Source organism: Janthinobacterium sp. SUN176, assembly GCF_030587335.1.
GTDB lineage: Bacteria > Pseudomonadota > Gammaproteobacteria > Burkholderiales > Burkholderiaceae_D > Janthinobacterium > Janthinobacterium kumbetense.
The window spans coordinates 3,759,651-3,874,993 of the sequence record NZ_JAPWIA010000001.1 but is presented as its reverse complement, the minus strand read 5'-3'; the positions used below and the strand labels follow the sequence as shown (position 1 = coordinate 3,874,993).

General features: G+C 64.3%; 98 protein-coding genes and 1 pseudogene (2 of these 99 cut by a window edge). 57 read left to right on the top strand and 42 right to left on the bottom strand.

Annotated elements, in window-relative coordinates; all coding sequences use genetic code 11:
* From O3299_RS17480 to O3299_RS17445, 8 genes are all read left to right on the top strand, one after another.
* On the top strand, nt 1-281 hold the 3' end of the coding sequence (locus O3299_RS17480) for a branched-chain amino acid ABC transporter permease (protein ID WP_251350205.1). Its footprint begins 703 nt before the window's first position; 281 of the gene's 984 nt are visible here — the last part of the coding sequence; its start codon lies beyond the left edge, outside the window; its stop codon occupies nt 279-281.
* A gap of 1 nt (nt 282) precedes the next feature.
* Complete coding sequence (locus O3299_RS17475; RefSeq protein WP_305054069.1) at nt 283-1,038, top strand: ABC transporter ATP-binding protein; 756 nt, start codon at nt 283-285, stop codon at nt 1,036-1,038.
* Complete coding sequence (locus tag O3299_RS17470) at nt 1,038-1,766, top strand: ABC transporter ATP-binding protein (protein WP_305054256.1); 729 nt, start codon at nt 1,038-1,040, stop codon at nt 1,764-1,766. The genes O3299_RS17475 and O3299_RS17470 overlap by 1 nt, the downstream gene beginning before the upstream one ends.
* Nucleotides 1,767-1,775: 9 nt before the next feature.
* Nucleotides 1,776-2,390 carry a phenylacetic acid degradation protein PaaY gene (gene paaY / locus O3299_RS17465; protein ID WP_289903419.1) on the top strand — a complete coding sequence of 205 codons (615 nt, stop codon included), beginning with the start codon at nt 1,776-1,778 and terminating at the stop codon, nt 2,388-2,390.
* Nucleotides 2,391-2,413: 23 nt separating this feature from the next.
* Nucleotides 2,414-4,465 (top strand): phenylacetic acid degradation bifunctional protein PaaZ, encoded by a 2,052-nt coding sequence (paaZ, locus tag O3299_RS17460; protein ID WP_305062808.1) that lies wholly within the window; start codon nt 2,414-2,416, stop codon nt 4,463-4,465.
* Nucleotides 4,466-4,859: 394 nt separating this feature from the next.
* Nucleotides 4,860-6,122: a hypothetical protein gene (locus tag O3299_RS17455; protein ID WP_305062807.1), complete on the top strand. Its 1,263-nt coding sequence runs from the start codon at nt 4,860-4,862 to the stop codon at nt 6,120-6,122.
* 10 nt (nt 6,123-6,132) lie between these two features.
* Complete coding sequence (locus O3299_RS17450; RefSeq protein WP_251350208.1) at nt 6,133-6,540, top strand: hypothetical protein; 408 nt, start codon at nt 6,133-6,135, stop codon at nt 6,538-6,540.
* A gap of 61 nt (nt 6,541-6,601) precedes the next feature.
* Nucleotides 6,602-8,182, top strand: coding sequence for a methyl-accepting chemotaxis protein (locus tag O3299_RS17445; RefSeq protein ID WP_305062806.1), 1,581 nt, complete (start codon nt 6,602-6,604; stop codon nt 8,180-8,182).
* Here O3299_RS17445 and O3299_RS17440 read toward each other — a convergent pair.
* The 12 genes from O3299_RS17440 to O3299_RS17385 all read right to left on the bottom strand — a co-directional run bounded on the left by O3299_RS17440 (nt 8,179) and on the right by O3299_RS17385 (nt 20,880).
* Nucleotides 8,179-9,402, bottom strand: a complete 1,224-nt coding sequence (locus tag O3299_RS17440; protein ID WP_305062805.1) for a Xaa-Pro peptidase family protein — start codon at nt 9,400-9,402, stop codon at nt 8,179-8,181. The genes O3299_RS17445 and O3299_RS17440 overlap by 4 nt on opposite strands.
* A 45-nt stretch (nt 9,403-9,447) precedes the next feature.
* Nucleotides 9,448-9,984 (bottom strand): type II secretion system protein, encoded by a 537-nt coding sequence (locus tag O3299_RS17435; protein ID WP_305062804.1) that lies wholly within the window; start codon nt 9,982-9,984, stop codon nt 9,448-9,450.
* Entirely contained in the window at nt 9,971-10,354 is a 384-nt protein-coding gene (locus tag O3299_RS17430) for a type IV pilin protein (RefSeq protein WP_305062803.1), read from the bottom strand. Before O3299_RS17430 ends, O3299_RS17435 begins: the two co-directional genes overlap by 14 nt.
* A 5-nt stretch (nt 10,355-10,359) precedes the next feature.
* On the bottom strand, nt 10,360-10,842 hold the full coding sequence (locus O3299_RS17425; RefSeq protein WP_305062802.1) for a type II secretion system protein: 483 nt from the start codon (nt 10,840-10,842) through the stop codon (nt 10,360-10,362).
* Complete coding sequence (locus O3299_RS17420; protein WP_305062801.1) at nt 10,839-12,722, bottom strand: secretin and TonB N-terminal domain-containing protein; 1,884 nt, start codon at nt 12,720-12,722, stop codon at nt 10,839-10,841. The genes O3299_RS17425 and O3299_RS17420 overlap by 4 nt, the downstream gene beginning before the upstream one ends.
* 17 nt (nt 12,723-12,739) lie before the next feature.
* Complete coding sequence (locus O3299_RS17415; RefSeq protein WP_305062800.1) at nt 12,740-13,279, bottom strand: hypothetical protein; 540 nt, start codon at nt 13,277-13,279, stop codon at nt 12,740-12,742.
* The gene (gene pilO, locus O3299_RS17410) at nt 13,276-13,896 is read right to left on the bottom strand and encodes a type 4a pilus biogenesis protein PilO (RefSeq protein ID WP_305062799.1); all 621 of its coding nucleotides are present in this window, start codon (nt 13,894-13,896) and stop codon (nt 13,276-13,278) included. The genes O3299_RS17415 and pilO overlap by 4 nt, the downstream gene beginning before the upstream one ends.
* On the bottom strand, nt 13,884-14,426 hold the full coding sequence (locus tag O3299_RS17405) for a hypothetical protein (RefSeq protein ID WP_305054058.1): 543 nt from the start codon (nt 14,424-14,426) through the stop codon (nt 13,884-13,886). Before O3299_RS17405 ends, pilO begins: the two co-directional genes overlap by 13 nt.
* Nucleotides 14,417-15,205: a hypothetical protein gene (locus O3299_RS17400; protein WP_305062798.1), complete on the bottom strand. Its 789-nt coding sequence runs from the start codon at nt 15,203-15,205 to the stop codon at nt 14,417-14,419. The genes O3299_RS17405 and O3299_RS17400 overlap by 10 nt, the downstream gene beginning before the upstream one ends.
* Nucleotides 15,192-16,889, bottom strand: coding sequence for a GspE/PulE family protein (locus O3299_RS17395; RefSeq protein WP_099666463.1), 1,698 nt, complete (start codon nt 16,887-16,889; stop codon nt 15,192-15,194). The genes O3299_RS17400 and O3299_RS17395 overlap by 14 nt, the downstream gene beginning before the upstream one ends.
* Before the next feature lie 22 nt (nt 16,890-16,911).
* Nucleotides 16,912-18,105 (bottom strand): type II secretion system F family protein, encoded by a 1,194-nt coding sequence (locus tag O3299_RS17390; RefSeq protein ID WP_305054055.1) that lies wholly within the window; start codon nt 18,103-18,105, stop codon nt 16,912-16,914.
* A 243-nt stretch (nt 18,106-18,348) separates the two neighbouring features.
* Nucleotides 18,349-20,880, bottom strand: a complete 2,532-nt coding sequence (locus tag O3299_RS17385) for a M4 family metallopeptidase (RefSeq protein ID WP_305054054.1) — start codon at nt 20,878-20,880, stop codon at nt 18,349-18,351.
* A gap of 672 nt (nt 20,881-21,552) precedes the next feature.
* Between O3299_RS17385 and O3299_RS17380 the strand changes: the two genes are divergently transcribed.
* A complete protein-coding gene (locus O3299_RS17380) occupies nt 21,553-22,209 on the top strand; it encodes a hypothetical protein (protein ID WP_099666466.1) in 657 nt (218 codons plus the stop codon).
* Nucleotides 22,210-22,260: 51 nt separating this feature from the next.
* Here the strand turns inward: O3299_RS17380 and argH are convergent, their stop codons facing one another.
* Nucleotides 22,261-23,658, bottom strand: coding sequence for an argininosuccinate lyase (gene argH / locus O3299_RS17375; RefSeq protein ID WP_251350221.1), 1,398 nt, complete (start codon nt 23,656-23,658; stop codon nt 22,261-22,263).
* Nucleotides 23,659-23,923: 265 nt separating this feature from the next.
* Here argH and O3299_RS17370 point away from each other — a divergent pair, with 265 nt between their 5' ends.
* Entirely contained in the window at nt 23,924-24,121 is a 198-nt protein-coding gene (locus O3299_RS17370) for a hypothetical protein (RefSeq protein WP_077408563.1), read from the top strand.
* 221 nt (nt 24,122-24,342) lie between these two features.
* Here the strand turns inward: O3299_RS17370 and O3299_RS17365 are convergent, their stop codons facing one another.
* The 3 genes from O3299_RS17365 to O3299_RS17355 are packed head-to-tail and all read right to left on the bottom strand — an operon-like array spanning nt 24,343 to nt 27,562.
* Nucleotides 24,343-25,890 (bottom strand): M56 family metallopeptidase, encoded by a 1,548-nt coding sequence (locus O3299_RS17365; protein ID WP_305062797.1) that lies wholly within the window; start codon nt 25,888-25,890, stop codon nt 24,343-24,345.
* The gene (locus O3299_RS17360; RefSeq protein ID WP_099666471.1) at nt 25,890-26,306 is read right to left on the bottom strand and encodes a BlaI/MecI/CopY family transcriptional regulator; all 417 of its coding nucleotides are present in this window, start codon (nt 26,304-26,306) and stop codon (nt 25,890-25,892) included. The genes O3299_RS17365 and O3299_RS17360 overlap by 1 nt, the downstream gene beginning before the upstream one ends.
* The gene (locus O3299_RS17355) at nt 26,303-27,562 is read right to left on the bottom strand and encodes an alpha/beta fold hydrolase (RefSeq protein ID WP_305062796.1); all 1,260 of its coding nucleotides are present in this window, start codon (nt 27,560-27,562) and stop codon (nt 26,303-26,305) included. The genes O3299_RS17360 and O3299_RS17355 overlap by 4 nt, the downstream gene beginning before the upstream one ends.
* Nucleotides 27,563-27,812: 250 nt before the next feature.
* Here O3299_RS17355 and O3299_RS17350 point away from each other — a divergent pair, with 250 nt between their 5' ends.
* Together O3299_RS17350 and O3299_RS17345 are read left to right on the top strand one after the other, a co-directional pair.
* Nucleotides 27,813-28,010 carry a hypothetical protein gene (locus tag O3299_RS17350; RefSeq protein ID WP_305062795.1) on the top strand — a complete coding sequence of 66 codons (198 nt, stop codon included), beginning with the start codon at nt 27,813-27,815 and terminating at the stop codon, nt 28,008-28,010.
* A gap of 103 nt (nt 28,011-28,113) precedes the next feature.
* Nucleotides 28,114-29,319: a S9 family peptidase gene (locus O3299_RS17345; RefSeq protein ID WP_305062794.1), complete on the top strand. Its 1,206-nt coding sequence runs from the start codon at nt 28,114-28,116 to the stop codon at nt 29,317-29,319.
* Nucleotides 29,320-29,346: 27 nt separating this feature from the next.
* On the opposite strand, the gene O3299_RS17340 is transcribed toward O3299_RS17345, so the two are convergent.
* A complete protein-coding gene (locus O3299_RS17340; protein WP_083299835.1) occupies nt 29,347-30,735 on the bottom strand; it encodes a YfcC family protein in 1,389 nt (462 codons plus the stop codon).
* 4 nt (nt 30,736-30,739) lie between these two features.
* Nucleotides 30,740-31,876 (bottom strand): succinylglutamate desuccinylase/aspartoacylase family protein, encoded by a 1,137-nt coding sequence (locus O3299_RS17335; protein WP_305062793.1) that lies wholly within the window; start codon nt 31,874-31,876, stop codon nt 30,740-30,742.
* Between the two features lie 201 nt (nt 31,877-32,077).
* Here O3299_RS17335 and O3299_RS17330 point away from each other — a divergent pair, with 201 nt between their 5' ends.
* From O3299_RS17330 to O3299_RS17320, 3 genes are all read left to right on the top strand, one after another.
* Nucleotides 32,078-33,079, top strand: coding sequence for a MurR/RpiR family transcriptional regulator (locus tag O3299_RS17330; RefSeq protein ID WP_099666475.1), 1,002 nt, complete (start codon nt 32,078-32,080; stop codon nt 33,077-33,079).
* 32 nt (nt 33,080-33,111) lie between these two features.
* Entirely contained in the window at nt 33,112-35,901 is a 2,790-nt protein-coding gene (locus tag O3299_RS17325; RefSeq protein WP_305062792.1) for a TonB-dependent receptor, read from the top strand.
* Nucleotides 35,902-36,049: 148 nt separating this feature from the next.
* Nucleotides 36,050-37,303, top strand: coding sequence for a cyanophycinase (locus tag O3299_RS17320; protein ID WP_251350229.1), 1,254 nt, complete (start codon nt 36,050-36,052; stop codon nt 37,301-37,303).
* Here the strand turns inward: O3299_RS17320 and O3299_RS17315 are convergent.
* Both O3299_RS17315 and O3299_RS17310 read right to left on the bottom strand, forming a co-directional pair.
* A complete protein-coding gene (locus tag O3299_RS17315) occupies nt 37,294-38,490 on the bottom strand; it encodes a DUF418 domain-containing protein (RefSeq protein ID WP_305062791.1) in 1,197 nt (398 codons plus the stop codon). The genes O3299_RS17320 and O3299_RS17315 overlap by 10 nt on opposite strands.
* A gap of 8 nt (nt 38,491-38,498) precedes the next feature.
* The gene (locus O3299_RS17310) at nt 38,499-39,101 is read right to left on the bottom strand and encodes a TetR/AcrR family transcriptional regulator (RefSeq protein ID WP_099666478.1); all 603 of its coding nucleotides are present in this window, start codon (nt 39,099-39,101) and stop codon (nt 38,499-38,501) included.
* A 209-nt stretch (nt 39,102-39,310) separates the two neighbouring features.
* Between O3299_RS17310 and O3299_RS17305 the strand changes: the two genes are divergently transcribed.
* From O3299_RS17305 to O3299_RS17245, 13 genes are all read left to right on the top strand, one after another.
* Nucleotides 39,311-40,753, top strand: coding sequence for an IgA Peptidase M64 (locus tag O3299_RS17305; RefSeq protein WP_305062790.1), 1,443 nt, complete (start codon nt 39,311-39,313; stop codon nt 40,751-40,753).
* Nucleotides 40,754-41,180: 427 nt separating this feature from the next.
* Nucleotides 41,181-41,366, top strand: coding sequence for a hypothetical protein (locus O3299_RS17300; protein WP_143451452.1), 186 nt, complete (start codon nt 41,181-41,183; stop codon nt 41,364-41,366).
* Nucleotides 41,363-42,145, top strand: a complete 783-nt coding sequence (gene fabI / locus O3299_RS17295) for an enoyl-ACP reductase FabI (protein WP_289900342.1) — start codon at nt 41,363-41,365, stop codon at nt 42,143-42,145. Before O3299_RS17300 ends, fabI begins: the two co-directional genes overlap by 4 nt.
* A 10-nt stretch (nt 42,146-42,155) precedes the next feature.
* Nucleotides 42,156-43,604 (top strand): efflux transporter outer membrane subunit, encoded by a 1,449-nt coding sequence (locus O3299_RS17290; protein ID WP_305062789.1) that lies wholly within the window; start codon nt 42,156-42,158, stop codon nt 43,602-43,604.
* A gap of 18 nt (nt 43,605-43,622) precedes the next feature.
* Complete coding sequence (locus O3299_RS17285) at nt 43,623-44,696, top strand: HlyD family secretion protein (protein WP_099666481.1); 1,074 nt, start codon at nt 43,623-43,625, stop codon at nt 44,694-44,696.
* Nucleotides 44,697-44,698: 2 nt separating this feature from the next.
* A complete protein-coding gene (rbbA, locus tag O3299_RS17280) occupies nt 44,699-47,446 on the top strand; it encodes a ribosome-associated ATPase/putative transporter RbbA (RefSeq protein ID WP_305062788.1) in 2,748 nt (915 codons plus the stop codon).
* 1 nt (nt 47,447) lies between these two features.
* Complete coding sequence (locus O3299_RS17275; protein WP_289884783.1) at nt 47,448-48,572, top strand: ABC transporter permease; 1,125 nt, start codon at nt 47,448-47,450, stop codon at nt 48,570-48,572.
* A gap of 47 nt (nt 48,573-48,619) precedes the next feature.
* Nucleotides 48,620-50,884, top strand: coding sequence for a DUF3141 domain-containing protein (locus tag O3299_RS17270; protein ID WP_305062787.1), 2,265 nt, complete (start codon nt 48,620-48,622; stop codon nt 50,882-50,884).
* 9 nt (nt 50,885-50,893) lie between these two features.
* Nucleotides 50,894-52,309 (top strand): bifunctional enoyl-CoA hydratase/phosphate acetyltransferase, encoded by a 1,416-nt coding sequence (locus O3299_RS17265; protein WP_305062786.1) that lies wholly within the window; start codon nt 50,894-50,896, stop codon nt 52,307-52,309.
* Entirely contained in the window at nt 52,306-53,523 is a 1,218-nt protein-coding gene (locus O3299_RS17260) for an acetate/propionate family kinase (protein ID WP_305062785.1), read from the top strand. The genes O3299_RS17265 and O3299_RS17260 overlap by 4 nt, the downstream gene beginning before the upstream one ends.
* A gap of 215 nt (nt 53,524-53,738) precedes the next feature.
* Nucleotides 53,739-54,215, top strand: a complete 477-nt coding sequence (locus O3299_RS17255; RefSeq protein ID WP_099666487.1) for a hypothetical protein — start codon at nt 53,739-53,741, stop codon at nt 54,213-54,215.
* A 165-nt stretch (nt 54,216-54,380) separates the two neighbouring features.
* Complete coding sequence (locus tag O3299_RS17250) at nt 54,381-56,690, top strand: M43 family zinc metalloprotease (protein WP_305062784.1); 2,310 nt, start codon at nt 54,381-54,383, stop codon at nt 56,688-56,690.
* Between the two features lie 26 nt (nt 56,691-56,716).
* Nucleotides 56,717-57,064, top strand: coding sequence for a hypothetical protein (locus tag O3299_RS17245; protein WP_305062782.1), 348 nt, complete (start codon nt 56,717-56,719; stop codon nt 57,062-57,064).
* Here O3299_RS17245 and O3299_RS17240 read toward each other — a convergent pair.
* From O3299_RS17240 to O3299_RS17220, 5 genes are all read right to left on the bottom strand, one after another.
* Entirely contained in the window at nt 57,061-57,249 is a 189-nt protein-coding gene (locus tag O3299_RS17240; protein ID WP_251350242.1) for a helix-turn-helix transcriptional regulator, read from the bottom strand. The two genes, O3299_RS17245 and O3299_RS17240, sit on opposite strands and share 4 nt — an antisense overlap.
* Nucleotides 57,250-57,449: 200 nt before the next feature.
* Nucleotides 57,450-59,804, bottom strand: a complete 2,355-nt coding sequence (gene parC, locus O3299_RS17235; protein ID WP_305062781.1) for a DNA topoisomerase IV subunit A — start codon at nt 59,802-59,804, stop codon at nt 57,450-57,452.
* 48 nt (nt 59,805-59,852) lie between these two features.
* Nucleotides 59,853-61,667 (bottom strand): J domain-containing protein, encoded by a 1,815-nt coding sequence (locus O3299_RS17230; protein WP_305062780.1) that lies wholly within the window; start codon nt 61,665-61,667, stop codon nt 59,853-59,855.
* Between the two features lie 12 nt (nt 61,668-61,679).
* Nucleotides 61,680-63,389: a molecular chaperone HscC gene (locus O3299_RS17225; RefSeq protein ID WP_305062779.1), complete on the bottom strand. Its 1,710-nt coding sequence runs from the start codon at nt 63,387-63,389 to the stop codon at nt 61,680-61,682.
* Nucleotides 63,389-65,386, bottom strand: coding sequence for a DNA topoisomerase IV subunit B (locus tag O3299_RS17220; RefSeq protein ID WP_305054037.1), 1,998 nt, complete (start codon nt 65,384-65,386; stop codon nt 63,389-63,391). The genes O3299_RS17225 and O3299_RS17220 overlap by 1 nt, the downstream gene beginning before the upstream one ends.
* Nucleotides 65,387-65,849: 463 nt before the next feature.
* On the opposite strand from O3299_RS17220, the gene kdpF reads away from it, so the two are divergent.
* The 7 genes from kdpF to O3299_RS17185 all read left to right on the top strand — a co-directional run bounded on the left by kdpF (nt 65,850) and on the right by O3299_RS17185 (nt 74,800).
* Nucleotides 65,850-65,939 carry a K(+)-transporting ATPase subunit F gene (gene kdpF / locus O3299_RS17215; RefSeq protein ID WP_034746483.1) on the top strand — a complete coding sequence of 30 codons (90 nt, stop codon included), beginning with the start codon at nt 65,850-65,852 and terminating at the stop codon, nt 65,937-65,939.
* Nucleotides 65,939-67,744, top strand: coding sequence for a potassium-transporting ATPase subunit KdpA (gene kdpA, locus O3299_RS17210; protein ID WP_305054036.1), 1,806 nt, complete (start codon nt 65,939-65,941; stop codon nt 67,742-67,744). Before kdpF ends, kdpA begins: the two co-directional genes overlap by 1 nt.
* 9 nt (nt 67,745-67,753) lie before the next feature.
* Nucleotides 67,754-69,832 (top strand): potassium-transporting ATPase subunit KdpB, encoded by a 2,079-nt coding sequence (kdpB, locus tag O3299_RS17205; RefSeq protein WP_305062778.1) that lies wholly within the window; start codon nt 67,754-67,756, stop codon nt 69,830-69,832.
* Nucleotides 69,833-69,842: 10 nt separating this feature from the next.
* Nucleotides 69,843-70,418, top strand: coding sequence for a potassium-transporting ATPase subunit KdpC (gene kdpC / locus O3299_RS17200; protein ID WP_289900267.1), 576 nt, complete (start codon nt 69,843-69,845; stop codon nt 70,416-70,418).
* 58 nt (nt 70,419-70,476) lie between these two features.
* Complete coding sequence (locus tag O3299_RS17195; RefSeq protein WP_305054035.1) at nt 70,477-73,218, top strand: DUF4118 domain-containing protein; 2,742 nt, start codon at nt 70,477-70,479, stop codon at nt 73,216-73,218.
* Complete coding sequence (gene kdpE / locus O3299_RS17190) at nt 73,215-73,913, top strand: two-component system response regulator KdpE (RefSeq protein WP_034746496.1); 699 nt, start codon at nt 73,215-73,217, stop codon at nt 73,911-73,913. The genes O3299_RS17195 and kdpE overlap by 4 nt, the downstream gene beginning before the upstream one ends.
* A 131-nt stretch (nt 73,914-74,044) precedes the next feature.
* Nucleotides 74,045-74,800 (top strand): TorF family putative porin, encoded by a 756-nt coding sequence (locus tag O3299_RS17185; RefSeq protein WP_099668363.1) that lies wholly within the window; start codon nt 74,045-74,047, stop codon nt 74,798-74,800.
* Nucleotides 74,801-74,854: 54 nt separating this feature from the next.
* On the opposite strand, the gene O3299_RS17180 is transcribed toward O3299_RS17185, so the two are convergent.
* Genes O3299_RS17180 through O3299_RS17170 form a run of 3 tightly spaced genes read right to left on the bottom strand, consistent with a single transcriptional unit; the run spans nt 74,855 to nt 76,708 of the window.
* Nucleotides 74,855-75,364, bottom strand: a complete 510-nt coding sequence (locus tag O3299_RS17180; protein WP_305062777.1) for a cobyrinic acid ac-diamide synthase — start codon at nt 75,362-75,364, stop codon at nt 74,855-74,857.
* 10 nt (nt 75,365-75,374) lie between these two features.
* Complete coding sequence (dapA, locus tag O3299_RS17175) at nt 75,375-76,412, bottom strand: 4-hydroxy-tetrahydrodipicolinate synthase (RefSeq protein ID WP_305062776.1); 1,038 nt, start codon at nt 76,410-76,412, stop codon at nt 75,375-75,377.
* Entirely contained in the window at nt 76,409-76,708 is a 300-nt protein-coding gene (locus O3299_RS17170) for a hypothetical protein (RefSeq protein WP_251350252.1), read from the bottom strand. Before O3299_RS17170 ends, dapA begins: the two co-directional genes overlap by 4 nt.
* A gap of 218 nt (nt 76,709-76,926) precedes the next feature.
* On the opposite strand from O3299_RS17170, the gene O3299_RS17165 reads away from it, so the two are divergent.
* Nucleotides 76,927-77,931, top strand: a complete 1,005-nt coding sequence (locus O3299_RS17165) for a gamma-glutamyl-gamma-aminobutyrate hydrolase family protein (RefSeq protein WP_289917341.1) — start codon at nt 76,927-76,929, stop codon at nt 77,929-77,931.
* A complete protein-coding gene (locus tag O3299_RS17160; RefSeq protein ID WP_305062775.1) occupies nt 77,928-79,007 on the top strand; it encodes an alginate lyase family protein in 1,080 nt (359 codons plus the stop codon). Before O3299_RS17165 ends, O3299_RS17160 begins: the two co-directional genes overlap by 4 nt.
* On the opposite strand, the gene O3299_RS17155 is transcribed toward O3299_RS17160, so the two are convergent.
* The 8 genes and pseudogenes from O3299_RS17155 to O3299_RS17120 form a co-directional block, all read right to left on the bottom strand.
* Entirely contained in the window at nt 79,008-81,479 is a 2,472-nt protein-coding gene (locus tag O3299_RS17155) for a TonB-dependent receptor (RefSeq protein WP_305062774.1), read from the bottom strand.
* A gap of 95 nt (nt 81,480-81,574) precedes the next feature.
* Nucleotides 81,575-82,219 carry a FecR family protein gene (locus O3299_RS17150; RefSeq protein ID WP_305062982.1) on the bottom strand — a complete coding sequence of 215 codons (645 nt, stop codon included), beginning with the start codon at nt 82,217-82,219 and terminating at the stop codon, nt 81,575-81,577.
* A 192-nt stretch (nt 82,220-82,411) separates the two neighbouring features.
* Nucleotides 82,412-82,891, bottom strand: a pseudogene (locus O3299_RS17145) (sigma-70 family RNA polymerase sigma factor); the annotation flags it as partial.
* A gap of 207 nt (nt 82,892-83,098) precedes the next feature.
* Nucleotides 83,099-84,229, bottom strand: a complete 1,131-nt coding sequence (locus O3299_RS17140; protein ID WP_034780287.1) for a YbdK family carboxylate-amine ligase — start codon at nt 84,227-84,229, stop codon at nt 83,099-83,101.
* On the bottom strand, nt 84,230-85,417 hold the full coding sequence (locus tag O3299_RS17135; RefSeq protein ID WP_305062773.1) for a cation:proton antiporter: 1,188 nt from the start codon (nt 85,415-85,417) through the stop codon (nt 84,230-84,232).
* A 312-nt stretch (nt 85,418-85,729) separates the two neighbouring features.
* The gene (locus tag O3299_RS17130) at nt 85,730-86,899 is read right to left on the bottom strand and encodes a VWA domain-containing protein (RefSeq protein ID WP_305062772.1); all 1,170 of its coding nucleotides are present in this window, start codon (nt 86,897-86,899) and stop codon (nt 85,730-85,732) included.
* The gene (locus tag O3299_RS17125; protein WP_305062771.1) at nt 86,893-87,543 is read right to left on the bottom strand and encodes a GNAT family N-acetyltransferase; all 651 of its coding nucleotides are present in this window, start codon (nt 87,541-87,543) and stop codon (nt 86,893-86,895) included. The genes O3299_RS17130 and O3299_RS17125 overlap by 7 nt, the downstream gene beginning before the upstream one ends.
* Before the next feature lie 9 nt (nt 87,544-87,552).
* Nucleotides 87,553-88,422, bottom strand: coding sequence for a MoxR family ATPase (locus tag O3299_RS17120; RefSeq protein WP_034780284.1), 870 nt, complete (start codon nt 88,420-88,422; stop codon nt 87,553-87,555).
* A 233-nt stretch (nt 88,423-88,655) separates the two neighbouring features.
* On the opposite strand from O3299_RS17120, the gene O3299_RS17115 reads away from it, so the two are divergent.
* Both O3299_RS17115 and O3299_RS17110 read left to right on the top strand, forming a co-directional pair.
* Nucleotides 88,656-88,985, top strand: a complete 330-nt coding sequence (locus tag O3299_RS17115) for a cytochrome c (protein ID WP_092796428.1) — start codon at nt 88,656-88,658, stop codon at nt 88,983-88,985.
* 14 nt (nt 88,986-88,999) lie between these two features.
* The gene (locus O3299_RS17110) at nt 89,000-89,341 is read left to right on the top strand and encodes a cytochrome c (RefSeq protein ID WP_215409088.1); all 342 of its coding nucleotides are present in this window, start codon (nt 89,000-89,002) and stop codon (nt 89,339-89,341) included.
* A 13-nt stretch (nt 89,342-89,354) separates the two neighbouring features.
* Here the strand turns inward: O3299_RS17110 and norR are convergent, their stop codons facing one another.
* Nucleotides 89,355-90,911 (bottom strand): nitric oxide reductase transcriptional regulator NorR, encoded by a 1,557-nt coding sequence (norR, locus tag O3299_RS17105; protein ID WP_305054029.1) that lies wholly within the window; start codon nt 90,909-90,911, stop codon nt 89,355-89,357.
* A 150-nt stretch (nt 90,912-91,061) separates the two neighbouring features.
* Here norR and nirK point away from each other — a divergent pair, with 150 nt between their 5' ends.
* Genes nirK through O3299_RS17090 form a run of 3 tightly spaced genes read left to right on the top strand, consistent with a single transcriptional unit; the run spans nt 91,062 to nt 95,553 of the window.
* The gene (gene nirK / locus O3299_RS17100; protein WP_305054028.1) at nt 91,062-92,546 is read left to right on the top strand and encodes a copper-containing nitrite reductase; all 1,485 of its coding nucleotides are present in this window, start codon (nt 91,062-91,064) and stop codon (nt 92,544-92,546) included.
* Nucleotides 92,547-92,575: 29 nt separating this feature from the next.
* Entirely contained in the window at nt 92,576-93,253 is a 678-nt protein-coding gene (ytfE, locus tag O3299_RS17095; RefSeq protein ID WP_305054027.1) for an iron-sulfur cluster repair protein YtfE, read from the top strand.
* Between the two features lie 14 nt (nt 93,254-93,267).
* Nucleotides 93,268-95,553: a nitric-oxide reductase large subunit gene (locus O3299_RS17090; protein WP_305062770.1), complete on the top strand. Its 2,286-nt coding sequence runs from the start codon at nt 93,268-93,270 to the stop codon at nt 95,551-95,553.
* Nucleotides 95,554-95,688: 135 nt separating this feature from the next.
* On the opposite strand, the gene O3299_RS17085 is transcribed toward O3299_RS17090, so the two are convergent.
* Nucleotides 95,689-96,111, bottom strand: a complete 423-nt coding sequence (locus O3299_RS17085; protein WP_034780276.1) for a DUF1841 family protein — start codon at nt 96,109-96,111, stop codon at nt 95,689-95,691.
* Nucleotides 96,112-96,325: 214 nt separating this feature from the next.
* Between O3299_RS17085 and O3299_RS17080 the strand changes: the two genes are divergently transcribed.
* Nucleotides 96,326-96,583, top strand: a complete 258-nt coding sequence (locus O3299_RS17080) for a hypothetical protein (protein WP_305054025.1) — start codon at nt 96,326-96,328, stop codon at nt 96,581-96,583.
* Nucleotides 96,576-98,174 (top strand): malate dehydrogenase (quinone), encoded by a 1,599-nt coding sequence (mqo, locus tag O3299_RS17075; protein WP_218965305.1) that lies wholly within the window; start codon nt 96,576-96,578, stop codon nt 98,172-98,174. Before O3299_RS17080 ends, mqo begins: the two co-directional genes overlap by 8 nt.
* A gap of 100 nt (nt 98,175-98,274) precedes the next feature.
* Here mqo and O3299_RS17070 read toward each other — a convergent pair whose 3' ends face one another.
* Complete coding sequence (locus O3299_RS17070) at nt 98,275-98,907, bottom strand: RNA pyrophosphohydrolase (protein WP_076566319.1); 633 nt, start codon at nt 98,905-98,907, stop codon at nt 98,275-98,277.
* A 204-nt stretch (nt 98,908-99,111) separates the two neighbouring features.
* Here O3299_RS17070 and O3299_RS17065 point away from each other — a divergent pair, with 204 nt between their 5' ends.
* Both O3299_RS17065 and O3299_RS17060 read left to right on the top strand, forming a co-directional pair.
* A complete protein-coding gene (locus O3299_RS17065; RefSeq protein ID WP_251350261.1) occupies nt 99,112-100,851 on the top strand; it encodes a proline--tRNA ligase in 1,740 nt (579 codons plus the stop codon).
* Entirely contained in the window at nt 100,848-101,474 is a 627-nt protein-coding gene (locus O3299_RS17060; protein WP_099666507.1) for a lytic transglycosylase domain-containing protein, read from the top strand. The genes O3299_RS17065 and O3299_RS17060 overlap by 4 nt, the downstream gene beginning before the upstream one ends.
* A gap of 79 nt (nt 101,475-101,553) precedes the next feature.
* On the opposite strand, the gene O3299_RS17055 is transcribed toward O3299_RS17060, so the two are convergent.
* Nucleotides 101,554-101,949, bottom strand: coding sequence for an SWIB/MDM2 domain-containing protein (locus tag O3299_RS17055; protein ID WP_071650146.1), 396 nt, complete (start codon nt 101,947-101,949; stop codon nt 101,554-101,556).
* 436 nt (nt 101,950-102,385) lie between these two features.
* Nucleotides 102,386-103,753, bottom strand: a complete 1,368-nt coding sequence (ffh, locus tag O3299_RS17050; protein WP_034746567.1) for a signal recognition particle protein — start codon at nt 103,751-103,753, stop codon at nt 102,386-102,388.
* 238 nt (nt 103,754-103,991) lie between these two features.
* Between ffh and O3299_RS17045 the strand changes: the two genes are divergently transcribed.
* The 8 genes from O3299_RS17045 to O3299_RS17010 all read left to right on the top strand — a co-directional run bounded on the left by O3299_RS17045 (nt 103,992) and on the right by O3299_RS17010 (nt 112,458).
* On the top strand, nt 103,992-104,501 hold the full coding sequence (locus O3299_RS17045) for a sigma-70 family RNA polymerase sigma factor (protein ID WP_289917317.1): 510 nt from the start codon (nt 103,992-103,994) through the stop codon (nt 104,499-104,501).
* The gene (locus O3299_RS17040) at nt 104,498-105,490 is read left to right on the top strand and encodes a FecR domain-containing protein (protein ID WP_370385289.1); all 993 of its coding nucleotides are present in this window, start codon (nt 104,498-104,500) and stop codon (nt 105,488-105,490) included. Before O3299_RS17045 ends, O3299_RS17040 begins: the two co-directional genes overlap by 4 nt.
* Nucleotides 105,491-105,716: 226 nt before the next feature.
* The gene (locus O3299_RS17035) at nt 105,717-105,998 is read left to right on the top strand and encodes a hypothetical protein (RefSeq protein WP_305054023.1); all 282 of its coding nucleotides are present in this window, start codon (nt 105,717-105,719) and stop codon (nt 105,996-105,998) included.
* Nucleotides 105,995-107,698 (top strand): PepSY domain-containing protein, encoded by a 1,704-nt coding sequence (locus O3299_RS17030; protein ID WP_305062768.1) that lies wholly within the window; start codon nt 105,995-105,997, stop codon nt 107,696-107,698. The genes O3299_RS17035 and O3299_RS17030 overlap by 4 nt, the downstream gene beginning before the upstream one ends.
* A complete protein-coding gene (locus tag O3299_RS17025) occupies nt 107,695-108,036 on the top strand; it encodes a DUF3325 domain-containing protein (protein WP_289900285.1) in 342 nt (113 codons plus the stop codon). Before O3299_RS17030 ends, O3299_RS17025 begins: the two co-directional genes overlap by 4 nt.
* 103 nt (nt 108,037-108,139) lie before the next feature.
* On the top strand, nt 108,140-109,327 hold the full coding sequence (locus tag O3299_RS17020; RefSeq protein WP_305062767.1) for an efflux RND transporter periplasmic adaptor subunit: 1,188 nt from the start codon (nt 108,140-108,142) through the stop codon (nt 109,325-109,327).
* A 5-nt stretch (nt 109,328-109,332) separates the two neighbouring features.
* Nucleotides 109,333-111,327 carry a MacB family efflux pump subunit gene (locus O3299_RS17015; protein WP_305062766.1) on the top strand — a complete coding sequence of 665 codons (1,995 nt, stop codon included), beginning with the start codon at nt 109,333-109,335 and terminating at the stop codon, nt 111,325-111,327.
* Between the two features lie 141 nt (nt 111,328-111,468).
* A complete protein-coding gene (locus tag O3299_RS17010; protein WP_370385288.1) occupies nt 111,469-112,458 on the top strand; it encodes an ABC transporter substrate-binding protein in 990 nt (329 codons plus the stop codon).
* Nucleotides 112,459-112,521: 63 nt separating this feature from the next.
* Here the strand turns inward: O3299_RS17010 and O3299_RS17005 are convergent, their stop codons facing one another.
* Nucleotides 112,522-113,061, bottom strand: coding sequence for a hypothetical protein (locus tag O3299_RS17005; protein ID WP_099666515.1), 540 nt, complete (start codon nt 113,059-113,061; stop codon nt 112,522-112,524).
* Between the two features lie 326 nt (nt 113,062-113,387).
* Between O3299_RS17005 and O3299_RS17000 the strand changes: the two genes are divergently transcribed.
* The 3 genes from O3299_RS17000 to O3299_RS16990 form a co-directional block, all read left to right on the top strand.
* Nucleotides 113,388-114,191 (top strand): inner membrane protein YpjD, encoded by an 804-nt coding sequence (locus tag O3299_RS17000; RefSeq protein WP_077408508.1) that lies wholly within the window; start codon nt 113,388-113,390, stop codon nt 114,189-114,191.
* Nucleotides 114,188-114,448: a PP0621 family protein gene (locus O3299_RS16995; protein ID WP_077408507.1), complete on the top strand. Its 261-nt coding sequence runs from the start codon at nt 114,188-114,190 to the stop codon at nt 114,446-114,448. The genes O3299_RS17000 and O3299_RS16995 overlap by 4 nt, the downstream gene beginning before the upstream one ends.
* Before the next feature lie 120 nt (nt 114,449-114,568).
* Nucleotides 114,569-115,343: the 5' portion of a sigma 54-interacting transcriptional regulator gene (locus tag O3299_RS16990; protein WP_370385287.1), read on the top strand. Its footprint extends 305 nt past the window's final position; the window shows 775 of its 1,080 coding nt (coding positions 1-775); its start codon is at nt 114,569-114,571; the stop codon falls past the right edge of the window.

Below are 115,343 nucleotides of genomic sequence, written 5' to 3'. Positions count from 1 at the left end.
CGCCCAACCTGGCCGGTTTTTTCCACTCGATCGAACTGGTGACGATGGTAGTGGTGGGCGGCATGGCGTCGATCTTCGGTTCCATCATCGGCGCAGCGTTGCTGACCATCTTGCCGCAATTGCTGTCCAGTTTTGAAGGCTGGGAAACGGTGGTGTTTGGCGTGATCCTGATGGCGACCATGATCTTCATGCCAAAAGGCCTGGTACCCAGCCTGGCCAGCCGTTCGCGCAAGCGGGCAGCCGTGCCGAAGGCGCCCGTCAAATCCGCGCAGGAGGTGTGAGATGCTGACGATTAACAATCTGAGCAAGAGCTTTGGCGGCGTGCACGCGGTGCAGGACGTGAGCTTCACTGTCAAGGAAGGTAATATCCACTCCGTGATCGGGCCGAATGGCGCCGGCAAGACGACCCTGTTCAACCTGATCACGGGGGTCTACACGCCCACCAAAGGCGAGATCCTGCTCAATGGCGAAAACGTGGCCGCCATGCCGCCCGATGCGCTGGCGCGGCGCGGCATGAGCCGCACCTTCCAGAATCTGCAAGTGTGCATGAACATGACGGCCATCGACAATGTGATGGTGGGTGCGCATTTGCGCCTGAACCAGAACCTGTTCGCCTCCATGCTGCGCCTGCCGTCCGTGCGCCGCGCGGATGCGGCTTGCCGCGACGAGGCGGCCGGCCTGATGGAGTTTGTCGGCGTGGGCCGGCATATCGACGACGAGGCGGGGCAGATGTCGTATGGCGCCTTGAAACGCCTGGAAATCGCCCGCGCGCTGGCCGCCAAGCCGAAGGTGCTGCTGCTCGATGAACCGGCCGCGGGCCTGAACCACACGGAAACGGGCGAAATCGAAGCCTTGATACGCAAGGTGGCGCAGTCCGGCGTAACGGTGGTGCTGGTCGAGCATGACATGAAACTGGTGATGAACCTGTCGGACCATATCCTGGTGCTCGACTATGGCAAGAAGCTGGCCGAAGGGACTGCCGCCGAAGTGCGCGCCAATCCCGACGTGGTGGCGGCATATCTGGGAGTGGCGGCATGATGCAAAATGAAATTCAGGCTCCGCTGGTACTCGATATCAAAGGGCTGACTAGCCATTACGGCCGCATCCAGGCCCTGCACGGCATCGACCTGCAGGTACGCCAGGGCCAGCTGGTGGCGCTGGTGGGCGCCAATGGCGCCGGCAAGACGACCCTGCTGCGTGCCATCTCCGGCGTGCAGCCGATCAGCGCCGGCAGCATCGTCTTCGCCGGCCAGGACGTCAGCCGCATGAGCGCCGACAAGCGCGTGCGCAGCGGTATCTGCCAGGTGCCGGAAGGACGGCAAGTGTTCGGCCCAATGACGGTGGAAGACAATCTGCGCCTGGGCGCCTTCACGCGCCCCCCGCAGGACGTGGCGGGCGACATGGAGCGCATGTACGGCCTGTTCCCGATTCTGAAGGAAAAGCGCTTGCTGCTGGCCGGGACGCTCTCCGGCGGACAGCAGCAGATGCTGGCCATGGCGCGCGCGCTGATGGGCCGCCCGCAACTGCTGTTGCTCGACGAACCGAGCATGGGCTTGGCGCCTTTGCTGATCGCGGAAATCTTCCGCATCGTGGCCGAACTGCGCGACCAGGGCATTACCATCTTCCTCGTCGAGCAGAACGCACACGCCGCCCTGTCGATCGCCGACGTGGGCTACGTGATCGAGACGGGCGCCATCACGCTGTCCGGCCCCGGTCCCGAATTGCTGCATAACGAACAGGTACAAAGCGCCTATCTGGGCATGTAAGGAGTCTGTATGGTCAAAGTGTATGAAATCAACGGCGTCACCCCCGTCGTCCACCCCAGCGCCTATGTGCACCCGTCGGCCGTGCTGATCGGCGACGTGATCGTCGGCCCGCGCTGCTATATCGGCCCGCTGGCCTCGATCCGCGGCGACTTCGGCCGCTTGATCCTGGAAGAGGGCGCGAATCTGCAGGATACCTGCGTCATGCACGGCTTTCCCGGCTGCGACACGGTGGTCGAAGTCGACGGCCATATCGGCCACGGCGCCGTGCTGCACGGCTGCCGCATCGGCCGCAATGCGCTCGTCGGCATGAATGCCGTGGTGATGGACAACGCCATCATCGGCGAGGAATCCATCGTCGCGGCCATGAGTTTCGTCAAGGCGGGCATGATCGTCGCGCCGCGCAGCATGGTGGTGGGCACGCCCGCCAAGATCATCCGCGCGCTCACCGACGATGAAATCAAATGGAAAAGCTCGGGCACGGGCCAGTACCACGAACTGGCCGTACGCTCCATGCACACGATGCGCGAAGTGGAAGCCCTGACGGAAGTCGAGGCAAACCGCCAGCGCTTGAATTTCGAATCGGCCTTGCCGCTGCATTTGCACAAGAACGCCGCAGCGCAGTAAAAACCAACATAGGAGTAAACCACATGGCTCACATATCCACCCTGCAAAGCCTGATCGCCGGCCGCTGGCTGGGCGAAAGCGCCGCCGTGCCCCTGCACAGCGCCTTGAACAACCGCGTCATCTATCACACGCATGCGGAAAAGATCGACTTCGACGAAGCCGTCACGTATGCGCGCAAGACGGGTGTGCCTGGCCTGATGGCGCTGGACTTCCAGCAGCGCGCCGCCCGCCTGAAGGCACTGGCGCTGTACCTGGTCGAGCGCAAGGAAGAACTGTACGCGATCTCGCACCTGTCGGGCGCCACGCGCGCCGACAGCTGGGTAGATATCGAAGGCGGCACGGGCACCCTGTTCGCCTACGCCAGCATGGGCAGCAATGAGCTGCCGTCGTCGAACGTGCTGCATGAAGGCCCGGCCATCGCGCTGGGCAAGAAGGGCGGTTTCGCCGGTACGCACATCCTGGTGCCGCGCGGCGGCTTGGCCGTGCATATCAACGCCTTCAACTTCCCTATCTGGGGCTTGCTGGAAAAATTCGCCCCGAGCTTCCTGGCGGCCATGCCCTGCATCGCCAAGCCGGCCACGGCGACGAGCTACCTGACGCAGGCCGTCGTGCGCATGATGCACGAATCGGGCTTGCTGCCTGCTGGCAGCCTGCAATTGGTGATCGGTTCCACGGGCGACTTGCTGGACCGCTTGAATGGCCAGGATTTCGTCACCTTCACGGGATCGGCCGCCACGGCCGCCAAGCTGCGCACCAATCCGAACCTGATCGCCCAGTCCGTGCCGTTCAACGGCGAAGCCGATTCGCTCAACTGCGCCATCCTGGCGCCGGACGTCACGCCGGACGATGTGGAATTCGACCTCTTCGTCAAGGAAGTCGTGCGCGAGATGACGGGCAAGTCGGGCCAGAAGTGCACGGCCATCCGCCGTATCATCGTGCCCGAGCACCTGATGGACGCCGTCGGCACGCGCTTGCGCGAGCGCCTGGCCAAGGTGGTGGTGGGCGACCCGTCCATCGACGGTGTGCGCATGGGCGCGCTGGCCTCGAAAGAGCAGCAGAATGATGTGGCCGAGCGTGTCGCCACCCTGTCGCAGGGCAACGAGGTGGTGTTCGGCGCGGCCGACGGTTTCAATCCGCTCGGTGATGGTGCGCAGGATGGCAGCTTCTTCTCGCCGACCCTGCTGCTGTGCCGCGACGCCTTCGGTAACGACGCTGTGCATGACGTGGAAGCGTTCGGCCCCGTCAGCACCATGATGGGCTACAAGGACATCGACGAGGCGCTGGCCCTGGCCGCACGCGGCAAGGGTAGCCTGGTGAGCACCCTGGTGACGCGCGATCCGAAGATCGCCGCGCGCGTGGTGCCGCAAGTGGCGGCCACGCATGGCCGCGTGCACGTGCTCGAGCGTGTGGCGTCCGTCGATTCGACGGGCCATGGCTCACCCCTGCCGCAGCTGAAGCACGGCGGCCCTGGCCGCGCGGGCGGCGGCGAGGAGCTGGGCGGCGTGCGCGCCGTGCGCCACTACCTGCAACGGGCGGCCGTGCAAGGCTCGCCGACCATGCTGGCGGCCATCACGGGCGAGTACGTGCGTGGCGCGGACGTCAACGAAAGCCCGATCCACCCGTTCCGCAAGCACTTCGAGGACTTGAAGACGGGCGACTCGCTGCTCACGCATCGCCGCACCGTCAGTGAAGCGGACATCGTCGCCTTCGGCGGCATCTCGGGCGACTTCTTCTACATGCACTTCGACGAAATCGCCGCCAAGGAGTCGCAGTTCGGCAAGCGCATCGCCCACGGCTACTTCGTGCTGTCGGCCGCTGCGGGCCTGTTCGTCTCGCCCGGCGTCGGCCCCGTGCTGGCCAATTATGGCCTGGACAACCTGCGTTTCGTCGCGCCGGTGGCGATTGGCGACACCATCCGCGCCCGCCTGACGTGTAAGCGCAAGGTCGACCGCAACCGCAAGGACGTGTTTGGCGTGGGACAGGGTGTGGTGGCGTGGGACGTGCAGGTGACGAACCAGAACGAAGAACTGGTGGCCAGCTACGATATTCTGACCCTGGTATCGAAGCGCGAGTAAGCGTTTCTGCAGTACGGCATTGACCGGCGCCACCCGCGATTTTCGTGTGGGTGGCGTTTTTTTTAGTCGGATTATTTTCCTCTTGAATTATCCATAAGTGTATGAAAAATATAGCCTAAGTGTGGTTTTGCACAGCGTGCTATTTAGATAAATACCTCTAGAACGCGTGCTTTTTCCTTGAAAACGGGCGAATTCGCTCATTGCTTCAAGAAAACTTTCCAACGTAAAACCTTTTCTCTGTAGCATGGTTTTACTCACTGGTCACGCCGCCAAACACGCTCAACGATGCGGTGGCGGCGCGAAAAAAACGGACCCGGCCTTTTACGGCCGGTGAGCCATCGACCGCGAGTCCCATTCCACGATTAACGTTCACCGCTACGGGTATTTAATTACTATGAATAAACACGTCCTGATTTTCCTGCTGGCCATGCCCTTGGCCATCAGCCATGCCTATGCCGAAGAGGTCACCGGTCCCGCAGTCAAGATCAGCGGTTACGGCACTGCTGCCCTGACCATGGCCGATACCGACAACGCGCAGTTTGCGCGCCCGAATCAGGCTGCCGGCGCTGGCCGCACGGCCCGCACGGGTGTCGATTCCAACCTGGGACTGCAAGCCAATGTCACCGTCAATCCCTGGTTGTCGGCCACCGTGCAGGGCCTGGCGCGCAAGGATGGCGAGGACGATTTCGGCGCCGAACTGGCCTGGGCCTTTGCCAAGGCGAAGGTGTCGGACAGCTTCAGCGTGCGCGTCGGTCGCATGGGTCTGCCCGTCTTCATGATTTCCGATTATCGCAACGTGGGCTATGCCAACACCATGCTGCGCCCGCCCGGCGAAATGTATTCGCAGGTTCCCCTGAACAGCATCGATGGCGTCGACGGTACCTATCAGTTCAGCGCGGGCGATACCAGCATCACCACGCAGCTGGCGCTGGGTCGCACCAAGGCCACCCTGGCCACGGGCCCCGATTCGACCGTGCAGGTGGAAGGCAAGTCCATCGTCGCCCTCAACGTGGTGGCCGAGCATGGCCCCGTCACCGTGCGCTTCGGCCGTGCCGAAACCAGGCTGACGATCAACGATTCACCCAGCCTGAACACCTTGATGGGCAGCTTGCGCGCGGCCGGCAGCGGCTACCGGATCGCCCAGCTGGGTGCCCTGGCCGATGCGCTGGAAGTCAAGGACAAGAAGGCGTCATTCACGTCCGTGGGCCTGGGCCTGGACTGGAACAATGTCCTGGTGCAGTCCGAATATGCGAAGCGCAAGACGGACAGCTATGTCAGCGACAGCACTTCGTGGTACGTGATGGGCGGCTATCGCATCGGCGCCTTCCTGCCGTACTACAGCCACGCCAGCCTGAAGGCCGATGGCCGCGTGAACAACACCGTGCCCGCATCCTGCCCTGCCGGGTATCCGGCAGCCTGCACGCTGACGTTGCGCACCCTGTCGGCCGGCGTAGACACCCTCGCGTACATGCGTAATCAGCTGGAGCAGTCGACGGACAGCATCGGCGTGCGCTGGGACTTCCACCGTTCGGCCGCGCTGAAGGTGCAGATCGACCGCATCAAGCCGAAGAATGGCCCCGGGCTGTTCGTGCAAGCCAAGCCCGGTTTCCACGGTCCCGTCACGGTGGCTGCCGCCGCCATCGATTTCGTTTTCTAAGGAGCGCCGCATGAAACCATTGATCTTGTATGTGGCTGCCTTGCTGGCGCTGTCGAACGCTGTTCCCGCCATGGCCGAAGTGGTCGTGGTGGTCAATCCGAAGAGCGCCGCCGGCGCCATGACGAATGAACAGGTGGCGCAGTTTTTCCTCGGCAAATCGACGGCCATGACGCCGATCGACCAGCCGGAAAGCGCCCCCGTGCGCGCCGAGTTTTACAAGAAAGTGACGGACAAGGAACCCTCGCAAGCGAAGGCCCTGTGGTCCAAGCTGGTCTTCACGGGCAAGGCGACCTTGCCGAAGGAAGTGGCCAATAGCGCGGACGTGAAGAAGGCTGTTGCAGCCGATCCGAAAGCCATCGGCTATATCGAAAAGAGTGCCGTCGACGGCACCGTCAAAGTGGTGCTGACGGCGCCATAAAGCCTGCTCGGGCCGCGCGCCATGCGGCGGCCCGACAATCGATCAACATCAGGAGACAGCAATGAGCATCAAACGCAAGATATGGGCGCTGCCTGTCGTCTCGGCCGTGATTTTCGGGCTGGGGCTGGCCGTCAGCGCCTATCTGTCCACGGCCACGCTCAATTCCATCCACGCCACCGAAAGCGCCGACTATCCCGTGCTCGACATGGCCAAGTCGCTGACCCTGGACGTGGCCGCCGTCGGCGACGCCCTGCGCGATGCCGTCAGCGAAGGCGACAAGGAGCGTATCGGGCAAGTCGGCGGCCAGGCCGTCAAGCTGCGCGCCAAGCTGGCGGCCTTTGCGGCGATCCCCGGCCAGCGCGAACAGGGCCAGCGCCTGGCCAGGGAATTCGATGTCTACTATGCGCCGGCGCTGAGCGCGGCGCGCATCATGCTGGAAATGGAGGAGGGCGACCCGCAAGCGACCGTGGCGCGCATGCAGGGTGCGCTGGCGGTGCTCAACACGGACCTGGAAAAAACCAACGAACAGGCGCAAATACAGTTCAAGCAGGGCATCGAACGCAGCGCGGCCAATGTGCGCAATGCGCTCAATACCAGTATCGCCGTGGCGTTGGCCGTCATCGTCTGCCTGGTGGCCGTGTCGCATTTCGTCGTGCGCGCCATCTGGCAGCAGCTGGGCGGTGAACCCGAATACGCGCGCCAGATTGCGCGCGCCGTGGCCGATGGCGACCTCTCGATGAACATCGTGACCGAGGCGGGCGACCAGGGCAGCTTGCTGGCGGCGCTGAAGGACATGCGCGCCAAGCTCGGCGGCATGGTCTCGGACATCAAGGCGTCGGCTGAAACCATTCAGGTGGCCAGTGCCGAGATTGCCCAGGGCAATGCGGACCTGGCCGCGCGCACGGAATCGCAGGCGGGCAGCCTGGATCAGACGGCGCGCAGCATGGATAGCCTGACCGCCACCGTGCGCGACAACGCCGCCAACGCGGGCCAGGCGCATGAACTGGTGGTGTCGGCATCGTCGGTTGCCGTGAAGGGCGGGCAGGTGGTCAGCCAGGTGGTCACCACCATGGGCGAGATCAATGATTCATCCAGGCGTATCGTCGATATCATCGGCGTCATCGACGGCATCGCCTTCCAGACGAATATCCTGGCCCTGAATGCGGCCGTGGAAGCGGCGCGCGCGGGCGAACAGGGGCGTGGCTTTGCCGTGGTGGCGTCCGAAGTGCGTAACCTGGCGCAGCGCAGCGCGGCAGCGGCGCGCGAAATCAAGCAATTGATCGGCGATTCGGTGGCCAAGGTGAATGTCGGTTCGAAGCTGGTCGACGAGGCGGGGCTGACCATGGGGCAGATCGTCGATTCCGTGAAAAAAGTGGCCGACATCATGGCCGAGATCAGCGCCGCCAGCCAGGCGCAAAGCGCTGGCATCGGCGATATCGGCGTGGCCATCGGCAGCATGGATCAAATGACGCAGCAAAATTCCGCGCTGGTGGAAGAGGCATCGGCGGCGGCCGAATCGCTGCAGGAACAGGCCGTGCAACTGGGCACGGCGCTGGCTGTGTTCAAGCTGGCGCAGGGAAGCGCGCCGGCGATCACCACCGTGCCAGCGGCACGGCGGCTGGCGTTGACGAAGGCGGCTTAAACCTTCAGCCCGAACGGATCGTCGATGCTGTGCGCTGGTTCGGTGAACCAGCGCGGGCCGTTTTCCGTCATGTAAAAATGGTCTTCGTGGCGGATGCCGAATTCGCCGGGGATGCAGATCATCGGCTCGTTCGAGAAGCACATGCCGACGTCCAGCGGCGTCGTGTCGTTGCCCACCAGGTAAGGCCATTCGTGGATATCGAGGCCGATGCCGTGGCCCGTGCGGTGCGGCAGGCCGGGCAGCTTGTAGCCGGGGCCAAAGCCGTCCGACGCCAAAGAGACGCGCGCCGCGCGGTCCACGTCGCCGCAGGGTACGCCCAGCTGCGCGGCGGCGAATGCGGCTGCCTGCGCGGCCTTTTCGCTGTTCCACACGCTGCGCTGGCGTTCGCTGATGGCGCCAAACACATAGGTACGCGTGATGTCGGAGATGTAGTTCATCACCTGGCAGCCCGTGTCGATCAGCACCATGTCGCCCGCTTTCAGGGTCTGCACGTAGTTGACGCCATGCGGATAGGCGGTCGCTTCGCCGAACAGCACGATGCAGAAATACGAGCGGGGCGCGCCCACCTTGCGGTGCGCGCGCTGGATGAATTCTTCCACTTCCACCGTCGTGATGCCTTCATACAGCATGCTGGCCGTGGCCACGTGCACGGCCAGGGTCATGTCCATCACGCGCTGCATCAGGGCAATTTCCGCCGGCGACTTGCGGCTGCGGCAGTACGCCGTCACGGCGCGCGCGTTTTCCAGCGCGTAGCCGGGGGCCAGCGGTTTGATGCCGTCGTAGATGAAGAAGGCAGCGCTTTCGCAGATGCCCACGCGCGGCGACGCGGCCGCATCCTGGGCTATGCCCATGCGCGCCAGCACGTCGACGAACAGCTGGTACGGGCTTTCATGCTCTTCCCAGCAATTGACCTTGCCCTCGATGAGCATAAAGCCCGTCAGGGTGCTTTCCTCGAAGGCGGGAGCGATGTATTCGAGCTCTCCGCTGGCCGGCAGGATGGCGCCCACCATGCGTTCGCTGGCATACCACTTGGTACCAGTGAAATAGGTGAGGTTGGCACCCGCGTTCAGGTAGATCGCGGCGATGCCCTGTTTACGCATGAACGCCTGCGCCTTGGCGATGCGCTGCGCATGTTCGTCCTTGCCGATGGCGACCATGCCGGACGTCATGTCCGACAGCGATGCCAATGCTTGTTCGATGGAAGTGCCACCTATGCTCATGCCTGCTCCTTTGTTCGATGCTGAATATGGAATGCGGGCATGATATCAGTTCGCGCCTTTCGGCTTGAGCCCGGGCGCGCCGCCGGCCGCATCGGGCGGTGCCAGCACCAGGTCGTGCGGATACGTGAAGTGCCAGTCCACGTAGCGCTGCTTGCGGCGCAGGCTGGCGTCTTCGTCGAGAAAATTGTCCTGCTTGATGGGGAGCTGCGGCGACAGCGAATGGATGCCGACGATGCGTCCCTCCTGCCGCAGCAGACCCCATTCCGCCTTGCCCGTGACGGGGTCTGCATACAGGCGCCGCAAGTGCCGCCGGGCGTTGGCAAAGCGCGGGTCGCGCAGCAGTTCCTGCAAGGTCAGTGGGTAGCGGGGCCGCCCGTCGGCCGGCGTACTGTCGTAGTAGCGGCCCAGGGCATTGCGGAATTCATGGCCGATGAACAGCAGCTCGCGCTCCTTGTCGCGCCGCGCGGCCGTGGCATGCAATTCGCTGGCCAGCACCAGGCCCACGCCCATGAAGGCGACCAGCATCAGGGTCCAGATGTACGCGAAGCCCCGTGCGCGGCGTTGAAATCTAGAGCTGCTCAAAGGGGATGCCCTCGCGCGTCTTGCCCTTGGCGCCGCTGCGCACGTCGGCCACGCCGCCGATCTCGCCATTCGGCGAAGGGATCAATTGCCAGGTGGCGGCGGACTCCGTGACAGGGTCCAGCGGCACGCTGCGGAAGTAATGGTGGGTCACCAGGTCGGCCAGTGCTGCCGGATACTCGCCCTTGTCGGCATAGTATTTATCCAGGCCGCTCCTGAGCACCTGCAGGTTTTCCTTCAGGGCGACCTCCTTCGATTTTTCCACCGAGCCGAAATAGCGGGGAATGGCGATCGTCAGCAGCAGCGAGATGATGGCCAGCACCACCAGCAGTTCGACCAGGGTAAAGCCGCGCCGCGGGCCAGTTGTCTGCATGGCGATCACCATTCCTTGAGCGGCACGCCGTTCAGACCTGCCTTGGTCGAGCGCGAGGCGACGTCGAACACGTCTTCGCCTTCGCTGGGATTGTCGGGCGGCGAGGCGTAGGCGCGCTTGCTCCAGCTGTCGGCCGCGCTGCCCGCTTCCCTGGGCTGGAACGGGTCGCGCGGCAGGCGGCGCAGGAAATAGATGTTCTGTTTCGAGGGGCTGCGCTGGTCGGGCACGCCCTCGACCAGTTCCTCGAGCTTTTTCGGATAGCCGGATGCGCCCAGCGACAGCTTGATGCGGCCATTGTCGGAAGCGCGCTTGTAGGTATCGATCGCTTCGCGTATCTCGATCAGGGCGCTGCGCAACTCCTGTTCCTTCGCCCTTTGCTGCGCCACCTGCGCCATCGGCACGGCGACCGTGGCCAGGGTCGCCATGATCGCCAGGGTGATCATCAGCTCGATGAAGGTAAAGCCCCGCTGCTTCACTGGCCACCTCACTGGCCACCCTTTACAGTGGCCTTGTCGCCGGCCGCTGGCGCCTCGTCGCCGCCCGTCATGGGCGAGCCGCTGCGTGGGGCGGCCTGCTCGGGCGCGGCGACGGCTTCGGGGCTACCACCCACGCTGGCGCGGCCGCCCACGGATGCCTCGGTGCCGGAGTTGAATTCGGCCGTCATCAGGTCCGGGCGGCGGATGCTGCGCAGCAGGCGCGGCGTGATCGACAGCACGATTTCGCTGCGCATGGCGTCGTCCTTCTGGCTGCCGAACAGGCGGTTCAGCACAGGCAGTTCGCCCACGCCCGGCACCTTGTTGGCCGTGCCCCGGTCTTCATCGCTGATCAGGCCTGCCAGCACCTGCGTCTCGCCATCCTTCAGGCGCAGCACCGTCGAGGCGCTGCGCGTGCCGATCTGGTAAGCCTGCGTGCCCGTCTTGCTGATGACTTCCTTGACGACATTCGACACTTCCAGGTTGATCTTGATAGCCACTTCGTCGTCCAGGTAGACGTTCGGTTCGACGTCGAGCTTCAGGCCCACGTCGATGTAGTTGACGCTGTCGGAACTGACGCCGTTATTCGTCGTGACGGTAATGACGGGCACGCGGTCGCCGATGAGGATCTTGGCCTTTTCCTTGTTGCGTACGCGGATGCGCGGGTTGGCCAGGATATTGCTGTCGCTGTCCGTCTTGTTGGCGTTCAGGGTGACGCCGCCGATGCCCAGGTTGATGTTGTCGCCATTGATGCGGTGCAGGTCTGCCACCTTCAAGCCACCCAGGCCCCCCGTGCTACCTGCGACGCCGGCCAGTGTCAGGCTGGCCTGATCCGGCCAGCGCACGCCCAGTTCCATCAGGCGCGTGCGCTTCACTTCCAGCACCTCCACTTCCAGCATCACTTCCGGGTCGGCCAGGTCCTGCACGTTGATGATGCGTTCGGCCATGCGTACCATTTCCGGTGTATCGCGCAGCATGATGATGCCCAGGCGTTCATCGGTGACGACATCCTTGGCCTTGAGCAGGGTCTTGATGGAAAACGCCACCGTCTTGACGTCCGCATTGGCGAGGAAGAAGGTGCGCACCACGAGCTGCTGGTAATCCTTCACCTTTTGCGGCGTGTTCGGGTAGATCGTGATCGACTTGTCGCTGGTGACGCTTTGCTCCAGCTGATTGGCGCCCAGCAGCATGGCGATCGCCTCTTCGATGCTGGTGTCGCGCACGGAGATGGTGGCGCGCAGGGCCGGGTCGACTTCCTTGTCGAAGACGAAGTTCAGGCCCGACACCTTGCTAAGAAGATCGAACACGGAGCGCAGCGGCGCGTCGCGAAACTCGAGGGTCACGGGTTTGCGGTAGGCGGCCGCCAGCTTGCCGCCGGCCGGCAGGTTTTTTGACTGCGCCTCGCCGATGCGGCTTTTCAGGGCCAGTGCCTCGCGCTGTGCGGGGCGTTCCTGCAGCACCTGGCGCAAGGCTTCCTGCGCCTGCGCGATATTCGCTTCGCCGCCGCGCTGGTAACTGGCCTGCGCTTCCTGCACCAGCTTGCGGTGCCGTTCATCCTGTGCCACGCCGGCCAGGCCCCGCTGCGCCACGTCGTTGCTGGCATCCAGCACCAGCGCCTGCTGGTACAGCGCTTGCGCTTCGGGCAGGTTGCCCTGCTGGCGCAGCGCCTCGGCGCGGCCGTTCAGGTTGTTCAGCGCGCGCATCCTGCCATTGGTGACGGCGATGCGGTACTTGGCGTTGGTCGGTTCGGCTTGCGCCGCCTGTTCCAGCAGGGCCAGGCCCTGTTCCGTGCGACCGGCGCCCAGCATTGCCTGGCCATCGTTGTAGGCCTGGTTGCCGGCGCAGGCAGCCAGCAGGGACAGCATCGAGAGCAGGGTGATGACAGTGCGTGACATACGTGCGGCGCGTCGTTTCAATTGAGGTCCCCTACGGCGAGTGTCTGTTTCAGGTTGAGCGGCAGATAGGTAAATTGCAGTGCGCCCTGCACCACGCCGTCGAAGCGGTAGCGTTCTTCGAGCGTGTCGCCGGGGCGCGCCACGACGTTGCGTTCACCCGCTTGCAGGAAGTAGGCAGCCTTGCCTTCGTCGACGAAACGGCCAAGGAATTGAAAGGGCAGTGGCGGCGGTGCGTTCGCGTCGACGGCGGCGACAGCGCGCGTGGCCTGCGCCGCCTGTTGGTCGAGCATGATTTTTTTCGGCGTCTCCGGCTGCCAGCTTTGCTTAGAAAACAGGGTGGCCGCTTCGTCATCGTCGAGCGCGCGCCGCGGATGGATCGCCAGCGGACGGCCAGACGCCGGCACCGCGGCATCGGGAAGCAAGGGTGCTGGCGTCACTCGCTCCACCTGGCGCGTGGTGGCCGTGGCCGGTCCCACGATGCTGCCTTCATCCTCGGGCGCGAAGAGGGCGGCCAGCAAGGTGGCCACGGCGGCGCCTCCCAGTACGGCTTTTTTCATCGGCGTACCTCCGCTTTTTTCACCAGCAGGATGAACTGGATGCGCGCGTCGATCTCGCCCGCCTCGATCTGCTCTCGCTTGAACAGCACGGAGTCGAGCGTCAGGGTGGGCAGCTCCTGCAAGGCGTCGACGATGAACGTTTGCAGCTGCGCGTATTCGGCTTTCACGGGCAGGGTGATCTGGTAGCGCAAAAAGGCCGTGTTGCCGTCTTCCTGCGGCTTGTAGTCGGCCTTGGCCAAGGTGACGCCGCTCTTTTGCGCCACATCCAGCAAGGTTTTCAGCTGCTCGGGAATGCTGTCGTGCGCGGGCAGGTAGGCGTGAAAGGCGGCCAGGCTATCGGCATCGGCATCGAGCGAGATGGCCGCCGGCGGCAGCGCCGACTGTCTGGCCGCAGCGGCCAGTTGCGCCGCCAGTTGCTGCTGGCGCGCGGCCAGCGCCTCGCCTTGCTGCATGGAGAAGGCGGCCAGCGCCAGGCAGGCCGCGCCGATGGCGCTGGGCCAGCCCAAAGTACGCCACAGCCGTTGCGCTTCCCACCGCAGGCGCGGCGGCAGGCGCAGTTGCAGGCGCGGACGCGCCACGGGCGTGCTGGCTTTCAGCACGGATTTTATTGCCGCCATTGCGCCTCCAGCTGAAAACGGTACGGGTGTTCGGGAGCGTTCGCATTCATCTCGTGTTTGAGCAGGTACACGGAACTGAACATGGGCTGCTGGTTCAGGAAGGCCAGGTAGTTGAGCATGTCCTGTGGCGTTTCCGCTTCGGCGGCGATTTTCAGGACGCTGGCGCCATCCTGTCCCTGCTGCGCGTTCAGGTCCAGCCCCAACAGAGCCACGCGCACGTCACGCGGCGCCTGCACCGTTTTGACCAGGCGCGTGACGGGCAGGTTGAGCTGGCGCACGGCGACGGCCACCTGTTTCAGTTCGCTGTCGCGTTCGCGCTGCTGGGTCGCCGAGAGGGGGGCGCGCACGGGATGCGCGGGCTGCAGCTGGGCCAGTTGCGCTTCCAGGCGCCGCGTTTCCTGCGCCTGCACCAGCCAGTACACGGCGGCCGGCAGCAGCATTAAGCCGCCCGCCAGGCACAGGGCCAGACGCCAGCCGCTGAATGTCTGCACTGCACCGGGCGCCAGCAATTCCAGGCGGCTCAGGCCCATGCAGCCTCCCGCATCAGGTGGGCGGCGCCGGCCACGGGGAGGGGCTGAAAGCGCGCCGGCAGCGCATCCTGCGGCACGCCGCTCAAGTCGAGCAGCGCTACGTGTTCGATGGCGTCGAGCTGCGGCGCACGCAAGTTCCAGCGCCGCCACGCCCGATCCAGTTCGTCGCCCCAGGCGGCGCCGCAAGACTGGCTATGCAGACCCGTGATGCGCCCGCTGCTTGCCGTTGCCAGCAGCAGCCGTCCCCCTTCCACCAGGGCGAAGGCGGCAGGCTTGTTGCCGGCGATACTGCGCCAGGCTGGCCCGACGATGGGTTCGATGGACAGGCAGCGCCGGCCATGCGCGGCGGCTGCATCCTGCACCCCTTGCAGCAGGGCCGCATCGACGCCGCAGGCCAGGCGCGGCTTGCCGTACGGCGCATCGTCGGCAGCGAGGCGCCAGGTGCGCGCGCTATCGCCGTAGACGGCGGCGAACTGGCTGTGCAGGAAGCGCTGCGCGCTGGCCCGGTCGAGCAGGGCGCCGCTCCACGGCACCATCAGCATGGCGCACCAGCGGCTGGCCAGGCTGACGGCCAGCGGCAGTTTTTTTTCATTGTGCTGTTCGAGCCAGCCGCGCAGGGCGGCCAGCGCCACTTCCCAGCTGGCGTCGGGATTCAGGATGGGCACGTGAAAAGCGCTGTCCGTTACGGGACGGCCGGCGCGGCGCAGCACGCCGTCCAATCCGTGCGGCGCCAGGTGCAGGCACAGGGTGGCGCGGGTAAGGCGTTCAATAAGTGACACGATTGAGCTCCGCTAAAGTGGTTTCGCCGCGCCGCACCAGGTCCAGGCCCGCTTCGCGCGCCAGGCGAAAACCGTTGCGCGCCGCCTCTTCCTTCATCTGGCTCAGGGGCGCGCGCGTGCAGATCATTTCGCGCATCGCATCGCTGAGCATCAGGACCTCGGCGACGGCCTTGCGCCCCTTGTAGCCGGTGCCGCGGCAGTGGCCGCAGCCCTTGCCGGCCATGAATTGCCAGTCCTGCACCTGGTGCAGGGCCAGGCCGCTGTCGCGCAGCTGCTGCGCATCGGCCAGCACCTCGGCGCTGGCGTCGACGGCGCAATGGGCGCAATTGAGGCGCAGCAGGCGCTGCGCCACGATGCCGTTCAGGGCCGCCGCAAAGCTGTAGGCGTCGACGCCCATGTGCAGGAAGCGGCCGACCACATCAAAGACGTTATTCGCATGCACGGTGGTAAACACCAGGTGGCCCGTCAGCGCCGCCTGCACGGCGATCTGCGCCGTCTCGTCGTCGCGGATTTCGCCGATCATGATCTTGTCGGGATCATGGCGCAGGATGGAGCGCAGGCCGCGCGCGAACGTCAGCCCCTTTTTTTCGTTGACGGGGATCTGCAGCACGCGCGGCAAGCGGTATTCGACGGGGTCCTCGATGGTGACGATCTTGTCGCGCCCCGTATTGATTTCCGTGATGGCCGCGTACAGCGTGGTGGTCTTGCCGGAACCCGTGGGGCCCGTCACCAGCAGCATGCCGTGCGGCTTGGCGGCCAGGCGCCGTATCTGTTCGATGGCGTCCTCGTTCAGGCCCAGGCTTTCCAGGCGCAGCGCCTGCGCCGCCTCCGTCAGTGCGCGCCGGTCCAGCAGGCGCAGCACGGCGTCCTCGCCAAAGATATTGGGCATGATGGAGACGCGGAAATCGATCTCCGCCCCTTTCACGCGCACCTTGAAGCGGCCATCCTGGGGGATGCGGCGCTCGGCGATGTCGAGGTCGGCCATGACCTTGATGCGCGAGATGATCTGTTCCGCCATCGCCAGTCCCTGCACCTGGCCCGCCTGCACCAGCACGCCGTCGACGCGGTATTTGATGACCAGGCTGGCCACGTCGCATTCGAGGTGGATGTCGCTGGCCTGAAATTTCAGGGCGTCGTAGATGGTGGAGTTCACCAGCTTGACTACCGGACTGCTGTCCTCGCTGATGCGGATCAGCGAGATGTCTTCGATGCTTTGGTCGAGTCCTGGAACGTCATCCCCGTGCTGTATTTCCTGCATCGCCTGCTGCACGCTTTCCTGCTGCAGCAAATAGGCGGCCAGGTCGTCCGGATGGGCCAGCGCCACGGTGAAGGGCGTGGACAGGGCGAAGTCGGCCCACTGCAGCAGGTCTTCGCTGAAGGGATTGCCGATGACAAGCACGGGCGGTGCGCCGGGGGCGCCCGGCTGCAGCAGCACGCAGTCGCGCTGGGCGCAATCCGTGTAGGGCAGCAGGGCAAAGGCGGGCATGGCGGCCTGCAGTTCGGCCATCGTCCACGCAGGATAGCGGAACAGGGCGGCCAGCTGGCGCAGGAAGACTTCGGGCGGCAGGGCCGCCGTTTCCTGCAGCACGGCCATCTGCGGGCGGCCCTGTTCCAGTGCGCTGGCGTGGGCGCGGCGCAGCATGGCCGCATCAAGCACGGCCCGTTCTTCGTCGCGTGCGTTCATGGCATGACCTTCACGATAACGTTCACGATAAGCTCCCGGCCAGTTCAAAGATCGGCATGTACATCAGCACCACCACGCCGCCGATGACGACGCCGATGACGGTCATCAAGAGCGGCTCGAGCAGGCGCGAGGCCCAGTCCACCCAGCGGGCGAATTCCTCGTCGTGGAACTTGGCCGAGCGTTCCAGCATGTCGCCCAGGCGGCCCGTGTTTTCTCCCACTTTCAGCAGCGATTGCGCCACGGGCGTGGCCATGGCGGCGTGTTCCAGCGCGGTGGAAAACGGCATGCCTTCCTGCACCGCGCGGCGCGCCTGCGCCAGCTGCTCCTGCTGCGCCGGCAGCAGCATGGGGGCGACCATGGCCAACGCCTTGTGCAGCGGGATGCCGGCGTGCAGCAGCAGGCTCAGGGCCCGGTAGAAGCGCGCCAGGCGGAATTCCGCCGCCTTCCCGGCCAGCACGGGCAGGCGCAAGAGGCGCAAGACGAGGGCCCGGCGCGCACCGGCATTGGCGATGCCGAAGACCACGGCGCCAACGGCGGCGGCGAGCGCCGTGGCACACAGCAGCGGATGCGCGGCCAGGGTCTGGCCAAAACCCAGTAGCATTTGCGACATCCACGGGATTTCGCGGCCCGAGCTTTCGTAGACGACGCTGAACTTCGGCACCACGTAGCCGAGCAGGAACAGGGTCACCAGACCGCCGACGACGAGCAGCATGCACGGGTAGATGGCGGCGGAAATGAGTTTTTTACGGATGGCGTCGAACTGCAACTGGTAGCCGACGAAGCGCGCCAGCGCCTCGGGCAGGTTGCCCGAGCGTTCGGCCGCATGCACGGTGGCGATGTAAATGTCGGGGAAGATGTCGGGGAAACCGGCCAGGGTGTCGGAAAAGCTTTGCCCTTGCTGCAGGGTGAGCACGATGGCGGCCAGGGTGGCCTTGGCGCCCGCGCGCGTTTCCTTGTTGTGCAGGGTGGCCATGGCCTCGCCCAGGTTCAGGCCCGCTTCGAGCAGGGCCAGCAGCTCCTGGCTGAATTGCAGCAGGGGCAGGCCCTGCTTGCCAGGGCGCGGCGCGACGCCAGCCTCCTGCGCCGCGCCATCGTCGACGGCCAGCACGCGCCAGCCGCCGCGCACGGCCGCGCGGATCGCCTCGGCCTCGCTGGCGGCGTCGATGGCCAGCGCCTGGCTGCCCGCCGGGCCCTGCACCTGGAGGTGAAACTGCATGGCCGCGTCAGGCGAGCATGGTGGCAGGCGTAAAAATGGACAGGCTGGAATGGGGGAAAGCGCGTGCGGACAAGGTCGAAGTAGGCATCGGTCAGGAACAATCCAAAAAAAGTTCAATTCGTCGCGGGTACCGGCAGCAGGCAAGATGCAATCACTGCCTCAGGGTAGACTGTAATTGCCAGAAAATCAATCGTGCTGTGCGGGCAAGCCTTGTATCGATGGCTTGCCCGCATGTTCAGCCGCTTACTGGGTAACCAGGCTGACCTTGTCGATCACGAACGAGGTTTGCAGCGATGCGTCCTCGGTCGCGGCGAACGAGATCTGCACGGTCTGGCCCTTGTAGGCGATCAGGTCAAACGTACGGATCTGGTAGCCGGCTGCCTTGTTCACGTTCGAATACGTGGCCAGGGTACCCAGCACCGTGCCGGCGCTGTTCTTCACGGTGACGACCAGCTTGTCGTACACGGTATTGCCCGTTTCAGCCGTGTCGATGTGCAGCGCGAAGCTCAAGCTGGCGGACGTGGCGGCGGCCGGAATGGCCACGCTTTGCGTCAGCGACTCGCTGGCTGTGGCGCCATTGCCGCCCAGCCAGGCATACTGCGTGCCTTCGTATGCGGTTTGGCCCGTGAAGGTGCCGATAGCGCCCGTGGTGCCGCTCCAGCCCGTGGCGCCGGACTCGAAGCCGCCGTTCGTCACGCGTTCGGTGGCGCTGCTCGTGCCCACCGTCAGCGTGGCGTTGTTCGACGTGGCCGTCACGGCGGGCGAGGACGAATCCGTCACCGTGGCCTTGAACACGGCGCCGCTATCGGCCGCCACGGTCGTGAAGCTGTAGGCAGGCGACGTGGCGCCGCTGATCACGGCGCCGTTGCGGTACCACTTGTAGGTGTACGGTGCCGTGCCGCCGCCCGCGCCCACGGCGAACGAGGCGGTGGCGCCCGGTGCGACGGTGATGCTGGCCGGCTGGCTGGTGATGGTCACCGCGCCGCCCGTGGTCGATTCATCGACGTCGGCGCCCACGTTGATGGCCGCATACGCGCGCTTGACGGCGATAGCCTCGGCGCTACCCACGCCATACAGTTCCTCGGCTGCCTGCAGCACCTTGTTGCGCGCGTCGGCATAGTTGGTCGACGAGGTGAACTTGGTGGTGGCGGCCTTGAACCAGATGCGGTAAGCCTTGTCGCTGCCGATACCGGTCATGGCCAGCGGGCTTTTGTTCAGGTACGAGCTGTAGTAGTCGCTGCTGGACGTGGAGTTCGAACCCTGCGACAGGAAGTAGAACATGCGGTTGTTCGGGCCGCTGCTATAGTGGACGTCGAGGTTCTTGATGGTGCTGCTCCACGCATTCGGGCTGCTGCCATCCTTGCTTGGCTTGTACAGCCAACGCAGCGGCTGGCCATTCTTGGCGATTTCCTTGCCCGTCATCCAATCGTTGCCCGTGTTGGGGATGCTGGTGCCCGTGCCGCCGGCGCGCGCATAGGCTTCCACCATTTCGCCGGCGATGTCCGAGCTCGATTCGTTCAAGCCGCCCGACTCTTGCGAGTAGATCAGGCCCGAGGTGGCGTCCGTGATGCCGTGGCCCATTTCGTGGCCGATCACGTCGATGGAACCGAGGTTGTTGAACGAGCTGCCGCCGTCGCCGATGTACATGCACTTGCAGCTGCTGTCGTAGTAGGCGTTGTCGTAGGCCGTGTTGACGTGGGCGGCGATGTGGGTGGCCGTGTTGTTGCCGTCCAGGCTGGACCAGCCCAGCACATTCTTGTGCGTGTCGTAGGTGTTCATCAGGCCCCACATCGCGTTCACGGCCGCCGTCTGGCCGTTGGCGTTGGTGGTGCTGCCGCCGTTGATGTATTGCTGGCCGTCGCCCCAGGTATTGCTGGTGCTGCTGTACACGCTGCCCGAGGTGGTGCCGTGGTTGGCATTCGTGATGGCCATGCCGCCGAAGCTGCCGCCGGTACCGCGGCTGGGGTCTTTCATGGTGTAGTTGCTGCCCGTGAGCGTGGTGTTGAGCGGTACCTGGCCGTTGTACTGGCTGTTGCCGATGCCGGCCACGGTTTTCAGGGCTTTCCACTGGCGCAGGATGCGGCCATCCTTGGCGCTGACGACGGTGTCGTAGTAGACGGGCTTGTTACCGCTGATCATGCGCGTCTGCACCAGGTAGGCCAGCTCGTAGTGGTCGACCACGTCCTGCACGTCAAGGGCGTTCAGCGCGGCTTCCGACTTGTTCTCGGCGCCGGCCACGCGCACCGTTTTCATCACGGGGTAGATCAGCAGTTGCGCATGCGGCGGCACGTGGTCGACGGCCGGCACGCCGATGCTTTTTACGGCGGCGGCGATGGCGGCGGCGGCGCTGACGGCCGGCGTGGTGTCGATATCGGTGGTGGCGCTGCGGGTGACGGAATTGACGCCGCCGCTACCGAGGCCGGAAGCGCGGTCCGACACGGATTCGCTGACGATGTCGCCGGCGTTGTTGCTGACCACGACCGTCTCGGAACCGAAGACGGGCAAGCCCTTGTAGGTGTGCTGTACGCGGCTCACACGCGTGCCGCTGACGCCCGGATGCTGGGCGCCGACGGCAAAGCCATGCTCGGTATTCAGGCCGCGGCTGCGTGCCTGCGCGGCCAGCTTGTTGACCAGGCTGGCGTTCTCTTGTGGAGAGGCCAGGCTGACCGGGGCGGCCATCAGGGTCTGTGGCAGCGGCGAGGCGGCATCTGCCGTGGTGGCCATCAGCGGCAGGGCGGCGATGGATGCGGCAACTATCGTCAAACGTAAATTCATTTCTGCTCCATGGTATCGGTTAAGGAAATGGTGAATGAGCTGGCCGCGATGCCTGATGGCCACCCCGGCGTGCCTGGCGGCGGGCGGATAGCCTGCCGTTTTGTGGTGGCATGACGCCGGGTAGGGGGACACTAAACTTGTCGAGATCGCCATGTCAAAAAATTCAAGAAATGGGTCACTACGCGAATTTTTGTTAAGAATTGAACATTTATCAGCCCTGTATCGTTGGAAAGTTTGATCTACCACAAGCTGCAACTTTTGTTTTGGACTACTTCCCCTAATGGAGCGCTCTGTTGGAAAAACACTGTTGCATTTTTTAAATGTTGCGATCTACACTAGCTCTTCATGTGGTCCCCAGCGGATCACGCGAAGACAAAAAAAGCGCACGCGGCAATGACCGCGTCCAGATACAGCGCATCGGGAAAAAAATCGGGAGTTTCACATGACGTCAGTTCTGTTTTCTGCTGTTGGTTTCAGCCATTTCCCCTCTGGAGCGGCATTCATGCTGCATCCGCCTTCCTAGCCGCCGTTAACCGGCCCTTCCCCCGCGAGGGGGGCTTTTCAGAGAGTCCGACCGCGCCGCCCGGTGCGGCCGCTGGCGCAGTGCATCCTTTTTTCAGGAAGGGTTGCCGGCTCCTGGTGCGTGCACCGGAATCACCGGCCCGACGAACTATGCTTTCGATAGCGACCAAAGTGGAACAGATCGTGATGGAATCGGCCTTTCTCAGCGAGGGACTGGGCCGGGGCTTGCTCAACCTGTCGGAACTGGCGCGCCAGCTGCAGCCGCAATTGCAGAGCGACTTATGGAAACCGGTGGGCCAGGCCGCCGTGGTGATGGCGCTGCGCCGCCTGGCCGAACGGATGCCGCAGCAGAAAAGCGGCGAGATCGTGCTGGCGCACCGTGCGGGAGAACTGTCCACGCGCAGCGAACTGATGATTTTTACCTACCGTTACTCCGACCAGACGTATGCCTGCCAGCGCCAGTTGCTGGCGCTGGCCGCGCCCCAGCGGGGCACGTTCATTACCGTCACGCGCGGCGTCAACGAGGTGATGGTGATCTGCAGCCGCAGCCTGCATGCGCTGGTGGAAGAGGTTTTCGGCGAAGAGCAGGAGCTGGCGCGCCTCGAGCGCGTGACGGCCGTGACCTTGCACCTGGCGCCTGAAACCTGCTATACGCCGGGCGTGTATCACGCCATCCTCAAGCGCCTAGCGTGGGAGCGCATCAACCTGATCAACATCATCTGCACCTACACGGAGCTGACCTTGCTGCTGGAAGCATCGCAGACGGGGGCCGCCTTTGCCGTGCTGTCGAAAATCGTCGCCCAATGAAAAACGCCCCGCTGCGGCGATGCAGCGGGGCGTTGGCGGGACGCAGCCCGTTTATTTTTCCAGTTGCGTACGCACGCGGGCGATCGCGGCGCGTACCTGGCGTGGCGCGGTGCCGCCCACGTGGTCGCGCGCGGCGACAGAGCCTTCCAGGGTCAGCACGGCAAACACGTCTTCGTCCGTCAGCGGGGAAAACGCGCGCAGCTGCTCCAAAGACAGGTCGGCCAGGTCGCAGCCGGCGTCGACGCAGGCGCGCACGGCCAGGGCCACCGCTTCATGCGCGTCGCGGAATGGCAAGCCCTTCTTGACCAGGTAGTCGGCCAGGTCGGTCGCCGTGGCATAACCCTGCAGGGCTGCCGCGCGCATCGCTTCCGGTTTCACCGTGATGCCGCCGGCCATGTCGGCGAAGATGCGCAGGGTGTCGATGACGGTGTCGACGGTGTCGAACAGCGGTTCCTTGTCTTCCTGGTTGTCCTTGTTGTAGGCCAGCGGCTGGCCTTTCATCAGGGTCAGCAGGCCAGTCAGGTGACCATACACGCGACCCGTCTTGCCACGCGCCAGTTCCGGCACGTCCGGGTTTTTCTTTTGCGGCATGATCGACGAGCCGGTGCAGAAGCGGTCGGCGATGTCGATGAAGCCGATGCGTGGGCTCATCCAGATCACCAGTTCTTCGGCCATGCGCGACACGTGCATCATCAGCACGGCGGAGGCGGCGCAAAATTCGATGGCGAAATCGCGGTCCGACACGGCGTCGAGCGAGTTGTGGCACACGTCGTCAAAGCCCAGCGTCTTGGCCACGCGCAGGCGGTCGATGGGGAAGGTGGTGCCGGCCAGGGCGGCGGCGCCCAGCGGCAGGCGGTTGACGCGCTTGCGGCAGTCGGCCATGCGCTCGGCGTCGCGGCCGAACATCTCGACATATGCCAGCATGTGGTGGCCGAAGGTGATCGGTTGGGCTACTTGCATGTGGGTAAAGCCGGGCATGATGGTGTCGGCATGCTGTTCGGCCAGATCCGTCAGCGCGCCGCGGAACGTCGCCAGCAGGGCGGTGATGTCGTCGATGGCGGAGCGTACGTACAGGCGAATGTCGGTCGCCACCTGGTCGTTGCGCGAACGGCCCGTGTGCAAGCGCTTGCCCGCATCGCCTACCAGTTCGGTCAGGCGCTTTTCAATATTCAGGTGGACATCTTCCAGGTCCAGCAGCCATTCGAACTGGCCGGCGGCGATTTCCTGCGAGATTTGCGCCATGCCGCGCTGGATTTCCGCGTAGTCGGCCGGGCTGATGATGGCTTGCGCATGCAGCATTTCCGCATGGGCCAGCGAACCTTCGATGTCGAACAGCGCCAGGCGCTTGTCAAAAAATACAGAAGCTGTGTAGCGCTTGACGAGGTCCGAGACCGGTTCGGAAAACCGGGCCGACCAGGCTTCGCCCTTTTTGGAGAATTGATCAGTCATGAAAGAAGTCCTTTAGTGTAGGGCGATTATAAACAAGGTTGGCCGGCGGTAGGGCTTTTAGGGGCTTGCAGGGCGCTGAAATGGCCAGGAATGGGGCTGGCAAGCCTCAAATGCCACGGCGTGTGCACGTTGTGCGTTCCATCCGGGCTTTTTGTATTCTGTCCCGCGAATCGTGCGTTTGGTCGCAATTCGATGGCGGTTCAGGGGGGATCGGCCTACAGTTCAATCATCGCAGCACACAACCAGCCACCCAAAGGACATCATCATGAACATCGCCAAAAACATGGAAGCCATCTTCGTTGCCATCATCGCCATCGCCGCCGCCACCAGCCTGGCTACCGCCGCCGTGCCGAAGTTCCGCGCCGCGCCGGCACCCATTGCGGCCAGTGCCGAGCAAGTCACCATGCACACCGTGTACGTCAGCGCCAAGCGCCTGAGCGCGGAAGAAAAAGCCGCCCTGTAAGCGCGGCCATGCCATGCAGGCAGTAGCAGTACCTCGCAGTTTCCCATCACGGGCCATTCGAACGGACGGTACCCCCGGTTCGCTCCAGCCCAGGTGACAGCAGCAATACGCAACACAGCATAACGACAGGCGGAACGTACGCCTCCAGCCAAGCAGCCTACTTTCACGCGTTAGCCCTCACGGGCCGTCGGCATCGCGCCGGCGGCAGCGGACAGCCACGCCTAGCGCATTTCGTCCAGCGCCCAGCGCGCCTCGCTGGCCACGTCGGGGACGGGGTCATGCAAGCGGCTTTGCAGCATGGGAATGGCGGCGCCAGCTTGCAAGTCGCCCAGCGCATGCGCCACGCGACGGCGCACCACGGCGTCCTGATCGCCCAGCATGGCGATCATCGGCGCCAGCCAGCGCCGCTCGCCCATGTCGCCCAACGCGGCGGCAGCTTCGGCGCGCACCGCGGCGTCGCGATCGGCCAGCAGCGCCGCCACGGCGGGTGCCGTTTCCGTAAAACGCATTTCACCGAAGGCCCAGACGGCAAGCTGGCGTACGACAGGCTGCGGGTCGCGCAAGGCCAGCAGCAGCGCCGGTATGGCGGCGCGCTGGTGGAACGATTCCGTCTCGGCCGCATGGCGCAGCGTGTAGTCCCTGGCGCGCATCGCGCTGGCAAGTTGGGTGAAATTCGGATTGTCGAGCGCTTGCAGCAAGGCGACCGGGTCTTGCTGCCGGCTGTCGGAGCCCGGCAGCAGGCTGTCCGGCCACAGCACCCGCTCCCCTTGCAGCGTGATACTGCCGATCACGCACATCAGCGCTACGCTTGCCAGCATGCCGCTCCACCATTGACGCAGCGTGACGCGCCCGCGCGGGCGATGGGCTTCCAGCAGCGCCGCGATGCGTGCGCCCAGCATGGCGCCGCGGCTGGCAATGCGATTGGCCATGCCAGTTGCCGGCTTGCCTGCCGTTCCTGCGCCGAAGGCCTGGCGTGACACCGTGAGCAGGGTGTGGGCATAACGCGATGGCGTGGCGCCGGCAGCCAGCACCGCATCATCGGCAGCGCATTCCGTATCGTGTTCGAACATGCGCAACAGCGGATACATCAGCGGGTGCCACCAGTACAGGGCAAGCAGTACGCGCGCCAGCAGCAGCATGGGCCAGTCATGGGCGCGGATATGCGCCAGTTCGTGGGCCAGTACGGCATCGGCCTGTGCGTTGCCGGCGCTGTGACGGTCCAGCACGATGACGGGATGATGCCAGCCCCAGCTGTATGGCGATGCGGCCGTATCGGAGACCAGCAGGCGCACGGCGCGGCGCAGCCCCAGCGACCGATGCAGCCTTTGCAGGGCCGTTGTCCATGCCGGCGCTTCGAGCACCTGTGCGGCGACGCTCGCCTGGCGCAAGCGCGCCAGGTTCAGCGCCAGGCGCAGCAGGTGGCATGCCACGCCGACGGCATACGCGGCCAGCAGCCAGCGGCCCAGCCATGCGGCACGTGCCGGGGCAGCCACGGCTGCCTCGATGTCGGGCAGCGCGACCGTCGTCACGCTGATGGGGATGCGCAGCGGAGGATCGAGCAGGGCCGACAGGGCCAGCGGCATGCGCATGGGCAGCTGCGGCAGCCATAGCCAGAACAAGGGCAGCAACAGCAGCGCCACCAGGCCGCAGCGCGTGGCAAACACGCGGCGCGAGGCCGATGCGCGGTGCAGCAGGCGCAGCATGCAGAGCAGCAGCACGACCGTCACGCTATGCTTCAACAGCAGCTGCGCGAGGTCGGTTCCCGCCATCAGCGGCCTTCCTGGCGTGCCTTCGCGATCATCGCTTCGAGGTCATCGAGCTCCTGCGCACTCAGTTCGCCGGACATGCCGAGCAAGGCCGTCGCGGCGCTGGCCTTGGAATTATTGAAAAAGGTACCGACCAGTTTTTTCAGCGCCGACTCGCGCACCTGCGCCTGCGGCGCCACGGCGCTGTACAAATAGCGCTGGCCATCGACGCGATGCTGCAGCACGCCCTTCGTTTCCAGGCGCGCCAGCATGGCGCGCACCGCCGAATTGCTCAAGTCCGGGCCCAGTGCTTCCTGGATTTGCGACGCGGTGGCTTCCTGCAGCCGGTACACGCATTCGACGACCTGGCGTTCGCGCGGCGCCAGGTCTTCCAGTCCGCGCATGTCGGCGCCTGTTGTGGATACGGGATTTTTTTTCATGGTTGTTTCAATGCTTGCTCTGCTTGTGAAAGATGCTGGCGGTAGCCGGCCATTGCCTGTTCGCGTGCACCGTTGGCCTGTCCCAGCGCAAGCGCCCGCGTGAACTGGCGCTGCGCTTCCGCAGGGCGAGCGTCCGCCAGCAAGGCTTCGCCGTAGCTGTCCGCGGCATTGTCGGACTGCGCGTGGGCCTGGTTATTGTACGCCAGCACCAGCGTGGCCAGCGCCGTGCGCTTCGCCCTGGTCAGCAGGTCGAAACCCAGCGTATTGATCTCCACTTCGCTCAGGGCGCTGTCCCGCAGCGCCAGCGCGATGCGGCTTGCGGCCGCGTCGTTCTGCTGCTTGCCCAGCAGGGCGGCGCTGTGCTCCAGTTCCCCCATCAGTTTTTGTCTGGCCTGCGCCCTGGCCACGCGCGCGGCGCTCTGCGTGGCCAGGGTCATGACCTGGCCGATGGCGGCAACAACGAGTTCCGGTTCCTGCATCTGGATGCCATGGCCGCTATTCGGCGTGAAGACGTGCGCGCCGCTGGAAAACTGGCTGAGGAAGGCGGCGTGCCGCTCGCGCTTGATCTTGACGATGGCTGGCGTCTCCTGGAAAAAGTCCGAATCGGCACGCGCCTGCACGGACGTGAGCAGCACCGCCGGCACGTCGGGCAGCACCGGCATCGTCGGCAGCTTGCCCGCATCGAGGATGGCCTGGATGGTCTGCAGCTCGCCCTGCCACTTGGCCGGGATGCTGGCAGCGAGCATGCGCTGGTCCTGTTGCAAGCGCACCGGATCGAGGCGTTTGAGGACGGTTTCCAGGCCTTCATCCGCGGGGTCGACAAAGACCAGACCCGCGACCTGCTGCGGATGCGTCGCCGCGAAATAGCGGATCAGGAAGCCGCCATAGGAATGGCCCACCAGGATCAACGATCCTTCCACCTTGCGCTGGCGCAGCACATCGGCCAGCTCGGCGACGCTTTGTTTCATGCTGAGTGGCTGGGGACGCGCCGGCGACTTGCCGTAGCCGGCACGCGAGTAGACCAGCACCGCCGCTTTCTTCGCCACCTCCGGCGCCACCTTGCGCCATACCGACAGGTCGCTGGCGAAGCCCGCCTCGAAGACGACGGTATACGGCCCGACGCCAGTCTGCGCCACGTGCAGCGGATGCCCGCCGACGCTGACCATGCCGTCAAAATCGGCGGCGACGGCCGGTGTTGTCAGGGCGGCGGCAGACAGCAGGCCGGCCAATGTCCACTTCCATGCGAATGAGAGCATCGTTTTCTTTGAGGGTTGATTTGGCTACAAATGTAGCATGCTACATTTGTAGCATCCCTGCAAGCAATGCATGCGGCGGCTTGTCCGCCGCAGGGAACGGCGGCCAGCCAGCCTTCCTGCCTTTCATCGGGCCGGTTGGTATTCTGTCCCTTCTTTTGGGCGGTTTGTCGCAAGCCGCTGGAGATGGCCGGCCCATGCGCCTACAGTTCCATCATCGCAGCAGACAACCAGCCACCCAAAGGACACCATCATGAACATCGCTAAAAACATGGAAGCCATCTTCGTTGCCGTCATCGCCATCGCCGCTGCCACCAGCCTGGCCACCGCCGCCGTGCCGAAATTCCGCGCCGCGCCGGCATCCATGGTCGCCAGCGCCGATCAAGCCACCATGTACACCGTGTATGTCAGCGCCAAGCGCCTGAGCGCCGAAGAAAAAGCCGCCCTGTAAGGATGACGGCAACACGACAGACTGCCTATCGGACCCTGATCCCATGACCTCACATTTTTTCTGGCTTCTGCTTGCTGTATCGTTCTCGGCGACTGCTGCTCCCATGCCGGAGGCATTCAGCCCGGCGCCTTGCGAGACGGGTATTTTTCGCCAGGACCAGACGGGCTTCGTCGCCCTCACCAAGGGGGCGAAAGGCTATGGCTATACTTTCAGCGACGGGACCGTCGGCAACACGCAGGACGCCGGCGTGCTGCTCGCGTGCGGAAAGGACGCCGTGCTTGTCAACGGCAAGGAGCGCTGGCCGAAAGTGGCTTTGGCCGAAGCAGATACGCGCTTTGAATCGCATGGCGTCATGCTGGCGGGCCGCCTGATGGAAGCGCCGGGCGCCGGCAAGGACACGCCATTGGTCGTGTATGCCCATGGTTCCGAAAGCAGCGGCTGGATCGACCGCGCGCGCGACCCTTATCAGATGGTGGGACGGGGCGTGTCCGTTTTCGTGTATGACAAGCGCGGTACCGGGTTGTCCGAAGGCGAATATACGCAGAATTTTCCGCGCCTGGCCGATGACCTGGTGGCCGCGTCGCGCGAAGCAAAACGGCTGGCGCAAGGGCGTTACGGCCGCTTCGGCCTGATGGGTGTAAGCCAGGGCGGCTGGATTGCCCCGCTGGCGCAGGCGCGCGCCAAGGCGCAATTTCTCGGCATCGGCTATGGCCTGGTGGCCGATATCACGGAGCAGGATGCGGCGCAGGTTGCCAGAGAACTTCAGGACAAGGGTTATGGCGGCGACGTCATCGCGAAGGCCAGGACGGTGACGGATATCACGGCAAGAATCGTCAAATCCGGCTACCAAGATGGACTGGACGACCTGTCTGCATTCCAGCGGCAGTTTGGCAAGGAGCCGTGGTTTGCCCTCATCAAGGGCGGCTACACGGGCGTGTTGCTGGGCATGCCGGCCGATGAGCTGCGCAAGAATGGCATACCGCGGTTCGACAAGCTCGATATCGACTGGTCGCTCGATCCCGTGCAGGTCGCGCGGCAAGTCACGGTGCCGCAGCTGTGGGCCCTGGCAGAGGATGACCGCCAAGCGCCGCCGGCTGTCACTATCGAGCGCTTGACGGCGTTGCGCGGCCAGGGCCAGGCCATCTCGGTCTACCTCTTCCCGCAGGCCGATCACGGCATGCGCAGCTACGCTCAGGCGCCCGATGGAACGCGCAAGCCGACCATCATCACGCCCGGCTTTTACGACCTGATGGCCGACTGGGCAAAGGGCGGCATCCATGGCGCCTACGGACAGGCGTACCGCAAATAACGCCACGGCGACGGCGCGTGGCCGTGGTTATTGCCAGTGCATCAGGCAGGGCGGAATCAAGAGCAGCAGCGCCAGCACCAGGTAAATCAGCTGCAGCGGGATCATCCACTTGGCCCACGTAATCCAGGGCACACGCGCCAGCGCCAGCACGCCGACGGTGATGCCGGACGTGGGGATCATCGGCGTGGTGAACTCGCCGAACTGGAAGGCCAGGATCGCTGTCTGGCGCGTCACGCCCACCAGGTCGGCCAGCGGCGCCATAATGGGCATCGTCAGCGCGGCCTGGCCGCTGCCGGAATGGATGAAGAAGTTGATCACCGACTGCATGAAGAACATTTTTTGTGCGGCGAAGACGGGACTCGACGAGGCCACCAGGGGCGTCAATGCGTGCAGCATGGTGTCGATGATTTGCGCGTCGCGCGCCAGGATCATGGTGCCGCGCGCCAGCGCGATGACCAGCGCCACGCTGACCATGTCGCGCGCGCCCTGCACGAACGACGCCACCAGGCTGTCCATGTCGAGCCGGCCGACCAGGCCGACGACGATGGCCATCACTAGGAACAGGGCGGCGATTTCATCGATGAACCAGTCGTATTTGACGACGCCGACGACCATCGTCAGCAAGGTCGCCATGAAAATCCACAGCACGGCGCGGTGCGTGCGCGTCATGCCGGCAAAGCTGTTCAGGTCCAATGTGTGCTCACTGCGCTTTTCGATGTCGAGCAGGTAGGTCGGGCTTTTTTCCGGATGGCGCTTGATGCGCGCCGCATACCACATCAAAAACACGATGCTGACCGCCGTGGCGATGGCCCACACGATCAGGCGGTAGCCGATGCCGGAAAAGATCGGCACCCCGGCGATGCCCTGTGCGATGCCGACATTGAACGGGTTCAGGAAGGCGGCGGAAAAGCCCACCTGCGAGCCGATGAAGGGAATCGACACGCCCGTGATGGTGTCATAGCCCAGAGCCAGCGCCAGCGGCACGAAGATCAGGATGAAGGGAATCGCTTCCTCGTTCATGCCGAAGGTGGCGCCGCCCAAGGAAAACATGGTGAAGAAGACGGGGATGATGGCGGCGCGCACGAAGCGCGAACTGGTGTGGGCCTTGGCGATGGCCTTGATCAGGGAATCGAAGGCTTCCGTTTTTTGCAGCACGGCGAAGGCGCCGCCGACGATCAGCACGAAGCCGATAATCAGGCTGGCGTCGACGAAGCCCTTGATGGGCGCCATCATCAGGGCGGCGAGTCCCTGCGGCTTGTTGTCGACATAGTGAAACGTGCCTGGGATGATCAGCTGCTTGCCGTTCACCAGTTGCGTGTCGAATTTCCCGCCTGGCACCAGCCACGTCGCCAGGGCGATCATGGCCAGGATGCCGCACAGCAGGACGAAGGTATTGGGGAGCTTGAATTTTCTCATGGCGTCATTGGCTCAGCAGGCTGCCGCCGCGGAAGGCGACAGCGCCGGCGACCTTGCCGACATTCATGCCGCGCAGGACGTGGCGGTGGGCGCTGCGCGCAAAAAAGACGCCGGAGACGGTGCAGCGCAAGGTCGTCGTTTCGCCGCTGACGGGGTCGATCAGGTCGGCCACCGCATCGCCGGCGGCCAGTACGTCGCCCATTTCGCGCAGGTAGACCAGCACGCCATGATGCGGCGCGAGGATCGGTTCCACGCCGGCCAGCGGCGTCGGTTCGCATTGCGGCGCGGGCAGGTCGTCGCCGGCGCCGGCTATCTCCAGCACGCCCTCGATGGCGAGAAAACGCAGCAGGGCGGTGGCGTCGCGCTCGGCCAGGGCGTAGCTCACTTCCACTTCGCCGCGCAACTCGACGGTGGTCGACAGGCAGGCGGCAGGAATCGGATAGCGGCCCTGGAAATGCGCGTCGAGATCCCACCACAACCGGCTGCAGGCTTCGTCGAACGGTTCTTCACCGGCCGCCAGTTCCAGCAGCACGGCGCGCGCGCCCAGCAACGCGGACAGGGGGGCGATCTGCGCGGCCAGCGGCGTGCCCGTATAAATGTGCAGGGCCGCCTCGTTGTCGCAATGCAGGTCGAGCACGATGTCGGCGTCGACGGCCATGCCCAGCAGGGTTTTCTTCAGCGTTTCCGCATCCGTGCCCGGCCGCCAGGCGGCGACGGCGGCGCGCGCATGTTCGCGTATCAGCGCCACGTTGGCTTGCGCATCCTGTCCCAGCAGACCATCGAGCGTGGTTTTCAGTTCATCGGCCACGTGGCGGTAGGCGCGGTTGAAGTTGATGCCGGTGGTCAGGTCGAAGCGGCCGAACGGCGCGCCGTGGATGGCTTGCGCCAGGCCGATCGGGTTGGCGGCCGGCACCAGGATGATTTCGCCGTGGATCCTGCCCGCCGCTTCCAGCGCCAGCAGCTCGCGGCGTAAAAATTGCGACACCAGCATGCCCGGCACTTCATCAGCATGCAGCGCCGCCTGGATGTACACCTTCTTGCCGCTGCGGCTAGCGGCGGCCGCACTGCCAAAATGGAAGCTGCTCAATTGGCACGCTACGCTGGCGTGCGCGGTGGAGATGGGATGCTGTTGTACTTGCATGGTGAATTCGCCCCAAAACGGGGCGCGGTTGATGGATTCCGGTCGATTATGTAGCAATATTTTCACGAAGTAAATCAATGAAAATCCTTTTACAAATATTTGTTGAGTTTTCTTTTTGATATGAGTACAGTAAGTTCCAGCGACCCGATTTCGCCTTCCGCCAGTGATCCGCAGTGTCCAAGAATACAGGCCGCCAGTGATATGAAAGCATCCGCCAGTCCTGCACGCAGCAGTCCCCATACGCCACGGGTTGGCACGTTGTCGGCGCCCGATGCCGCCTTCGCGCAGTCTCCGCTGGGGCAGGCGCTGATGCACGTGCTGGCCAGCGGTTCGGCTTCGCAGCGGCAGATCGCCGATTACCTGCTGCGCAACCAGATGCGGGTGACGGCGCTGGGCATCGAGGAACTGGCCGACAGCTGCCAGGTATCGACGGCCACCATCAGCCGCTTCGCGCGCGATATCGGCCAGAAGAATTATTCGGCCATGCGTGGCGCGATGGCCGAAACCTTGCAATCGCTGTTGCAGCCAGTCGACAAACTGCGCCGCACGATAGAGCGGCGCGCGCGCGCCACGTCGCCCGTCACGGAAAGCCTGGAATATGCGGCCGCGAACATCGCCGCCACATCCGATGCCCTGTCGCCGCCCGCCGTGCAGGCCGTGGTGCGCCGCCTGACGCGCGCCAAGGTCGTGTATGTGATGGGTTTTGGCCTGTCGGCCAACCTGGCCGGCATGCTGGTGCAGCATCTGCAGCCGTTTTGCCCGCATGTGGTGGAAGTGGTGGGTATCGGCGGCTCGGAAGTGGCGGCCGGCCATCTGGTCAACCTGACGGCGCACGATGTGCTGGTGGTGATCTCGTTCCCCCGTTACACGCTCGACTGCATCGGTCTGGCCAGCTTCGCGCGCGACCGCGGCGCCTGCATCGTGGCGCTCACCGACTCGCCCGCCTCTCCCCTGGCCGAACTGGCCGATCACGTGTTGTATGCGCAAAGTACCCATCCCGTTCTGCCCAGCAGTGCCAGCACGGCGCTGGCCATGATCGAGGCGCTGGCCGTGGCGCTGATGGTATCGAACAGGAAAAACGTTGAAAAAGCGGCCCGCTTGAGCGAAGTCATCGCCGCCTACCTGTACGGCGGCGAACATGGCGCGCAGGGTACCCGGAAAACAGCAGCAAAGCAGCGCAAGGCAGTGCCGCAGTCATTATAAAAACAGGGTTAATACCATCTGGGAGAGTTTGCATGCAAGCAGAAAAACAAGACGGCAGTTGCGTATCGCCACGCGAGTCGGCACTGGCGCAAGGCGTGCGCCTGGCGCTGGGGGCCTTGAGCGTGTCGGCGGCGCTGGGCATGCTGGGCAACGGCGCGCTGGCGCAGGAGCAGGACGGAGAAGCGGCGCCGAAAAAAATGCAGCGCGTGGAAATCACGGGGTCGGCCATCAAGCGGCTGGAATCGGAGACGGCGTTGCCGGTGCAGATCATCACGCGCGCCGAGATCGACAAGGCGGGGGTGACGACGGCGGCCGAGCTGATGGCGCGCGTGTCGGCCAACGTGGGCGGCCTGACCGATGGCGCCAGCATCAATATCGGCGGCGACCAGCGCGGCTTCAACAGCGCCAATCTGCGGGGCGTGGGCACGTCATCGACCCTGGTGCTGCTCAATGGCCGGCGTATGGCCAACTTTGCCTCGCCCGGCGACGATGCGGGCGTGGACCTGAATAATATTCCCGCCGCCGCGCTGCAGCGCGTGGAAGTGCTGCTCGACGGCGCCTCGGCCCTGTATGGCACGGACGCCATTGGCGGCGTCATCAATTTCATTACGCGCAAGGATTACCAGGGTGTGGAGCTGAATGCCTACGGCAGCGGCACGCAGGAAGGCGGCGCCGGCAAGCGCACGGTCAGCATCACGGCCGGTACGGGCGACCTGGCCACGGATGGCTACAATATCTTCGCCGTGCTCGACGCGCAGCAGACGGACCGCCTCAGCACCTCGCAGCGCAAGTTCATTCCGAACCTGAACGTGCCCGAGCGCCTTGGCCATTTGCTGTCGAGTTTTACCAGCCCGGCGAATATCCGCCTGTCGGGTGCCCAGCGCGATCACCTGCAGGAGGTCGGTTTCCTGTTGAACGGCAAGCCGATCACCAACCGGCAAATCAACCTGTCCATCCCGGACTGCAATCCACCTGCCAATTTGTACCTGCCCAACGGCACTGGCGGCGTCGATGGCTGTACCTACGATTACATGCGCGATACGGAGTTGTATCCGAAGTCGGAGAAGCAGAATTTTCTTTCGCGGGGCGTGTTGAAGCTGAACCCGGAGCATCAGGTATATGCGGAGGTGGCATTGAGCCGTTCGCGTACCAATTATGTCGCGTCGTCGACACGGGTGATCGGTTACCTGGATTACAGCAAGGTGCCGCAATTGGCCAATACCGGTTTTGATACCATATTGGATGACGATGGCAAGCAGGTGGAGCGCGAACTGGAAGTGCGCATGCGATTGAAGGAGGCGGGCAACCGCACCAGTGAGCTGACCAGTGAAAGCCAGCGCTTCGTGGTGGGGGCGACCGGTACAGTGGCGGGATGGGATTATGACGTGGGTTTGAATCATAGCGTCAATACCGTCAGGGACCGTGATACCAAAGGCTATCTGCTGAAGGACAAGCTGCGCGCAGGCATCGCCGATGGCAGCATCAATCCATTCGGGCCTTCCAGTGCCGAGGGCCTGGCACTGATTGAGAGCATCCAGGTCAACGATGAAGTGCGCCACGCGCGCGGCGTCATGGATGCGCTTGATTTCAAGGCGTCACGCGCTCTGATGGCCATGGGCGGCGGCGACATGGCTCTTGCCGTTGGCGGAGAGGTGCGCCGCGAACGTACGCAGTTCCGTCTTTCCAAATTACTGATGAGTAATAATATCAATGACGATTCGGCGCCGGAAGGCGGCAAGGACACCAGCGACAGCCGCACTGTGCAAGCCATTTACAGCGAACTGCTGCTGCCGTTTACCAAGCAGTGGCAGGCGCAGTTATCTGGCCGTTACGACCATTACCAGCAGGTGGGTAGCGCCCTGAGCCCCAAGGTGGGCCTGACTTACATGCCCAGCAAGCAGGTGCTGATGCGGGCGTCCACCGGCAAGGGCTTCCGCGCTCCATCGATGTCGGACTTGCACCGGCCCACCGTCTACAGCAGTACGGCGACCCTGCCCGATCCCGTGTTATGCGCCACTGTGGAGAATAACTACGCCGATTGCGCGCAAAACTGGGATACGCGCCGCTACAGTAACGACAAGCTGAAACCGGAGCGCAGCCGCCAGTTCACGGCCGGTGTGGTGCTCGAGCCGAGCCAGCACTGGACCTTCAGCTTCGATTACTGGAACATCAAGCGCACGGATCTGATCAGCGAAATCGGCGACGACATCATCCTCGGCAACCTGGCCAAGTACGGCGACCTCGTACATCGCAACAAGGACAATGAAATCGACTACATCGAACTGCGCAAGGAAAACCGTGGCGCGCAAAAAGCTACGGGCATCGATATCACGGCCGACCTGCATGGCGTGAAGACGGCCTGGGGACATTTCGGCGCCCACCTGAGCGGCACTTACGTGCTCGATTCAAAAATCCAGACGAGCCCCGGCGATGCCTTTATCAGCAACCTGAATAAATTCGTCACGGACGGCGTGGTGCAGCGCTGGCGCCATACGATTACCCTGGACTGGGACCATGGCCCGTATTCGGCCAGCCTGTCGAACACCTATTCGAGCAGCTACGATGACCAGAACTCGGCCATCAACACGGATGACGGCAGCGTCGTCAAGCCGAATCGGGTCAAGGCCTACACGCTGTGGGACATGTCGGGCGCGTATGCCGTCAGCAAGCAGTTCAAGCTGCGCGCAGGCATACAGAATCTGTTCAATACCAGCCCGCCATACTCGAACCAGGCCTACTTTTTCCTGTCCGGCTATGACCCGACCTATACGGATCCGCGCGGCCGGCGCTTCTATGCCAGCGCCAATTACAGCTTCAAGTAAAAAATTGGAGATACCGCAACAACGCTGTCATATGCAGCAAGTAGTATCGTAGTGTGATGGCGTTGGATTGCAAGCAGCAGTTTTGGCAGCAAGGGCGCGTGCCTGTATCAAAAAATATGCGCCACTTTCCTTGTATTCGAAAGGCACCATGAAATCATCTTCAAGCCTGTATCAACAATTGTGCGCCGCGCTGCTGTTCGCGCTGGCATTGTGCAGCGTCCAAGCCGTGGCGGCTCCCGGCGGCAGCGCCATCGGCAGTGCGCCGCAGGGGACGCTCGTCATTATCGGCGGCGGCCTGCGCGCCGATAATGCCGAAGTCTGGCAGCGCATCGTCAAGCTGTCGGGCGGGCCAGGCGCGCGCATCGCCGTGCTGGCCTCGGCCGCGATGAACCCGGAAAAATCGGGCGAAAGCATCATCAAAAAGCTGAACCAATATGGCGCCGATGCCTTTTTCGTGCCGCTGGCCGTCAAGCTGCCGAACAGGGATTACCGCAAGGCCGCCGAAGACCCGGCCATCGTCACGCAGATCAAGTCGGCCAGCGGCATCTATTTTGCCGGCGGCGACCAGGGGCGCATCACGCAAGCCTTGCTGCGGCCGGACGGCAGCCGCACGGCCGCGCTGGAAGCCATCTGGTCGGTCTATCGCAATGGCGGCGTGATCGCCGGTTCCAGCGCCGGTGCGGCCATCATGAGCACCACCATGTTCTACGACGCCAAACCCGTGCTCGACATGCTCAAGATGGGCGTGACGGATGGCCGCGAGATCGCGCCGGGCCTGGGCTTCATCGGCAGCGATGTTTTTGTGGACCAGCATCTGCTGGTGCGCGGGCGCTTTGCGCGCATGATTCCCGTGATGCTGAAAAAAGGCTATCACCTGGGGCTGGGCATCGATGAAAACAGCGCCATGGTGGTCGACGCCATGCGCGACGTGGAAGTCATCGGCTACAGCGGCGCCCTGCTGATCGACCTGTCGGGCGCCATCAGCGACCGTGGCGTGAAAAATTTCAATATCAGCAATGCGGCCATCAGCTACCTGGACCGAGGCGACAAATTCAACCTCGTCACGCGCGTGTTTACGCCCTCGCCGGACAAGGCCGACAACAAGCTCGATCCTAACCAGCCCGACATGCGCGAACCCGTGTTCACCAACGATATCCTCGGCAATAACGCCGTGCTGGACCTGATGGGTAATTTGATCGATAACGCGCAGCAGGAAGCCATCGGCATCGCCTTCGGCAATCCGCGCGACCCATATCCGGACCTGGGCTTCGAGTTTCGCTTCAGTAAAACGGTCAACAGCGTCGGCTACAGCTCGACCGAGGCGGAAGCGTATTCGGTACTGAAACTGCGCCTCGACATCCGCCCCATCCAGCTGCGCCAGCCCCTGTACCGCTACAAGTAAGCGGTGCGCCGCCAGCGCGGCCACGCGGCGATCGTCAAGGCCCTGAGCAGCCACTCGACGGGGCCATACGCGTGGCCGCGCAGCCACCAGCGGCTCAACGGCAGCTGCAGGCCGAAGATGATGGCTGCCAGCGCCAGTGCGCCCAGCGGCGACACGCTGCCCATCAGCCGCGCGCCATACGCGAGGAACAGCACGGCGCAGATGGCCGACTGCAGCAGGTAGTTCGACAGGGCCATGCGGCCCGTGTCGGCCAGCAGCGCAAACAGCGTGCCGTCGCGCAGGCGCTCGAACAGGACCAGCGCCAGCGCCAGGTAGGCGCCCGCCAGCAGTGGCGCGCTCGCCAGGCCCACGGCCAGTCCCGCCACCTGCCATGCCTGGCTATCCCCATACACGGAGGTCCACGCGTAGAAGGCGGCGCCGGGCAAGCCCACCAGCGCGCCGGCCCGCAGCAGCAGGCGGCGCAGCGGCAGATAATCGCTTGCGTGCAGCAGCATCTCGCGCTTGCCGGCGGCCAGGCCGCACAGGAACATGGCCAGCGCGCACGGTGCCTGCACCAGCAGCAGGACGATCCAGATTTCACCCAGTTCGCGCAGGTGCTGATGGACGACGGCGGCCGGCGTGGCGTGGTAGGCGGCCAGCGCGCTTTCCGCCTTTTGCGCCATCGCCACGGCGTTGTCCGCAGCGTCGCCCGCTGGCTGCAGGCCTTGCAGCCAGGCCATGCCTGCCCAGAATGCCACGCAGACGGTGACGAGTATCAACGCCAGGGACAGTGCCTGGCGCTCGCTGCAACGGTGCAGCGCCAGCAGCACGATGCCCAGCAGAGCATAGGTCGTGAGTATGTCGCCATGAAACAGGAGCACGGCATGCAGGGCGCCGATCAGCCACAGGCCCACTTGCCGGCGCAGCATGCGCGGCACGAACGGCGCATCGGCGCGCGCGGCCGCCTGCATCTGCAAGGTGAAGCTGTAGCCGAACAGGAAGGAAAACAGCAGGTAGAACTTGGTTTCGAACAGCAGGGCGACGATAAAGTGCGTGGCGCGGTCCACGCCGCCGTGAAAGGCGGGATCGGTCAATCCCAGGCCGAACCAGGGCGTGACGAATGCGCCGATATTGACGACCAAAATGCCGAACAGGGCGCAGCCGCGCAGGGCGTCGACGTCGGCGATGCGTGTGGGCTGGGCTTGCATGGCGGCGCTCATGCCAGGGCAGGGCGCAGGAAGCGCGCCAGCAGCAGGTGCAGGCTGGCGCGTTGCGCCAGCGGTGCATAATCGGGATCGACGGCGACCCGGTTGAAGATGCCGTCGATCAGCGCGGCGATCCAGCTGGCCGTTTGCGCGGCGTCCAGCGCGGCGTCGACCTGGCCCCCTGATGCCGCCTTTTCCAGCAGGGCTTGCAAGCCGGCGCGCAGGCTGGCGTCGTTGCGCGCCACCCTGGCCGCGATATCCGCGTCGCGCATCGCTTCGGCCGATATTTCCAGCGCCAGCCCCGCAAAGTCGTCATCGGCCGCCAGCGCCAGCACCAGGTCCATGAAATCGAGCAGGGCGCCGTAGGCATCGGCGCTGCCTTGCACACCGGCGAAATAGGCGGTCGTCTCGCTGCCTTCCTCGTCGACGATGGCGGCGATGATGGCTTGCTTGGTGGGGAAGTAGTGAAACAGGTTGCCGGGACTCATGCCCGCCTGCGCGCAGATGGCGGCGGTGCTGGTCTGGTGAAAGCCCTTGCGCGCAAAGCAGTGGCGCGCGGCGGCGAGAATGGCGTCGCGGCGGGCCGCGTGTTTGCCGGGATCGATGGTGCGCATGGCTCTTTCCTTTAGTTAATCGACTAGTCAGTCTAATATAGATTGATTGTATCGTATGGTCAAGCGAATCGCGTGAAATGGGCGCTTTGCACGCCCGCATCCTGTCGCTACAATGTGCCGCAGCGGTTTTTCCCGCACCTGCCGGCAGGCCCGCCGATTGTTTGGAAAACCGTTCCCTTCACCTGTTTTTCTACCGTTTTAGGAATGACATGCAGCAGACTCCGATTCGATCCTTCCTCTGCGCGCTGGCGCTGGCCGCCGGCATCGTCCCTGCCGCGCAGGCGGATAATGCGCCGCCGCCGGCCACCATGCGCCTCGATTACCAGCACAGCGGCAATGCGCTGGGGGAGCACTATGCGGTCGAGCGCGTGCTGGTCGAGCCCCTGCCATGGCCGGGCAACCTGGCGCGTCCCATCGATGACAGCAACCGCGGCAACAACCTGCTGGAAGTGGTCGACATCAAGTCGGGCAAGGTGCTGTACTCGCGCGGTTTTTCCACCATCTTCGGCGAATGGGCCAGCACCGATGAAGCGAAGACCACCACGCGCGCCTTCCAGGAGTCCGTGCGCTTCCCGCAGCCCGAGCACCCCGTGCGCGTGCGCATCCTCAAGCGCGACGAGCGCGGCCTGTTTTCCGTTGTATGGAGCACGGATGTCGATCCTGCCGCGCAGGACGTGATCCGCAAGCAGCCGCCGGCGCCCGTCAAGCCGATCCCGATCCGCATCAGCGGGCCATCGTCCGACAAGGTCGATCTGCTGATCATGGGCGATGGCTATACGGCCGCCGAAATGGGCAAGTTCGAAGCGACGGCGCGCAAGCTGGCTGACCATCTTTTCACCGTCTCGCCATTCCGCGAGCGGGCCAGGGACTTCAACGTATGGGCCATGGCCGCGCCGACCCAGGAGTCGGGCGTGTCGCGCCCCTCGACGGGCGTGCATCACGCGTCGCCGCTGGGCACGCGCTACGACATCTTCGGCAGCGAGCGCTATGTGCTGACGACGGATAACCGCGCGCTGCGCGACCTGGCGCAGTACGCGCCGTATGAATTCATCGAAATCCTCGTCAACAACGATACCTACGGCGGCGGCGGCATCTTCGGCCAGTTCAGCACGGCGGCAGCGAATAACGATTGGGCCAACTACCTGTTCGTGCATGAATTCGGCCACCATTTCGCCGGCCTGGCCGACGAGTACTACACCTCGCCCGTAGCCTATCAGTCGAATGGCGAGCGGCAGGAACCGTGGGAGCCGAACGCCACGGCGCTGCGCGATCCGGCCAGGCTGAAATGGAAGAATCACGTCAAGGCCGGCACGCCGCTGCCGACGCCATGGCCGAAGGAAGCATACGACAGCCATGCGCGCGAATACCAGAAGCAGCGCGCGGCCCTGCGCGCGGCCAACCGCCCGGAAAGCGAGATGAGCGACTTGTTCAAGGCCGACCTGGCCTACACACAGCAGCTATTCTCGAAGGCGCCGCAGCGCCATGCGGTGGGCGCCTTCGAAGGCGCGAACTACGAGTCGTCCGGCTACTACCGGCCCGAGATGCAGTGCATCATGTTCGACCGCAGCGAGACGTTCTGCTCCGTGTGTCAGGATGGCATCAGCACCATCATCGACCTGTATTCGCGTCCCGCCGCGGCGCCGGGCAAATAATGCCGCTCTTGCCGCTTCCGTAATGCATGGGGGTCATGTTGCATCGCAATAGCATGGCCCCCTTTCTGCGTCTCCCCACCGTCTGCCTTCCGCCCCTGCCCAGCGCTGCTTGTTTTCCAGGCAATACCAATTGTCGCTCACCTGCGCGCTTTTCTTCTCGCTAGCCCAGTGATATTATCAAATCAATACGTTCGCACGCTTGCCTGAAAAATATTTCATTTAGATAATATTGAGGTAAAATTTGATTTACATCAATGTTGCATTGCCGCAATCGCACTTATAGTTGACCTAGCTCAAAGCGTCATGGAATGCGGATCGGACTCATCACGAATCACGCGTCTAAATGCTGTAGAGTAATTTCGCCCCGTACCAGTTCCCCGAAAATGCACTGGTGCGTGCCTCGAATTTCAGTGACGGAAGCCGATTCATGAAGATGCAGACCCCCGCGCCTGACGCGTGCAGTACCTTACACCCTCACACTCCCATTGCCTTGCCGTATGCGCGTGCCGGCGGCGTGACGCTGGCCACTTGCGCCGCCGCCATGCACGCCGGCGCGGTGCGATGCGTGCATGCGGCCACGCCGTGGCCCGCCCTGCGTCCAGTCCAGGCATGACGGCCGACTTGCGGCCCTTGCCTTTGCAGGGCAAGCGGGGCCTGGTGGTGGGTATCGCTAACACGCAAAGCATCGCCTGGGGCTGCGCCAGCGCACTGCGCACGGCCGGCGCCGAACTGGCCGTGACCTGGCTCAATGACAAGGCCCGTCCATACGTGGAACCGCTGGCGCAGCAAGTGCAGGCGGCCATCATGGCGCCGCTCGACGTGGCCGTGCCGGGCCAGCTCGAAGCGCTGTTCGCGCAGATCGAACGGCAATGGGGGCGGCTCGATTTCGTCGTCCATTCCATTGCATATGCGCCGAAACAGGACTTGCATGGCCGAGTGACGGACAGTTCTGCCGACGGTTTTGCGCAGGCGATGGATATCTCCTGCCACTCCTTCATGCGCATGGCGAAACTGGCCGAACCGCTGATGCCGGACGGCGGCAGCCTGATGACCATGAGTTATTTGGGCGCGGAGGAAGTCATCGCCGACTATGGCCTGATGGGGCCCGTGAAGGCGGCGCTGGAAGCGTCGGTGCGCTACCTGGCCGCCGAACTGGGCCCGCAAGGCATCCGCGTCAACGCCATTTCGCCGGGACCACTGGAGACGCGGGCCGCTTCCGGCATCGCCCATTTCGACCGCCTGATGGCCGACGCCATCGAACGCTCGCCCATGCGGCGCCTGGCCACCATCGAGGACGTGGGCGCGCTGTGCGCCTTCCTCGCCGGCGACGGCGCGCGCGCCATCACGGGCGGCACTCTGTATGTCGATGGCGGCTACAACATTCTGAATTGACTGGAAGAAGATGACCATGGCTGTTTCTACTTTGCCCAACTGCGCCAGGATGGCCGCGCTGGCCACCGCGCTGGCCCTGGCCGGCTGCGCCTCGATGGTGCCGCCGTATGCGCCACCGCCACTGCCCGTGGCGGCGCAGTATCCGGAAACCGATTCCGCCGGCGCGCACGCGCCCGACGTCGCCTGGCAATCCTACTTTGCCGACGCGCGCCTGCAGGCGCTGATTGCGCAGGCGCTGGCCAGCAACCGTGACATCCGCATCGCCGCCCTGCGCGTGGAAGAGGCGCGCGCCGCGTATGGCATCCAGCGCGCCGAACAATTTCCCACCATCACGCTGGGCGCCTCCGGCAGCCGCGCGCGCGTGCCCGGCGATCTGAGCGTGACGGGCCGCCCTATGACGAGCGCGCAGTACCAGACAGGCTTGAACGTGAGCGCCTGGGAACTCGATTTCTGGGGCAGGGTGCGCAGCTTGAAGGACAGCGCCCTGCAAACCCTGTTGGCCAGCGACGAGGCGCGCTGTGCCGTCGGCGTGGCTCTGGTGGCGCAGGTGGCCAATGGCTACCTGGGCTTGCGCGAACTCGATGAACGCGTGGAACTGGCGCGCGCCACCGTCGACAGCCGCGCCGAATCGCTGCGCATCTTCACGCGCCGCTTTGAAGTCGGGTCGATTTCCAAGCTGGACCTGACACAGGTGGAAACCTTGCTCAGCCAGGCCTTGTCGCTGTCGGCGCAGCTGGAACAGGCGCGCGCCGTGCAGGCGCACGCGCTGGCCCAACTGGTGGGCGGCCCCATCGACCTGACGCCGGTGGCTGGTGAGGTGCGCCGCTTCGACGACGCCAGCGTGCTGCAGCCGCTGCATGCGGGCCTGCCCTCGGCTTTGCTCACGCAGCGTCCCGACCTTGTGGCGGCCGAACACCAGCTGCGCGCCGCGCAAGCCAATATCGGCGCCGCGCGCGCCGCCTTCTTCCCGACGATTTCCTTGACGGCAGCCTACGGCACGGCCAGCGCGGAATTGAGCGGCTTGTTCAATTCGGGCAGCGGCGCGTGGAATTTCGCGCCGCGCCTGGTGCTGCCGATCTTTGACGCGGGCCGCCTGCGCGCGAATATGGAACTGGCCGAAGTGCGCCGCGACGTGGCCGTGGCCAATTACGAAAAAAGCGTGCAGGGCGCCTTCCGCGAAGTGGCCGATGCGCTGTCGAACCGGCGCTGGCTGGCGCTGCAAGTCGATATCGGCAAGACGACTTTGGCCGCGCAGAGCGAACGGGCGCGCCTGGCCAAGCTGCGCTACGACAATGGCGCCGCGCCCTACCTGGAAGTGCTCGACGCGCAGCGCGACTTGCTGACGGTCGAGCAGCAGCTGGTGCAGACGCGCCGCGCGCTGCTCTCCAGCCAGGTCAGCCTGTATGCGGCGCTGGGCGGTGGCGCGCCAGCCACTTCCGCCGCCGCTTCCACCCACTAATTTGATCGCCCCGATACCATGACTCCACAACTGAAGAAAAAACTCATTCCCGCCGCGTTGGTCGTGGCCGTCCTCGTGCTGGGCTATGTGGCCTGGCAAAAAATGCGTCCCACGGGCCCAGGCGAAGGTTTCGTCAGCGGCAATGGCCGCATCGAAGCGACGGAAATCGACGTCGCCACCAAGCTGGCGGGCCGGGTCAAGGAGATCCTCGTGCGCGAGGGCGACTTCGTCAAGTCGGGCCAGCCGCTGGCCACCATGCAGGTCGATTCCCTGACGGCCCAGCGCGACGAGGCGCGCGCGCGCCAGCAGCAGGCGTCCGACGCCGTGGTGGGCGCGCAGGCGCAGGTGGCCGTGCGCGAGAGCGACAAGGCGGCCGCGCTGGCCATGGTGGCGCAGCGCGAAAGTGAACTCGATGCGGCCAAGCGCCGCCTGGCCCGTTCCGAAACCCTGTCGAAGGAGGGCGCTTCCTCGGTGCAGGAACTCGACGACGACCGCGCCCGCGTGCGCAGCGTGGCCGCGGCCCTGAATGCGGCCAAGGCGCAAGTGACGGCGGCGCAGGCAGCCATCGACGCGGCCAAGGCGCAGGTGGTGGGCTCCCGTTCTGCCGTGGTTGCCGCCGAGGCGACGACGGCGCGCATCGATTCCGACCTGGCCGATGGCCAGCTGACGGCGCCGCGCGACGGCCGCGTGCAATACCTGGTGGCGCAGCAGGGCGAAGTGCTGGCGGGTGGCGGTAAGGTGCTCAACCTGGTCGACCTGTCGGACGTCTACATGACCTTCTTCCTGCCCGAGACGGCGGCCGGCAAGGTGGCGCTGGGCGGCGAGGTGCGCATCATCCTCGACGCGGCGCCCAATTACGTGATTCCGGCGACGATCTCGTTTGTCGCGGCCAGCGCGCAGTTCACGCCGAAGACGGTGGAAACGGCCAGCGAGCGCCAGAAGCTGATGTTCCGCGTGAAGGCGCAGATCAGCCGCGAGCTGCTGCAAAAGCATCTGGCGCTGGTGAAAGTGGGCTTGCCTGGCGTGGCCTGGGTGCGTCTCGATGCGAAGCAGGCATGGCCCGCTGAACTGACTGCCAAGGTTCCGCAGTGAGCATGGACGTGAACTCCTTTGTCGTCAGCATCAAGGGCGTCAGCCAGCATTACGGCAAGACGGTGGCGCTCGACGCCATCGACCTGGACGTGCCGGCCGGCCGCATGGTGGGCTTGATCGGACCCGATGGCGTGGGCAAATCGAGCCTGCTGTCGTTGGTGGCCGGCGCGCGCGCCGTGCAGCAGGGCAGCGTGATGGCGCTGGGCGGCGACATGCGCGATGCGCGCCACCGCGACGACGTCTGTCCCCGTATCGCCTACATGCCGCAAGGTCTGGGCAAGAATCTGTATCCGACCCTGTCGGTCGAGGAAAATCTGCAGTTTTTCGCGCGCCTGTTCGGCCATGACGCTGCGGAACGCCGCCGCCGCATCGACCAGCTGACCCGCAGCACGGGTTTGCAGCCCTTCCTGGCGCGCCCGGCGGGCAAGCTGTCGGGCGGCATGAAGCAGAAGCTGGGCCTGTGCTGCGCGCTGATCCACGATCCCGACCTGCTCATTCTCGATGAGCCCACCACTGGCGTCGATCCGCTGGCGCGCGCCCAGTTCTGGGACTTGATCGCCGGCATCCGCGTGCAGCGCCCGCAAATGAGCGTGATGGTGGCCACCGCCTACATGGACGAGGCGCAGCGCTTCGATTGGTTAGTGGCCATGGACGACGGCAAGGTGCTCGATACGGGCACGCCGGCCGAATTGCTGGCGCGCACGGACAGCGGCAACCTGGAAGCGGCCTTCATCAGGCTGCTGCCCGACGCCAAGCGCGCCGGTCACCAGCCCGTCGTCATCACGCCGCTCGATGCGGCCAGTGCGCAGGACGTGGCCATCGAGGCCAAAGACCTGACCATGCGCTTCGGCGATTTCACGGCCGTCGACCATGTGAATTTCCGTATCGGTCGCGGCGAGATTTTCGGCTTCCTGGGATCGAACGGCTGCGGCAAGTCGACCACCATGAAGATGCTCACGGGCCTCTTGCCGGCGACGGAAGGCAAGGCCTGGCTGTTCGGCAAGGAGGTTGATTCCAACGATATCGACACGCGCCGCAGGGTCGGCTACATGTCGCAGGCCTTCTCTCTGTACAGCGAACTGACGGTGCGCCAGAACCTGGTGCTGCACGCGCGCCTGTTCCACGTCCCGGAAGCTGAAATCGTTGCACGCATCGACGAGATGGCACAGCGCTTCGACTTGCGCGCAGTGATGGACGACTTGCCCGACAGCCTGCCGCTGGGCATACGCCAGCGGCTGTCGCTGGCCGTGGCCATGGTGCACAAGCCGGAAATGCTGATCCTCGACGAGCCGACGTCCGGCGTCGACCCCATCGCGCGCGACAATTTCTGGCGCCTGATGATAGAGCTGGCGCGGCGCGACCGCGTCACCATTTTCATTTCCACCCACTTCATGAACGAGGCCGAGCGCTGCGACCGCATTTCGCTGATGCACGCGGGTAAAGTGCTGGTCAGCGATGCGCCGGCAGAACTGGTGCGCAAGAAGGGCGCACCGTCGCTGGAAGCGGCTTTCATCGCCTACCTGGAAGAGGCGGGCGGCAGCACGGCGCCCGCGGCAGTGCAGGAAACGCCGGCGCCCGCGCAGGAAGCGGCAGTGCAGGCACCAGCGCCGCAGCACCGGCGCAGCCGTTTCAGCCTGGGACGCATGCTCAGCTACATGTGGCGCGAAACCCTGGAACTGCGCCGCGATCCCGTGCGCCTGACGCTGGCGCTGGGCGGCTCCGTCCTGCTGCTGTTCGTCATCGGCTTCGGCATCAGCCTGGACGTCGAAGACTTGAGCTACGCGGTACTCGACCACGACCAGACGACTTTGAGCCAGAATTACACGAACAACCTGGCCGGCTCGCGCTACTTCATCGAGCGACCGCCCTTGCGCGACTATGCCGATATCGACAAGCGCATGCGCAGCGGCGAACTGTCGCTGGCCATAGAAATTCCGCCCGGCTTTGCGCGCGACGTGCAGCGCGGCGCGCCGGCCCAGGTGGGCGCGTGGATCGATGGCGCCATGCCGATGCGCGCCGAAACCGTGCAGGGCTACGTGCAGGGCATGCATCAACTGTGGCTGGCCGACCAGGCCTTGCACCGCTATGGCATCACGATGAACAACCCCGTCGCCATCCAGACGCGCTACCGCTACAACCCGGACGTGAAAAGCCTGCCGGCCATGGTGCCGGCCGTGATTCCCCTGCTGCTGCTGATGCTGCCGGCCATGCTGGCGGCGCTGTCCGTGGTGCGTGAAAAGGAACTGGGCTCCATCATCAATCTGTACGTGACGCCCGTCACGCGCCTGGAATTTTTGCTCGGCAAGCAGGTGCCGTACGTGCTGCTGGCGATGCTCAACTTCGTGCTCATGGCGCTGCTGGCGGTCACCGCCTTTGGCGTGCCGATCAAGGGCAGCTTGCCGACCCTGATCGGCGCCACCTTCATCTTCAATATCTGCGCCACCGGCATCGGCTTGTTCGCGTCGACGTTTACGCGCAGCCAGATCGCGGCCCTGTTCGTGACCATGATCGGCACCATGATCCCGGCCATCCAGTTTTCAGGCCTGCTCAATCCCGTCTCGTCGATGGAAGGCGTGGGCAAGGCCATCGGCCTGATGTACCCGGCCACGCACATGCTCAATATCAGCCGGGGGGTGTTCAACAAGGCGCTGGGCTTTGGTGACCTGCATGCCTCGTTCTGGCCCCTGATCGTCGCCATTCCCGTGATCCTCGGCGTGACGGTGGCGCTGCTGAAGAAACAGGAGAGCTGATATGCGGCATCTTGAAAATATCTACCGCCTGGGCGTGAAGGAAATCTGGAGCCTGATCCGCGATCCGATGATGCTGATCCTGATCCTCTACACGTTTACGTTGGCCATCTATGTGGCTGCCACGGCCAAGCCGGAAACGCTGCACATGGCCTCGATTGCCATCGTCGACGAGGATGGCTCGCCCCTGTCCGGGCGCATCGCCTCGGCCTTCTTCCCGCCCCAGTTCACGCCGCCGGCCATGATCAACCAGAGCCAGGTCGATGCGGGCCTGGACGCGGGCCAGTACACCTTCGTGCTGACGATACCGCCCAAGCTGCAGGCCGACGTGCTGGGCGGGCGCCAGGCGGAGCTGCAGCTGAACGTGGACGCCACGCGCATGAGCCAGGCCTTCAGCGGCAGCGGCTACATCCAGCAGATCGTCGCTGGTGAAGTGGCCGAATTCGCCAAACGCTATCGGGGCGCGACCGTCTCGCCGGTGGAACTGGTGATGCGCGCGCGCTTCAATCCATCGCTGAGCCAGGCGTGGTTTGGCTCGCTGATGGAAATCATCAACCAGGTGACGATGCTGTCGATCATCCTCACCGGCGCGGCCCTGATCCGCGAGCGCGAACACGGCACCATCGAGCATCTGTTGGTGATGCCCGTCACGCCGGCCGAAATCATGCTGGGCAAGGTATGGTCGATGGGCCTGGTGGTGCTGCTGGCCGCCGCCCTGTCGCTGAACCTGGTGGTGCGCGGCATGCTGCACGTGCCCATCGAAGGCTCGATCGCGCTGTTCCTGTGCGGCGCGGCCCTGCACCTGTTTGCCACCACCTCGATGGGCATTTTCCTCGCCACCGTGGCGCGCAGCATGCCGCAGTTCGGCATGCTCCTGATTCTCGTGCTGCTGCCGCTGCAGATGCTTTCGGGCGGCAGCACGCCGCGCGAAAGCATGCCCGAACTGGTGCAGAACATCATGCTGATCGCCCCGACCACGCATTTCGTCGAGTTGAGCCAGGCGATTCTGTACCGGGGTGCCGGCATCGACGTGGTGTGGAAGCCGTTCCTGGCCTTGCTGGCTATCGGCACGGCCCTGTTTACCTTCGCGCTGGCGCGCTTTCGCAAGACCATCAGCCAGATGGCGTAGCCCCCGCGCCGGAATGGTCCGGCGTTTTTTGCATGAAAAGGATAGCCATGAAGATCGAAGCTGCACCATTTTTCTCCACCGGCGGCTTGCCGTCGCTGGGCGTGCTGGGCGACTATGCGCGCGACTCGTGGCAGCGCATCGTGCTGTACGCGGACGTGATGCGCCGGCGCGGCAACCAGTACCAGGAGCACATGGCCGAGGAAGTGCCGAACGTGCTGGACTTCCCCGCCGAACTGGTGATGTCGGGCCTGGAACTGGCGCGTCCCGTCAACTACGGCCTGGCGCGCATCTTGACGCCCGATGCGCCGGAACCCGATCCGTCGAAGCGGCCATTCGTCGTCGTCGATCCGCGCGCCGGGCACGGTCCCGGCATCGGCGGCTTCAAGGCCGAGAGCGAGATCGGCGTGGCCCTGCGCGCCGGCCACCCGTGCTACTTCATCGGCTTCCTGCCCGATCCCGTGCCGGGACAGACGGTGGAAGACGTGATGCACGCCGAGGCGGCCTTCCTGGAAAAAGTCATCGCCCTGCATCCGCTCAGCGAAGGCAAACCCGTCGTCATCGGCAATTGCCAGGCGGGCTGGCAAATCCTCATGACGGCGGCCATGCGCCCGGAATTGTTCGGCCCCATCATCGTGGCCGGCGCGCCCGTGTCCTACTGGGCCGGCTGGCATGGCCGCAACCCGATGCGCTACGCGGGTGGGCTGATGGGCGGAAGCTGGGCCACGGCGCTGGTGGGCGACCTGGGCAACGGCCGCTTCGACGGCGCCAGCCTGGTGCAGAATTTTGAAAAGCTCAACCCGGCCAATACCCTGTGGAGCAAGCAGTACAACCTGTATGCGAACATCGACACGGAAGCGCCACGCTACCTGGAATTTGAAAAATACTGGGGCGGCCATGTCTTCCTCAACGACGTCGAGATGCAGTACATCGTCGACAATCTGTTCATCGGCAACCGCCTGGCCACGGCGGAATTGATTACCTCCGACGGCGTGCGCCTGGACTTGCGCAATATCCGTTCGCCCATCGTCGTGTTCTGCTCGAACGGCGACAACATCACGCCGCCGCCGCAGGCGCTGGGCTGGATCACGGACCTGTACCGCGATGACAAGGATGTGCTGATGCACGACCAGACCATCGTGTATGCCGTGCATGACAGCATCGGCCACCTGGGCATCTTCGTCTCGGCCAAGGTGGGGCACAAGGAACACCAGAAATTCGCCAGCAATATCGACCTGATCAACCTGCTGCCGGCCGGTATCTACGAAGCGAGGATCGTCGACAAGACGCCCGACACGCCGAACGCGGACCTGGCCAGCGGCGACTATGTGCTGCAGGTCGAGCACCGCGGCATCGAGGATGTGCGCGCCATCGTGCAGCCAAGCGTGGAAAACGACCGCAAGTTCGCCGCCGCTGCGCGCGTGTCCGAAGTGAACCTGGCCTTGTACCGCACGTTTGCGCAGCCGTGGGTCCGCGCCATGGTCACGCCGCAGTCGGCGCGCTTCCTGCAGCTCGCGCATCCGCTGCGCGTGTCTTACGAACGCTGGACGGACCATAATCCGCTGGCCAGGCTGGTGGCCAAGGAGGCGGAAAAAGTACGCGCCCATCGCCAGCCGGTGGCGCCCGACAACCCGCTGTTGGCCATGCAGGAGGCCATCTCCGGCGCCATCACGGCCGGCTTGAACGGCTGGCGCGACTGGCGCGACACGGTGCAGGAAACCACCTTCGACCTGGTGTACGGCTCGCCCCTGGTGCAGGCGCTGACGGGACAAGCCATCGGCGACACGACGCCGCCGCGTCCCCATCCCGGCATCTCGCCCGAGCATTGCGAATACGTGCGCTGCGAAACGCGCAAGATGGACGAGGACATGCAGCGGGGCGGCCTGGTGGAAGCGGCCGTGCGCGCGCTGTTTTACATCTACCGCTTCCGCATGATCGCCGACGAGCGCAGGGTCAACCTGGCCCTGAAATTGATCAAGCCGCAGTACCGGCAGGATGTCAACATGGAGGAATTCCGCGGCATCGTGCGCCAGCAGGCGCGTTTGATGCTGCATGATTTCGATGCCGCCATCGCCGCCTTGCCGATCCTGTTGTCGCGCGCCAGCCCGGACGACATCGGCGCGCTGTCCGAATGGCTGCAGCAAGTGCTGCAAGTGCCCGAAGCGCCGACGCCGGACGAGGAAGCGAGCCTGCAGCAGATGCTGGACGTCTTCGAGCGCGCGATCAAGGCGCAAGCGAAGGCGTTGCCGTCGGACGCGCGCTCATCCCCTGCCGGGTCAAAAGCCAAGCCGGCCAAACACATTACCCCTGTATAGAAGACCACGATGACTACTACCCAAGACGATGACTTGAATATCGTACGTAACCGCACCTTCGACCAGATCGCCATCGGCGACAGCGCCAGCATCACGCGCACCCTGAGCATGGACGATATCGCCCTGTTCGCGGTGATGTCGGGCGATGACAACCCGCAGCACCTCGATGCCGAATTTGCCGCCTCCAGCCGCTACCAGGGCGTCATCGCCCACGGCATGTGGGGCGCGGCCCTCATTTCCGCTGTGCTGGGCACGCGCCTGCCCGGCGCCGGCACCGTCTACACGGGCCAGACCCTGCGCTTTTTGCAGCCCGTGCGCGTGGGCGATACGCTGGCCATCAGCGTCACCGTCACGGCCCTCGATCCGCGCAGCCGCCACGTGACCCTGGCCTGCCGCTGCGTCAACCAGCATGGCGCCGTGGTGCTCGACGGGGAGGCGCAGGTGATCGCGCCCGCTGAGCAGATCGAACGCCAGCGCGCCACCCTGCCCGAGGTACGCCTGCATAACGGCGACGGCACGCGGCGCCTGCTGGAACACGCGCGCACCCTGGGCCCCATCAAGGTGGCCGTGATCCATCCATGCGATGAACTGAGCCTGTCGGGCGCGCTCGACGCGCATGCGGCCGGCCTGATCACGCCCGTGCTGGTGGCGCCGCGCGCGCGCCTGGAGGCGGTGGCGCTGGAAGCTGGCCTGAGCTTGGCCGGCATCGCCATCGAGGACGTCGAGCATAGCCATGCGGCAGCTGCGCGCGGCGCCGAACTGGCGGGCAAGGGCGAAGTGGAAGCCTTGATGAAGGGCAGCCTGCACACGGATGAACTGATGTCGGCCGTGCTGGCCGCCAGCGCCGGCCTGCGCACCAAGCGCCGCATCAGCCACTGCTTCCTGATGCAGACGCCCGCCTATCCGCGTCCTTTCATCATCACGGACGCGGCCATCAATATCGCGCCCAACCTGGCCATGAAGGCCGACATCGTGCGCAACGCCATCGACCTGGCGCACGTGATCGGCGTGGCCAGGCCGCGCGTGGCCATCCTGGCCGCCGTGGAAACGGTAAATGCGGACATGCCCGCCACCCTGGATGCGGCCGCCTTGTGCAAGATGGCCGACCGCGGGCAGATCACGGGCGCGATCCTCGACGGCCCGCTGGCTTTTGACAACGCCGTCTCGATCGCCGCCGCAACCGTCAAGGGCATCGTCTCCGAGGTGGCGGGCCGCGCCGATATCTTGCTGGTGCCCGACCTGGAAAGCGGCAACATGCTGGCCAAGCAGCTCGAATACATGGGCGACGCGGACAGCGCCGGCATCGTGCTGGGCGCGAAAATCCCCGTCATCCTGACCAGCCGCGCCGACTCGCGCGCCAGCCGCATCGCCTCGTGCGCCATCGCCGTGATGCTGGCCAACCATTACCGGAGCACGCCGCCATGAACGCGCCAATCACCCATGCCGATGGCACCCTGATCCTGGTGCTCAATTGCGGCTCGTCGAGCATCAAGTTCGCCTTGTTCGAGCAAGCGGGCGGCGTGCTGCCGCAGCAGGCGCAATGGAGCGGCAAGGTCGAAGGCATCGGCCGCGAAAATGCCACTTACCGTGCCGGCGGACTGCCGGCGGTCGCCTTGCAGCTGGACCCGGAGCAGCCGCATCACGCGGCCCTCGAATACATCCGCGCGCAAGTGGTGGCGCAGCTGGCCGGGCGTCCGCTGCGCGCCGTGGCGCATCGGGTGGTGCATGGCGGCAGCAAGTATTTCGCCCCCGTGCGCATCGATTTCGAAGTGCTGGCCGACTTGAAAAGTTATGTGCCGCTGGCGCCCCTGCACCAGCCGTTCGCGCTGGAGGCGATCGAGGTGCTGCTCGAATCGCGCCCCGACATCGCCCAGGTGGCGTGCTTCGACACGGCTTTCCACCACACGGTGCCGCAGGTCGAGCAGATGCTGGCACTGCCGTACGATGCGTGGGAGCGGGGCTTGCGCCGCTACGGCTTCCACGGCCTATCGTACGAATACCAGTCGCTGGTGCTGGAGCAGCGCTTCGGCGCTGCCGCGCGCGGCAAGGTCATCGTGGCCCACCTGGGCAGCGGCGCCAGCCTGTGCGCCATGGAGAATCTGCACAGCGTGGCCACCACCATGGGCTTTTCCGCGCTCGACGGCTTGATGATGGGCACGCGCTGCGGCTCGCTCGATCCGGGCGCCGTCATCTACTTGATGGAGATCGAAAAGCTGTCGCTGGAAAAGGTGGCGCACGTGCTGTACCACGAGTCGGGCTTGCTGGGCGTGTCGGGCGTGTCGGCCGATCCACCGGTCTTGCTGGCGCAGCAGGAGCGCCAGGATGCCACGGGCGAGCGCATCCGCGCCGCGCTGGCTTTATATATCCGCCGCATCGTGCGCGAGATCGGTGCCCTGACGGCCGTGCTGGGCGGGCTGGACATGCTGGTGTTTACGGCCGGTATCGGCGAGCACAGCGCCGAGCTGCGCCAGCGCATCTGCGCCGAACTGGGTTTTATTGGTCCCGTGCTCGATGCGCAGGCCAATGCGCGCAACGCCAGCCGCATTTCCAGCGATGCCAGCCGCATCGTGGTGGGCGTGGAGCCGGCCAATGAGGAGTGGGTGGCGGCGCGCCACGCGGCCCTGGCCGTCAGCGTGTGAGGTCCTGCAGTGTACGGCCGCGCTCGATGGGAAGTTTGCCGAAATGCACATATTTTCCGTTGAGTGCGCTAACGCACTGTGTGGTTTGCCAGTTATCTTTACTATGAAGTCATGCCATTGCGCTACATCAAGAAACAGCGCGATGCCTGGCAAATTTTGAACATTTTGCCCGCCTTTAGTAAGAATAAAATTAAACCATATTGAAAGGTCACATCATGAACAAATTACTCGCCGCACTGATCGCTACCCTGTTTGCCACCGCCGCCTTCGCGCAAACCGCACCGGCCACGGAAGCCGTTGTGAAAGCCCAGGCTTCCGCGCAAAAAGACGTCAACAAGGCTGTTGCTTCGGAAGCCAAAGTCGATGCCAAGGCTGACGCGAATGTCGCCAAGGCGGAAATGAAGGCCGATGACAAGAAAGCCGACGCCCACCACAAGGCCAACAAAACCAAGGCCAAGGCACACGACAAAGTCGTCAATGCTGATGCGGAAGACAAGCTGAAAGCGGAAGCCAAGGCGGATAAAACCGATGCCAAGGCCGATGCGAAAGCCACCAAGACGGCCGTGAAAGCGAACGCCAAGGTCGCCAAGGAAAAAGTGGAAGCGAACGCCGACAAGGCCCTGGCCGCCACCAAGACGGAAGAAGCCAAGGCCAAGGCCGACGCTGAAGTCAAGGCAGCCGCCGCCAAGTAATCCACCGTTTGCGGGCCACGGCCCGCAAACCCCAAAGACAGCTTCGGCTGTCTTTTTTTTCGTCCGCCACTTTTCCCTGGCGTTGCTTGCCAGTCTTGATCTGCCGCAAATGCTCCTCTTTTCGCCGTGCCATAGTGATCTGGCAAACAGACGAAGGGAGACATCATGAGCACCGCTAAAACGAAAAAAACACCGGCCACCGGTTCGGCTGAAGGCATGTCCGCCATGTCTTCCATGCAGGCGATGCCGGTCGAGGGCGACATGCAGGCCGATGCTGATGCGACGGGCGGCGACGCTATGCCGGGGCCGCGCCTGGGCGTGTCGTATGCCGACCAGACGGCGCTCGCCCAGGGGGCGACCGCCGTGGATGCCGGCGCCATGCCGGGCGGCGGCATGCAGCAGGCGCCGCAAGGCATGGCGGGCACCAGCTGCATGCAGATCGGTGGCGGCGGCATGGGCGGCGATGGTGGCGGTGGCAACGGCGGCGATGGGGGGCAGGGTGGCGGTACGCCGCAGACGCGCACCTGCGCCACGATGGACGTGCATCGTCGCCTGCTGACCGAAGATCCATCCTATGCGAACGTGCGCGCCGATATAGAAAACCTGGCCGGACTTTACGAGGGCGACAGCAGCATTGCCGGACGTTCCGGTGTGACGCAGATACCGGTGGTGGTGCACGTGGTGTGGAATACGGCCGCGCAGAATATTTCGGATGCGCAGATCGCCAGCCAGATCGATGTCCTCAATCGCGACTTCCGACGCGTCAACCCGGATGTGAACAGCACGCCGGCGCCATTTTTGCCCCTGACGGCCGATGCGCGCGTCGAGTTTGCGCTGGCCACGACCGATCCGCATGGTGCGGCCACCAGCGGCATCGAGCGGCGCCAGACGACGGTCGCCTCGTTTGGCGCGGACGATGCCGTCAAGTCGCAGGCGACGGGCGGCATGGATGCCTGGCCGGCCGACAGCTACCTGAATATCTGGGTGTGCCAGCTCGGTGGCGGCTTGCTGGGCTACGCCCAGTTCCCCGGCGGCCCGGCCGCCACCGACGGCGTGGTGATCCTGCAATCGGCCTTCGGCACGACCGGCACGGCCGCACCGCCGTTCCACCTGGGGCGCACGGCCACGCATGAAATCGGCCACTGGCTGAACCTGAACCATATCTGGGGCGACGACGGCACCGGGTGCTCGGGCACGGACAACGTGGCCGATACGCCGAACCAGGGCGGGCCGAACACGGGCCAGCCTTCGTTCCCCCACGTTTCCTGCAGCAACGGGCCGAATGGCGACATGTTCATGAACTACATGGATTATGTCGATGATCCCGCCATGTTCATGTTCACGGCGGGCCAGGTGGCGCGCATGCAGGCTTGCCTCGATGGCCCGCGCGCCAGCATCGGCACGGGAGGCACGGGGGCAGGCGCCACGCCGCGCCAGAGTTCCTCTCCCGTCGTGGCCTGGGGCGCGAACCGCCTCGACGTCTTCGTGCTGGGCACGGACCGCGCGCTGTACCACAAGGCCTGGAATGGCTCGGCCTGGGCGCCGTCCGTCACCGGCTATGAAGGGCAGGGCGGCATCTGCACCAGTGCGCCGCAGGTGGTGTCGTGGGCGCCGAACCGGCTCGACGTGTTCGTCACGGGCACCGACAGCGGCTTGTTCCACAAATGGTGGAACGGCACGGCGTGGGGACCGTCCCTGACCGGTTATGAAGCCATGGGCGGCTTGTGCGTGGGCGACCCGCGCGCCGTGGCCTGGGGGCCGAACCGCCTCGACGTGTTTGTCGTCGGCACGGACCGGGGCCTGTATCACAAGTGGTGGAATGGCGCCGCCTGGGGGCCGTCGCTGACCGGTTACGAAGCCATGGGCGGCATCTGTCTGGGCCAGCCGGAAGCCGTGGCGTGGGGGGCGAACCGCCTCGATGTCTTCGTCATCGGCACGGACCGGGCCCTGTACCACAAGTGGTGGAACGGCACGGCCTGGGGACCGTCGCTGACGGGCTATGAGCGCCTGGGCGGCATCTGCACCTCGTCGCCGGAGGCGGTGGCGTGGGGACCGAACCGCCTCGACGTGTTTGTCACGGGTACCGATGGCGCGCTGTACCACAAGTGGTGGGATGGCGCGAAATGGGGGCCTTCCAACGATGGTTTTGAACGACTGGGTGGCATTTGCGTGGGCGAGGTGGAAGCCGTGTCGTGGGGTGCCAACCGGCTCGACTTGTTCGTCATCGGCACGGATAGTGCGCTGTACCACAAGGCATGGAACGGCAGCGCCTGGAGTCCGTCGCTGACGGGCTTTGAAAACCTGGGGGGCATCTGCACCTCGCGTCCGCGCGCCACGGCCTGGGCGCCGAACCGCCTCGACGTATTCGTCACGGGCACGAATGGCGCCCTGTTCCACAAGGCGTGGAACGGGTCGGCCTGGTCGCCCTCCGTGAGCGGCTATGAAAGTCTGGGCGGCGTGGTATCGTGTTTCTGACGTTCATGTGTTAAACGGGAGGCGGCATGCACGGCATGACGATGGCTTTGCCCAGCGGTAGCTGGACGCATTCCTTCGAGGAGGATGCAGACGGTATCGAGGTGTACCGGCCTACGGCCACGTTCGCCTTTCCTCCCAGCCGCAGGGGGCGCAAGGTGCTCGAGTTCGGCGCGCCCGCCGGCGCCATGGCGTCAGGGGAGGCGACCTTGACGTCCATGGCGCCCGGTCCCGATGACCGTCCCCGCGCCGGCCCCGTTACCCGGCTGCACCCCCTGGGCATGGGACGCTATGCGCTCAGTGACGCCAGCGGGACGCAGGACGTGATCGACATCGTCGAAGCGACGCCCGACGTGCTGCGCCTGTCGCGGCGTTAAGGCGTGCCGCGCAGCTTGCAGGCGAGCGCCGTGCGGTTGCCCACGCCCAGCTTCTGGTAAATCGCATGCAACTGGTTGCGTACGGTGGCCGGCGACTTGCCCAGTTCCCTGGCGATGCTTTTATACGGCAAGCCTTCGGCCGCCATCGCCGCCACCAGCCGTTCGGCCGGGGTCAGGCGCTGCATGGTGCCATGCCTGAAAACTGATTTTTCATCCCTGTTCTCCTGTCTGTGGATAGCATGCCGGTGGCATGCCTGCAGGGATAACGGGAACGCGGGGCGGATCTGTCAAATTATATGTGCAACGCTTTTCCCTGCTGCCGCGACGCGGTGACGGGCGAAAAAAAAGACAGGCGAACCTGTCTTTTCATATAACTTGATGGCGGTCAGCCGATGGCCGCCATGGATACCGGTTTCAGCTTGGCCGCCAGCGCCTTGCCCTTCTTCGCGCGCTTGCCGAAGTGTTCGGCCAGGGCCGTGGCGCCCAGCGACGCATCCTGCGGTTTCGAGGCCCGGCCGATGCCCGAGACCACCACGCCGCGCTGGGTGATCGGCTGCACGGCCAGCAGCTTGTCCTTGGCATCGAGGTCGATCAGCTTGACGCCCGTGCCGCCCTTGGACAGGGTTTTCATTTCATCGAGGCCGAACACCAGCAGGCGCGCGCCTTCCGTCAGGCAGGCCAGGGCACTGGCTGCCTCGGGAATGACTTTGGGCGCCAGAGGCACGTCACCGTCGTCCAGGGTGATGAAGGCCTTGCCGCCTTTCAGACGGCTCGTCATGTCGCCCGCCTTGGCGATGAAGCCGTAGCCGGCGCTCGACGCCAGCAGCAAGCTGGTGGCGCCATTGCCCGCAAAGTAATGGAGGATGCGCACGGCGTTGCCGGGCGTGCCGCCGCTCAGGTCGCACAAGGTCGTGATCGGTACGCCGTCGCCGCGCGCGTTGGGCAGCGCCGAGACGGGGACCGAGTAAATCTTGCCGTTGTTGCCAAAGCCCAGCAGGGTATCGACCGTGCGGCACTCGAAGGCGCCATGCAGGCTGTCGCCGGCCTTGAACGTGAATTGCGCCGCATCGTGGCCGATACCGGTGCGCGCGCGCACCCAGCCTTTCTCCGAAATGATGACGGTGACGGGTTCATCGACCACCTTCTGTTCGGCCACGGCTTTCTGCGCTTCCTCGATCAGGGTGCGGCGCGCGTCGCCGAACTGCTTGGCGTCCGCTTCGATTTCGCGGATGATGGCGCGCTTCATCGATCCCGGGTTGTCGAGCAGGTCTTGCAGCGATTTTTCTTCCTTGCGCAGCTCGGCCAGTTCCTGCTGGATATTGATCGTTTCCAGGCGCGCCAGCTGGCGCAGGCGGATTTCCAGGATATCGTCAGCTTGGCGTTCGGACAGTTTGAACGCGTCGATCAGGGCCGCCTTCGGCTCATCCGAATTGCGGATGATCTGGATCACCTTGTCGATATTGAGCAGGATCGCTTCGCGCCCTTCCAGGATATGGATGCGGTCCTTGACCTTGCCCAGTTTGTAGCCGGTGCGGCGCGTGACGGTCTCGAAGCGGAAATCGATCCACTCGCGCAGGATGTCGCCCAGGCCTTTCTGGCGCGGACGGCCATCGCCGCCGATCATCACCAGGTTGATCGAGGTCGACGATTCCAGCGACGTATGCGCCAGCAGCATCAGCATGAACTCCGTCTGGTCCTGGTTCTTCGATTTCGGTTCGAACACGAGGCGCACGGGCGCGGCGCGGCCCGATTCGTCGCGGATGGTGTCGAGCGAATTGAGGATCAGCGCCTTCAGGGCCACCTGGTCCGGCGACAGCGCCTTCTTGCCCAGCTTGATCTTTGGATTCGTCAGTTCCTCGATTTCTTCCAGCACCTTTTGCGACGAGGTACCGGGCGGCAGTTCCGTCACGACGGCTTGCCACTGGCCGCGCGCCAGCTCTTCGATCTTCCAGCGCGCGCGCACCTTCATGCTGCCACGGCCGCTCGCGTACATGTCCTGGATTTGCGATGGCGGCGTGATGATCTGGCCGCCGCCGGGGAAGTCCGGACCGGGAATGATGGCCATCAGTTCGGCGTGCGTGATCTTCGGATCGCGGATCATGGCGACAGCCGCCTTGGCCACTTCCGCCAGGTTGTGCGACGGGATTTCCGTCGCCAGGCCCACGGCGATGCCGGAGGCGCCGTTCAGCAGCACCATCGGCAGGCGCGCCGGCAGCAGCTTCGGTTCTTCTGTCGAACCGTCGTAGTTGGGCTGGAAATCCACCGTGCCCATGCCGATTTCATCCATCAGCAGCTTGGCGATCGGCGTCAGGCGCGCTTCCGTGTAACGCATGGCCGCGGCGCCGTCGCCGTCGCGCGAGCCGAAGTTGCCCTGGCCATCGATCAGTGGGTAGCGCAGCGAGAAATCCTGCGCCATGCGCACCAGCGCGTCGTACACGGACTGGTCGCCATGCGGATGCAGTTTACCCAGCACGTCGCCGACCACGGCCGCCGATTTGCGCGGCTTCGCCGTGGAATTCAAGCCCAGCTCATTCATCGCATACAGGATGCGGCGCTGTACGGGCTTCTGGCCGTCGCACACGTCGGGCAGGGCGCGGCCCTTGACGACGGAGATGGCGTAGTCGAGATAGGCGCGCTCGGCGAAGGTGGACAGGGTCAGCGCTTCGCCGTCGAATACCGGTTCATCCGGCTCGATCGGCTCAGGCTGGGCATCGTCAAATAAATTGGTTTGTGTGGACATGGCGCTTGTTTCGGTGTTAAGTGGTTGCGGTTGAATTCGTGGAGCTGATTATGACAGCCCGGATTTGGAAAAGGACTTGCCGTACGTCAGATACATGTAGCGCAAGGTCAAATAGAGCACGGCCAGGGCCAGTTCGACGCTGTTATGCATCATCGGCATGGCGCGGATGGCCGGGGCTTGGCTGGCCAGCACGAAAGTGGCGATGGACGGCACCAGTACCACCGGCCAGATCGTCTTCCATTTGAAATCGCTGGGGGAAAACAGCAAGCCGGCACACGACCAGACATACAGCGCGGAGCCGACGAAGGCGGCCGGCAGCAGTTGCAAGTACAGTTGCAGCAGCAAGCCCGTGCAGCCGATCAGCCATGCCGCGCGCAGGCGGGGCAAGAGCGCCTCTGGCCAGCCGCAATCGCCATACAGACCGGTGGCGCTGCGCAGGGCCAGCGCCGCCAGGCAAAACATCAATGGCATGGCATCGCCGATGGCCAGCGTCGCCGGACCTTTGCCGCTCATGAACATGGCCGCGAACAACGACAGGCCCAGGCACAGGAACAGCAGCATGCCATGTAGCAACTGGCGGTTCATCGCATACGCGAGCAGGGCCGATGCGCACAGGCCGGCCGCAGTGACGAGGCGCATGGTATCGCCGCGTTCGGGCAGGAACAGCAGCAAGGCCAGCACGAGGTAGGGCACGATCCAGCCCAGTTGCCGCAAGCCTGGCCGCTGCCACAGCACGGGCAGGCGTTCCTGCAGCGTTTCCTGCAGCGCTTCCAGGTGCGCGAACAGGGGCACCGGCCAGCGCAAGGCATGCATGGCCAGCAGGGAAAAGGCGAGCGCCTGGAAGCCCAGCAGGCTGGCATAGGCAGCCGTGTCGCCGAGCTTGAAGCCTGCCGCATCGAGCACACCCGCGAGCATGAAGTGCAGCATGAAACCCAGGCCACCCGAGGCCAGCGCCGTCTGCTTGAAGTAGCGTTTGGCATGGACGGCGTGTTCCCACTGCTCGAACAGGTCTGTATCGAGCTTGCAGGCCAGCATCTCGCTGTGCTGCCAGCGTATCGCGTGCAGCAGTTCGCGCAGCTGCAGCGTGAATTTGCGGTCGAACAGCTGGCGCGCGTAGGCGCTGGGCGGCTGCTGCGACATGATGCAGTCCAGGCCGGGGTAGCTGTCGCGGTTGTCGCTGAAATGGGCGAACGAGCGGTCTGCCCGGTAGCGCTGCACGGCGCCGCGCACCAGGTCCGCATGGCTGCGCGCCAGGTAGGAAAAGTCGCGGTCCCAGCCCAGCTGCTCGAACAGGGCCTGGCGCAGCGCCAGGTCATAGCCGGTGCTGGCGCAATAGCGCAGCGCACACAGGTCGAATTCCTCGCGTACGTCGAGGTTCAGCATGGCGTCGTCCTGCAGCATGCCGGCCAGCACGTCGCCGACATCCGCATGCCGCGTCAGCACCAGGCAGCCTTGCCACAGGTTGGCCGCTTCCTGCGCCGGGTCGATGGCGACCACGCCCCATTGCTCCGGCGGCGGTGCGGGCTCCTGGGCAATGATGCCCCACAGTTCCGCAGGTGCTTCCTGCGCTTCCTGCACCGCCTCGTCGATGACGCCCCACAGGTCTACCGGTTCCATGGGCGGCGCTTCTGGCGCTTCCGCCGCTGCCGCTTCGGCCGCTGGCGGTTCCGGAAATTCCTCGGCAAACAGGTGCGCATGGCGCAGCGCGTATTCATATGCTTCGCGCAGTTCCTGGAAGGCAGCCGGATCGTCTTCGGGACGCGTCACCTTCAGGCGTTTCGCATATGCGCGCTTGAGGGCGCGCTCGTCGCCCGTCGGCTCCGTGCCCAGGATATCCCACAGGCTGCGCTGCCCGTTGTGCATGCCGCCGTCCATTTACAGGAAGCTCTCGCTCTCGACCTGGCGCAACACCTCGTCGAGCGCCTGGCGCGCCTTGCGGATGGTGCTCGGGTCCTGCGTTTCCAGCGCCGCCTGGAAATTGGCCGTGTGCGCCGCCAGGTATTGGCGCACGTCGCCCAGCGACTGTTCGTACAATCGGTCGGCGCGCGTGACCAGGGTGCGGTTTTCCATCTGCTCGCGGGGGTGGATCTTCAGGTCGGCCAGTTCCGCAAAGCGCTGCTCGATCTGTTCCGGCGTCATCACGCCCGCATTGTCGCTGATGACCATCTTGTGCTTTTCCTGCGTGGCCAGCACCGTCACTTCCGCTTCCAGCACGCCGCTGACGTCATAGGTGAAGCGCACGTCGATGCCGATCTCGCCCGCCTTTTTCGCGGGTATCGGGAAGCTGATCTTGCCGAGGAAGACGTTGTCGGCCACCAGGCGCGACTCGCCCTGGAAGATCGCCACGTTGATTTCCTTCTGGTTGTCGTAGATGGTGGTGATGTTTTCCGTGCGCGAGACAGGCACCACGGAATTGCGCTCGATGATGGGCAGGTAATGCCCGCCTTCATACTGGTTCGCGCCGACCTGGCGCGAAATCGAAATGCCCAGCGAGTACGGAGCCACGTCCGTCATGACCACTTCGTCGAGGGCGGAGTCGCGCATCTTGAGGCCCGCCTGCACGGCGGCGCCCAGTGCCACGGCTTCGTCCGGGTCCAGGTGGATGGCGGGGAAGCGGCCGAACATGCGCGAGACGAGTTTACGCACCAGCGGCATGCGCGTGGCGCCGCCGGCCAGCACCACTTCATTCAATTCCGCGGCGCGGATGGTGGCGTCGCGCAGCGCCCGTTCCACGGGCAGACGCAGGCGGGCCAGCAGCGGTTCGCACAGCTGCGCCAGCTTGTCTTCGTTGATCTCCCAGCTGTATTCCTTGTCCTGGTAGCGCGTGGCCATGCGCACGGACGGCTGTTCCGACAGCAGGCGCTTGACGCGCTCGGCTTCATCGCGCAGCAGCTGCTGCTGGCGCGGGTCGAACAGGCGGCTGCCGGCGGCGTCGCGCAAGCCGCTACCTTCCAGAAAGGCGTCGACCAGCACGGTGACGAAGTCTTCGCCGCCCAGAAAATTGTCGCCGGCCGAGGCGCGCACTTCCATCACGCCTTCGAATAGCTCTAGGATCGACACGTCAAACGTGCCGCCGCCCAGGTCGAAGATGAGGAATTTGCTTTCCTGTTCCTTGTCGCGGATGCCGTAGGCCAGCGCGGCGGCCGTCGGCTCGTTGAGCAGGCGCTCCACGCGCAAGCCCGCCAGTTGTCCCGCGATGCGCGTGGCCTTGCGCTGTGCATCGCTGAAATACGCGGGAACCGTAATGATGGCTTCCTCGACCTTGTGCCCCAAAAAGGCTTCGGCATCTTCCTTCAGCGCGCGCAGCACCATCGACGATAGTTCCTCCGGACGGAATTGCTGCGTGCCGAGGGTGATCTTCTTTTCGCTGCCCATGTAGCGCTTGAAGACGGCTGCCGTCAGCTGCGGGTGCGTCTGCAGGCGCTCGCGCGCGGCGCGGCCCACCAGCACGGTGCCGTCGTCATCGATGCTCACGCACGACGGCGTCAGGTGTTCACCAAGCGCATTCGGGATGATGGAAGCCTTGCCGTCGCGCCAGATGGCGACCAGGCTGTTGGTGGTGCCCAGGTCGATGCCGATGATCATCAGATATCCGCCTCCGCTTCATTGCCGTGTTCTTCGATCCAGGCGCGGCGTCCAGCTGCTTCGCCTTTGCCCATCAACATATTGAAGCGGGAGGCCGAGGCCATGTGGTCTACTTCACCGAGCGTGACGGGCAGCAGGCGGCGCGTGTCCGGGTTCATCGTCGTTTCCCACAGCTGCTCGGCGTTCATCTCGCCCAGGCCCTTGAAGCGCGAGATCGACCAGGCGCCCTGTTTCACGCCTTCCTTGCGCAGCTTGTCCTCGATGGCGAGCAGTTCGCCGTCGTCGAGCGCATAGATCTTTTGCATCGGCTTCTTGCCGCGCGCGGGCGCATCCACGCGGTACAACGGCGGGCGGGCGATGCAGATGTGGCCCTTGTTGATCAGCGCCGGGAAGTGCTTGAAGAAGAGCGTCAGCAGTAGTACCTGGATGTGCGAGCCATCCACGTCCGCATCGGACAGGATGCAAATCTTGCCATAGCGCAGGCCGGACAAATCGGGCGTGTCGCCCACGCTGTGCGGATCGACGCCGATGGCCACGGCGATATCGTGGATTTCGTTATTCGCGAACAGGCGGTCGCGGTCCGTTTCCCACGAGTTCAACACCTTGCCGCGCAGGGGCAGAATCGCCTGGAATTCCTTGTCGCGGCCCATCTTGGCCGAGCCGCCCGCCGAGTCGCCCTCGACGAGGAACAGTTCATTGCGCGTGATGTCCGACGATTCGCAGTCGGTCAGCTTGCCCGGCAAGACGGCCACGCCCGAGGATTTTTTCTTTTCCACTTTTTGCAGCGAGCGCTGGCGCGATTGCGCCTGCTTGATCACCAGCTCGGCCAGCTTCTTGCCGTAGTCGACGTGCTGGTTCAGCCACAGTTCCAGCGGCGGCTTGGTGAAGGTCGAGACGAGGCGCACGGCGTCGCGCGAGTTCAGGCGCTCCTTGATTTGGCCCTGGAATTGCGGGTCCAGCACCTTCGCCGACAGCACGAAGGAAGCGCGCGCAAACACGTCTTCCGGCAGCAATTTGACGCCTTTCGGCAGCAGCGAGTGCATTTCGACGAAGTTTTTGACGGCGCCGAACAGGCCGTCGCGCAAGCCCGATTCGTGCGTGCCGCCATTCGAGGTGGGGATCAGGTTGACGTACGATTCGCGCACGATGGCGCCTTCTTCCGTCCACGCCACGACCCAGGCCGCGCCTTCGCCTTCGGCAAAGCCTTCCGAGTCCGGGCCCGCATACTGCGCGCCTTCGAACAGGGGAATCAGGGTTTCGCCATTCGATACCTGCGCCAGCGTTTCGGTCAGGTAGCCGCGCAAGCCTTCCGCGTACTGCCAGGTTTGCGTATCGCCCGTTTTCGCGTTGGTGAGGGTGACGGTGACGCCCGGCAGCAGCACGGCTTTCGAGCGCAGCAGGCGTTGCAGCTCGGTTTGCGAGATGTTCGGCGAATCAAAGTATTTGGCATCGGGCCAGGCGGTGACGCGCGTGCCTGACTTCTTGCCGTCGCGCGGGGCGGGGCGGGAGCTCAGGGGCTCGATCACGTCGCCGTTGGCAAACACCATATGGTGCAAGCCGTTGCCGTCGCTTTCCTTGCGCCAGACGGTGATTTCCAGGCGCGTCGACAGCGCATTGGTGACGGACACGCCGACGCCATGCAAGCCGCCCGAGAACGCATAGGCGCCGCCAGAACCCTTGTCGAACTTGCCGCCCGCGTGCAGCCGCGTAAACACGATTTCCACCGTCGGGACGCCTTCTTCCGGGTGCAGGCCGACGGGAATGCCGCGGCCATTGTCTTCGACGGTGATGCTGCCATCCGTGTTTTGCGTCACGGCGATATGCGTGCAGTGACCGCCCAGCGCCTCGTCGGAGGCATTGTCGATCACTTCCTGAATGATGTGCAGCGGATTTTCAGTGCGGGTGTACATCCCCGGGCGCTGCTTGACGGGTTCCAGTCCTTTCAGGACACGGATGGATGATTCGCTGTAGTCGGATGCTGGTTTTTTAGTGGCCATACGTGTTCAAGCTAAGTAAAGACAGTGGTTGGAACGCCAGGCCAGGGCACTGCGGGGCACAGTGACAGCGGCGGCGATAACTGTATGAATATACAGTATATCCCGTCCAGCGTCACTGGGGGAGGGCAGTGCGGCAGGCTTGGCGTCCTTGTGCGGACGCTCGCGCATTCTATCTTGTCCCGCGAGCAATAGCGCTACTCCAAGGCAACAACAGTGCGCCGCGTGCGTGGTTTGGCGCCCATTGTGAAGGATTTTATGCGGTAAAGCGCCCGTTTTTACATCTTGTTTACAGCTGCCTCCCCAGTCTTTACGAATTTTTTAGACCCTTTTGGCTAATCTGCTCACTATCAAAACAAACCTGAATGAGGGTGGGAATGGATCTCGTGTATCTCGGCTTGATTGCCGTGTTTTTCGTCGTGGCGGCCGGCTTTGCCGTCGCCTGCGACAAATTAGGGAGCGTCAAATGAACGCGTTTTATGTGCTGGGCGCCGTCGTGTCGGCTGGCCTGCTCGTGTACCTGCTGGTCGCGCTGCTGAAGGCGGAGGAACTGTGATGACGACGCAATCGATATTGTTATTGGTGGCCTTCCTGGCCGTGCTGCTGGCCGCCGGCTATCCGCTGGGCCTGTACATGGCCAGGGTGGCTGGCGATGGCCCCGTGCGCGGCCTGGGCTGGCTGCAAAAGCTGGAAAACCTGCTGTACCGCTGGTCCGGCCTGCCCGCCGACAAGGCCATGGGCTGGAAAAGCTATGCCATCGCCCTGATTGTCTTCAATACCGTGGGCGCCGTCTTCGTCTACGGCCTGCAGCGCCTGCAGGGCTTCTTGCCCTTGAATCCCCAGGGTCTCGGCGCCGTCAGCCCCGATTCCTCGTTCAATACCACCGTCAGTTTCGTCGCCAATACCAACTGGCAGGGCTACGGCGGCGAACAGACCATGAGCTACCTGACCCAGATGCTGGGCATGGCATGCCAGAACTTCTTTTCGGCGGCCACCGGCATCGCCGTGATCTTCGCGCTGGTGCGCGGCTTCGCCTCGCGCTCGGGCAAATCGATCGGCAATTTCTGGGTCGACCTGGTGCGCTCGACTCTGTATATCCTGCTGCCGCTGTCCCTGGCCCTGTCCGTCGTCTTCATGGGCGAAGGCATGATCCAGAATTTTTCCGCCTACAAGGAAGTGACCCTGCTCGACCACGTGGCGTATGAAACGCCGAAAGTGACGGCCGACGGCCAGCCCGTGCTGGATGCCGCCGGCAAGCCCGTGATGGAAGCGCAAGTGGCGGCCACGCAGACGATCGCCATGGGCCCTGTCGCGTCGCAGGAGTCGATCAAGCTGCTGGGCACGAATGGCGGCGGCTTCTTCAATGCCAATTCCTCGCACCCGTATGAAAACCCCACCGTGCTGTCGAACTTCCTGCAGATGCTGGCCATCTTCATCATCCCCGCCGGCCTGTGCTTCACCTTTGGCCGCATGGTGGGCGACATGCGCCAGGGCTGGGCCGTGCTGGCCGCCATGACCTTGATCTTTGTCGTCATGACGGCCGGCGTGATGAGCGCCGAGCAGCAAGCCAATCCCGCCTTGCAAGGCCTGGGCCTGGACCAGCAGGCCAGCAGCCTGCAATCGGGTGGCAATATGGAAGGCAAGGAAACGCGCTTCGGCATCAGCTCCTCGACCCTGTTCGCGGCGGTGACGACGGCCGCATCGTGCGGCGCCGTCAATTCCATGCACGACTCCTACATGCCCCTGGGCGGCATGGTGCCGCTGCTGCTGATGCAGTTCGGTGAAGTGATCTTCGGCGGCGTGGGCACGGGCCTGTACGGCATGCTGATGTTCGCCATCCTGGCCGTCTTCATCGCCGGCCTGATGATAGGCCGCACGCCTGAATACCTGGGCAAAAAAATCCAGGCCTATGAAATGAAGATGGTGTCGCTGGCCATCCTGATTACGCCAGCCCTCGTATTGACGGGCACGGCGATCGCCGTGATGGTCGAACCGGGCAAGATCGGCGTGGCCAATCCGGGCGCGCACGGCTTCTCGGAAATCCTCTACGCCTTCACGTCGGCGGCCAACAACAACGGCAGCGCGTTTGCCGGCCTGTCCGCGAACACGCCGTTCTACAACGTGATGCTGGCGATCGCCATGTGGTTCGGCCGCTTCGGCGTGATCGTGCCCGTGCTGGCGGTGGCCGGTTCGCTGGCGGCCAAGCAGCGCCTGTCGGCCAATGCCGGCACCATGCCCACGCACGGCCCCATGTTCATCGGCTTGCTGATCGGCGTTGTCGTGCTTGTCGGCGTTTTGAATTACGTTCCCGCGCTGGCCCTGGGCCCGATCGTCGAACACCTGCAACTTTTCATCAAATAAGAGGCTACCATGTCACGCACAAGCCTGACCTTGTTCGATTCCGCACTGATCGGCCCCGCCGTCGTCGACGCGTTCAAAAAACTCGACCCCCGCACGCAGTGGCGCAGCCCCGTGATGTTCGTCGTCTACGTGGGCAGCATCATCACGACCCTGCTGGCCATCCAGGCCCTGAATGGCCAGGGTGAAGCGCCATTCGGCTTCATCGTCGCCGTCGCCGTGTGGCTGTGGTTTACCGTGCTGTTCGCGAACTTCGCCGAGGCGCTGGCCGAAGGCCGCAGCAAGGCGCAGGCGGCGTCCCTGCGCGCCCTCAAGCAAACGGTGATGGCAAAGAAAATGCAAACGCCGAAGTACGGCACTTCCTGGCTGCCCACTCCGGCCACCGACCTGCGCAAAGGCATGACGGTGCTGGTCGAGGCGGGCGACGTGATTCCCGCCGACGGCGAAGTGACGGCTGGCGTGGCCTCCGTCGACGAAAGCGCCATCACGGGCGAATCGGCGCCCGTCATCCGCGAGTCGGGCGGCGACTTTTCCGCCGTGACGGGGGGCACCCGCGTGCTGTCGGACTGGCTGCTGGTACGCGTTTCCGTCAATCCGGGCGAAGCCTTCATCGACCGCATGATCGCCATGGTCGAAGGCGCCAAGCGCCAGAAAACGCCGAATGAGATCGCCCTGACGATTTTGCTCGTCGCCTTGTCGATCGTCTTCCTGATCGTCACCGTGACTTTGCTGCCGTACTCGCTGTTTTCCGTGGCGGCGGCCGGCAGTGGCACGCCGGTGACCATCACCGTGCTGATCGCGCTGCTCGTGTGCCTGATCCCGACCACCATCGGCGGCCTGTTGTCCGCCATCGGCGTGGCCGGCATGAGCCGCATGATGCAGGCCAATGTGATCGCCACGTCGGGCCGTGCCGTGGAAGCGGCCGGCGACGTGGACGTGCTGCTGCTGGATAAAACGGGCACCATCACCTTGGGCAATCGCCAGGCATCGAGTTTTGTACCGGCACCCGGCGTAACGGAGCAGCAGCTGGCCGATGCGGCGCAACTGGCCTCCCTGGCCGATGAAACGCCGGAAGGGCGCAGCATCGTCGTGCTGGCCAAGCAGAAGTTCAATATCCGCGAACGCGAGATGGCCAGCCTGCACGCCACCTTCGTGCCCTTCACGGCGCAGACGCGCATGAGCGGCGTGGATATTCCGGGCGGACAGCAGGTACGCCAGCTGCGCAAGGGCGCGGCCGACTCCATGAAAAAGTATGTGGAAGCGCTGGGCCAGCCGTATCCGGCGGAGGTGGGGCGCGCCGTCGACGACATCGCGCGCCGCGGCAGCACGCCGCTGGTGGTGGTCGATGATGGCCGCGTCATGGGCGCCGTGGAGTTGAAGGATATCGTCAAGGGCGGCATCAAGGAGCGCTTCGCGGAACTGCGCCGCATGGGCATCAAGACCGTCATGATCACGGGTGACAACAAGCTGACGGCAGCTGCCATCGCCGCCGAGGCGGGCGTGGACGATTTCCTCGCCGAAGCGACGCCGGAAGACAAGCTGAAAATCATCCGCAGCTACCAGTCCGAAGGCCGCCTGGTGGCGATGACGGGCGACGGCACCAACGATGCTCCGGCGCTGGCGCAGGCCGACGTGGCCGTGGCCATGAACTCGGGCACGCAGGCGGCAAAGGAGGCGGGCAATATGGTCGACCTGGACTCGAACCCGACCAAGCTGCTGGAAATCGTTGAAATCGGCAAGCAGATGCTGATGACGCGCGGTTCATTGACGACGTTCTCGATCTCGAACGACATCGCCAAGTACTTCGCCATCATCCCGGCCGCCTTCGTGGGCACCTATCCGCAATTGAAGGCGCTGGACATCATGCACCTGGCCAGCCCTGCGTCGGCCATCATGTCGGCCGTGATCTTCAATGCCTTGATCATCGTCGTGCTGATTCCATTGGCGCTGAAAGGCGTGCAGTACCGGGCCATCGGTGCGGCCAGCCTGTTGCGCCGCAACCTGCTGATCTACGGCTTGGGCGGCATCGTCCTGCCCTTCATCGGCATCAAGCTTATCGACATGCTGCTGTCCGCACTCAATTTAGTCTAAAGGAACCATCATGAGCACTATCGTACGTCCCGCCCTGGTCCTGTTTGCCGCGCTGACCGTGATCTGCGGCGTCGTCTATCCGTTTGCCACGGCCGGTATCGGGCAGCTGGCCTTCAACGATGAAGTCAACGGCAGCATCGTCGAGCGTGGTGGAAAACCTGTCGGATCGAGCCTGATCGGCCAGTCCTTCACCTCGCCCAAGTACTTCTGGGGCCGGCCATCGGCCACCGCGCCGATGGCGAATAACGGCGCCGGTTCGGGCGGTTCGAATCAGGGTCCGAGCAACCCGGCCCTGGTGGACGCCGTCAAGGCGCGCATCGCTGCCCTGCAGGCAGCCGATCCGGGCAATCGCACCCCGATCCCTGTCGACCTGGTGACGGCGTCGAGCAGCGGCCTGGATCCGGAAATCAGCCTGGCGGGCGCCTTGTACCAGGCGCCGCGCGTGGCCCGCGTGCGCGCCGTGCCGCTGGCGCAGGTGGAAAACGCCATCGCCAAGGTGCAGAAAACCGCGTATATCGGCTTTTTCGGCGAACCGCGGGTCAATGTGCTGGAACTGAATCTGGCGCTGGATGCGGCCGCGAAGTAAGATGATGCAGGAGCAGAGCCGCCGGTTTTGCCCCTGGTTTTGACATTAAAAGATGCCCATGCTCCCCAACGACAGCCAACGCCCCGACCCTGATGCCCTGCTGGCGCAAGTGCAGGCGCAGGAAAAGAAAGCCGCGCGCGGCCGGCTGCGCATTTACTTTGGCGCCTCGGCCGGCGTCGGCAAGACCTATGCGATGCTGGCCGCCGCCCGCAAATTGCTGGCCGATGGCCAGGACTTGCTGGTGGGCGTGGTGGAGACGCATGGGCGCCAGGATACGGCGGCCCAGCTTGACGGCTTGCCCGTGCTGCCCCTGAAGGCCATCGAATACCGGGGCAAGACCCTGTTCGAGTTTGACCTGGACGAAGCGCTGCGGCGCTCGCCGGCGCTGATACTGATGGATGAACTGGCCCATTCGAACGTGGCCGGTTCGCGCCATCCGAAGCGCTGGCAGGATGTCGAGGAGTTGCTGGCGGCCGGCATCGACGTGCTGTCGACCGTCAACGTGCAGCACCTGGAAAGCCTGAACGACGTGGTGGGCGGCATCACGGGCGTGCGCGTGGCCGAAACCTTGCCCGACACGGTGTTCGACCGCGCCGACGAAGTGGTGCTGGTCGATATCCCCGCCGATGAACTGCTGCACCGCCTGAAACAGGGCAAGGTGTATCAGCCGCAGCAGGCGGAGCGGGCGTCCCAGCATTTTTTCCGCAAGGGTAATCTGATCGCCCTGCGCGAACTGGCCTTGCGCCGCACGGCAGACCGGGTGCAGGACGACGTGCAAGCCTACCGCGTCGAAAAATCGATCAATCCCGTGTGGAAGACGGGTGCCGCGCTGCTGGCCTGCGTGGGACCGCACGCGGGGGGCGAACACGTGATCCGCAGCACGGCGCGCCTGGCCAGCCAGCTGAACGCGGAATGGCATGCGTTATACGTGGAAACGCCCCGTTTGCAGCGCCTGCCGGCGGGCCAGCGCGAGCGCATCCTGAAAACCCTGAAACTGGCGCAGGACCTGGGTGCGCGCACGGCCGTCAATCCGTCCGCCGACATCGCCGGCGCCGTGGTCGAGTATGCGCGCAGTGCGAATATCTCGAAAGTCATCGTGGGCCGTAGCCGCGCCGGTGCGCTGGCGCGCCTGTGGCATGCGTCGCCGGCCGCGCGCATGGCCAGCCTGGCGCCCGATATCGATCTGATCGAGGTGGGCTTGCCGCCAGCCGATGCGGCGCCCCGGCGCGCGGCGGGCGACGATGCCGAGGCGCCGCGCCGGTCCTCGCGCCATTGGCGTTACATCCTGGCGGCCGGCGCCAGCCTGGCCACGGCTCTCGCCTCGGTCCCCCTGCAACCCTATCTGGACCTGGCCAATATCGCCATGCTGTCCTTGCTGACGGTGGTGCTGGTGGCCGTGCGCCTGGGGCGCGGGCCGGCGGCGCTGGCCAGCCTGGTGGGCGTGGCTTGCTTCGATTTCGTCTTCGTGCCGCCGCGCTTTTCGTTTGCCGTGGGCGATTTCCAGTATGTGATCACTTTTGGCGTGATGCTGGCCGTGGGCCTGATCACAGGCCACCTGACGGCCGGCCTGCGTTTCCAGGCGCGCGTGGCCTCGCACCGCGAAGCGCGCGCCCGGGCCCTGTACGAATTCTCGCGTGAGTTGTCCGGCGTGCTGCAGACGGAGCAGATTTTCGACATCACGAAAAGCGCCATCGAACGGGCTTTCCGCGCGCGCGCCACCTTGCTGCTGCCCGATGACGAGGGCAGCTTGCAGACCCCGAACGGCGGCGAGCCGCTAGATATCGGCATCGCGCAGTGGGCCTTCGACCATGCGCAGGCGGCGGGGACGGGCACGGATACCTTGCCGGCGTCGCCCATTTTCTACCTGCCGCTGATCGCACCGATGCGCACACGGGGCGTGCTGGCACTGCTGCCGCTCGAGGGCGCACACCGCGGGCGCTGGCTGCTGGTGCCGGAACAGCGCCAGCACCTTGATACCTTTGCCGCGCTGGCGGCCATCGCGCTCGAACGCGTGCACTACATCGACGTGGCCCAGGGCGCGCTGCTGCAGATGGAGTCCGAGCGCTTGCGCAATTCGCTGCTGGCGGCCCTGTCGCACGACTTGCGCACGCCCTTGACGTCGCTGGTGGGCCTGGCCGAATCGCTGGCCCTATCGCGGCCAGCCTTGTCGCCCGCGCAGCTGGACATGGCACGCTCGCTGCAGTCCGAAACCGTACGCATGAGCGCCCTGGTGGCGAATTTGCTGGACATGGCGCGCATCGAAAGCGGGCAGGTGCGCCTGAACCTGCAATGGCAGGCGCTGGAAGAAGTGGTGGGCAGCGCGCTGCGTGCCAGTGGCCCGCAATTGCAGCAGCATGCCGTGCAGACGCAGCTGGCGCCGGACTTGCCGCTGGTGCGCTACGACGCGGTACTGATCGAGCGCGTACTGTGCAACCTGCTGGAAAACGCGGCCAAGTACACGCCGCCCGGCAGCACCATCACGGTCGCGGCCGGGGTGCACGGCCAGTTCCTGCAGGTGACAGTGGCCGATGATGGCCCGGGCTTGCCGCCCGGCCGCGAAGAAGCGATCTTTGAAAAATTTACGCGCGGCGAACGCGAATCGAACAAGCCGGGCGTCGGGCTGGGGCTGGCCATTTGCCGCGCCATCGTCGAAGCCCACGGCGGCACCATCCACGCGCAGCCGCACGCTCCGGGACGGGGCGCCGCCATTGTGTTCAGCCTGCCGCTGGGCACGCCTCCGGCGCCGCCGGAGATCGAGCTCGATGACGCCAACGACCATGAAACAGGAAAACCAACATGAACGAACCTTCCGCCACCGCCCTGCTGGTCGAGGATGAACCGCAAATCCGCCGCTTCGTGCGCGCCGCGCTGGAGGACGAGGGCTGGCAGATTTTCGAATCCGCCACCATGCAGCGGGGCTTGATCGATGCGGGCACGCGCCGGCCCGACCTGATCGTGCTGGACCTCGGTTTGCCCGATGGCGACGGCATCGATTTCATCGCCGACATCCGCAAATGGTCGGCCGTGCCCATCATCGTGCTGTCGGCGCGGGTCGACGAGCAGGACAAGATTCGCGCGCTCGATGCGGGCGCCGACGACTATCTCACCAAGCCCTTCGGCGTGGGCGAACTGCTGGCCCGCGTGCGCGCCACCCTGCGCCGCCAGCGCCAGCCTGCCGCCAGCGACGATGGCGTGGTGCAGTTTGGCGACGTGCGCGTCGATTTGAAGGACCGTCTGGTGACACGCAACAAGCAGCTGGTGCACATGACGCCGACGGAATTCCGCCTGCTGTCGGTACTCGTTAAGAATGCCGGCAGGGTGGTCACCAATCCGCAGCTGTTGCGCGAAGTATGGGGGCCGTCGAACAGCGAAAACGGCCACTATCTGCGCATCTACATGGGCCATCTGCGCCAGAAGCTGGAAGCCGATCCGGCCCAGCCGCAGTACCTGCTGACGGAAACGGCCGTCGGCTACCGGTTGCTGCTGCCGCTCTAACACCTGTTATTTCCCTGTTTGAAAACAGGCGCCGCGCGCGTCAGGGGGACGCTTTACCCATTTTTTTGCAGCGGCGGGCCAGCTGCGCCATGTTGGCAAAGGCCCATACCACCCATGAAGAAGAAAAAACCATGAATAAAATGCTACTGGCACTTGCCCTAGCCACCCCCTTCACCGCCTTGACGGGCAGCCTGGCCCACGCGGATGAGGTCAAGCCCGACAATGAAGTCAGTTTCAATGTGGCCGGCGTGTCCGATTACCGCTATCGCGGCATTTCGCAGACGCGTTTGAAACCGGCGCTGCAGGGCGGCGTCGATTACGTCAACAACCCGACGGGCCTGTATGCGGGCGCCTGGGCCTCGACCATCAAGTGGACCAAGGACGCGGGCGGCAGCGGCGACGTGGAAGTGGACCTGTATGCGGGCAAGCGCGGCCAGTTGACCGGTGATATCGGCTATGACGTGGGCGTGCTCGCCTACGTGTATGCGGACAACGGCTTGAAGAATATCGGCCTGGCCAACGCGGACACGCAGGAAGTCTACGGCCAGCTGTCGTATGGTCCCGCCTACGTCAAATATTCGCACGCCGTCTCCAACCTGTTCGGCATCGTCAACAGCAAGAACAGCGGCTACCTGGACATCGGCGCGACCATCGACCTGACGAACGGCTGGACCGGCAACCTGCATGCGGGCCACCAGAAGGTCAGGAACAACGACGCGTCGAGCTATACGGACTGGAAAGTGGGCGTCACGCGCGACTTCGGCTTTGTTTCGGGCGCGCTGGCCGTGATCGGCACGAACGCGGGCAAGTCGGCCTATGCCTCGCCCGTGAATGGCAAATTCATGGGCAAGACGGCGCTGCAGCTGACGGTCAGCAAGACGTTTTAATGGACTGAGTTGACTGAAAGGAGAGGCGGCGCATGCGCCGCCTTTTTTGCGTACTTACGCTGGCAGGTTGAAAACGGCGCAGTACAGCTGCCCCAGTCCCACCACGCGGGCGGAGGGGATCTGCGCGGCCAGCGCATGGGCGGGTGCCGCTTGCGCGTCCGTTGCCAGCAAGACGCGCAGGTCAGGATTGACGCTGCGCGCGTGTGCGATGCGGCGCGCCAGGCCCGCCTGCGCGGCGTCATCGACGACACCGTCGAGCGGCACCACCAGCACGCGCGCGGCGATCAGGGCCGAACGGCTGCCCATGGAGTCGCGGCCTTCGCTGTCGATGACGATGTCGTGGTAGCAGTGCACCAGGTGCTCGAGCTCCGGCTGCAAGCCCTTGGCGCTGATGGCGCGCGCCATCAGGCGCGGCCGCGTCAGGCTGCCGTGCATGGCGCCGTCGTGCAGGTTCCTGGCCTGCGCCATGGCGCCCTGGCGCGGATCGGCATCGAGCAGCAATACCTTGCGTCCGGCCAGCGCGCGCGAGGCGGCCAGTCGTCCGGCCAGGATGGATTTCTCCATGCCCCCGCGTTCATCCGTGATGGCGATGATCATCTTGGCGCACGGCTGGCATGATGTTGGCAGGGGAGACCAGCTGCAGCAGACAGCCTTCGCGCGGCGCGTCCCTGTCGCTGGCGGTCCAGACGGGCAGAGCCATCAAGGGCTCGAGTGCCGCACTCAGGGCGGCCTGGCCGGCGGCGGACATGGGCGTCATCGGCAGGCGCAATGCGTCGCGCACCTTGCCCTGCATGGCCAGCGCCGCCTTGACGGGAGCGGGATTCGGTTCGGCAAACAGCAGGCGGATGACGGGCAGCATGATCTTGAACAGGGCGCCGGCGGCGCCGTGGCGGCCCTGCTTGACCAAGTGATATAACTGCGCATACAGATCGGGACGGATCTGGGCGGCGGCCGACATGGCGCCGTGGCCGCCCATGGACAGGCTGGCCAGCAGCAGCGCATCGTCGCCGCACAGGACGTCCAGGCGCGTGTCGAGCAGCAGTTCGCCCAGCTGCTGCAGCTTGCCGCCCGCTTCCTTGATGGCGACGAAGTGCGAGTCGCGCGCCAGCAGCGCGGCCGTCTGCGGTTCGATGTTGACGCCCGTGCGCGCCGGCACGTTGTACAGCACGATGGATTGGTCGGTGGCGGCGGCGATGGCCTGGAAGTGGCGCACGATGCCGTCCTGCGACGGGCGCACGTACGCGGGCGCGGAGACCAGCAGGCCGGCCAGCGGATGGTCGTTGTAGCGCTGCACCGTGGCGACGACGCCGCGCGTATCGCTGCCGCCGATCCCCATCACGACGGGGAAACGGGGGCCGACGGCTTCGAGCACGCTGTCGAGCAGCATGGTCTGTTCCGCGGCGCTCAGCATGGCCGCTTCGCCCGTGGTGCCGCACACCACCAGGCCATCGATGCCGCCGGCGGCCAGTTCGCACGCCAGTTGCTGGGCGGCGTCGAAGTCGATTTCGCCATCGCCATCACGGAATGGCGTGACCATCGGCACCCAGATGCCCTGGAAGTGCGCGGTGATGCGCATGGATGACATCGCGTGTTCGCAGGCATACTGGTTCATAGCGATTTCCCCTGGCTGATGCGGCCAAATTCTGCCGCCGGCAGCAGGCGCATGACGGCATCCATGGTCAGGCGCAGGGCCGGTTCCGTCACGCACAGCCAGACTTTCATGCGCTCGGCGTGGTCGACTGCCTCGACGCGCATGAATGACAGCATGCCGCCGCAGGTCCGCACGACCAGCTGGCGCAGCTCGGCCAGGCAGGCTTTGTCGACCGTGATATGCATGAGAAAGGTGGGCAGGCGGGGATGGCGGTGGGGCAGGGCTTGATGCGTTTGCTGGCGTGAATGGGGTTCCATGGTGGCTTTGCAGCGGTGGTTGAGGTACGTTCAAGATTAGCAGCGGGGGCGTAAAGATTCTCTAAAAAGCGGGGCCGCCAGCGTAAACGGACTGTATGCATCGGACGTGGACGTGTTGCGTGGATGCCCCGCGCGTGGGCTTTTGTTACAAAATTGAATCGTGCTTTCCGGGGCAGGGGTTTATATTGAAAACGTCTCCGCTTTCAGTCAGCCCCGCCATGTCAGACGAAAAAGATCCCCAGCTTCCCCCTTCCACCGATCCCGCGGCGCCAGCGCCGGCTTCGGCGCGGCCCGATCGGGTAGGCAGGGCGCCCGATGATGAGCACCGCGCGCGCGATGCCGCACCCCGCTATCTGAAGGATAACGACACGCCGCTGGCGCTGGCCTGGCGGGTGATCTCGTCGCGCTACCGCTCCATGCGCGACAAGGCCAGCCGCGATTTCATGCGGCGCACCCTGCGCATCGGCATCTCGGCGCGCATTTTCCACCCCGAACCGGGTGCCACTGGCCTGCGCAGCAAGAACCTGCAATACCTGGAAGAGTCGATCGCCCAGTGGGTGATGTCGCGCGACGTGCTGGTGTTCATGATCCCGACCGTCAATACCAGCGGCCAGCTACACCCGAGTAACATCACCTTGCGCCACTATGCGCGCCACCTGGACGGCCTGGTGCTGCAGGGCGGCGCCGACGTCTCGCCGCAGACGTATTCGGAGGCGGCCACGCGGCCCGAATGGAGCGGCGACCGCGCGCGCGACCTGTACGAACTGGAACTGCTGCACGAATTCGTCGATGCGGGCAAGCCCGTGCTGGGCATCTGCCGCGGCTGCCAACTCATCAACGTGGGCTTTGGCGGCACCCTGTACCAGGACATCGCCTCGGATGTGGAAGGCGCCACCTCGCACGTCAATGACCTGTATGACCGCCACCGCCACAGCATCGTCTTCCCGAAAGGCTCGTCGCTGGCGGGGCTGTTCCCGAAGACGGGCGAGGCGCTCGTCAATTCCATCCACCATCAGTCGGTCAAGGACCTGGGGCGCGACATCACGGTGGAAGCGTATTCGCAAGGGGACAATATCGTCGAAGCCATCCGCTACCAGCGGGCGCGCTTCGTCATGGGCTTGCAGTGGCACCCGGAATTCCATTCGGCGGGCGGCGTCGAACTGCTCGATTGCACACCCATCCTCGATAACTTTTTGCGCGCGGCGCGGGAGACGCGGTTTTGAGTACGCACCTGATGCGCCGGCGCATTGTGCTGGCCGGCGTGCTGGCGCTGCCCCTGGCTGGCTTGCGCGCGGCTCCGCGTCCGCATGAAGGCGCGCTGCCGTTTGCGCTGACGTCCGCCGCGCGCGCCCGCACGCTCAAGGCGCGGGTGGTGCCGGCCATTGCGGAACAGGTGGTCAAGGCGGCGCGCAAGGATGCGGCGCGCCCCGTGCACCTGATGGCGGAAGTGCGCACGGGCGGCTTGCTGAAGGGCGAGGGCGGACGCGAGATCAGCCAGCAGGCGCAGGAAGACTGGCGCCAGACGCGCCTGCAGGCGCTGGCCTGGAGACTATCGGGCGAGATGGCGCATTTCGAGGCGGCGCGCCAACTGCTGCTGGCCTGGAGCGGCGCCTACCAGCCGTCGTTCAGTCCCGTCGACGAGACGGAGCTGGCCAGCCTCCTGATGGGCTTTGACCTGGTGCAGGAACGCTTGAACGGCGTCGAGCGCGAACAGGTGCAGGCATTTTGCCGCACCCTGGCGCACGGATATCTGAGTGACCCCATCAAGGTGGGCGGCCCGTCCACGGCGCGCAACAACTGGCATAGCCACCGCATCAAGATCGGCACGGCCGCCGCGTATGTCACGGGCGACGCCTTGCTGATCGCGCGGGCGAAGGAACGCTTCCTGGCGCACGTGCCGCGCAATATCGGCGTCGGCGGCGTACCCTTCGACTTCGAGCAGCGCGATGCCCTGCATTACACCACCTACAGCCTGGAGCCGTTGCTGACGACCGCCCTGATGGCGCAGGCGCATGGCGACGACTGGTATGGCGCGCCGGAAGCGCGGCGCCTGGCCGAGGCGCTGGCCTGGCTGGCGCCGTATGCGCAGGGGAGAAAGACGCACGAGGAGTTCGCCAAGAGCGCCGTGCCCTTCGACCGCAAGCGCGTGGCGGCCGGCGAAAAAGGCTTTACGGGGAATTGGGAGCCGAAGGGCGCCGCCAATGTGTATCTGCTGGCGGCGCGCTTCGATCCCGCTTACCTGCCGCTGGCGCTGGAATTGCACCCGCCAGCCTGGGCGCTGGCGCTGTATGGGAGCTGATTAAAACTTCGTGCGCACGGTGAACATCACATTGCGCGGTTCGCCGTAGAAGCCCATCTGGAACAGGCCGAGGCCCGTGAAGTATTTCTTGTCCAGCAGGTTGTTCACGTTGACGCTGGCCGTGACGTTCCTGCTGATCTCGTAGCGCGCCATCAGGTTGAGCAGCGCGTAGCCGCCCTGCTTGATGCGTGCATTGTCCTCGATGGCGGGGTTCCAGATATTGCCGTCGTAGCTGCTTTGCCAGTTGATGCCGCCACCGACGGTCAGCTTGTCCAGGCTGGCCGGCAGGCGCCACGTGCCCTGCACGCGCACCATGTGGGCGGGCTGCGTCGTTTTCAGCATGGTGGAAAAGACATCCTTGCCATCCGCATCGCGCACGTGGGTGTAGGTGTAGCCGGCGCTCAGCTTCACATCTTTCATCACTTCACCCGTCACTTCCATTTCCACGCCGCGGCTGGTGACGCCATCGATGGCCTTGAACACCGCCTCACCGTTGACTTCGCCCACAGGGCTGGCCACGTTGCTTTGACGGATCTGGAACAGGGACGCGCTGGCATTGACCTTGCCATCGAGGTACTCTGCCTTCACACCCGCTTCCACACCCTTGCCGCGCACGGGCGACAGGAAGTTGCGGTTCACGTCGCGGCTGCTTTGCGGCGCGAAGATGCTCGTGTAGCTGCCGAACACGGAATACGTCTTGTCGAGGTCATACACGACGCCCGCATACGGCGTGACGACCTTGTTTTCCTCGATGCGCGAGGTGATGCGCGCGGTGCCGGCGTCGAAGAAAGTGCGGTCCTGCTCCTGCTTGTAATCGCTGACGCGCGCGCCGAGAATCACCGACAGCGCATCGACGGGATGCAGGCGCACGGCGCCATACAGGCCGCTCTGGCGCGTGTTGTCGTTGTCGTTACCCTTGCGCGCAAACGCCGGTTCCGCGTACTGGCCGCGCCAGTCGAAGTAGCTGCTGTCGAGGGGCGGATAGATCGAATCATAGACGGGACCATCCTGCTTCGCCGTCGAACTGGAATAACCGATCATCGCTTCATGCTGGCGGCCAAACGCGGTAAACGGGCCGCTGGCGTCGACGTTGACGGTGGTCTGGCGGCGGTCGCCCTTGTATTTTCCCATGAAGAAAAACGTGCCTGCGCCCGTTACAGGGTGGGGATTGCCGCCGCTGGCCGAACCGAGCACGCTGTCATGCTTGCTGCGCAGCTGGTTCGCGCTCAATTTCAGTTTCCACTCGTTGACGAGCGTATGTTCCAGCGACGTGAACAGCGTGGTGTTCTGCATGTCGCGGCGACTCCAGTCCGTGGCCGGATTCCACGAAGTGGGGAAATCCGTGCGCATGCCGTCGGACAGCAGGACGGGGAAACCCGTCCAGGTCGAGCCGCGCGGCTTGTAATCCTGGTGCGTGAAGCCGGTCGTTAGCAGGGTGACGGGTGTCAGGTCCGCTTCGATGATGCCGTAGGCGACGGATTTCTGCTGCGTGTAGCGATCCAGGTAGGAGTGCTTGTCCTGGTAGGCGCCGACCAGGCGGCCGCGCACCGTGCGGCTGTCGTTCAGGGGGCCGGAAACATCGGCTTCGCCGCGGTAGTTGTCCCACGATCCCGCGCCCAGGGTGGCCGAACCCTCGAAATGGGCAGTGGGGCGCTTGCGCACCATGTTGACGGTGGCCGACGGGTCGCCCGAGCCACTCATCAGGCCCGTCGCGCCTTTCAGCACTTCGATGCGGTCATAGATGGCCATGTCGCTATTGGTCGTGCCCCAGTCGTAAACGCCGTCATAGATGGCCGACACGCCGTCGTACTGGAAATTGGTGACGGCAAAGCCACGCGCCTGGAAGCTCCAGCGGTCGCTGTCGTAGTTTTGCACGCTCACGCCATTGACGTTCTTCATGACGTCGGAGACGGCGTTGCTGTTCTGGTCATCCATCTGCTGGCGCGTGACGATGGTCAGCGACTGCGGCGTTTCGCGTTGCGTCAACGCCAGTCCCGTGGCGCCGCTGGCGGGGCCGCCCATATAGCTGCCGGTGCCGCCCGTCACGGCGCTGCGCTCGGCCGCCGCCACCACGGTGACGCCGCTCATGACGGCCACGCCGCGGCTATCCACCGAGGCAGTATCCGCGCCGGCGGGGATTTTTTGCAGCAGGTAGCCGCCGTTCGCCTGCGGCACGGCTTGCAGGCCGCTGCCCGCCAGCAGCACGCGGAAACCATCGTGCACGCCATAGCTGCCTTGCAGGCCGGCGCTGCGCAAGCCTTGCGTGGCGTCGCTGGAGAACGACAATAAAATGGCGCTGTCGCTGCCGAAGCGCGTCAGCACATCGCCCAGCGCGCCGGCAGGAATGCTGTAGACGCGCACTTGCTGGCTTTGTGCCTGGGCCAGCGCCGGCAGGGTGAGAGCCATGCCGATCTGCGACAGGGCGCAGGCCAGGACGGTGCGGGTAAGGAGGGAACGCGAAGCGTGGTGCATGGAATAAAACCTTTCGTGGATGCGCAAGATGGAGACTGCCTATCTTCCAAGTCACGCGAGCACGCCGAAACAGCTCACTTTGCAGAAAATTTAATTCAGCGGGCCACCAGTTCGATCCTGACGACTTGCTGACCCCAGAAGCGCGTGACGGTATTGCGCCGCAATTGCAGGCTGGCGCTGACGGCGTCGAGGATGGCGCTGACATCGGCCAGCGGGTAGGAACCGGACACGCGCAGGCTGGCGATGGCCGGCGCGCAGGCCAGCGGATGGTCGCTGTAGCGCGACAGCTCGGCGAGGAAATCGGCCAGGCGCATGTCGCGCGCCACCAGCATGCCGTCCAGCCAGGCGCCGCCATAAGGCGCCAGCGCCTGGCGATGATGGCTGTTGCTGTCGAAATGGGCACCTTCGCCGGGATGCAGCACCAGACGCTGGGCGCCGTCGCTGGCCAGCATGGCGACGGTCCCTTCGAGCACGCCGGCGCTGGCGTATTGCTCGTGCAGGCGCACGGTGAAACGCGTGCCCAGCGCCTGCAGGCTGCCGTGCGGCGTGCCGACGAAGAAGGGCCGGTGCGCCGCATCCTTGCCGGTGGCGATGAAGATTTCGCCGGCCAGCAGTTCGATGCTGCGCCGCTCGCCGTCGTAAGCGATGTTCACGGCGCTGCTGGTGTTGAGCGTGAGCTGGGTGCCATCGTCCAGTGTCACCACGCGGCGCTGGTTGACTGCCGTGCGGTAATCGGCCATCCAGCCGCGCCATGGGCTGCGGCGCTCAAACGCATACAGCGAGGCACCGCAGGCCAGCAGCAGGGCCAGGGTCTTGACGGCATGGCGGCGCGGCGGATTCGCTTGCACGCAGGCGCGCAGCAGGGTGGCGTGCATGGCGGGCGGCAGGTGTTCATGCTGCGTTTGCAACTGCTGCCACGCCTGTGTGGCGCGGCCGGCCCGCTGCAGGTGGCGTTTCACCGTGGCCAGCGAGATGCCGAGCTGGCGCGCGATGTCTTCCTGCGGCAGCTCGTCGAGCTGGCGTAGTAAAAAAGCCCGTTTCACGGGAGGCTGCAAGCCGTCGAGCATGCGGTCCAGTTCAAACACGGTTGCCAGCAGCAGTGCCCGTTCCTCGGGCGATGGCGCATGCCGGGGCGGCAGTTGCGCCAGTACGTCGAGGTAAGCCTGTTCGAGTTTCTGACGGCGGTAATGGTTGAACAGCACGCGCTGCGCGACGGTGGCGAGAAAGGCGCGCGGCTCGCGCGCGGCGACGGCGTCTTCGCGGTCGAGCAGGCGCATGAAGGTATCGTGCGCCACGTCGGCCGCACACGCCGTGCTGCCCAGCTTCTTGCGCAGCCAGCCTTGCAGCCAGCCGTGGTGGTCGGCATACAGTGTCGCGATGTCCTGGCGTTGTAGCGGCTCTGCCAGCGGCATCGCATTCCCCTTGCTTGGCCGGCCCGGGTGGGCTGGTGTTTTTAAACAATAATAAGAATCATTCTCACTTATTGTAACAAGCGGTGGCGGCGGCTGTAAACGATGGGGAGATGGGGTGTGGTTTTTTGGGTTTGACGTTGTTGAATGCTGGGGTCTGACCCGGCGGGTCAGACCCCATGGACGCGACGTTGGCTGGACCGGACAGCGTCAATAGTTCATCGGTTCACCGCGAAAACATCGGATCGCCGAATCGACCATGCCCTCGGCACTGCCCTGCAAGCTGTGCTGCTTGCGCAGGTATTGCGCGTCGCTCCATTGCTTGGCCACGTCCGACAGGTGTTTCAGGGCTGGCGTGCTGCCCAGCGCCTCGGCGTGCGGTTCCATCTTGCGCAGGGTGGTCATGATGTCTTCGCGCAGCGACATCGTTTCGTAGGTTTTCGGATGCGTGATGGCGCCGTCGAGGCCGAAGCGGCAAGCCTGGAAGCGGTTGTAGTTATATACGAGATAATCGTCTTCCACTGGCGGGGTTTCGCGGCGTTCGAGCAGGTAGCGGCACAGCGCTTGCAGGTAGGCGGCCAGCGCGGCGGCCCGTTCCACCGTCAGCGGCGTGTCGCACACGCGCAGTTCGATGGTGCCGAATTCCGGCTTGGGACGGATATCCCAGTAAAAATCCTTCATGCTCTTGATGATGCCCGTGTTCTCCATCTTGGCAAAATACTCGTTGGAGAACTGGTCCCAGCTCAGGGTGAACGGCGCGCGCCCGCTCATGGGAAATGCGAACACGGAATTGAGGCGGGCCGAATCGAACAGGGTGTCGCGTCCCTGCACGTAGGGCGAGGATGCCGACAGGGCGATGAAGTGGGGGATGTAGCGGTTCAGCGAATGCAGCAGGAACATGGCGTCGTCGCCCGAGGCGCAGCCGATGTGCACGTGCTGGCCGAAGATGGTGAACTGCTTGGCCAGGTAGCCGTACAGTTCCGAAATCTCCTGGAAGCGGGGCTTGGAAAAGATCTTTTGCGACGACCATTGCTGGAACGGGTGCGTGCCGCCGCCCGCGATGCCGATATTGAGCTTGTCGCCGGCCGTGATCAAGGTGTCGCGGATTTCCTGCAGCTGCTCCAGCAGGGGGCCGTGATGCGTGTGCACGCTCGAGTTGATCTCGATCATGCTCTCGGTGATTTCCGGCGTGACGTTGCCGGGAAACGGTTTTTTGTTCAGCAGATGCAGCAGGTCGGGGCTGGCGGCCGTCAAGTCATAGTCCGACAGGTTCACCAGTTGCAGTTCGAGTTCGACGCCGAAGGTCAGCGCGGCCGATTGGCCAAAGGGTTCCAGCGGCATTTAGCGCTCCTTGATTTCGTGGGTTTCTTTGGCCAGCATCAGCACGCGCTGCACCAGCACGGGTCCGACCAGTTCCAGTCCCAGGGTGATGGCGGCCAGGGCGTTCAATTCGTCGCCGAAGTTCACGCCGTGCTGGCGCGCGTGCTCCAGCAGCAGGATGATGAAGACGGAGACGGGCGTCAGCGCCACGCCCGTCAGCACGCCCTTGCGCCAGGAAATGCCGCTCACATGCGAGAACGCGGCCACGCCGACGACCTTCGTCAGCAATCGCCCGCCGACGACGGCCAGGGCCAGGCCCGCGCCGGCAGCCACGCTGGCCCATTCCAGGGTCGAGGCGGCATACACGAACAGCAGCACCGTCAGCAGCTCGCCCAGCGCGCCGAAATTGCGCTGCGCCTGGCTGAAGGCGACACGGCGGTGGCGCGCCACCAGGCCGAAGGTGAGGGTGGCCAGCAGCGGCGACAGGCTGGTGGTGTAGGTGAGGGCGACGAGCAGCATCACCGACAGCGCGAAGGCCACGGTGGCATCCTGCGCCATATTGCCCAGGCGGCGCAGCATGGCCGGCACGACGATGCCGAAGACGGTACCGGCGGCCACCGAGGCGGCCAGCACGGCGGCGCTGCTGCTGCTCGCTTCGATCAGGTCGGTGGAACTCTGGAACATCCAGAAGCCGACGATGATGTTGAACGTGAAGACGGCCAGCACGCAATTGAGAGCGGTGAGGTGGACGATGCGTTCCGTGACCTGGCCCGAACTGCGCTCCTCGTTGATGACGCGCATGATGGTGGCCGGCGAGGTGGACATGGCCAGGGACGCCAGCAGCAGCGCCGTCATCGAGGTGGAACCGAATTCGATGCCGATGAAGTAGACGACGGTAAAGGTCAGCAAGGATTCGACCAGGCCCGTGACGGCGATCCACGGATTGTTCTTCAGCCAGCGCAGGTTGATGCGGTAGCCGACTTCGAACAGGATCAGGCCGAAGGCCACGTCGGCCAGCACCAGCATGGGGCCGGCGTCCGTCTGCGGCAGGATGCCCACCTGCGTCTGCGCGAGGACGAAACCGATCACGCCGTAAAAACTGATACGCGGCAGGCCAGTCCAGCGGTGACCGAATTCGCCCACCACCCAGGCCAGGGTGATGGCGAACGGCCAGGACAGGTCGGCGGCGATCGAGATCAGACTTTGCATGCTCATTCCTTTGAAAATGGCGCTGGCACCGGCCGGCAGCACGGGGGCTGGCGCGGCAATGTCATGGTGCAGCGATGGTGCATGGTTTGCGCAGAGCGATGCGCCGATTCTACCGGAGCAGAAGGCGCGCACGATGTGCGCAATCGAACAGTGTCGCGGCCATGGCGGCCGCGCACAGGATGCAGCAGGTTGGGCAGGGCTGGTATCAGCGTATGGTACCCGCCCGCAGCGGAGAGGCTCCGCACGGTAGTGCCGTGTTGCAGTGTACGGCATGGCGGCCCCCTGCCGCCATGGACTTTTTGTTGCGTGCTTTTATTTACTGAGCAGACGCATGCCCCGTTCCAGCCCGTCGATCGACAGGGGGAACATGCGGTTGTTCATCAGTTGCCGCATCACGCCGATCGACTGGCGGTATTGCCACAATCCCTCCGATTCGGGATTGAGCCAGATGAATTTCGGGAATGCCTGGGTAAAGCGGGCCAGCCACGTCGATCCCGCTTCCTCGTTGTTGTATTCGACGCTGCCGCCCGGTTGCAGGATTTCATAGGGGCTCATGGTGGCGTCGCCGACGAAAATCAGCTTGGTGTCGGGCGGGTACTTGCGCAGCACATCCCATGTGGGGAACCGTTCGGCGTTGCGGCGCCGGTTGTTCTTCCACAGGTAGTCGTAGACGCAGTTATGGAAGTAAAAGAACTCCATGTTCTTGAATTCCGTCTTCGCCGCCGAAAACAGTTCCTCGGTGCGCTCGATATGGTCGTCCATGCTGCCGCCAACATCGAGCAGCATCAGCACCTTGATGCGGTTCTTGCGTTCGGGCCGCATCCTGATGTCGAGATAGCCCGCGTTATTGGCCGTGGCGGCGATGGTGGCGTCCAGCGCCAGTTCATCTTCCGCGCCTTCGCGCGCGAATTTGCGCAGGCGGCGCAAGGCCACCTTGATGTTGCGCGTGCCCAGTTCGCGCTCGCCGTCGTAATCCTTGTAGCTGCGCGCTTCCCACACTTTCACGGCCGTGCGGTTGCCGCCCCTGCCGCCGATGCGGATGCCTTCCGGGTTCGTGCCGCCATTGCCGAATGGCGACGTGCCGCCCGTGCCGATCCATTTGCTGCCGCCTTCGTGGCGCTCCTTCTGTTCCTTCAGCAGCTCGTTCAGGCGGTCCATCAGCTTGTCGTAGCCGAATTTCTCCAGCTGCGCCTTCTGTTCCTCGGACAGCTCGCGCTGCATGCGCTTGAGCAGCCAGTCGAGGGGAATGGCCGCATTCGTGTCGAAGGCAGCGTTGACGCCCTTGAAGTACTGGGCAAACGCGCGGTCGAACTTGTCAAAATGGGCTTCATCCTTGACCAGGGTCAGGCGCGCCAGATAGTAAAAATCGTCCATCGAGGCGTCGATGACGTTCTTTTGCAGCGCCTCAAGAAGGGTCAGGAATTCCTTGATCGAGACGGGAATCTTCGCATCCTTGAGGGTGAAGAAGAAATCGATCAGCATGGCGCTTCCTCTGTCCCGGCGTCGCCTGCGCGGGGCAGTGCGGCGATGGGGCGCTGCGCCAGCTTGTAGCGCAGATGGGCGGCGATTTCCGGCCACTCGCCACGCGTGATGCTGTACATGACCGTGTCGCGCACGGTGCCGTCGCGGCGCAGCGCATGGTGGCGCAGCACGCCATCCTTTTTCGCGCCCAGGCGTTCGATGGCCGCCTGCGAGGCATGGTTGAAATTGTCGGTGCGCAGGCCCACCAGCGCGCAGCCGAGCGTGTCGAAGGCGTGCGCCAGCAGCAGCAATTTGCAGGTGGTGTTGACGTGGCTGCGCTGGCAGCGCTTCGCATACCAGGTGTAGCCGATTTCCAGGCGTCCGATGGCTGACACCACGTCGTGGTAGCTGGTGGTGCCGAGCACCTCGCCGCTGGCCACGTCGATGACGGCAAAGGCGAAGCGCGAAGGGCGCATCTCGATGCCCTTGAAAATGTACTGGTCCACCTGATCCGGCTCGGGCACCGAGGTGACGCGCAGGTTCCACAGTTCGCCATCCATGGCCGCCGCGCGCAAGCCGGGCGCGTGGTGCGGCGCCAGCGCTTCGAGGCGGATGCCGTGCAGTTCCAGGGGGACGAAGACCTTGTCCGGGCTGATGTCGTTCACCGGCGCTCCTTAGCGGTTGGTGCGCGACATGAACATCAGGCGCTCGAACAGGTGCACGTCCTGCTCGTTTTTCAGCAGCGCGCCGTGCAGCGGCGGCACGACGGCCTTGTTGTCCTTGCTGCGCAGCGCGTCAAAGGGGATGTCCTCGGCCAGCAGGAGCTTGAGCCAGTCGAGGAATTCCGACGTCGACGGCTTTTTCTTCAGGCCCGGCACGTCGCGCACTTCATAGAAGGTTTGCAGCGCCTGCGCCAGCAATTCCTGTTTCAGATGCGGGTAGTGGACGGCGACGATCTGCTCCATCGTGTCCTTGTCTGGGAATTTGATGTAATGGAAGAAGCAGCGGCGCAAGAAGGCGTCCGGCAATTCCTTTTCGTTGTTCGAGGTGATGATGACGAGCGGGCGATGGCGCGCCGTGACCATTTCGCGCGTTTCATAGACATAGAATTCCATGCGGTCCAGTTCGCGCAGCAAGTCGTTCGGGAATTCGATGTCGGCCTTGTCGATTTCATCGATCAAGAGCACCACCGGTTCGGGCGCCGTGAACGCCTGCCACAGCACGCCCTTGACGATGTAGTTCTGGATGTCGCGCACGCGCTCGTCGCCCAGCTGCGAGTCGCGCAGGCGCGAGACGGCGTCGTATTCGTACAGGCCCTGCTGCGCCTTGGTGGTCGATTTGATATGCCATTGCATCAGCGGCATGTTCAGCGCGGCGGCCACTTCCTCGGCCAGCATGGTCTTGCCCGTGCCCGGTTCGCCCTTGATCAGCAGCGGGCGTTGCAGGGTCAGCGCCGCATTCACGGCCAGTTTCAGGTCGGCGGTGGCGACATAGCTGTCGGAACCTTCGAAGCGTTGGCCTTGCTGGGTGTGCTGTGCTTGCATGAGCGGTCTGCCAAAGTAGGGAAATGGTGAGTATAAACAGAACTGTGGCGCACTGCCACGCGGACGGCCTGTGCCTGCCTGCCTACAATGCGGGTTTTATAGGTGGACTTGCAAGAATATCTTGGCTAGAATCGGCAAGCAGCAGATTAATTGTCAACCTTAATTGTCAACACATAAAATCAATAAAAACCAGCTCTGGCGTTTCTCCGATTACCTTTGTTCACATTGCCACTATGAAAAAAATATTTGCACTTCTCGTGCTTGCCGGCATAGCAAATGCCGTCACAGCGGCTGACATTGTAGGAAACGCCAAGGCAGCCACTGCCAAGGTGGAAATGTGTATCGGCTGCCATGGCATCCCCGGTTACAAGGCAACCTTTCCCGAAGTGTTCCAGGTGCCGATGATCGGCGGCCAGCCGGCAAAATATATCGAGAATGCGCTGCAAGCCTACAAGAAGGGCGATCGCAAGCACCCGAGCATGAAGGGCATCGCCAGCAGCCTGTCGGACCAGGATATCGCCGATGTCGCCGCGTATTATGCGCAACAAGCCAAGCCGAACTGAGGACCAGCCAGATGATGAAAACACTACTCGCCGCCCTCGTTTGCGCCACCGTCTCGTTGTCCGCCAGCGCCGCGGGCAATATCAACACGGGCAAGGCCCTGGCCGAAAAATACAGCTGCGCCACCTGCCATGGTAAGGATTACGGTTCGCCCATCGACCCGTCCTATCCGAAATTGGCGGGTCAGCACAAGGATTACCTGGAACACGCCTTGACGGCGTATAAGCGGGGCGACAAGGCCAATGGCCGAAACAACGCCATCATGACGGGCCAGGTGAAACCGCTGAGCAACCAGGACATCAAGGACCTGGCCGCCTACCTGCACAGCCTGCCGACCACCCTGGTCATTCACCGCTGAGTTTTAGCCGGGCTCAGGCTTTCAAGCCGACCCGGCGCGCCAGCTTGTGCAGATTGCTGGCGTCCAGCCCCAGCTGGCGCGCGGCAGCGGCCCAGTTATCCTGATGTAGCACCAGCGCTTGCCGGATGGCCTGGCGCTGGCTCGCTTCCACGATCTGATGCATGGACAGCAGCGGCGCCGCCGGCGCTCCGCACGCGGCCGGCGCAGGGAGCGACGCGTCCGCGCCGGCTGGCGCCTCCAGCGCATCGAGGTCGAGCATATCCGTTTCCAGGGTCACGATGTCCTTGCGGTCCGCGCCGCGGATCACGGCTTTCAGCGCGGCCCGGCTGATCACATGTTCCAGTTCGCGCACATTGCCCGGCCAGCGGTAGTGGCACAGGGCATTTTCCGCCGCGGCGGACAGGCGCAGGCTGCGCAAGCCCAGGCGCGCGCGGTTGAGCTCAAGAAAACCACCGGCCAGCAGCAGCACGTCATTGCCCCGTTCGCGCAGCGGCGGAATCGGCACGGGATACACGGACAGGCGGTGATACAGGTCGGCGCGGAACGAGCCATCGCGCACATGCTCGCGCAGGCTGCGGTTGGTGGCGGCGATCACGCGCACGTTGACGCGGCGCGGCCGGTCCGCACCCAGGCGCTGGATTTCGCCATTTTGCAAGGTGCGCAGCAGCTTGGCCTGTATCGACAGCGGCAATTCCCCCACTTCATCGAGAAACAGGGTACCCCCTTCGGCCGCCTCGAAACGCCCGGGCCGGTCGCTGACGGCGCCGGAAAACGCGCCGCGTACATGGCCGAACAATTCGCTTTCGGCCAGGGACTCGGGCAAGGCCGCGCAATTGACGTGGATCAAGGGCTTGCCTGCGCGGCGCGACAGCCGGTGCAGGCGGTGCGCGCACAGTTCCTTGCCGACGCCCGTCTCTCCCAGCAGCAGCACGGGCAGTTCGGAATCGGCGACCACTTGCAACTCGTGCAGCAAGTGCGTGATGGCGCTGCTCTGGCCGACGAAATCGTGTTCCTCGCGCGGCGCTTGCGCATCGGCCAGCATGGCGCCGCCCGACAGGCGCAGGGCGCGGATTTCCGTTTCCAGGCGGGTCACGCGCACGGCCGCCTCGATGGCGCAGGCCAGTTCCCCCAGGTCGCGCTGCGCTTGCGTATCGAAGGTGCCTACCTGCAGGGCGTCGAGCGTGATCACGCCCCAGCGTTCGCCCTCCAGGTCCAGCGCCATGCCCATGCAGTCGTGCACGGGCAGCGGTTCGCCGGCCCGCTCGGCGATCAGGCCATCGTAGGGATCGGGCAGGGAGCTGTCGTGATGGAAGCACAGCACGCCGCGCCGTTGCAGGATGGCGGCCAGGCGCGGATGGTCGGCGACGGCGAAGCGGCGTCCCAGCGCGTCGCTGGCCAGGCCGGCCATCGCCACGGGGCGCAAGTGCTCGCCATCGAGCTTGAGCAAGGCCACGGCTTCGCAGCCGAAGTGCGCGCGCAGGCTGCCGACCAGGCGCTGCAGGCGCACGGCGACGGGCAGGTCGGCGACCAGGTCGGTGAGCAGCAGCAGGTGGATGGCAGTGGTGGTCATAAGTACCATGCAGGGTACAACGAACCACGGTAAACAAGGGTCATTACGACCCTGTGTTTTTCAAATCATTGATTTAAAACAAGTTTTTCCTGGCACACGGTTTGCCTAGGTATGAGTGCCAAACCGGCATACAAGACCAAGGAAAGCTTGATGAAAACGACTCCCTCCCTCCGCGCCATTGCCGCCGCCGTCTGTGTCCTGGCCATGCCCCTGTCCGTGCAGGCCCAGGCGAGCCTGCCTGCCAGCGCTGCCGCCACTGCCGCCAAACCTGCCGCCGCCGCGGTCAAGCGCTATGAACTGCAAACCAATATCGTCGACGGCAAGATGGTATTCATCGACGCCAAGGGCCAGGTCAACCCCGTGCTGGCGGCCAAGGTGGGGGAAACGGTCGAACTCGTGCTGAAAAGCGGCGAAGGCGCCGAACACGACCTGCTGATCCCCGAACTGAACGTGGCTTCAAGCAAATTCAGCGCCAATAGCGGCAGCACCACCGTGCGCTTCAAGGTCACGCGCGCCGGTACGTTCACCTATTACTGCTCGATTCCCGGCCACCGCCAGATCGGCATGGAAGGCAAGCTGGTCGTGAGCGGCACTTCGCTGGCCGAAGCGGGAGCACCGAAGGCTGCCGGCGCCGGCAGCGCTGCCAGCGAATCGAGCCAGGCCGCCGCGCTGGCCCTGTACACGCCCGCGCCATCGCCGATGCGCGGTCCCGATCCATCGGCCGTCAGCGTGGCGGCCAATCCGGCCTCCGTACCCGCTGCCATCGGCGCGCGCGCGCCGCAGTTGCTCAAGTACCGCATGGAGACGGTGGAATTGCCGGGCAAGCTAGATGACGGCACCAGTTTTACGTATTGGACTTTCAACCGGCAAGTGCCTGGCCCGATGCTGCGCGCGAAGGTGGGCGACACGGTCGAACTGACCCTGTTCAACGCGAAGGACAGCAAGATGATCCATTCGATCGACCTGCACGCCGTGACGGGCGGCCATGGCGGCGGACAGCACACGCAGGTGGCGCCGGGACAGGAAAAAACGGTCACCTTCAAGGCGCTCAATCCGGGCCTGTTCGTCTACCACTGCGCCACGCCGCTGGTGCCGCAGCATATCGCCGCCGGCATGTACGGCATGATCCTCGTCGAACCGGAAGGCGGCCTGTCGAAGGTGGACCGCGAGTATTACGTGATGCAGGGCGAGATGTACACGGGCCGTCCGCACGGCGCGCCCGTGCACCAGGAACCGAACCTGGAAAAAATGGCCAATGAGCTGCCCGACTACTACGTCTTCAATGGCGAAGTGGGCGCCTTGAGCAAGACGCACAAATTGCAGGCGAAAGTGGGCGAGACGGTGCGCATCTATTTCGGCGTCGGCGGCCCGAACAAGATTTCATCGTTCCACATCATCGGCGAGATCTTCGACAAGGTGTACAGCGAAGGCTCGATCAGCAGCCCGAAACACGACGTGCAAACCACGCTCGTGGCGCCGGGCGGCGCGACCATCGTCGAACTCAAGGTACAGCATCCGGGCAGCTATCTGCTGGTCGACCATGCGCTGTCGCGCGCAGGCAAGGGCGCCGTGGGCGTGCTGGAAGTGACTGGCGAACCCGTACCCGGCGTCTACCACGCGGGCGCGGTGCAATAAATCTACCTATTCATCCTCAAGGAACTGTTATGGAAATGATCGACCTATCCCTGGGCCAACTGGCCCGCCGCATCCCTGGCGCCACGCGCCTGTTCGATGCGCACCGCCTGGACTTCTGCTGCGGCGGCAACAAGACCCTGCGCGCGGCAGCCGAAGCGGCCGGCGTGGATACGGCGCCCATTGTCGAGGAATTGCGGCTGCTGGCAGGACGGATTGACGCCAGCGGCGAGCGTGACTGGCAGGACGCCTCGGCCACCGAGCTGGTGGAACATATCCTGGCGCGCTACCACGCCGTGCACCGCGAGCAGCTGCCCGAGCTGATACGCCTGGCGCGCAAGGTCGAGCAGGTGCATGGCGACCGCGCCGACTGTCCGCACGGGCTGGCGGAACACCTGTCGGCCATGGCGCAGGAGCTGGAAAGCCATATGCGCAAGGAAGAAGACGTGTTGTTCCCGATGATCGTGCGCGGCCAGGGCCCGCGGGCCGGCGCGCCCATCAACGTCATGCGCATGGAGCACGACGACCATGGCGTGGCCTTGCGCGCGATGGAGGCAATGACGAACGATATCACCGCCCCTGGCGGCGCCTGTACCACCTGGCGCGCGTTGTACACGGGCTTGCGCACCTTCCGCGAAGACCTGATGGCGCACATCCATACTGAAAACAATATCCTGTTCGAGCGCTTTGCGCCGGCCGTGGTGCACTGACAAAGGAATGACCCATGGGTCCGTACAAAAAACTCTGGTTCACCCTGATCGGTGTACTGATCGTGACGTTTTCGCTACTTGGCTACTACGGCACGGAAGTCTACCGGCAGGCGCCGCCCATCCCCGCGCAAGTGCTGGCGCAGGATGGCCGGCAACTGTTCGACCGCGAGGGCATCCTCGACGGCCAGACGGCCTGGCAATCCGTCGGCGGCATGCAGCTCGGTTCCATCTGGGGCCACGGCGCCTACCAGGCGCCCGACTGGACTGCAGACTGGCTGCACCGCGAACTGACGGCCTGGCTGGAACTGGCCGCGCAAGAGCAGCATGGCAAGGCCTACGCGGCGCTCGACGGCCCTGCGCAGGCGGCGCTGCGCGAAGCGCTCAAGCTGGAATACCGCGGCAACCGGGTCGATGACGCGCAAGTGCTGCGCCTGTCGCCGCGCCGCGTGCAAGCCATCGCCAGCACGGCGTACTACTACGACCAGTTGTTCTCCGACGCGCCTGCGCTGCACGCCAGCCGCGAGCATTTCGCCATGAAGGAAAACACCTTGCCCAGCGCCGAGCGGCGCGCGCAGATGACGCAGTTCTTCTTCTGGACGGCGTGGGCCGCCGCCACCGAGCGTCCGGGCCAGAAAGTGACCTATACGAACAACTGGCCGCATGAACCTCTGATCGGCAATCAGCCCAGCGGCGAAAACCTCGTCTGGTCGGTCGCCAGCGTGGTGGTGCTGCTGGCCGGCGTGGGCTTCCTCGTCTGGGGCTGGGCCTTCCTGCGCGACCACGACGAAGCGCTGCCGGCGGCCGGTCCGCGCGATCCGCTCACCACTTTCGCCCTGACGCCTTCGCAGCGGGGACTGGGAAAATACCTGTTCCTGGTGGTGGCCCTGTTCATCTTCCAGGTCTTCATCGGCGGCTTCACGGCGCACTACACGGTGGAGGGACAGCAGTTCTACGGCATCGACGTGTCGCGCTGGTTCCCGTATGCGCTCACGCGCACCTGGCATATCCAGGCCGCGCTGTTCTGGATCGCCACGGGCTTCCTGGCCGCCGGCCTGTTCCTGGCGCCCCTGATCAATGGCGGCAAGGATCCCAGGTGGCAGCGCCTGGGCGTCGACGTGCTGTTCTGGGCCCTGGTCGCGGTCGTCGTCGGCTCTTTCATCGGCAATTACCTGGCCATCGCGCAAGTGATGCCGCCCGAGTGGAATTTCTGGCTCGGCCACCAGGGGTATGAATATGTGGACCTGGGGCGTTTGTGGCAGATCGGCAAATTCGTCGGAATCCTGCTGTGGCTGGTGCTGATGTTGCGCGGCGTCATACCGGCCCTGTGCCAGAAGGGCGGCGACAAGAACCTGCTGGCGCTCCTGACCGCATCCGTGGGCGCCATCGGCCTGTTCTATGGCGCCGGCCTGTTCTACGGCGAACGCACGCATTTATCGGTGATGGAATACTGGCGCTGGTGGGTGGTGCACCTGTGGGTGGAAGGCTTCTTTGAAGTGTTCGCCACGACGGCGCTGGCCTTCATTTTCTCGACCTTGGGCCTGGTGTCGGTGCGCATGGCCACGACGGCCAGCCTGGCGTCGGCCTCGCTGTTCATGCTGGGAGGCATACCCGGCACCTTCCACCACCTGTACTTCGCCGGCACCACCACGCCCGTGATGGCCATCGGCGCGAGCTTCAGCGCGCTGGAAGTGGTGCCGCTGATCGTGCTGGGGCACGAAGCGTGGGAAAACTGGCGCCTGAAGGAGCGTGCGCCATGGATGGAAAACCTGCGTTGGCCCATGATGTGCTTTGTCGCCGTCGCCTTCTGGAACATGCTGGGTGCGGGCGTGTTGGGCTTCATGATCAATCCGCCCGTCGCGCTGTACTACATCCAGGGCTTGAACACGACCCCCGTGCATGCGCATGCGGCGCTGTTCGGCGTGTACGGCTTCCTGGCACTGGGCTTTACCTTGCTGGTGCTGCGCTATCTGCGGCCCGACTACCGTTTCAGCCCTGCGTTGATGAAGACGGCGTTCTGGGGCTTGAACGCGGGCCTGGTGCTGATGATCTTTACCAGCTTGCTGCCGATTGGCATCATCCAGTTCCACGCCAGCGTGACGGAAGGCTTGTGGTATGCGCGCAGCGAAGCGTTCATGCAGCAGCCGCTGTTGCAGAATCTGCGCTGGATACGCACCTTTGGCGACGTGGTCTTCATCGTCGGCGCCATCGCCATGGCGCTGCAGGTGGTGCTGGGATTGATGGGGAGAGGGCCGACACAGGCCTTGCCTCAGCGCATGAAGGAGGCAGTAAAACCGATGTGAGGTAGTACTGGCACAACACCTGGCAACACCGTAGCGAGCGGCAGCGATTTGTGGCTAAGAAGCGCAACCGTACTCTAGTACGGTGAGCATCGCAGGCCGCAAAGCGCAACGCGCAGCAGGTTTTGACAGGTGTTCCTACCGGCGGCGGACGCAGTCGATATAGGCGTCCGTGTCCGGCGGCAAGCCCGAGCGCTGCGACGCCCAGATCATCTGCCCCAGGCATTCCATCACTTCGTGCTGGGCGGCATGGGCCGAATCGAGGCGCTGGGTGAGCTGCTGGACGGCCGGGCGGATGCCGCGCGGCTGGTCCACCTGCACCTGTTCCGTGATCGACAGATGCATGGACAGGTGCAGGAAAGGATTGGCTTGTCCCCCTTCGACGGAATAGTCGCGCGCCAGCGCCGCTTCGACGTCGGAGAGCTCGTTTTCATACTCGGGGTGTTCGAGGATCCAGTCGAGCGCAATGGCTTCCATCGGCGTGAGGATTTCATGGGCGCGGTGCTTGCGCAATGTTTCGCAAAAGAAACGGCGCACATCGTCGGACGAGGGGTTGAACATGGCTGAAGGACTATGGCTAAAGGGCAGCCGGCATTGTACCGCGTACATAAATAAAGGGCATCGAGGATGCCCTTTTTGCCGTCTGGCGGCCGCTTGCATGACCCGATAGTCACCGTCATTTAATACCCTGCAGTAAGTATTATCCACTACCGCCACGGCCCGGCGGCGCCAAATAACGGTGATAAAATCGCCGCTCTTGATATTTGCACTGGACATGACGGCGATTTCATTGCCGGTTTTTCAGCCGACAACGAGGTCCGCGCTGTCCATTGCCCGCACCTTTGCCACCAGATCATGCTCTTGGGATATCCCTGAGCGCGGCAGCATGCCTATCACCATCGACATTGACCTGTCCGGCCGCCCTGGCGTTCCGGCTGGCCGGTTGTTTTTCATTCAATACGGCGATGGTGCCGCCACGGTGGCGCGCAAGAATCATCCTTCAGTATTCATAAACGGAGTTACGTATGCGTAAATCGCTATTACTTTTGATGTCGTGCCTGATCCTGGCGGCATGTGACAAGACCCCTCCGGCCTCGTCCGAAAAACCGGTCGACGTGCTGCTGATCGGCGCCGGCACCATGAGCGCCACCCTGGGCAGCATGCTCAAGGAACTCGATCCGTCGCTGACGATGGAAATGGTTGAGCGCCTCGATTCCGTGGCCGCCGAAAGCTCGGATGCGATGAACAACGCAGGCACGGGCCACTCGGCGTTTGCCGAACTGAACTACACGCCGGAAGCGGCCGATGGCAGCATCGAGACCAAGAAAGCCGTTGCCATCAACGAGCAATTCGAAATTTCCAAGCAATTCTGGGCTTATCAGGTCGCCAACAAGCACCTGGGCGCGCCGCAAACCTTCATCAATAACGTGCCGCACATGGCCTTTGTGTGGGGCGATGACAATATTGCCTTTTTGAAGAAGCGCTACGCCGCGCTGCAAAAGGAAAACCTGTTCAAGGGCATGCTGTTCTCGGAAGACCAGGCGCAGATCGAGCAATGGGCGCCGCTGGTCATGCAAGGCCGGGACAAGGGCCAGAAAGTGGCCGCGACACGCATGGAAATCGGTACCGACGTCAATTTCGGCAACCTCACGCGCGGCCTGGTCAAGTACCTGACGGACAGCCACGGCATGGTCCTGCACCTGCGCCACCAGGTGGAAAACATCCAGCGCGGCGCCGATGGCGTATGGAACGTGACGGTGAAAGACTTGAACGCCGGCAAGGAAAAGACCATGCGCGCCAAGTTCGTCTTCATCGGCGCCGGCGGCGGTTCGCTGCCGCTGCTGGAAAAATCGGGCATTCCGGAAGCCAAGGGCTACGGCGGCGTGCCGGTGGGCGGCCAATGGCTGGTCACCACCAATCCGGAACTGGTGGCGGCGCATGCGGCCAAGGTCTACGGCAAGGCGTCCGTCGGTTCGCCGCCGATGTCCGTGCCGCACCTGGACACGCGCATCATCGACGGCAAGAAAGCCTTGTTGTTTGGCCCGTTTGCCACCTTCTCGACCAAGTTCCTGAAAAACGGTTCGTGGATCGACTTGCCTGCCTCGATCGGCACTGGCAATGTGAAACCCATGCTGCAAGCCGGTTACGACAATATTCCGCTGACGAAATACCTGGTCGAACAGGTCATGAACACGCCGGAAGACCGCCTGAAGACTTTGCGCGAGTACCTGCCGAATGCCAAGATGGAAGACTGGACCTTGCAAAACGCGGGCCAGCGCGTGCAAATCGTCAAGGATGACCCCGTAAAAGGTGGTTTGCTGCAGTTCGGCACGGAAGTCGTCGGCGCCGCCGATGGCAGCATCGTCGCCCTGCTGGGTGCCTCGCCAGGCGCCTCGACCGCGCCGCCGATCATGATCAAGGTGCTGCAAACGGCGTTCAAGAGCCGCCTGGCAACGCCGGAATGGCAAGCGAAGATGGTGGAAATGGTGCCGTCGTACGGTCAAAAGCTGAACAATGACCCAGCCCTGGCCAACAAGATCCGCCACTACAGCAGCAACATCCTGGGCTTGAAGGCGATCACGCTCGACGTGCCAGCCGCTGCGCCAGCGCCGGCAGCAAACTAAGTCAGCCTTGCCGGCAGGGGAGTTTCCTGCCGGAATGAAAAAAGGGGCAGCCTGTTCAGGCTGCCCCTTTTGCGTGGGAGAGTGCGTTCATTGCGGTGGACTATCCCTTGCCCGGCAAGATCAGCTCCGGCGTACACCCTTCGGCGGCAATGCCGTCGCAAGGCTTGGCCAGTGCCGCCCCATCCTGTGCCCGTGGCGCATGGGGCTGGCGCAGGTAGCGCGACGTGTGGCGGTGCGCTTGCTGTGCGTTGCCATGCACGGGCCAGGTCAGGAAGCGGGACAGCTCCTGCAAGGCGCGCTGGTAGACATCGCGTTTAAATTCAATGACGACATCGAGCGGGACCCAGTATTCATGCCAGCGCCAGGCGTCGAACTCCGGATGGTCGGTCAGGCGCAGATTGACGTCGTTATCGCGCGCGCACATTCTCAGCAGAAACCAAATCTGCTTCTGGCCACGGTAATGGCCGCGAATCTCGCGCTTGATGAAGTGGTCTGGCACTTCATAGCGCAGCCAGTCGCGGGTGCGGCCGACAATTTTGACGTGTTCCTGTCTGAGTCCGATTTCCTCTTCAAGTTCGCGAAACATGGCTTGTTCCGGTGTTTCGCCATATTTGATACCGCCTTGCGGAAACTGCCATGAGTGCTCGCGCACCCGCTTGCCCCACCACACCTCGTTCTGGGCGTTTAGCAGGATGATGCCGACGTTGGGCCGAAACCCTTCACGGTCGAGCATAATGCACCTCAAACTTTCTGCGACAGTGCATCCTTTTTTACATAATTACCCACAACTTCGCAAGCCGGTGACCTTTTCGGGGTGCGAAAAGCGCCGGAATCGCACCAATTGAGCGCATTTGTGTAAAGTATGGACGCATCAGCCAGCTAATCCTTTAAAATTAGGTTGATTATAACCCTCTCTTTTTAAAAAGAATTCACCGTTATGCGCGCCTCCCGTTTTTTTATTTCCACACTTAAAGATGCACCTTCTGACGCGGAAATCGTCAGCCACCAATTGATGATGCGTGCAGGCATGATCAAACGCCTCGGTTCCGGCATCTATACCTACATGCCGATGGGCTTGCGCGTGATCCGCAAGGTGGAAGCCATCATCCGTGACGAGATGAACAAAGCCGCCGGTATCGAACTGCTGATGCCGCTCGTGCAGCCGGCCGAACTGTGGCAAGAGACGGGCCGCTGGACCAAGATGGGCGACGAACTGATGCGCGTGAAAGACCGCCACGGCCGCGAATACGCGATCCAGCCGACATCGGAAGAAGTCATCACGGACGTCGTGCGCACGGAAATCAAGTCCTACCGCCAGTTGCCATTGAATTTTTATCACATCCAGACGAAGTTCCGCGACGAGCGCCGCCCACGCTTCGGCCTGATGCGCGGCCGCGAATTCACCATGAAGGACGCCTACTCGTTCGACCGCGACCTGGCCGGCATGCAAGCGTCGTACAAGGTCATGTTTGACGCCTACACGCGCATCTTCACGCGTTTCGGCCTGCAATTCCGCGCCGTGGCAGCCGACAACGGCGCCATCGGCGGTTCCGGTTCGCATGAGTTCCACGTCATCGCCCACACGGGGGAAGACGCGCTCGTGTACTGCCCGACCTCCGATTACGCGGCCAACATGGAAGCGGCCGAAGCGCTGCCGCCAGCGGGCGAGCGTCCGGCAGCAAGCCAGGCGCTGACGAAAACGGCCACGCCGGACACCGTCAAGTGCGAAACCGTGGCTGCCCTGCTGGGCATAGCCCTGTCGCAGACCGTGAAAACCATCGCCCTGACGGTGGAAACCGTTGGCAAGGATGAAAAAGTCACGAAACAGCATTTCATGCTGCTGCTGCGCGGCGACCATGAATTGAACGACATCAAGGTGGGCAAGGTTGCCGGCCTGGCCGGTCACCGTTTCTCGACGGAAGCGGAAATCCTGGAAGTCTACGGCACGATTCCTGGCTACCTGGGCCCGATCGGCACGCAAGCGCCCGTCACCGTGGTGGCGGACCGCACGGTTGCCCACATGAGCGACTTCGTTTGCGGCGCGAATGACGCCGGCTTCCACTACACGGGCGCGAACTGGGGCCGCGACGTGGCCGAGCCTGCCATCGTGGCCGATTTGCGCAATGTCGTCGCCGGCGACGCTTCGCCGGACGGCCAGGGCACGCTCGCCATCGAGCGCGGCATCGAAGTGGGCCACGTGTTCCAGCTGGGTACGGCGTACTCGGAAAGCATGAAAGCCACCTTCCTCGACGAAAACGGCAAGCCTGCGCCGCTGCAGATGGGTTGCTACGGCATTGGCGTGACGCGCATCCTGGGCGCCGCCATCGAGCAGAACTTCGACGACAAGGGCATCATCTGGCCTGCCTCCATCGCGCCATTCGAGGTCGTGCTGTGCCCGATGGGCATGGACCGCAGCGAACTGGTCAAAGAAGAGACGGAGAAGCTGTACGCGGCCCTGCAAGGCGCTGGCGTCGATGTCATCGTCGACGACCGCGGCTTGCGCCCCGGCGCCATGTTTGCTGACTGGGAACTGATTGGCGTGCCGCACCGCATCGTCATCGGCGAGCGCGGCCTGAAAGAAGGCAAGCTGGAGTACCAGGGCCGCCGCGATGCGGAAGCGACTGGCGTGGCGCCGGACGAGATCGTCGCCTTCATCCAGGGCAAAATGGCGCAGTGAAGCGCATATCCGTAAGTAAAACGGCTGGCGCGCTCGCGCTGGCCGCCTGCCTGGCCTGCGTCTCTCCGGCGCAGGCCGGCAACCAGAAGGAGGAGGCGCTGGCCGACTCCGTCCGCCTGGCGCTGTCGCACGCGATCCGCGACGAACGCCCGCCGCAACCCAAATTTGCCACTCCCGCCGACTTGCAGCGCTACCAGCAATGGCTGGCGCAGATGTCGTCGCGCCTGCAGCGCAAGCTGCCGGATGCGCAGCTGCGCACGGAATTCCTGGAAACGGTCTGGTATGAAGCGCGCCGCGCGGGCCTGGAACCGGCCCTGGTGCTGGGCCTGATCCAGGTGGAGTCGGCCTACCGCAAATATGCCGTCTCGCTGGCCGGCGCGCGCGGCTACATGCAGGTGATGCCGTTCTGGACGGGCGTCATCGGCGACAGCGACCGCAGCAAGCTGTTCCACATGCAGACGAATCTGCGCTATGGCTGCGCGATCCTGCGCATGTACCTGGATATGGAAAAGGGCGATTTGTACCTGGCGCTGGGACGCTACAACGGCAGCCGGGGGCGGGCCGAGTACCCGAATGCCGTGCGGGCGGCATGGCGGCAGTGGGAATTCAAGCCGGCCAGTTGAACCGCAGGCAAAAAAATGCCCCGCTCGCAGTGATGCGGCGGGGCACTCGCTCGGCTGTTGAAGCCGGCGCGTATCTGATTTATTTCAAATGATCGGAGATCAGTTTCGTCATTTCAAACATGGAGACTTGGGCTTTGCCGCCGAAAACTGCTTTCAGCTTGTCGTCCGCATTGATCATGCGGCGGTTGGCCGGATCTTGCAGATCGAGTTTTTTGATGTAATCCCATACCTTTTTGGTCACTTCCGTGCGCGGCAGCGGTGCTGCGCCAACAACGGCAGCCAGATCTTTCGATGGCGTCATTGCTTTCATGAATGCTGCGTTTGGCTTGCGTGGTGTTGCCGGTGCTGCCGCTTTCTTCGCCGCTGCTGGTTTAGCTGCTGCCTTGGCTGCGGGTGCTGCTTTCTTGGCGGCTGCAGGCTTGGCTGCTGCTGCTTTGGCTGGCGCTGCTACTGGGGTTTTTTTGGCTGTTGCCATCTTCGAGCCTCCTTAACAAACACATGGGAAATTGCGCAATTAATCGCACGGCTAATATTGGTGTGGATTTACCTTGTATGCAAGTGTTTTTCACGTTTTCACGAGGAAAAAGCAGGGAAATGGCAATGCTGTCGCCCAGGCGCACCGCTTGGGAGCGCAGAACGGCGTTTTTGCCCGTAAATGGCATGGTTGCTGGCTATGCGGGGAGGGGGACTGCGGGGGAGGGAAGTAATGATGCCGGACACATGAAAATGCAATCCGGCATGATTTTATAACGGTGTTTCTTGACTTGAACTACGTCTCACGCGGCGTAAAAAAGGCCTTCAAAATCACAGCGAGCGGGGATGATTTGTGGCCGAGAAGCGCAACCGTACTGAAGTACGGTGAGCATCGCCGGCCGCAAAGCGCCCCGCGCAGCGGATTTTGAAGCCTTCCACTACCTCATGCCGGGCATCATGCCCTTCATGGAGCGCATCATCTTCATCATGCCGCCACCCGACAATTTCTTCATCATCGTCTGCATTTGCTCGAATTGCGTCAGCATGCGGTTCACTTCCTGCACTTGCACGCCGGCGCCGGCGGCGATGCGGCGCTTGCGCGTGGCCTTGATCAGTTCAGGCTTGGCGCGTTCCTGCGGCGTCATGGAGTCGATGATGCCGCACATGCGGCGTACCTGTTTGTCGGCTTGATCCATGTTCTTGCCGCCTGCCGCCTGCTGGAACTGGGCCGGCAGCTTGTCCATCAGGTTGGCCATGCCGCCCATTTTCTTCATTTGACCCAGTTGCGCCTTGAAGTCGTTCATGTCGAACTTGCCGCCGACCTTGATTTTTTGCGCCAGGTCGGCCGCCGCCTTGCTGTCGACGCCCTTGCGCGCCTCTTCCACCAGGGCGAGGATGTCGCCCATGCCGAGGATGCGGTTGGCCATGCGGGTCGGGTCGAACGCTTCCAGACCGTCGAGTTTTTCCGAGACGCCGGCAAACTTGATCGGTTTGCCCGTGATATGGCGCACCGACAGGGCCGCACCGCCGCGCGCGTCACCGTCGAGCTTGGTCAGCACGATACCGGTCAGCGGCAGCGCATCGTTGAAGGCTTTTGCCGTGTTGATGGCGTCCTGGCCCAGCATGGCGTCGACGACAAACAGGGTTTCGATCGGTTTCACGGCGCCGTGGACGGCGGCGATTTCGCGCATCATCTCTTCGTCGATACCGAGGCGACCCGCCGTATCGATGATCAGCACGTCGTGGTAATGCTTTTTCGCCCAGTCCAGCGCGGCCAGGGCGATATCGACCGGCTTGTCCGTGCTGGTGGACGGGAAGAAGTCGGCGCCCACCTGGGCGGTGACCGATTGCAGCTGGGCGATCGCGGCGGGACGGTAGACGTCAGCCGAGACGGTCAGCACTTTCTTCTTCTTTTCTTCCTTCAGATACTTCGCCAGCTTGCCGACGGTGGTGGTTTTACCCACACCCTGCAAACCGGCCATCAGGATGATGGCGGGCGGCTGCTGGGCAAAGCTGATCTGCGACGCTTCCGGTCCCAGGTCGGCGCCCATCAGGGCGGCCAGCTCGCGCTGCACCACGCCAACCAGGGCCTGGCCTGGCGTGAGCGAGGAAATGACATCCTCGCCCATGGCTTTTTCTTTGACTTTGGCGATGAATTCGCGCACGGCGGGCAGGGCGACGTCGGCTTCGAGCAGCGCCAGGCGCACTTCGCGCAGCATGTCGGCGGTGTTCGCTTCGGTCAGGCGCGCCTCGCCGCGCATGGTCTTGACGACTTTGGCAAGCCGTTGGGTGAGATTATCTAGCATGATGAACCTGCAATGAAAAGCTTGGGAGTGGGCGGCGCAAGCCGGACGATGGGCGTCATTTTACCTTATCGCGGGTGGCTGGCGGTCCTGCGCTGCATCGCCTGGCGGTTGGCCTGCTTTTGAATTAGTTGGTATTTCTGGCAATGCCGCGATTGCATGAAAGGCATTGCGCGGTTAAAATGAGAATAATTCTTATTTACATTCTCGGGCGCCGCATGCCTGAGCGGAAAGGGATGCCATGTCGGCTGCCGATTTTGCACAGCAACAAGACCTGCACGCGCTCTACAGCAGCCATCACGGCTGGCTGCAGGGCTGGCTGCGGCATAAGCTGGGCAATGCGGGCGACGCGGCGGATCTGGCGCAAGACACCTTCATCAGCGTGCTGACGGCCGATTCCGCGCCGCAGATCCGCGAAGCGCGGCCTTTTCTGGCCACCATCGCGCGCCGCCTGGTGGCGCACCGCTACCGCCGGCAAGTGCTGGAAGACGCCTATCTGGAGGCCCTGGCTTGCCTGCCGCCCGACGTGGCGCCCGCGCCCGAGGAGCGGCTGCTGGCGCTGGAAGCCTTGCAGGAAATCGACCAGGCCCTCGACGGCTTGCCTGCGCCCGTGCGCACGGCGTTCTTGCTGGCGCAACTGGAAGGCCTCAGCTATGCCGAGATCGCCGCGCGCCTGAACGTGTCGGCCAGCTCGGTCAAGCAATATCTGACGCGGGCCAACCGCCAGGTGTTTTTCTCTCTGTCAGCATGAGCACGGTGGCAGAACCCGCAGCCGCGGCAACCATCCGCGCAGAGGTGCAGCAGCAGGCGGCCGAGTGGCTGACGGTGCTGATGTCGGAGCAGGCCAGCAAGGCGGAACACGCCGCCTGGCAGCGCTGGCGCGGGGCCGACCCGGAACACGAACGGGCCTGGCAGCATATCGAAGCGGTGTCGCAGCGCTTCAACGGTTTGCACCGTGGCGCGGCCGCGCAGGCGCTGGCCGGTACGCAGCAACAAGCCGTCAACGGCAAGCGGCGCCAGTTGCTGGCGTGGCTGGGCGTGGCGGCAGGCGGCGGCATGCTGGCCGCGCAGACGGGCGTATGGGATGGCGTGCGCGCCCTGCGTGCCGACTACCGCACGGCCACGGGCGAGCGGCGCGTGGTGGCGCTGGCCGACGGCAGCGTGCTCAGCCTGAATACGGGATCGGCCGTGAACGTGCGTTTCGACGCCAGCCGCCGCCTGATCGAGTTGCTGGCCGGCGAGATCCTCGTCACCAGCGGTCATGGCGCCGGCAGCGACGCCCCGCTGGAAGTGGCCACGCGCGAAGGCCGGGTGCGCGCGCTGGGCACGCGCTTTGCCGTGCGCCAGCAGGATGGCTACAGCACCGTGGACGTGTTTGAACGCGCCGTTGAAATCCGTCCCCGCGACGATGTCGGCGCGCCCTTGTTGCTGGCGGCCGGGCGCGGCACGGCATTTTCCCGCCATGCGCCGGATGCGCCGCACGCCATCGATGTACATGCGCACGCCTGGTCGCACGGGCAGCTGATCGTCGACGATGTAACCCTGGGCGATTTCCTGGCCGACCTGGCCCGCTACCGCCCCGGCGTGATTCATTGCGCGCCGGAAGTCGCCCAGCTGCGCCTGTCGGGCGTGTTCCCGCTGACCGACACCCAGCGCATCCTGAACATGCTGCCCAACTCGCTGCCCGTGCAGGTGCGCAGCCGCACGCGGTATTGGGTCAGCGTCGAACCGGCGCCGTAGTCCTTGCAATAAAAAATAATGTTCAATCGGGCTGCCCGTTTTCGATTCTCGCGTCACCTGTAGTTAAGAGACTCAATATCCAGTACCCATGCAAGGCGCCACGCTGCCAGGTTTCATGCCGCTGCGTGCCACCGCCACGATCAACCCAAATGGAAGGACGCAGTGTGATGCATCTGATGTACAAGGTCTGCCGCCCGGCACAACAGCCATACCCAGGAGTGCCGCGATGGTGAAATCGGCCCACATGATGTTGTTCTCGCGCGTGCTCGCCGCCATCTTTGGCGGCTATGCGCTCACGTCCGGCGTGGCCGTGCTGCTGTCGGCCGTGCTGCCGCTGTCGCGCGCCGAAGCCGTGCTGACGGCGACCCTGAGCGCCTTCGTCGTCTACACTTGCGCCGTGATCTGGGTCTTTGCCGTGCAAGACCTGCGCCGCGCCTGGCTGGGCATGCTGTTGCCGGCCATCGTCTGCGGCGGCATCGGTATGCTGCTGTCGCGAGGTGCCGCATGAACGCCGTCAAGGTCGATAAAGTGGTGAAAACGCCGCAGCAGGGGGGCTTGCGCCAGGCCATGGCCTGGCTGCATACGTGGAGTGGCCTGTGGATTTCCTGGCTGCTGTTTGCCATCTTCCTGACCGGTTCCCTGGCTGTCTTCGACGACCCGATCGGCCACTGGATGACGCCCGAGCACGCTTTGGCCGAGGCGGCGCACGCGAACGATCCGCCGCTGCCGAAGGTCACGGACCGCGCGCACCGCCTGGAGCTGGCGCTCGACTTCATGGGGAAGGAACATCCGAAGGCGGATATGTGGGAAATCTGGCCTGTGCAGCGTCCCGGCCATGGCCTGTCCGCCTATTGGTTCCAGCCCAGCGGCGGCTATGGCTCGGCGGACCTCGATCCGCTGACGGGCGCCGTCATCGAGCCTGCGCGCGAGGCAACGGAACGGGAAACCATCGGCGGCCACCATTTCGTCGATTTCCATTATGAACTGCACGCGGGCCGCATCGGCGTGTGGATCGTCGCCATCACCACCATGATCATGCTGGTGGCGCTGGTGAGCGGCGTCATCACGCACAAGCGCATCTTCAAGGATTTCTTCACCTTCCGCCCGGCCAAGGGCCAGCGCTCGTGGCTCGACGCGCACAACGCGGTGGCCGTGCTGACGTTGCCGTTCCAGTTCATGATCGCCTACACGGGCCTGGCATTCTTCAGCGACGACTATGTGCCGGCCCCCGTGGCGGCGCAATATGGCATGGACAATCCCAAGAAAGCCTTCCTGGCCGACTGGAACGATGCGGGCAAGCCTGCGCGGTCGGGCCAGCCGCTGGCCATTCCCGCGCTGGAATCGTTCGCGCTGCGCGCCGAGCAGGCCATCGGCCAGGAAATCCGCGCCGTGGTGCTGGACAATCCGAACGATGCCTCCATGCGCGTGTGCATGTACGGCTGGAATGAGGACACGGAACTGCTCACGCGCCTCAGCGCCAATTCGGGCAGGGCCTGTTATGCGCTGGCCACGGGAGAACAGGTCGCCGTGCGCCTGCCGGGCAAGTCGGACACGGGCGGCGCGGGCCTGACGCGCTCCGTCATGTCGAACCTGCACATGGTCGGCTTTGGCGGCACTCCCATGCGCTGGCTGTATTTCTTCTGCGGCCTGGCCGGCACGGCCATGATGGGCACGGGTGCCATCCTGTTCATGGTCAAGCGCCGCCAGAAGTCCGGCGGCGAGTTCGGCGCCTACACGCAGCGCGTGTACCGCGTCATCGCATGCCTGAACGTGGCGGCGATCGCCGGCCTGGCGATCGCCTGCGTGGGCTTCCTGTGGGCCAACCGCTTGATCCCCGTCGGCATCGAGCAGCGTGCCGGCTGGGAAGTGCGCGCCTTCTTCGGCGTCTGGTTCCTGATGCTGTTGCACGCCTGCCTGCGCGCGGAAAAACGCGCGTGGATCGAGCAATTGGGCTTGCTGGCGGCCCTGTGCCTGCTGCTGCCCATCCTGAATGTCCTGAGCACGGGCGACAACCTGGCGGCGCAAATTGCGCGCGGCGACTGGGAAAGCGCCGGCGTGGAACTGGGCAGCATGGCCTTCGGCCTGCTGGCCGCCTGGGGCGCGTGGAAAGTCCACAAGCGCAAGGAAAAGCCGGTGAAAAAGGCTGCCGCCAGGGAAAGCGCTGCGCCCTCTGCCAGCCTGCAAGTCAATACGGAGGGACAGTCATGATCAATACCATTCTGTGCGCGCTGGGCCTGTCGTATGCGGGCATGGCCAGCCTCTCGCTGGCGATGGACCGCCACCATGGCCAGGTCTGGGGCCGGGACGCGGCGCCGAACGTGCGGCGCGCGCTGCAGCTGGCTGGCGCGCTGTTGCTGGCGCTGGCCATCTGGCCTTGCGTGGCCGGCTGGAGCGCCACCGTCGGCGTGGTCGCCTGGCTCGGATTCATCGGGGTGGGCGCGCTGCTGGTGGCCCTGCTGCTGCCGTATGCCCCCCGCTTGCTGTTTCGTAGTTCCCTGCTGGCAGCCGTCGCCGCGCTGGCAGGTCTTGTGACGTTCCTGCGGTGATCTTCACCGCCATTTTCAAGGATAGACCGATGTACTTTTCACGCCTGGCGACACCGTTTGACGTTTGTAATTTCGTTTTGACTTCATCCAAGGCGGCTGCCTGATGGCGGCCCGCCTGCCTTCCCGCCGTACCCGTATCCTGGGCGGCGTGGTCTTGCTGGCGCTGTTCGGCGCCGGCGCACTGTGGGCCACGCGCGGCCCGGCAACCGTGTTCGACACGGCCCCCGTCAAGCGCGGCAATATCGAGGCCAGCGTCACGGCCATCGGCACCCTGCAGCCGCAAACCTATGTCGACGTGGGCGCGCAGGTGTCGGGCCAGATCACGCGCCTGCACGTGCAGCCCGGCAGCGCCGTGGAAAAAGGCCAGTTGCTGGCCGAGATCGACCCCAGCGTACAGCAAGCCACGGTCGATGCGGGCCGCGCCGCCCTGGCGGGTTTGCGTGCGCAGCTGGCCGACCAGCAGGCGCAGCACCGCCTGGCGGGCCAGCAGCACGTGCGCCAGAAGCAGATGGCCAAGTTCGACTCGACGCCGCTGGCCGACCTGGAAACGGCAGAAGCCACGCTGGCCTCGGCCGGCGCCAAGATCGACCACCTGAAGGCGCAGATCGACCAGACCCAGGCCAGCCTGAAGGCGGACGAGGCGCGCCTCGGCTATACGCGCATCTACGCGCCCATGGCCGGCAAGGTGGTGGGCCTGGACGCGAAGGAAGGACAAACCCTGAACGCCACCTACCAGACGCCGAACATCCTGCGTATCGCCGACCTGTCGGCCATGACCGTGTGGACGGAAGTATCGGAGGCGGACGTGCGCCGCGTGCGTCCGGACATGCCCGTGTATTTCACCACCCTGGGCGGTGACCAGCGGCGCTGGAGCGGCAAGGTGCGGCAAGTGCTGCCGGCGCCGCCGGTGCCAGGCGGTTCTTCCGCCGGCACGGCCCTGGCGCCGTCGACCAGCAAGGTGATTTTATATACCGTGCTGTTCGACGTGGATAACGCCGATGGCGAATTGATGCCGCAGATGACGGCGCAAGTGGTGTTTGTCACGGCCGCGGCGAACAATGTGCTGGCCGTGCCCTTGCCTGCCCTGAAACCATCGACGGAAGAAGGCGCCAAGCCGGGGCAGTTTACGGCCCGCGTGATGGATGCGGACGGCAAGGTCGATACGCGCACCGTCACCGTGGGCGTGCGCAACCGCCTCAGCGCGGAAGTGCTGCAAGGCTTGCGCGAAGGCGAATTGCTGGTCACGGACGAGCAGCCGGCCGGCAGCGGCAGCAGCAGGTTCCAGCTGTGAGCGCCATGAGCGAGGCCAGGTCGCTGGGGCAGCCAGGGGAACCTGGCCAGCCGGTTCCCCTGATTGAACTGCAGGGCATCCGCAAGCGCTACGGCGGCCATGACGGCGCGCCGGCCGTGGAAGTGCTGCGCGGTCTGACCTTGTCGATCGGCGCCGGCGAATTCGTCGCCATCGTCGGCGCGTCCGGTTCCGGGAAGTCGACCCTGATGCATTTGCTGGGATGCCTGGACCGGCCCAGTGACGGCACCTACCGCTTCGCCGGCCAGGACGTGGCCAGCCTGAATCCCGATGAACTGGCGTGGCTGCGGCGCGAAGCGTTCGGCTTCGTCTTCCAGGGTTATCACCTGATCGCCACCGAATCGGCGCGCGAAAACGTGGAAGTGCCGGCCCTGTACGCGGGCATGCCGGCAGCCGCCCGCCACGCCCGCTCGGAAGCGCTGCTCAAGCGCCTGGGCCTGGGCGAGCGGCTCGACCACCGGCCAAACCAGTTGTCCGGCGGGCAGCAGCAGCGCGTGTCGATCGCCCGCGCCCTGATGAACGGCGGGCGCATCATCCTCGCCGATGAACCGACGGGGGCGTTAGATAGCAGCAGCGGTGCCGAAGTCATGGCCCTGCTGGGCGAACTGGCCGACGCGGGCCACACCATCATTCTGATTACGCATGACCGCAAGGTGGCGGCCCAGGCGCGCCGGGTGATCGAGATCAGCGATGGCGAAATCGTCGAAGACTCGGGCGCCATCGCCATTCCATCCACGTCGACGGCCTTGCCGCCGCTGGACATGTCGCGCGCCGCCCATGACACGGGTGCGTCGCTGGGCACGGAATTGCTCGATGCGGCGCGCGCCGCCTGGCGCGTGTTGTGGATCAACCGCTTCCGCACGGGCCTGACCCTGCTTGGCATCGTCATCGGCGTCGCTTCCGTGATCGTCATGCTGGCCATCGGCCTGGGCACGCGCCAGCAGGTGATGGCGCAGCTGGGCGCGTTCGGCTCGAATCTGCTGTACATGGCGTCGCGCGGCGAAAGCTCGCGCATCCCCGGGCGCAGCATCACCCTGGCCGACCTCGATGCGCTCAAGGACGTGCCGGGCATCACCCACGTGCTGCCGAATGTCACGGGCAACAAGGTGATCCGCCATGGCAACCTCGATGTGCAGACCTATGTGCGGGGCACGGGGCCGGCCCTGCCGCAGATCCAGACCTGGCCGGTGGCCAAGGGCGGCTTCTTTACCGAGGAGGACGAGCGCGAGATGGCCACCGTGGCTGTGCTGGGCGCGCATCTGGCGGAAAAGCTGATGCCCGACGTGGCCAATCCCGTGGGGCAGAGCATCCTGATCGGCAATGTGCCGTTCCAGGTGATCGGCGTGATGAGCGCGAAGGGCGCGCTGACGGGCGAGAAGGATGAAGACGACGTGCTGCTGCTGCCGTTTTCCACGGCCGGCATCCGCGTCTTCGGCCAGCGCGAGCCGACGTACACCGTCATGGCGGTGGCTGACGTCAAGCGCGTGACGGAGGTGGAGGCGGCGGTTGACGCCACCATGTTCGAGCGCCACCGCATCCGCGACTACGGCATCAGCAACGCGGCCGCGTCGATTGCCGCCGAAGCGAAGACGCAGGACAACATGACCGTGATGCTCAGCCTGATCGCCGCAGTCTCCCTGGTGGTGGGCGGCATCGGCGTCATGAACGTGATGCTGATGACGGTGCGCGAGCGCACGCGCGAAATCGGCATCCGCATGGCGACGGGCGCGCGCCGGCGCGATATCCTGCGCCAGTTCCTCACCGAAGCCGTGCTGGTGTCGGTGGTGGGCGGCGTGGCCGGCATCGTGGTCGGCGTGACGGTGGCCGGCTTGCTGCTGGTATGGGACGTGCCGGTGATCTTTTCGCTGAGCGCCGTCGGCGGCGCCTTTGCCTGCGCCGTGGTGACGGGGCTGGTGTTTGGCTTCATGCCGGCGCGCAAGGCGTCGGGGCTCGATCCGGTGGTGGCGCTGGCGGGGCAGTAGTGATAACGCCGGCAGCGTGGCTGCCGGCAAAAAAAATGTTGCCCTGGCTCCAACACACGGTACTATCTCCCCATAATAAGAAGCCGTGTTTCGCATAGCTGTGCCCTGGCGGGCACACGTCAACCACCACAGGAGAACCCGATGCAGAAAAAATCAACTTTGAAGACCGGTATTGCCGCCGCCCTCATGCTGGCCTTCGGCATGGGCGCTGGCCAGGCACAGGCGCAGGAAGTCGTGCGCCTGGGCAATTTGAAGTTCGCCCATTACGGCGCCGTGTCGTACATCAAGGAAATCGCGCCCAAGTGCGGCATCAAGGTCGAAGAGCATGTCTTCGCCAAGGGCCTCGACGTGATGCAGGCGATTATCGCGGGCGAGTTGGACGTGGGGGCGACGGCCTCCGAAGCGGCCATTTCCGGCCGTGCCGGCGGCGCACCCATCTATGTGGTGGCAGGCTTTGCGAAGGGCGGCGCGCGCCTGGTGGCGGGCGCCGGGCAAAAGATCGCCAACGTCAAGGAACTCAAGGGCAAGCGCGTGGGCGTGACGCGCGGCGGCATCCAGGAAGTGCTGCTGCTGGCCGAGCTGTCGCAGGCGGGCCTGACGTATTCCGAAACCAAGGGCAAGGATGTGCAACTGGTGTTCCTGGCTTACGCCGACTTGAACCAGGCGCTGATGGGCAAGAATATCGACGCCATGATGCAGTCGGAGCCGCAATCGTCGCAGGCCATCAACAAGGGTTTCGGCACCGAAGTCATCAAGCCGTACGACACGCCGATCGGCGAACCCGTGCGCACCATGGTGATGACGGAAAAGTTTTACAAGGAACGCCGTCCCGTGGCGGAAAAATTCATGCGCTGCTTCGTCGAAGCCACCAAGGCCTTTATCGACAACAAGGCGACGGCGGAAAAGTATGTGCGCGAAGTGGTGTTCCGCGGCCAGATCACGAAGGATGACTTCGACGACGCGATCAGCAATTCGCCGTATTCGTATGACATCTCGCCCGAACACATCCAGATCACGACGGACGTGATGGTGAAAACGGGCGTGGGCCGCATGACGAAGCCGCCCGTGGCCAGGGACTGGGTCAAGACGGACTTGCTGGAGCAGGCGAAAAAGAGCCTGAATGTGAAGTAAATCAGGAAACCATGAAAAAAACCTCCGCGCCAGTGCTGGTGCGGAGCTTGTGGCGGGTTGCCTTTAGCGGGCGTTGAAACCCATCCAGCCTTTCTCCGTCTGGCGGAAGCTCAGCGTGTAGATGCGGGTCAGCTCGTCGCCTTTCTTGAGCTGGCGGCTGATGATGGCGCCGTAATTGTCTTGCACGATCTGGTCCGACCACTGCATCAGGTTCTCGAAACGTTCGGCCGTCATCGCCGCCTGGCGCGCCAGCAGCGGCGCGGGAATCGCCTTTTTTTCCTGCTGCTGCGCCCAGAATTCGCGGAAAACCTTGTTTTCACCGCCCATGCCGCGCGCCATCAGGCCCAGGCCCATGGTCATGCCCACGGAGCCATCCGTCTTCGCCTCTGTTTCGAGCCTGTCGGCCACGTCGGCCAGCAATTCCAGGTAGCCCACCTTGGCGCGCAGCACGGCCGAGCCCTTGATTTCGTACTGTTCGTTCTCTTTCCAGCCATTGAGCTTTTCCAGCTTCGCGATGTCGAAGTACTGTTTGTACAGATCATAGCTTTGGATGGACGTACGGAAGTATTCCTCGTACGTGGATTGGGAAGGTGCATCTTTCATGCAGCCGCCTAATATAGTACAGGCGGCCAGCAAGAGACAGGTCCAGGACAATTTTAGAAAAGACATGGCGGGGGGCGGTGGCGTCAGGGTGGATAAATATTGCTTTGTGGACATAATTATAGGACTGGCTAATCAGGATGGCAACATACCCGCGGCGCGGCGACAGTGTGCCGCAGGAAAGATTGCCGAAATCTTGAGGGTGCGCCACCCCGTCATGCCTCAGGCGCGATATCATGGCAGGCTTGCGGCATTGGATGGCGGCGTCGTGCCTGTCACCCGGGCTGTCGCCTGAATCGCGCTTGTCGGCTATGGTGTAAACTTAAACTATGCAGATCTATTTCTTTTTCATCGCCGCCCTGTTGTATGCGGTGTGCGCGGTGCTTCCCTCGTCCCGTGCCCGGCTTATTGCCGGCCTGACCGGCGTCGCCTGGCTGGCGCACGCCGCCACCCTGTGGTTCGACCTGATGGCGCCGGGCACCTTGCGCTTCGGTTTTTCCGCCATGCTGTCGGCCGCGCTGTGGGTCTCGGTGGGCGCCTACTGGATAGAGAACCGCAATTTCAGTCTGGACGGCTTGCGCCGCATGGTCATGCCCAGCGCCGTCCTCGCCATCGGCCTGGCCTGGGCCTTCCCCGGCAGCCAGGTCAGCATGGAAGGCAAGTCGGCCGTCTTCGGCTGGCATATTGCCGTCGCCGTGCTCGCCTACAGCACCCTGACGATTGCCGCCTTTCACGCCGTGCTGATGGCGCTGCAGGAATCGCGTTTGCACACGCGCAGCGAAAGCCGCGGCTTCATCGGCAGCGCGCTGGACCAGCTGCCAGCCCTGCTGACGATGGAAAAGTTGCTGTTCCGCATGATCGGCCTGGGGTTTATTTTGCTCAGCCTGACCGTGCTGTCGGGCATCGTGTTTTCCGAGCAATTATTTGGCAAGGCGCTCAACTGGGATCATAAATCCGTGTTTACCATGCTGTCGTGGCTGCTGTTTGCCTCGCTGCTGGCAGGCCGCCGCTTCCGCGGCTGGCGCGGCAAGACGGCCTTGAGTTTTACCCTGGCCGGTTTCGCCACCTTGCTGCTGGCCTATGTCGGCAGCCGTTTTGTACTGGAAGTGGTTTTACACCGAGGATTCGCATGACACGTGTTTTATTCTGGCTGGCGCTGGTGTTCCTGGTGCTGTTCGCTATCCGCAGCAAGATCCGTGGCATGCAGCAGCGGGCTCGTGCGCAACAGCAACAGCGGCCGAATCCGTTTACGCCGCCTGTGCGGCCGCAGGAATTGCCGGATGCCGAGCTGATGCTGTGCTGCGCCCATTGCGGCGTGTACTACCCGGCCTCGGAAAACGTGCAGGCCAAGGGCCACGACTACTGCAGCCACGCGCACGCCACGCTGTAAGGGGCGGTTCGCAGGCGCGCGTGCGTTGCTCATCCGTATCGTAACGTCCTCCGGCATCCGTCCGGCGTAGCATCTGCAGCAGGCGGTTCGTCGCCGCCATTGCAGAAAGGCGCGCTCACCATGTCCCGTCCCAGCCCCCGTTCCATCCCGCAGACCGTCGCCGGCATGCCGCCGGCGCCGCAACTGAGCGGCAACTCGCTGCCCATGCAGGCGCTGCGCGCACAGATCGGCCGCATCGCCCGCTGCGGCGCGCCGGTGGCCATCCACGGCGAATCGGGCACGGGCAAGGAACTGGCGGCGCGCGCCATCCACGCGCAGGGCGCGCGCGCCAGTTTCCCGTTTATCGCTGTCAACTGTGGCGCCATTCCCGAAGCGCTGATGGAAGCGGAATTCTTCGGCTGCCGCCCGGGCGCCTATACGGGCGCGCTGCACGAGCGCCAGGGCCTGTTCCAGGCGGCCCACGGCGGCAGCTTGCTGCTCGACGAAGTCGACGATCTGCCGCTGTCCATGCAGGTGAAACTGTTGCGCGTGCTGCAAGAGCACCGCGTGCGCAAGCTGGGCGGCAGTACTGACGAAGCCGTCGACGTGCGCATCCTGTGCGCCAGCCAGCATGGCCTGACGCGCGGCGTGGCCGCCGGGACGTTTCGCCAGGACCTGTTTTACCGCCTGAATGTCATCGAGCTGGCGCTGCCGCCGCTGCGCGAACGGCGCGGCGATCTGCAGGTATTATGTGAGGTGATCCTCGCGCGCCTGTCGCCGCACCGGGTCGTGAGCCTGGCGCCGCCGGTGCTGGCGGCCCTGGCCGCATATGCGTTTCCCGGCAATGTGCGCGAACTGGAAAACGTGCTGGAACGGGCGCTGGCCTTTGCCGATGGCGGCGTGATCGCGCTCGACG

Excerpts from the sequence above, each read along its gene's own strand:
- O3299_RS17345 (WP_305062794.1), top strand. The coding sequence starts at position 28,114 with ATGCCGGAGGCATTCAGCCCGGCGCCTTGCGAGACGGGTATTTTTCGC.
- O3299_RS17025 (WP_289900285.1), top strand. The coding sequence starts at position 107,695 with ATGATCAATACCATTCTGTGCGCGCTGGGCCTGTCGTATGCGGGCATG.
- O3299_RS17330 (WP_099666475.1), top strand. The coding sequence starts at position 32,078 with ATGAAAGCATCCGCCAGTCCTGCACGCAGCAGTCCCCATACGCCACGG.
- O3299_RS17245 (WP_305062782.1), top strand. The coding sequence starts at position 56,717 with ATGCACGGCATGACGATGGCTTTGCCCAGCGGTAGCTGGACGCATTCC.
- O3299_RS17150 (WP_305062982.1), bottom strand. The coding sequence starts at position 82,219 with ATGGCCGATTACCGCACGGCAGTCAACCAGCGCCGCGTGGTGACACTG.
- pilO (WP_305062799.1), bottom strand. The coding sequence starts at position 13,896 with ATGGCGGCAATAAAATCCGTGCTGAAAGCCAGCACGCCCGTGGCGCGT.
- O3299_RS17180 (WP_305062777.1), bottom strand. The coding sequence starts at position 75,364 with ATGGAGAAATCCATCCTGGCCGGACGACTGGCCGCCTCGCGCGCGCTG.
- O3299_RS17250 (WP_305062784.1), top strand. The coding sequence starts at position 54,381 with ATGAGCACCGCTAAAACGAAAAAAACACCGGCCACCGGTTCGGCTGAA.
- O3299_RS17285 (WP_099666481.1), top strand. The coding sequence starts at position 43,623 with ATGACTCCACAACTGAAGAAAAAACTCATTCCCGCCGCGTTGGTCGTG.
- O3299_RS16995 (WP_077408507.1), top strand. The coding sequence starts at position 114,188 with ATGACACGTGTTTTATTCTGGCTGGCGCTGGTGTTCCTGGTGCTGTTC.
- O3299_RS17290 (WP_305062789.1), top strand. The coding sequence starts at position 42,156 with ATGACCATGGCTGTTTCTACTTTGCCCAACTGCGCCAGGATGGCCGCG.
- O3299_RS17070 (WP_076566319.1), bottom strand. The coding sequence starts at position 98,907 with ATGCTCGACCGTGAAGGGTTTCGGCCCAACGTCGGCATCATCCTGCTA.
- O3299_RS17275 (WP_289884783.1), top strand. The coding sequence starts at position 47,448 with ATGCGGCATCTTGAAAATATCTACCGCCTGGGCGTGAAGGAAATCTGG.
- O3299_RS17010 (WP_370385288.1), top strand. The coding sequence starts at position 111,469 with ATGCAGAAAAAATCAACTTTGAAGACCGGTATTGCCGCCGCCCTCATG.
- O3299_RS17030 (WP_305062768.1), top strand. The coding sequence starts at position 105,995 with ATGAACGCCGTCAAGGTCGATAAAGTGGTGAAAACGCCGCAGCAGGGG.
- O3299_RS17020 (WP_305062767.1), top strand. The coding sequence starts at position 108,140 with ATGGCGGCCCGCCTGCCTTCCCGCCGTACCCGTATCCTGGGCGGCGTG.
- O3299_RS17315 (WP_305062791.1), bottom strand. The coding sequence starts at position 38,490 with ATGCAAGCCCAGCCCACACGCATCGCCGACGTCGACGCCCTGCGCGGC.
- O3299_RS17265 (WP_305062786.1), top strand. The coding sequence starts at position 50,894 with ATGACTACTACCCAAGACGATGACTTGAATATCGTACGTAACCGCACC.
- O3299_RS17475 (WP_305054069.1), top strand. The coding sequence starts at position 283 with ATGCTGACGATTAACAATCTGAGCAAGAGCTTTGGCGGCGTGCACGCG.
- O3299_RS17350 (WP_305062795.1), top strand. The coding sequence starts at position 27,813 with ATGAACATCGCTAAAAACATGGAAGCCATCTTCGTTGCCGTCATCGCC.
- O3299_RS17115 (WP_092796428.1), top strand. The coding sequence starts at position 88,656 with ATGAAAAAAATATTTGCACTTCTCGTGCTTGCCGGCATAGCAAATGCC.
- O3299_RS17040 (WP_370385289.1), top strand. The coding sequence starts at position 104,498 with ATGAGCACGGTGGCAGAACCCGCAGCCGCGGCAACCATCCGCGCAGAG.
- ffh (WP_034746567.1), bottom strand. The coding sequence starts at position 103,753 with ATGCTAGATAATCTCACCCAACGGCTTGCCAAAGTCGTCAAGACCATG.
- O3299_RS17000 (WP_077408508.1), top strand. The coding sequence starts at position 113,388 with ATGCAGATCTATTTCTTTTTCATCGCCGCCCTGTTGTATGCGGTGTGC.
- O3299_RS17230 (WP_305062780.1), bottom strand. The coding sequence starts at position 61,667 with ATGCACAACGGGCAGCGCAGCCTGTGGGATATCCTGGGCACGGAGCCG.
- paaY (WP_289903419.1), top strand. The coding sequence starts at position 1,776 with ATGGTCAAAGTGTATGAAATCAACGGCGTCACCCCCGTCGTCCACCCC.
- O3299_RS17365 (WP_305062797.1), bottom strand. The coding sequence starts at position 25,890 with ATGGCGGGAACCGACCTCGCGCAGCTGCTGTTGAAGCATAGCGTGACG.
- O3299_RS17165 (WP_289917341.1), top strand. The coding sequence starts at position 76,927 with ATGTCAGACGAAAAAGATCCCCAGCTTCCCCCTTCCACCGATCCCGCG.
- O3299_RS17155 (WP_305062774.1), bottom strand. The coding sequence starts at position 81,479 with ATGCACCACGCTTCGCGTTCCCTCCTTACCCGCACCGTCCTGGCCTGC.
- O3299_RS17445 (WP_305062806.1), top strand. The coding sequence starts at position 6,602 with ATGAGCATCAAACGCAAGATATGGGCGCTGCCTGTCGTCTCGGCCGTG.
- O3299_RS17195 (WP_305054035.1), top strand. The coding sequence starts at position 70,477 with ATGCTCCCCAACGACAGCCAACGCCCCGACCCTGATGCCCTGCTGGCG.
- O3299_RS17405 (WP_305054058.1), bottom strand. The coding sequence starts at position 14,426 with ATGGGCCTGAGCCGCCTGGAATTGCTGGCGCCCGGTGCAGTGCAGACA.
- O3299_RS17470 (WP_305054256.1), top strand. The coding sequence starts at position 1,038 with ATGCAAAATGAAATTCAGGCTCCGCTGGTACTCGATATCAAAGGGCTG.
- O3299_RS17065 (WP_251350261.1), top strand. The coding sequence starts at position 99,112 with ATGCGCGCCTCCCGTTTTTTTATTTCCACACTTAAAGATGCACCTTCT.
- O3299_RS17015 (WP_305062766.1), top strand. The coding sequence starts at position 109,333 with ATGAGCGAGGCCAGGTCGCTGGGGCAGCCAGGGGAACCTGGCCAGCCG.
- parC (WP_305062781.1), bottom strand. The coding sequence starts at position 59,804 with ATGTCCACACAAACCAATTTATTTGACGATGCCCAGCCTGAGCCGATC.
- O3299_RS17300 (WP_143451452.1), top strand. The coding sequence starts at position 41,181 with ATGAAGATGCAGACCCCCGCGCCTGACGCGTGCAGTACCTTACACCCT.
- O3299_RS17135 (WP_305062773.1), bottom strand. The coding sequence starts at position 85,417 with ATGCAAAGTCTGATCTCGATCGCCGCCGACCTGTCCTGGCCGTTCGCC.
- dapA (WP_305062776.1), bottom strand. The coding sequence starts at position 76,412 with ATGAACCAGTATGCCTGCGAACACGCGATGTCATCCATGCGCATCACC.
- O3299_RS17335 (WP_305062793.1), bottom strand. The coding sequence starts at position 31,876 with ATGCAAGTACAACAGCATCCCATCTCCACCGCGCACGCCAGCGTAGCG.
- O3299_RS17170 (WP_251350252.1), bottom strand. The coding sequence starts at position 76,708 with ATGGAACCCCATTCACGCCAGCAAACGCATCAAGCCCTGCCCCACCGC.
- kdpA (WP_305054036.1), top strand. The coding sequence starts at position 65,939 with ATGACGACGCAATCGATATTGTTATTGGTGGCCTTCCTGGCCGTGCTG.
- fabI (WP_289900342.1), top strand. The coding sequence starts at position 41,363 with ATGACGGCCGACTTGCGGCCCTTGCCTTTGCAGGGCAAGCGGGGCCTG.
- O3299_RS17340 (WP_083299835.1), bottom strand. The coding sequence starts at position 30,735 with ATGAGAAAATTCAAGCTCCCCAATACCTTCGTCCTGCTGTGCGGCATC.
- O3299_RS17305 (WP_305062790.1), top strand. The coding sequence starts at position 39,311 with ATGCAGCAGACTCCGATTCGATCCTTCCTCTGCGCGCTGGCGCTGGCC.
- kdpC (WP_289900267.1), top strand. The coding sequence starts at position 69,843 with ATGAGCACTATCGTACGTCCCGCCCTGGTCCTGTTTGCCGCGCTGACC.
- O3299_RS17120 (WP_034780284.1), bottom strand. The coding sequence starts at position 88,422 with ATGCAAGCACAGCACACCCAGCAAGGCCAACGCTTCGAAGGTTCCGAC.
- O3299_RS17110 (WP_215409088.1), top strand. The coding sequence starts at position 89,000 with ATGAAAACACTACTCGCCGCCCTCGTTTGCGCCACCGTCTCGTTGTCC.
- O3299_RS17130 (WP_305062772.1), bottom strand. The coding sequence starts at position 86,899 with ATGCTGATCGATTTCTTCTTCACCCTCAAGGATGCGAAGATTCCCGTC.
- O3299_RS17090 (WP_305062770.1), top strand. The coding sequence starts at position 93,268 with ATGGGTCCGTACAAAAAACTCTGGTTCACCCTGATCGGTGTACTGATC.
- paaZ (WP_305062808.1), top strand. The coding sequence starts at position 2,414 with ATGGCTCACATATCCACCCTGCAAAGCCTGATCGCCGGCCGCTGGCTG.
- kdpB (WP_305062778.1), top strand. The coding sequence starts at position 67,754 with ATGTCACGCACAAGCCTGACCTTGTTCGATTCCGCACTGATCGGCCCC.
- norR (WP_305054029.1), bottom strand. The coding sequence starts at position 90,911 with ATGACCACCACTGCCATCCACCTGCTGCTGCTCACCGACCTGGTCGCC.
- kdpF (WP_034746483.1), top strand. The coding sequence starts at position 65,850 with ATGAACGCGTTTTATGTGCTGGGCGCCGTCGTGTCGGCTGGCCTGCTC.
- rbbA (WP_305062788.1), top strand. The coding sequence starts at position 44,699 with ATGGACGTGAACTCCTTTGTCGTCAGCATCAAGGGCGTCAGCCAGCAT.
- O3299_RS17140 (WP_034780287.1), bottom strand. The coding sequence starts at position 84,229 with ATGCCGCTGGAACCCTTTGGCCAATCGGCCGCGCTGACCTTCGGCGTC.
- O3299_RS17390 (WP_305054055.1), bottom strand. The coding sequence starts at position 18,105 with ATGCAGTTTCACCTCCAGGTGCAGGGCCCGGCGGGCAGCCAGGCGCTG.
- O3299_RS17370 (WP_077408563.1), top strand. The coding sequence starts at position 23,924 with ATGAACATCGCCAAAAACATGGAAGCCATCTTCGTTGCCATCATCGCC.
- mqo (WP_218965305.1), top strand. The coding sequence starts at position 96,576 with ATGCGTAAATCGCTATTACTTTTGATGTCGTGCCTGATCCTGGCGGCA.
- O3299_RS17045 (WP_289917317.1), top strand. The coding sequence starts at position 103,992 with ATGTCGGCTGCCGATTTTGCACAGCAACAAGACCTGCACGCGCTCTAC.
- ytfE (WP_305054027.1), top strand. The coding sequence starts at position 92,576 with ATGGAAATGATCGACCTATCCCTGGGCCAACTGGCCCGCCGCATCCCT.
- O3299_RS17055 (WP_071650146.1), bottom strand. The coding sequence starts at position 101,949 with ATGGCAACAGCCAAAAAAACCCCAGTAGCAGCGCCAGCCAAAGCAGCA.
- O3299_RS17325 (WP_305062792.1), top strand. The coding sequence starts at position 33,112 with ATGCAAGCAGAAAAACAAGACGGCAGTTGCGTATCGCCACGCGAGTCG.
- O3299_RS17320 (WP_251350229.1), top strand. The coding sequence starts at position 36,050 with ATGAAATCATCTTCAAGCCTGTATCAACAATTGTGCGCCGCGCTGCTG.
- nirK (WP_305054028.1), top strand. The coding sequence starts at position 91,062 with ATGAAAACGACTCCCTCCCTCCGCGCCATTGCCGCCGCCGTCTGTGTC.
- O3299_RS17035 (WP_305054023.1), top strand. The coding sequence starts at position 105,717 with ATGGTGAAATCGGCCCACATGATGTTGTTCTCGCGCGTGCTCGCCGCC.
- O3299_RS17240 (WP_251350242.1), bottom strand. The coding sequence starts at position 57,249 with ATGCAGCGCCTGACCCCGGCCGAACGGCTGGTGGCGGCGATGGCGGCC.
- O3299_RS17355 (WP_305062796.1), bottom strand. The coding sequence starts at position 27,562 with ATGCTCTCATTCGCATGGAAGTGGACATTGGCCGGCCTGCTGTCTGCC.
- O3299_RS17185 (WP_099668363.1), top strand. The coding sequence starts at position 74,045 with ATGAATAAAATGCTACTGGCACTTGCCCTAGCCACCCCCTTCACCGCC.
- O3299_RS17270 (WP_305062787.1), top strand. The coding sequence starts at position 48,620 with ATGAAGATCGAAGCTGCACCATTTTTCTCCACCGGCGGCTTGCCGTCG.
- O3299_RS17440 (WP_305062805.1), bottom strand. The coding sequence starts at position 9,402 with ATGAGCATAGGTGGCACTTCCATCGAACAAGCATTGGCATCGCTGTCG.
- O3299_RS17005 (WP_099666515.1), bottom strand. The coding sequence starts at position 113,061 with ATGAAAGATGCACCTTCCCAATCCACGTACGAGGAATACTTCCGTACG.
- argH (WP_251350221.1), bottom strand. The coding sequence starts at position 23,658 with ATGACTGATCAATTCTCCAAAAAGGGCGAAGCCTGGTCGGCCCGGTTT.
- O3299_RS17085 (WP_034780276.1), bottom strand. The coding sequence starts at position 96,111 with ATGTTCAACCCCTCGTCCGACGATGTGCGCCGTTTCTTTTGCGAAACA.
- O3299_RS17385 (WP_305054054.1), bottom strand. The coding sequence starts at position 20,880 with ATGAATTTACGTTTGACGATAGTTGCCGCATCCATCGCCGCCCTGCCG.
- kdpE (WP_034746496.1), top strand. The coding sequence starts at position 73,215 with ATGAACGAACCTTCCGCCACCGCCCTGCTGGTCGAGGATGAACCGCAA.
- O3299_RS17455 (WP_305062807.1), top strand. The coding sequence starts at position 4,860 with ATGAATAAACACGTCCTGATTTTCCTGCTGGCCATGCCCTTGGCCATC.
- O3299_RS17220 (WP_305054037.1), bottom strand. The coding sequence starts at position 65,386 with ATGGCCACTAAAAAACCAGCATCCGACTACAGCGAATCATCCATCCGT.
- O3299_RS17225 (WP_305062779.1), bottom strand. The coding sequence starts at position 63,389 with ATGATCATCGGCATCGACCTGGGCACCACCAACAGCCTGGTCGCCATC.
- O3299_RS17450 (WP_251350208.1), top strand. The coding sequence starts at position 6,133 with ATGAAACCATTGATCTTGTATGTGGCTGCCTTGCTGGCGCTGTCGAAC.
- O3299_RS17395 (WP_099666463.1), bottom strand. The coding sequence starts at position 16,889 with ATGAACGCACGCGACGAAGAACGGGCCGTGCTTGATGCGGCCATGCTG.
- O3299_RS17310 (WP_099666478.1), bottom strand. The coding sequence starts at position 39,101 with ATGCGCACCATCGATCCCGGCAAACACGCGGCCCGCCGCGACGCCATT.
- O3299_RS17080 (WP_305054025.1), top strand. The coding sequence starts at position 96,326 with ATGACGGCGATTTCATTGCCGGTTTTTCAGCCGACAACGAGGTCCGCG.
- O3299_RS17420 (WP_305062801.1), bottom strand. The coding sequence starts at position 12,722 with ATGTCACGCACTGTCATCACCCTGCTCTCGATGCTGTCCCTGCTGGCT.
- O3299_RS17430 (WP_305062803.1), bottom strand. The coding sequence starts at position 10,354 with ATGCAGACAACTGGCCCGCGGCGCGGCTTTACCCTGGTCGAACTGCTG.
- O3299_RS17380 (WP_099666466.1), top strand. The coding sequence starts at position 21,553 with ATGCTTTCGATAGCGACCAAAGTGGAACAGATCGTGATGGAATCGGCC.
- O3299_RS17415 (WP_305062800.1), bottom strand. The coding sequence starts at position 13,279 with ATGAAAAAAGCCGTACTGGGAGGCGCCGCCGTGGCCACCTTGCTGGCC.
- O3299_RS17255 (WP_099666487.1), top strand. The coding sequence starts at position 53,739 with ATGAACAAATTACTCGCCGCACTGATCGCTACCCTGTTTGCCACCGCC.
- O3299_RS17360 (WP_099666471.1), bottom strand. The coding sequence starts at position 26,306 with ATGAAAAAAAATCCCGTATCCACAACAGGCGCCGACATGCGCGGACTG.
- O3299_RS17260 (WP_305062785.1), top strand. The coding sequence starts at position 52,306 with ATGAACGCGCCAATCACCCATGCCGATGGCACCCTGATCCTGGTGCTC.